The organism is Mangrovitalea sediminis, from assembly GCF_002514725.1.
GTDB lineage: Bacteria > Pseudomonadota > Gammaproteobacteria > Pseudomonadales > Oleiphilaceae > Mangrovitalea > Mangrovitalea sediminis.
In genome coordinates this window covers 1-112,203 of sequence record NZ_NTLB01000001.1, presented here as the reverse complement: position 1 = coordinate 112,203, position 112,203 = coordinate 1, and the positions used below count along the sequence as shown (strand labels likewise).

Here is a 112,203-nt window from a genome sequence, read left to right as displayed (position 1 = left end):
GATAACGACCATGTGACGAATCCAGGTGTGTTGGGCGGTAAGCTCGCGTCAGGCGATGCCGATTCGCCAGTTTACCGGATTTGGTGGCCTCGCACATCGGAGCGACAGCATTGGGTGTGTCGCCGGATGGCTGCGGGAATGATTGTTTCTTGATCTGGGCTAGGCAGTGGATAGCCTTGTTTTGCTATGGTCGGGCTAATCCCGGAAACCGCACCCCTTACTGGGTGCCATAGGTGGTTGGAGGTGTGCTTGAAGACGATCGAAGTCTCCGACAAGGAACTGAACTACCTTCTGATCGCCCTGCGTAATCAGGAGCAGATCCTGGCGCGTGAAGAAGACGAAACCATGGAAGACGCGCTGGCCGACCTGCTCATCGTGCAGGCATTGATCAATAAGCTGACAGCCGTCAAGGCACTCCCTGAGGCGCCGTGATGGCTCGACGGGTCCGGTAAATGGCTTTCCCAGAGGTTTCCGCCTGCTCCGCTCGTTTGATTGCTGGAGCCGGACACTTGGGGACATCCGAAGCGCATCCTTTTTCCCGTGCCGTGAGGTTGTGATCTCTTCTGCGGTCATCAAGATGTAGTGAAGTTGGGTGCTAACGTTGCTCGCCGGGACCCGCTATGCGGATAATACCGGCATAGCGTATTAACCCCTTTTGATCCTGCGAGTAGATCCATGGCGAAATCCCTCCAAGAACAGTTGCTGGCGGCGGGCCTGACGGACGAGAAGAAAGCCCGGCAGATTCGAGAAGAGCAGCGCAAGGCCAAGAAACAGCAGAAGCAGAAGAAGACGGCCTCGACCGAGTCGGATGAACGACGCCAGCGGGCCCAGCAGGCGCAGGCGGAAAAAGCGGCCCGGGACCGGGAGATTAATCGTCAGCGCCAGCTCGATGCCGAGCGTAAGGCGCTTCAGGCTCAGGTTCGGCAGATGGTGGAGCAGCACCGGGTGGCGCGCCGTGACGGGGACATTGCCTATAACTTCGTGCTGGATAAGAAGGTCAAGAAGATCTATGTCAGCAAGGAGCTATGCGATCAACTGGCGCGGGGCCGGCTGGCGATCGTCGAACTGGATGCGGATTACCATCTGCTACCGTCGCAGGTCGCCGACAAGATTCGCCAGCGCGACAGCCATATACCGATAGCTCAGGCGCAGCCGTCGTCGCAGCAACCGGACGAGGATGACCCTTATGCGGAATTCCAGGTGCCCGACGACCTGATGTGGTAGCCAGGTCGCCGGGGCAGGGCTGGAACTCAGGCCTTGGTCTCGGCTTTATAGCCGACGCGGAATGCGCCCCAGTGACGTCCGTTCACGTAGATGGGTACGGAAAGGTCATGGAGAACGTCACCGGTATCCCGCTTGTAGGTCTGTAGCAGGAACGGCTGGGTGTGGCTGCCGCAGCGAACTGCGGTGCGATCTTCGAAGACGCGTTTGTTCCGGTTGCCGACAATGTCGGTTTTGTAGTCGCCGGTCAGTGGTTTGCAATAGCGTTTGTTATGGCTGGGCACAAAACCGTTCCTGTCTTGCGTCGCGGCATAGAGGTAGTTGGGGTGCGCGTCGAGCAAGGGTTCCTGGATCGGTGGTAAAACGCGATCTGCGTAGGAATCGTAACGGGTCTTGAACTTTGGCGGGTCTGTATTCGGGATCGGTTGGTACTGGGTATCGAAGATATCCGCCTCTGAGAGCTGACCGCTGGCGATAGCCTCTTCGAAGGTCTTGCTGACTCGCGCGGCGCCTTCGGCGGCAACCTGGCGCGCGCGGTCGTGATGTTCGGCCAGCTTGAGATGCGCCAGCTCGATGCTCATGTTCTCCGCAATTTCCGAGAGGCCGAGCGCTCTGCCTGACGTGTCCTCCGAAGCGGCTTCGGTTTCTTGCAGGCGATCGTTGAGTTCGGCCACTGCGCTGCTGATGCGGTCGGCGGCTTCCAGGTGCTGCTGCATACGTTCGGCAATGTCCTGGATGCCGCTGTCCGAGCGGTGGGCCTGCGCGACGATGGCTTGCAGCATATCCACTACAGAGCTGGAGACTTTAACCGTCTCATTGACCCGCGTGCGCAACTCGGTCATGACGGCTCCGGAGTTCTGGCTTTCGTCACTGATCGTTTGCAGGACCGCGGCAATTTCGTCGGTGGCCTGGGTCGTCTTCTTGGCAAGTTCGCGCACTTCTTCCGCCACCACCGCAAAGCCCCTACCGTGCTCTCCGGCCCTGGCTGCCTCTATGGCGGCGTTGAGCGCCAGCAGGTTGGTTTGGTCTGCGACTTCGTTGATGACGCTGGTTATGCCCTGAATCCGGGCGGACGCTTCCTGTAACCGTCCCATGGAAGTGGCAGTATGTTCCACCTGGTCGGCCACTTCGCGGATCTTGGTAATCGTGTCCTGGATAATGCCGAGGCCACTGTTGGCGGCCTTGCTGGTTTCATTGGCAACTTGGGCGGTTTCAGTGGCGGAGCGGGTGATGGCCTCGGTACCGTCGCGGATGTCAGCGACTGCCGCACTCACGTTTTCGGTGCTGCTGCGGTCCTGGCTGATACCGGCTCTTAACTGGTCAAGGAAAAAGGAAACTTCGGCGGCACCGATGCCGAGGCGATCACAGTAATCGGCCAGCGCGGTGTTGCGGGTCATGGCGTCTTTCCGGTAAGCGCTTAATTGTTCAGCGCCGGAGAGGTTGGCCTCGGCGGTTGCGTTACCTTCTACGAGCGTTTGCACCGCGGCCTCGAGTGAATCGAGGGGTTTTTGATAGCGTTGGTGACTCCACAGGATCATGCTTCCGGCTGCGGCCACTGCCACAATAATCAGTTGCCATGCTGACGCGCCTTCCGGTCCCAGATACCAGGCGGCGAGCGCGATAACGACCGCGACGATCATCATGCCTGACGATAAAACTAGTGATCGGAGACCATTCGATCCGGTCATTTTCGACACCTCAGCTGAAAACCTGAACCGGGGAAAGTCTAGTTCAAGAATGGTGACTGCGATAATTTGACGGGACAGGGGCGTTTCTTCGCAAAATTTCTGTGGCGTGCCGCGAATAACTGAGGTAAGGTGTTTCTTAGTACAGATATTGTAAGTGGCAGTTTGAGCAATTCCCTCCGGTAGTCCCGAATTTCCTTTCATTACCTGTACGTCGAAAACAGCTCCAATCAATCCGTTTCAGAAGGTTAATATCCATGGCATCAGGTACTGTAAAGTGGTTCAACGAAGCTAAAGGTTTCGGTTTCATTTCCCAGGAAGACGGCGGCGCGGACGTATTCGTCCACTTCAGCGCGATCCAGGGCAATGGCTTCAAGACACTGGCCGAAGGTCAGGCTGTCACCTTTACTGTGGAACAAGGCCCGAAAGGTCCGCAGGCGTCTAACGTCGTTCCCCAGTAAGTCGTAGCGTTACGAGAGTAACGGTACAAAGAAAAGCGCGCCTCCGGGCGCGCTTTTTGTTTGTCTGTGAAGTGTGTTAATTGTGTCAACAACGCTCTTGTGGGCTCGGGTTAGCCGCTGGAAGTCGGTGTTAGCCCGCTCTCAATCGTATTCCTCACTTCGGCCATCAGTTCATCCAGCGGCTTGTGATTGAGTGTCACCGGAGGGTGAATGATCACGTCGATGGTGCCCGCTGTGAAGGCCGCATGGCCTTTCGGCAGTCTGTCGTGTGAGCCGCGGATGGTGATCGGCAGTATCGGCAGATTCCCGTCCTTGGCAATCACGAAACCACCCTTCTTGAAGGGGAGGAGCTTGCCATCCCAGGAGCGTGTACCTTCGGGAAATAGCAGGACGCCGGTGCCATCGGGTAGCTGGGCGACGCCTCTCTTGATGCTGGCCAGGGCTTCGCTGCCCTTGCTGCGGTCGATAAACAGGTTGCGCGATGTCTCGAGGGCAAGCCCGAACAGCGGCACCTTCCTTATCTCCTTCTTGATGACCCATCGGTATTGGATTCCCAGCGCCAGAACCAGGGCGGGCGGGTCCAGGTATGAGGCGTGGTTGCTGAGGATCACGTATCGCTGTCCCGGCTGGATGTGCTCCAACCCTGTAACGCGCAGCCGGATGCCGGTCACTTTCAACAACACCCAGGCGTATATCTGCGTGCCTGCGAAGGCTGCATCGCCTCGCTTGCCCAGCAGGGCGGTCACGAAAATCGGCAGGAACAGGATCAGGGTCAGCAGGATGGCCCAGAACAGTATCCAGGTGGCTTTGATAAAACGCATCATCATGTGATTGCTGCCCCGCGTGGTCGAGGCGCCTCCCGGTCGGGGCGCGGTGAAATAACAGTATCCCCGTGGAGACACCATCTTCGGCTGCTCCCTATTTAGCAGCTAAGGCGTGCGATGGAAAGTCCGGGGCCTAGCGCTTCTGTATCGTCTCAAATCCATTTTTCTGTGTCTGTTTGGCCTATGGCGGACTTGTTAGGGTCTTTCTGGTGTGTCATTCAAAATGGGATAGCGGGCGTCATGGCCGGAGCCGATCTTATGCAAGAGAATTCTCGGGATGGACACAAGGAGCGAATGGGTCTGCTCTACGGGTTTGCCGGTGTCTTCTGCTTCAGTTTGACGTTACCGGCGACACGGGTCGCCGTTGCCGCCTTTGATCCCGTGGTTGTCGGGCTCGGTCGCGCGCTGGTTGCGGCGGTGCTGGCTGCGCTGGTCCTGTCGTGGTGTCGCCCGGCGTGGCCATCGTTGGCTCAGTGGCGTCGTCTGGTACTGGTCGCGGCGGGCGTGGTGGTCGGATTTCCGGTGCTTTCGGCGTGGGCAATGACGCGGGTACCCGCGGCGCACGGTGCCGTGGTGCTGGGGATTTTGCCGTTGGCCACGGCGGTGGCGGCGACGCTTAGGGCCGGCGACCGTCCTTCATTGCGTTTCTGGCTGGCGGCGATTGCCGGAGCCGTGGTGGTGGTTGGATACATGCTCGATGCCGGCGCGGACCAATGGCGAGGGGCCGATCTCCTGTTGATCGCTGCGGTAGCATCGGCCGCCATGGGATATGCGGAAGGTGGCCGCCTTTCCCGCGAGATGGGCGGCTGGCAGGTCATCTGCTGGGCGTTGCTGCTGGCGGCGCCGGTCCTGGTCTGGCCGGTGGGTGAACGTCTAATGGCGCATCCGCTGACGGGCGCTCCGTGGACGGCCTGGCTGGGGCTGGGCTATGTCTGTGTCTTCAGCATGTTCCTCGGTTTCTTTGCCTGGTATCGCGGTCTGGCGTTGGGTGGCATTGCCCGGGTCAGTCAGATGCAGTTGCTACAACCTTTTCTCACCTTGATGGCGTCGGGCCTGCTGTTGGGGGAGCGGGTTACCTGGCATATGGTGGCTGCGGCGGCACTGGTCATCGGTTGCATCCTGGTGGGGCGGCGAGCGCCGATCACTGCTTCCCATACATCGGGAGCCGGTGTGGGAAACCGCTGAGTCGCCAGGTCGCCCCAAATCCTGAACAGCTTGAGTCTTCTGTTGCAGGCAGCAGACCAGGCGCTGTACCCGGCCAATTTTCCCATCTTAACGCTTTCCAAAGAGCGTTCGCGTCAGACCGTGTGACCAGTGAGTGACGGGGTCGATGATTGTTGTTGTAAATATTCTGTGGATACAACTTGTTCATGTACGGAATCGTATATTAAAGTGAGCCCAATGCTCTGAGCCTGGGTCTTGTCCGACGCTTTCGGATATGCGGTTGGCCGTCATGCCAAGGCAGGGAACCTTATCTGTCGATTGATGCCGGCGTTATCGACGTCGGCCCGGGAAAGGAGGATGCGGCCGTGTCGCTGAAGATTCATCACCTGAACTGTGGAACCATGTGCCCCCATGGCAAACGGCTGATCGCCGGCGAGGGCGGCTGGCTGGAGGCGGCGGAAATGTGCTGTCATTGCCTGTTGATCGAGGGGCAGGATGGACTGGTGCTGGTGGATACCGGTTTGGGGTCGGGAGATGTCGAACGCCCGGAACAGTTGGGGAGAGCGTTCAATCTGGTGACCCGCCCGCAACTGCGACTGGAGGAAACGGCGCTGCATCAGGTGCAGGCGCTGGGGTTCAAGCCCTCTGATGTCCGGCACATCGTGGTAACGCACCTGGATCTGGATCACGCCGGCGGGTTACCGGATTTTCCTGACGCCAAGGTTCATGTCTTCGCGCCCGAGAAACAGGCGGCCATCGCGCGATCGACGTTTGCCGAAAAAGGCCGCTACCGGCCACCTCACTTTGCCCACGGCCCGCAATGGGTAGTCCATGAAAACGATGGTGAGCAGTGGTTTGGTTTTGACAGTGTGCGCGCTGTACCGGGCAGTGGTGACGGCGTGCTTCTGGTTCCGCTGGTTGGGCATACCCGGGGGCATTGCGGTGTGGCGGTCGATACCGGGGAAGGCTGGCTGCTGCACTGTGGCGACGCCTATTTCTATCACGGTGAGATGGTGCCCGAAGACCCCCAGTGCCCCGCCGGATTACGCATGTTCCAGAATCTGGTGCAGATCGATGGCAGGGCGCGCAAGGATAACCAGGTTAGGTTGCGCATGCTGGTCAGGGATCATGGCGACGAGGTCAAACTGATATGCGCCCATGATCCGGTGGAGTTGGCCCGTTTCCAGGCTGGCGCTCCGGTGTCGGCGCCGGGTTGAAACCTGGAAAGGGCTAGTTGTTAGACTCCGGCGGACTGGGATTCCCTGCCCGCAGCATGTTGAGCATCGGGTCGAGGAGGCAGGGGAGATCCTGGGCCAACGCCAACTCGTTCAGCGTTCGCATGCCGACGAACAGGGCCACCAGCAGTGTTGAAAACGCCTGCGGGTCCAGGTCGTCACGCAACCATTCGCAGCGTTGACCCTCGCCGATCTTGGTCGCGATCTGTGACATGGCATTCAGTAGCAATGACTGGTAGGCCTGTCGAACGTCCGGCGATCGTGCGCAGGCTTCCAGCAGCTGGTGCATCGGTACCTGCCCGGTTTTGCTGAACGGCAGGTCATCCTGCTGCAGGATGGCGGCCAGGCGGCGTATCATGGTGGCGATATCGCCCTTCTCCACACCTTCCGTACTTTCTATAACAGCGTCGACGACCTGTTGGCTGACGCGCTCCATCACCGCACATATCAAGGCATCGCGGTTGCGAAAATGCTGGTAGAAGGCGCCACGGGTATAGCCCGCGTGGGCGCAGAGTTCGTCCAGGCTGACGTCCAATCCTTTGCCCGGGATCAGTTCGAGCGCCGCGTTGATCAGGGCTTCCCGGCTGGCGGCCTTGGCTTCCTGGCGGGGGCGGGGGCGTTGTCCTGTGGCGGTTTTCCTGGGCATGATCATGTGACTGGCGGCGATGTGTTGATGTCCGGCATCGTATATGAAGGCGCGCGGCCCTGTCCATGTGCGCCTCGTTGATACCTAAACAGTTGGCAGGGGCCAATGTTTCGTGTTTTTACGGGATTTCTTAATCAGACGGGGTAAAGCGTTCTACACTCAGGCTATAGTGTGCTTTTTGGGGTGGAGGCTTTATTCCTTTCCTCAAGTTTACCTCGGTCGTCCGAAGCTCTCCTAATATGGCCGGTGGCGTGTGTATGATTCTCAGCCTTCTGCTGTCCGGCTTTATCATCCCAGTGGTTTGCAGCAATGAAAGATAAGAAGTTGAAGTTGAAAACCAGTGAACTGGTTCCGGGTCTCTATGTCGATTTGGAACTGTCCTGGAAGGATCATCCCTTCCTTTTTCGCAGTTTCAAAATCCGTTCCCAGCGGGACATCAACATTATCCAGGGACTGGGGCTCGAGACGGTCACCGTCTATCCCGGTCGCTCCGATATCAAGGTACCCAAGCCCGCCGAAGATGCACCGGTGGAAGAGGTCGCTGCGGCAGAAGATGAGCAGGAGCAGCTGTGGGACGAAAAACGCAATCGCATCGAGAAAGCGAGCTATTACCGGCTCCGTCGCCAGAAGGTTTATAACCAGTACAAGGAATCGGCCAAGCGGGTAAAGCGTTTTACGCAAAACCTGCAGCAGGCGCCGGCCAACGCCGTGCGGGATGCTGCCGAGATCATCGATGACATGGCAGCCGCCTTCGAACAGGACGGTAATGTCCTGATGAACCTGATCAATCTGTCGTCGGCGGATTTCAGTCTCTATCACCATGCCTTGAACGTCACGGTACTCTCGCTCTCACTGGGCAGCGCCATGGGGATGCGTAATGAGGAATTGCGCCACCTGGGGATGGGGGCTGTTCTGCATGATGTTGGTAAGATTGCCGTGCCGGTGAAGATCCTGCATAAGAAAGGCAAGCTGACCCACGCTGAGCAGGGGATACTCGACTCCCATCCTCTTTTGGGAACGCGTCTGGCCCAGCGCATCCAGGATTTGCCGAAAATCGCCGTTGACGCCATCGAAAAACATCATGAACTGCTGGATGGCTCGGGGTACCCGCGCGGTAAGGATTGTGGAGCCTTGTCGATACATGCCCAGATCGTGGCGATTGCCAATCTATACGACAATCTCTGCAATCCGGCAGACTCGTCGCATGCGTTGACGCCCAAGTCGGCGCTGGCCGTTCTCTATGCCAAGTACCGTGAGCGGCTCGACAGCAAACTGATCGAGCGTTTCGTGCATACGTTGGGGGTGTATCCGCCCGGCACCGTTGTACGTCTGTCCGACGATAGTGTGGGGTTGGTTGTGACGGTCGATCCACAAGCGTTGCTGCGGCCCACCGTACTGCTCTACAACCCGGACATTCCCAAGACCGAGGCCCTGATGATCGATCTCCAGCAGTATCCGGACCTGGAAGTGGCCGACGTCCTCAAGCCGGGAGACTACCCCGCCCGTATCTACGACTACCTCGGCGTTAAGGAACGGGTCGGTTACTTCTTCGAGGAGCGGCCCTGAGGGCCGTTCGAGCCCTGCCGTTTCATTCGTTTTCGGTCACCGCTATGTTCGGTGTTATGCAGGAATCTTTGTGCTAAATCAGTTTTATGGGCGGGTAATGCCGCTAGTATAACGGGGAATGATCCATCGTTAGCTTTCAGGTATTTGTCTTCGGAGTGTCATATAGACGGTTGTATGAAACCCAATGTGAGTGCGCCTGATAACGTTCTCGGTAACAATCTGGACAATGAGAAGGAAGCTGGAATGAAATGTAACGTTGGCAAAACGGATAGAACGCTAAGGGTCGTTGTCGGCATCGTGATCGTTGCTGCCGGAGTTTATTTTCAATCATGGTGGGGAGCCATAGGGGTTATTCCCATTTTCACGGGAGCCACCGGTTGGTGCCCTGCGTACCTGCCTTTTGGGATCTCGACCTGCAAGAAATAAGGTGGAGCCTGCACCGGTAGCAGCGCGTCTCATCAAGGGGGGATCGACTGCTGTTTCAGCCGATGGGGGCGACGTCGTTTTTCTGATCCAATCTGACTCGATCTGAGCGCCTCCGCAACCCTCTCGTTCCTTCCAAAACCTGTAGTCCTGCGGGCTACTATTGATTTAACAGATATTGGTTTAACAGACACCCTGATTTGAGGTAAGGGTATATGCGGCGTTACTTCGCAGATACCTTTGCCATGGTAGTATTCTCGACGGCCTGTGGTGTTCTCGTGGAAATCGTTATCGCTAGAATTTTTGTCCGTTAACTGGATACCGGACTGGGGGCTGTATGTCAGATATCGCACAAACACCTGAGCCGCCTTATTACGCGGTTATTTTCAGTAGTCTTCGGACGGACGCGGACAATGGCTACGCTGAAATGGCTGAGCGCATGATGAAGCTGGCGTCGGCGCAACCGGGGTTTCTGGGTGTGGAGTCGGCACGGGACGGCTTGGGTATCACGGTTTCCTACTGGGACAGTCTGGACGCCATCAAAAATTGGAAGCGACACGCCGAGCATCAGGAGGCGCAACGCCTGGGGCGGCAGCAATGGTATTCCAGTTTTCGGGTCAGGATCGCGAAGGTTGAGCGTGAGTACGGTATATAGCCTGTCAACTTGATGGCCTAGGCCCTACTGGCGCGCATTTCGCGACTGGTGCGGCCGACGGCTCGCGTCCGCTTAGCGTCGGCCGCACCAGTGGATCGATTTTATCGGTTTGTGTGTCCTGCTCGGGGCTTCATCCGCCAAACCCTTCCAGTACGATCTTACCGACGGCTTTGCCGGACTCCAGCAATGCGTGAGCGCGACGGAGGTTCTCGGCGTTGATCTCTCCGAAGTGCTCGCCCAGTGTGGTGGTGACGATCCCGCTGTCGACCAGGTCAGCAACCTCGTTGAGCAGCCGGTGCTGGGCAATCATGTCATCGGTCCGATAGGTGGAACGTGTGAACATGGACTCCCAATGCAGCGACAGGCTCTTGCTTTTCAGTGCCTTCACGTTCAGGGATTCAGGGTCGTCGATCAGGCCGTACTTACCCTGCGGGCGTAAGGCTTTCACCGCTTCATCCAAATGTTCGTCACTGTGGGTCAGGCTGACGACATGACTGACTTCTCTCAGCCTGGCCTGCTTCAACGCCACGCTCAAGGGTTGACGGTGATCGATGACATGATGGGCGCCGAGCCTGAGCAGCCAGTCCCGGCTTTGCTGTCGGGAGGCTGTCCCAATGACGGTCAGGTCGGTCAGTCTGCGGGCCAGTTGAACCAGGATGGAACCAACTCCTCCGGCAGCCCCGATGACCAACAGGGTATCGCCGCTGTGCTGTTTTCCCGGCCGCACGCCCAGTCGCTCGAACAGCATTTCCCAGGCCGTGATACTGGTCAGGGGTAATGCGGCAGCCTCGGCGAAGTTCAGTCGGTCGGGCTTCCGGCCAACAATACGTTCGTCAACCAACTGGTATTCGGCGTTGCTACCGGCCCGGGTAATGTCTCCCGCATACCAGACAGCGTCCCCCGGTTGGAACAGGCTCACATTCGGACCTACGGCCTTGACGATGCCGGCGGCATCCCAGCCAAGCACTTTCCAGGCGCCATCCGACGGCGCGCTGGCGCGACGCACCTTGGTGTCCACCGGGTTTACGGCGATTGCCTTGACCTCTATCAGCAGGTCATGGCCGGAAACTTCAGGCATCGGGCACTCGATATCCATCAGGGCCCGGGTGTCGTCGATTGACAGGGATTGCTGGTAGCCGACGGCTTTCATGGTGTGGGGCATGAGGTGTCTCCTGCTGTGTTGACGGTGGCTCAACGTAGCCGCCTGTGTATCGCGCCGTCCTGTTGGCCGGGGCGACCCGTTGCCGGCGCTGATGACCGGTTTGGCCCAGTCTAAGACGCTCGCTCAATTTGAAAAATGGGATGAAAATGGATTCTGTATCAATTAAATTTTGAAAATGCGCTCACTTCAGGATTTGAAAATCTTTGTCGAAACGGCCCGCCGGGGCAGTCTGACTGCAGCCGCCCGGGTGATGGATCTCTCTCCTGCTGCCACTAGCGCCGCGGTCAAGCGCTTGGAGGCGGAGCTGGGCACCCCGCTGTTTATTCGTTCCACTCGCAGTTTGCGCCTCACCCATCCCGGGGAGGTGTTCCTGGAGCACTGCGAGCAGGCCCTGCAACTCGTCGGTGATGGCTTTCAGGCGGTGCGCACGGGGCAGACGGTAATTCGGGATGTCTTGCAGTTGTCGATGCCATCCGATGTCGGTCGCCACTACCTTTTGCCCTGGCTGGACGACTTTATGGAGCGCTATCCGAAGGTGGATGTCCGGCTTCAGCTCTCGGATCGACTGGTCGACATCTATCAGCAACCTGTGGATATCGCCCTGCGTTATGGCGAGCCGCCGGAGTCCAGCCTTATTGCCTTACCTATCGTCGCGAAGAACCGGCGTGTCCTGTGTGCGTCCCCGGACTATCTGGCCCGTTATGGCGAACCGGACTCCCCACTGGCCCTGAGCGGCCACAATTGTCTGTGCTTTATGCTGGGCGAGGATGTCCATGCCCGCTGGCGTTTCTGGAAGGACGGGCAGGAATTGTCGGTAAAGGTGCGGGGGAATCGGACCGCGAATGATGGCGATGCCGTACACCGCTGGGTCCTGGCAGGGAAAGGCATCGCCTACAAATCTTTGTTGGATGTGGCGGATGACCTGCGGGCAGGCCGTCTGGTGTCTCTCTGTCGCGACTGGCAAACAGAGCCCACGCCGTTGAACCTGGTGTGTGCCGACCGCCGTCAACTGAGCCCCGCCGTGCAGGCGCTGAGGCATTTTCTGGTGGAACGGTGCGAGGCGGTCTTTGGGAGTTCACTCCTCGGGTAAGCGGGTCTTCTCTTGATCCGCAATGACCCGTCGTGGCCCAGGCCGGTAGTTTACGGGAACCGATAGCAAAGCGGTTCCATGCGTTGATCGCGATAATGAGTAGCGTCAGATCGGCAAGGCCGGCGTCGCAAAGGCGTCGACACATTCGCCGATCAGCCAGCGCAGTCCCGGTTCGCGATCGTTGGCGGCAGCCCAGAGTAGCGACACTTCGTAATCCGGAACGGCTAGGGGGATGGGGCTTATGGCGAGGCCGAGCGTGTCGCGCCAGAGCCGGGCGGTAAAGTCCGGCACGGTGGTGATGGCGGGAATCCGCTTGAGAATAAAGGGGTTGGTAGCGAAGTTAGGGCCTGCATAGATGACCCGGCGCTGAAGGTTCTGCTCCGCCAGAAGCTCGTCGATATAGCCGGTCAGCGTGGCGTGAAATGAGGTCAGCACATGGCGGTGCGCGAGGTATTCCTGGAGGGTTATGGCATCTCCGGCAAGGGATATCTGCTGAGGATCGTAAACACAGACAAAGGACCAGCGAAACAATGGGCGCAGGCAGTGCCAGGGGGCACATTGCTTGAAGACGCCTACGCCCAGATCGATCTCTCCGGCGTCGAGCATGTCAGGTGCCGCCGAGTCCGCGGCCTGCCGGGTGACGACCTGGACTCCGGGTGCCTTATCGGTAAGCCGGCCCATCAGCTCGGGCATTAATGCCATCCCCAGTGAGTCTGTCAGGCCGATGTTGAAGACCCGTTGGGCTTCGGCAGGGACAAAACCTGCCGGCTGGGTGAGTGCTTGGTGCAGCGATGCCAGTAACGGCTCGATGCGCCGCCAGAGTTCCTGGGCCCTTGGCGTCGGCACCATCCCTTGAGGTGTGCGCACGAACAATTCGTCGCCAAAGGCTGCCCGAAGTCGCTTGAGGGCACCGCTCATGGCGGGTTGTCCCAGAAACAGCCGTTCCGCCGCCAAGGTCACGCTGCGCTCCTGCATCAACGCACGGAATGCCAGCAGCAGGTTCAGGTCCAGGCGCCTTAAATCATTTTCAATGATGTTATTCATAAAATTAAACGATTTGAATGATGTCAGTCTAACACCGATCCTGAGCGCAGGCCCAATCCTTTCGGAGGGCTTTCAATTCAGGAGAAACACTATGGCACTGGAACAGCAGAAAATTGTGGTAATGGGCGGTTCTTCGGGCGTCGGCTTGTCCGCGGTGGCGCGCTTCGCGAAGGCCGGCGCTGAAGTTATTGCGGTAGCCCGTAACGCGGATAGGCTGGCGTCGGCCATTGAGGGGCTGCCGGGCAGGGTGGGAGGTATTGCGCTGGATGGCACCGACCGGGAGGCGCTTGACGACTTCTTTACAACCCTGGGCAACTTTGATCATCTCGTGCTGACATTAAGTGGCGGCGAGGGGGCCGGAGAGTTCGCGACCTTGGATCTGGCCGCTCTACGACGAGGTTTCGAGGCCAAGTTCTGGCCACAGCTGGAGGTGGCCCAGGCGAGTCTGCCATGGCTGCGCAAAGGCGGCAGTATCACGTTCGTGACCGCTATCTCTGCACGCATTGCCAATCCCGGAACGTCTGGTCTCGCGGCGATCAATGGCGCGCTGGAGTCCATGATTGGCACTCTGGCCCGGGAATTGGGCCCGGTGCGGGTCAATGCGGTGTCTCCCGGTGTCATCGATACGCCCTGGTGGAATGCCGTTCCGGCCGACTTCAAGGCAGCGGTTTTCCAGCAACAGGCGGAGGCCCTGCCGGTCGGACGGGTCGGGCGTCCGGATGAGGTTGCGCAGGCCATCGAGTTCCTTGTCGGCAATGGCTTTACCACGGGCACGGTGTTGCCTTGTGATGGGGGGCTGAGCCTGTTGTAATCGTCGTGTTTCGTGAGAAGGTTGGTCAGCATAATCGCTGTCCGCCCAGGCGGCCCCCGAGTATGCTGATGTGAAGGACAAGGAGGCTCTCATGCAATACGAACTGTTTTACTGGCCCTCGATCCAGGGTCGTGGCGAATTCGTCAGGCTGGCGCTTGAGGACGCTGGGGCGGATTACATCGACGTGGCGCGGGAATCGGGGCCGGCACAGGGTATCGAGGTGATGGTCGCCTTGATGGATCAAGGCGACCGGCCGCCCTTTGCACCGCCATTTCTCCGGGTGGATGACCTGATCGTCGCGCAGACGGCCAATATCCTGTTCTTTCTTGGGCCGGCGCTGGATCTGGTGCCGACAGGGGAGACGGAACGTCTTTGGGCCCACCAGCTGCAACTGACGGTGACCGACTTCGTTGCCGAAATCCACAACGTGCATCATCCCCTATCGGCTGAACTCTATTACGAGGACCAGACGGCGGCTGCCGCGGAAGCCGCGACCTGTTTCCTCGAGGCGCGCATGCCCCGCTTCATGGGATATTTCGAGTCTGTGTTGCAGGCGGCGGGCGGTCACTATCTGTTGGGTGAGAGCCTTTCTTATGTGGATCTCTCGATATTCCAGTTGATAGCCGGTCTGCGTTATGCCTTTCCTAACGCCATGGCACGTGACGAAGGTCTCTATCCCGGCGTGGTGGCCTTGCACGACAGGGTCGCCTTAAGACCGAATATCGCTGCTTACCTGGCATCAAAGCGCCGCATCGCGTTTAATGAAGAGGGAATTTTTCGGCACTATCCGGAACTTGACATCTAAGCGCCCCCCTTGGGAGAAAGCCCATGTCTCACCGCACGACGCCGTTGACCGAAACGCTGCATGCCTACCTGCTGAATGTGTCCCTGCGCGAAAACCCGCTATTGACGCAACTGCGTGAGGAAACTGCCCGCCTGCCTGAAGCCAATATGCAGATTTCGCCCGAGCAGGGGCAGCTGATGCAGATGCTGGTCCGATTGCTGGGTGCGAAAAAGGTGATAGAAGTGGGAACCTTTACCGGCTACAGCTCTCTGGCCATGGCATTGGCGCTCCCCAGCGATGGCTGTATCGTTGCCTGCGATGTCAGTGAAATCTGGACCGCGACTGCCCGCCGCTATTGGCGGGAAGCGGGGGTTTGTGGACGTATCGATCTGCGCCTGGGGCCAGCGACCGAGACGCTGAACGGCATGATTCAGCAGGGGAGTAGCGGCCAATACGACTTTGCGTTTATCGATGCGGACAAGACCGGCTATGCTGATTATTACGAAAAGTGTCTGCAATTGCTGCGAGGTGGCGGGGTCGTCGCATTCGATAACACGCTATGGCATGGCAAGGTTGCCGATCCGGCGGTTCACGACGAGGACACCGAAGCGCTGCGCCGTTTTAATCGTGCTCTGCACAGTGACGACCGCATCGATCTCAGCATGATCCCTATCGGCGATGGATTGACCCTGGCACGCAAGCGTTGACCGGGCATCTTGAGGATGACCGTCGACATTGATGTGCGTGTAGTTGGCGGGCTTTCCGGGTAAGCGACTTCAGGTAATCGGCTATTCTGGGTTGGTGCCGAATGTCGGCGCATTCAATCGCCGAGCGCCACCGCTATGGCGAGCAGGGGAATCGTTGAGGACCAGAAAGGGGTTATTCGATGGGCAGCAGTAGTACGCTGATCTGGGGCATCGTGTTCGGATCGGTCGGTGCGGGATACCTGATTTACGGTAAGAAGCGTCAGCGGTTGGGGGCGTTCCTGGCCGGGCTTGGGCTTTGTGTCTACCCCATGTTCGTCGAGTCGGTCTGGGCCACCGTGCTTATGGGCGTCGCCCTGATACTGGTACCCTTCTTCTATCGGGACTAGCTCCCTACAGTGGTAACGTGGGCCCGCGGACCCACGTTTCCTGCAGCCAGCGTCAGTGTCGGATCAGCTGTGCTCCGGTCCAAAGTGCCTTGCCCGCCCGCTCATATTGACGGGGTAGCTGCAGTTCCACACCGAGTGCCTCAGCAGCGTGCCAGCCCCAGCGCGGGTCGTCCAGGAAGGCGCGTGCCAAGGCCACCTGATCGGCCTTACCCTCGGCAATAATGGCTTCGGCCTGTTCCGGTGCGACGATCATGCCGACCGTCCGGGTCACCATGCCGCTCTGTTGGCGAACCTGCTCCGCGAGCGGCACCTGATAATTCGGTCCCGTGGGAATCCGCACATGGGGCACAGCGCCGCCGCTGGAGACACCAACAAACTCGAGGCCGATATCGCGTAGCTCGCACGCAAAGCGTCCGGCGTCCTCCACACTGAAACCGTCCTCCACCCAATCTGTTCCGGTGATACGGGCGCCCAGCGCTACATGTTCGGGCACTGCCGCGCGCACGGCGCGGGCGATCCGCAGTGGGAAGCGCATCCGGTTTTCCAGTGAGCCGCCGTAGTCATCGGTCCGCCGGTTGGTTAACGGTGACAGGAACTCATGGATCAGGTAGCCGTGAGCGCCGTGCAGTTCTAGCAGGTCGAAGCCCAGTCGTACGGCGCGTTGGGCGGCTTGTACGAAGGCAGCCTCGACCCGGTCCATACCGGCGTCGTCGAGTGCTTCCGGGGTATGCCAGCCGGTATCGAACGGCAGGGCGGAGGGCGCGACGGTTGGCCAGGGATCCTGCTCGCCGGTCAGGGCTTGGCCTCCTTCCCATGGGCGCTGCGCCGACGCTTTGCGCCCGGCGTGGGCCAACTGAATACCGAAAGCGGTGCCCGGTAACGCCACACGGCGCGCGGCGCTAAGCACCCGGTCCAGGGCGGCTTCGTTGGCGTCGGAGTAGAGACCGAGACAGCCGTGGGTAATACGCCCGCGCCGTTCGACGCCGGTCGCCTCCACGACCACCAAGCCAGCGCCGGAGTAGGCCAGTTGCATGAGGTGCTGCAAATGCCAATCGGTAGCGCTGCCGTCATCGGCACTGTATTGGCACATCGGCGCAACTGCGATCCGGTTGGGAAGTTTAAGCGGGCCAATCTCTAGCGGGCTGAACAATTCGGCCATTGTCATTCTCTCCTGTTTTCGGGGAATCTATGGGTAACGACCGGCAGCGTTTGTCGGCCGATATGACGCATCGGCATAGCGGGACTGACGCCATCGGACAATATGTGGGGGTGGCGTTGAACATGATAAATCGTATCCCGGTATACGGCATTCTGACCGCTTGGGATCATTGCCGGCAAGAGACAGGGATAAGCCTCGCCATGGTGGCCGGAACGTGAACGATCCGGCGCGGGGCCTTGCCCATGGACCGGCGCGAGAGACCCTGGAACAAACGCTGGCCCGGGTCGATCGCTATGCCTGGCTGCTGGACAGCCGGTTCCGCATCCCTGGAACGGGCATCCGTATTGGTATCGATGGACTGGTGGGGCTGGTGCCCGTACTGGGGGACCTGATCGGCATGATTCTGTCGATGGTCATCCTCTACGAGGCGGTGCGTTGTAGAGCAGGGAAAGGCGTTCTCCTGCGCATGGGGGGGAATATTCTGCTGGAATTCGTAATCGGCGTTGTGCCGCTGCTGGGTGACGCGTTCGATATCTATTGGCGCGCCAACCTGCGTAATGCGCGATTACTGCGGAACCATGTGCGGAAACGACTGCAGCCAGTCCCTCCGCGCCATCATCGGAAGAAGGTCTGGCTGCTGGTCGTTCTGGTGGGCGTCCTGCTGCTTCTGCTCTATCGGCAGGCTGGCGGCTGACGCCGGACCGGGTTGTCTATTCGTAGGTGCAGAGATAGGCGGTCTGCTCTTTTACCTGCAGCTTGAACTTGCGGTTGGCATCGACCTGGAAGCTGTCGCCGCTACTGAAGGTCTGCCACGCGTCCTGATCCGGCAACTGGACCGTCAGGGCGCCGCTGACCACGGTAATGGTTTCCTTCTGGGACGTGCCGAATTCATAGTCGCCAACATTCATGACGCCGACCGTCGCGGGCAGGGTGGCGGTCTGGAAGGCGATGGATACGACGTTACCGTCAAAGTACTCGTTAACCTTGAACATGATAGGCTCCTGATAAAAGGGATAGCTATAGTAAGGGAAAGGCCCGACGGCAGAACAGGAGGTTTTTCGATGTGGACCACTGTTGCTCAGTATGCCCAGCTGTATGAAGCGCACCTGGCCCGCGCCAGGCTGGAATCCGAAGGGCTCGAGGTGATGATAGCCGATGAGCACACGGTAACGCTGCAATCCCTATACGCCGACGCCCTGGGCGGCGTGCGGGTTCAGGTACTGGATGAGGATGCCGACAGGGCGAGAGCGATCCTCGAAGAAGATCGCTCTCAGCTATTGGACGATGACGGTTAGCGGCCAAGTCGCGCTAGAAACCGCGCCGCTCGGCGAATGGTTTGCTGTCTCCCTTGCCGCTACGCGCCACGGCGGTACGCTGGTTGAGGCGCCCGATGATTTTCTTTTGCAGCCGGGTTTCCCAGTCCAGCGCGGTCTTGTCGTCGGCACTCCAGGTCTGGTTGAACAGCAGCTTGGCTGCAGCCACGGCATCCGGCGACTTTTCCTTCAGCTCGGCGATAAAGTCGTAGGCCTCTTGCAGCGGGTCCTCGCTGACACGGGTCACCATGCCCAGGGAAAGGGCTTCCTCGGCCGGAATCCGGCGCGCGGTCATGGTCAGTTCCTTGGCCTTGTCGATGGGCATCAGTTCGCGCAGGGTGACCATCAGGGACATATCGGGAATCAGTCCCCACTTGGCTTCCATCACCGAAAATTCGCAATCCGGAGTGCTGTAGCGAAAATCCGCGCCCAGTGCTATCTGCAGGCCGCCACCGAAGCAATAGCCGTGGGTAACGGCGATAACCGGTGCCGGTACCTGCCGCCAGAGGTAGGCAACATCCTGCGCCAGGTTGGAAATCTTGCGGCCGGGCTTGACCAGCAGGCGGGCGAAATTCAGCGGGTTGGCGGATACCGTCTTGACATCCAACCCGGTACAGAAGGCCTTGCCGGCCCCTTGCAGGATGACGGCGCGAACCTTGCGCTCCTTCTTCAACTGTTTGGCAGCCTTGACGATACCGTCGAACATCGGCATGTCCAAACCGTTGTACTTGTCGGGTCGGTTGAGGGTGACGGTGGCAATCTCGTTATCGATGTCGAGTAGAACGCGGTCGGCCATGGTGGGGTATCCATCAAAGGTTGCGTAGGCGGCATAGCGTAGTCAATTCGGCCACAGATTCTCAACCTTTGCGTGATAGCATGATGACCAATTCCTGTATTTACGCGGGGATTTCCCCGAAAATCGACACGAAAACCGCAAGGACCGACCTGCTCATGAGTAATCCGTATCCGCATCTGCTGGCGCCGTTGGATCTGGGGTTCACCAGCCTCAGGAACCGCGTGCTGATGGGCTCCATGCATACCGGCCTGGAAGACCGTTTCTGGAATTTGCATAAGCTTGCCGCCTACTTCGCAGAGCGCGCGGAAGGCGGCGTCGGCCTGATCGTGACGGGCGGATTTTCGCCCAACCTGGTTGGACAGCTGTCGCCGCTGGCGTCGACCATGAACAATCGCGTTACGGCGCGACTGCACCGGCATGTCACCGGTGCTGTGCATGAAGCCGGCGGCAAGATCTGCCTGCAACTGCTGCATGCCGGTCGTTACGGTTATCAGCCCCTGATTGTGTCCGCCTCGGCAACCAAGGCGCCGATCAGTCCGTTCAAGGCGCGTGCACTGTCGGCGAAGGGTGTGGATAAACAGATCGAGGATTTTGTCCATGCCGCCAAACTGGCGAAGGATGCTGGTTATGACGGTGTTGAAGTCATGGGGTCCGAAGGCTATTTCATCAATCAGTTCCTCTGTGCCCGCACCAACAAGCGCAAGGATCAGTGGGGCGGCGCCTACGAGAACCGGATGCGTTTGCCGGTGGAAATCGTCAAGCGCATCCGCCAGGCGGTGGGGCCGGAATTTATCATAATCTACCGCCTGTCGATGGCGGATCTGGTGGAGGGCGGCCAGACCTGGGGCGAGGTCGTGCAGTTGGGTAAGGCCATCGAGGGTGCGGGCGCGACGCTGATCAATACCGGCATCGGCTGGCACGAGGCCAGGGTGCCGACCATCGTGACCTCGGTGCCCAGGGCTGCGTTTGCCGGTGTTACCGCGAAGTTCCGGGGGGAGGTGTCCATTCCGGTGGTAACCACCAATCGTATCAACGATCCCCAGGTGGCAGAGGATCTGTTGGCGGGCGGTGTCGCCGATATGGTGTCGATGGCGCGGCCGCTGCTGGCCGATCCTGAATTCGTGCGCAAGGCTGCGCAGGGGCGGGCGGATGAGATCAATACCTGCATCGCCTGTAATCAGGCCTGTCTGGACCACGTGTTCAAGGCCAAGAAAGCGTCCTGTCTGGTCAATCCCCGTGCCGGCCGCGAGACGGAACTGGTCCTCACCGTGGCATCGGTACGTCGAAAAGTGGCGGTGGTGGGTGCCGGGCCGGCGGGCCTGGCGGCTGCCACCACGGCGGCTAAACGTGGCCATTTGGTGACGCTGTTTGAGGCGGATGATCGCATCGGCGGCCAGTTCAACTATGCGAAACGGATTCCGGGCAAGGAAGAGTTCGAGGAGACATTGCGCTACTTCAGGCGCCAGATCGAACTCCTTGATATCGACCTCAAACTGAATCATCGAGTGGAGGCCGAGGCCCTCAAGGCAGCGGGTTTTGACGACGTTATCATCGCCACAGGGGTGTCGCCGAGAACGCCGGCGATAGACGGCATTGAACATCCGAAGGTGCTGGGCTATCTCGACGTCCTGCGCGACAACAAGCCGGTGGGGGCTTCGGTGGCGGTGATCGGCGCTGGCGGTATCGGCTTCGATGTCAGCGAATTCCTGACTCATGACTTTCAGGCTCATCCGGAAGGGCAACAGATCGATATCGCCTCCTGGCAGGCTGAGTGGGGGGTGGACGGTGCATTCGAAAGCCCCGGTGCCCTGACGAATCCGCAACCGGTGACGTCGCCACGCCAGGTTTACCTGCTACAACGCAAGACCAGCAAGCCGGGGGCCGGTCTGGGCAAAACCTCGGGTTGGGTCCATCGTACCGCGCTTAAGCACCGTCATGTAGAGATGCTGGCCGGCTGTAGCTATGAGCGCATCGATGATGAGGGGTTACACCTGAAAATCGGCGACGAGCGCCGTGTGCTGGCTGTGGACAACGTCATTATCTGTGCCGGTCAGTCACCGAGACGGGAGTTGGCGGATGCCTTGGCGGACAGCGGGATACGGGTGCAGGTCGTCGGTGGTGCGGACGTGGCGGCGGAGCTGGATGCCAAGCGGGCCATCCGCCAGGGGACGGAGGTGGCTGCCGCTCTCTAACGAAACCGGAAAGGCGGGACCGCGGTGTTACCCGAGCGGCGTCGGAGCAACCCGTAGGGCGCAATAACCGTAGGGCATTGCGCCAAGCGGTGGCGTGCGAAGTCTGAGTTGGGGGGGCTGGGTGTAGCGTCGCCGTTGATATGCCATGCGAATTCACTACACCAACTTGAGCCTCATACGGCGCAATGCCCTACGGTTATTGCGCCCTACCAGGACTACCGTTTTGCACGGTTTAGCCTGGAAAAGCCGTTTCAGTGGCGCAATCCTGCCATCGCCTGACTCAGCTGGTCCGACACCTGTCCCAACTGATCGATAGCTTCGCCGGTTGCCTCGATATCGCGGCGGGTGGCCTGGCTGAGGGCTTCAACATCGCTCATGTCCTTAAGCACTGCCCCGCCGGCTTTTGCTTGCTGTGCGGTGGTTTCTGCCATGTTGTGCACCATGCCGATCGTTTCGCCCATCGACTTTTCGACGTCGGCCAGGACCTGTTCCAGGGTCGTGCCGGACTGGACGCCTGCCTGAACCGCTTGTCGCGCTTCGGCCATGGCTGACAGCACGGCATTGGCGTGTTCGTGGATGGTGCGGATCAAGTCCTGGATATTGTGCGTCGAGGCTGCGGTCTTACGCGATAGCTGGCGAACTTCGTCGGCCACCACCGCAAACCCCCTGCCGTGCTCGCCGGCCCGTGCCGCTTCGATGGAGGCGTTCAGGGCAAGCAGGTTGGTCTGTTCGGTAACGCCGTGGATCATGTCCAGGACCTGGCCGATCTCGCGCAACTCGGACTCCAGCACTTCCAGCGTCTGCGACGCGACATCCACCCGTTCTTCCACCTGTCCCAGTACGGTGCCGGTCTGGCGACCGGCGTTGGAACCTTCGCCAATCTGCTGACGGGTCTGGTCTACCTGACCGGTCAGGCGATGGGCGAAGTCGGCCAGGGTGTGTCCCTGGGACTCGATATCCGACATGGATTCACGAACCGACTGAATACGGGCGAACTGCTGCCGGGCGTTCTGGCCCACGGAATCGGCATGACGGCGCAAGTCTCCGGCGCTGTCGCCGGTGTCGGTGACCGAACGGTCGATGACATCGATCAGTTCGTGGACGTGGGCGACAAAACCGTTGATATGGGCGCAGATCTGACTGATCTCATCCCCGGTTGCCGTGGGAAGGCGGGTATCGAGGTGGCCCTGCTGTAAGCGATCGACGGCGGCGGAGACAGACATGATATTGCGGCGCAGACGTCCGCTGACCCGGCCCTGGAACAGGCCGATGATCAATACGGCCAAGGCCAGCGGCGTGACGATGGTCCAGACGATACGCTCCATGGCACTGCTGATGCGCTGATTGGCGGCGGCTTCGCGTTGGTGGTTCTCGGCGATCAGCGTATTCAGTGTGGCCGCCATGGGCTGCAACTGATCCTTGAACAGGGCGTCGGGGATCTGGATGGCATCGGCAGGGCTGTCGGAGGCGATCTTCAGTGCGCCCAGCCAGCCTGCGTAGTATTGCTGCCAGTTGGCCTGCGCCGTTTTGAGCTGTTTGCGCGAGGCCGGATTCTGAATGTCCGTACTCAGCTCGGCGAACAGTGGGTCGATGACGGCCTTGGTCGCATCGAGATGCTTGCGGGTGTCGTCGTAGAGAATCGGGTCGTCCCGCGATACCGCCATGGCGCTGGCGAGAATGCGCAGGAGTGCCTTCTCGGAACGTTGTAGCACCTGGTCATGTTGATAATCATGGCGAAGGCGGAGCAGGGTCTGTCCTGACAGGGCCATGACCAATAACAGGCTGATCACGGTCAACGCCATGACCAGTCGAAGCTGGGTACGGATTTTCATAACACACCTGAGAGGTACATCGTGCAGACATCACTGTGCGACGCTCTTATGACCGTTGTGTGACAAATGTCAGGAATGCGACCTGCGGCCCATTGTGCGTGGTCAAAAGCGACGTCGGTCTAGCGGGAAAAACGTGTGCGATAGGCGCTGGGGGAGAGACCCGTATGACGCTTGAACAGGCGGCTGAAGGAACTGAGATCCTCGTAGCCGACGATGCGGGTGACCTGCTCGACTGTGAGGTGAGGTGTCTCCAGATAGCGCTTGGCGTTTTCCAGGCGCAGCCGTTGGAGGTAGGTCAAAGGACGATCACCGGTGGCAGCGGTAAAGCGTCGCAGGAAGGTGCGCGGACTCAGGTTGATGCGATGCGCCAGCCCCTCGATGTCGACCGGCTCGGCGTAATGCGTCTCCAGCCAGTCCTGTATCGCGAGAATGGCCTCGTCCTGATGGTAGCGGAGGGTGGGCAGCGTGCCGTAGGCCCACTGGCTGGTATGGCCGCGATCGACGACAAAGGCCTTGGCCAGTTCCCGTGCCAGATCCGAGCCGCAGTAGCGCTCCACCAGATACAGGCCCAGGTCCGTCCAGGCGACGCCACCGCCGGCGCAGAAAAGGTTGCCGTCAGCAGTAATCAGGCGTTCGGGTCTCAGGTCGACCTGCGGGTAACGCTGCCGGAACTGGCGGCTGAAGCCCCAGTGCGTTGTGGCCTGACGGTGATCGAGCAGACCGGCTTCGGCCAGCAGGAAGGCGCCGGTGCAATTGCTGGCGATGTCGGTCTGACGCCGGTGCTGGTCCTGAAGCCATTCAAGCAGTGGTCTGTTTTCGCCCAGCACCTTATCGATGGGGCCGCCAATCGTAGGCACCACGACCAGGTCGCTGTGCTGCCGGTCCCTGAGCGCCGCCTGGGCATTGAGTTCGACGCCATTGATGCAGCGGCAGGGGCCGCCATCGAGGGTAGCGAGGGCGACGTCGAATTGTGGTGAGGGGGGCTGGTCATGGATGCGAGCCCAAGTGACGCCGGCCAGTCGAAACAGGTCCAGCATGCCCGTGATGGCGCTGGCGAGGGCCTGGGGGAAGCCGACGATGGTGACCTGATGCATGGTGCTGTTCTGGTTTGGCGGATTTGGCCAAAATTGTGTCAGAAATGACAATTTCCTGCCAGGCCTGGCTGTGTCAGGATCATTGCCATTCTAAAAGGAGACGCCCCATGTCCGAGATTCTGGTGAACCGCCGCGATCTGGCTTTTCAGTTGTTCGAAGTGCTGGAAACGGAAAAACTGACCGAGCGCACCCGCTTTGCCGAGCACAGTCGCGAGACGTTCGAAGCCGTCATCGAAACGTCCGACAAGATGGCCCGCGATCTGTTCGCGTCCCATAACGCGCTGGCCGACAAGGACGAACCGCGCTTCGTCGACGGCAAGGTGCAGATGATTCCGGACGTCAAACGCGCCTTCGACGCCTATGCCGCCGCGGGCTTTATTGCCGGCAGCTACGATTACGAACTCGGTGGGATGCAGTTGCCGGAGTCGGTGATGGCGGCCTGTAACGGCTTCTTCACGGCGGCCAACCCGGGCACGGCGGGTTATGCCTTTCTGACCAAGGCGGCAGCCAACCTGATCCGGGTGTTCGGCAGCGAAGCCCAGTGCCGCAAGTATCTCGAACCCATGCTGACTGGCCACTATGCCGGCACCATGGCGATGACAGAGCCACACGCCGGCTCCTCGCTGGCGGATATTCGCACCTCCGCCACGCCGACCGACCAGGGCCACTACCTGATCAAGGGGGCCAAGATTTATATCTCTGGCGGTGAACAGGAGATCACTGACAACATCGTTCATCTGGTGCTGGCCAAGATCAAAGGCGCCCCGGCGGGCGTCAAAGGCATTTCCCTGTTTATCGTGCCCAAGTACCTGACCGACGATGAAGGCAACAAACTGGGCCGCAATGGCGTGGCGCTGGCCGGCCTGATTCACAAGATGGGCTATCGTGGTACCACGTCGACTGCGCTGAGCTTCGGTGACGATGCGGACTGCCATGGCTATCTGGTAGGCGAGCCGCATCAGGGCCTGAAGTATATGTTCCAGATGATGAACGAAGCGCGGGTGGGTGTTGGCTTCGGTGCGGCGATGATCGGCTATCGGGGTTACATGCACAGTCTCGAATATGCCCGTGAGCGCCTGCAGGGGCGGCACCCCTCGAGCAAGGATCCGGAAACGCCGCCCCTGGCGATCATCGAGCATGCTGATGTTCGACGCATGTTGCTGGCACAGAAGAGCTACGTGGAAGGCGCCACAGCGCTATGCCTTTACGGTGCGCGTTTGGTCGACGACAGCAACACCCACCCGGATGAAACGATTCGTAGGGAATCCGGATTGCTGCTGGACCTGATGACGCCGGTGATCAAGGCTTGGCCGTCGGAGTATGGACCCAAGGCCAATGACCTGGCCATTCAGGTGTACGGCGGCGCGGGCTATACCCGGGAATACCCCGTGGAACAGTGCTTCCGCGATAACCGCCTGAACCCGATTCACGAGGGGACCAACGGCATCCAGGCACTCGATCTTTTGGGCCGCAAGGTCTGGCAGGCCGACGGCGCAGGTATTCAGGCGCTGATCCGGCGCATGCAGGTGGATCTGGAAGCCGCATCGGACAAGCGCTGCCAACAATGGGCCTACTCGCTGAGCGAGACGGTGCAGAAGGCGGTCAAGGTGACACAGACCCTGGGCAGCGCGCTCATGAAACAGGGCGCGGACCGGGCGCTCGCCAATGCCTCCTGCTATCTCCACCTGGTTGGGCATATCTGCGTTGCCTGGATGTGGCTGCGTCAGGCCAATGTCGCGACGAAAGCCCTGCAAACGGCGGGCTCGGAGGAAGAGCGGCACTTCTATAACGGCAAGCTGCAGGCGGCCCAGTATTTCTTCCACTGGGAGTTGCCGACGGTGGCGCAGGATATCGTGTTGCTGACCAACATGGACGATACCTGTCTGGAAATGTCGACGGACTGGTTCTGATACCGCCGAAGCGGTCCGACCCCCTTGGATAACGACAGGAGCTGAACATGTCCTTGATCACGGTTTCGCGGCAGGATCATATCCTGCTGATCGGCCTCAACCGGCCGGAGAAGATGAACGCCATGAACCGGGCCATGTATCACGACATTGCCGCGGCCTACGGTGAGCTGCAGCGTGATCCTGAACTTCGGGTCGGCTTACTCTATGCGCACGGCGACCACTTTTCCTCCGGCCTTCAGTTGGACGATTGGGCAGGGGTTTTCGCCAGCGGCCGGGGGCTCGAACCGGGTGAGGGAGAATGGGACCCTTTCGGTATCGTGACGCCTTCGCTGGATAAACCCGTCGTCTTTGCGGCGCAGGGTATCTGTTTTACCTGCGGCGTCGAGATGATGCTGAATACCGATGTGCGGGTGGTGGCGAACAACACCCGCTTTGCCCAGCTCGAGGTCAAACGGGGTATTTTCGCCTGCGGCGGTGCAACCATCCGGCTGCAGGAGGAGATCGGTTGGGGTAATGCTCAACGTCATCTGTTGACCGGCGATGAGTGGTCGGCTCAAGAGGCGTATCGCTGGGGCCTGGTGCAGGCGCTGACGGAACCCGGTGAGCAGTTCGACGTTGCCCTCGATATTGCGCAGCGCATTGCAAAAGCCGCTCCGCTCGGCGTACAGGGGAGTCTGCGTTCGTCGCGGACGGCGAAATTGCAGGGCCATGCTGCGGCGAAGGCGCGCCTGTTTCCGGACCTGCAGCCTGTAATGGCAAGCGACGACGTCAAGGAAGGCATTCAATCCTTCCTGGAGCGACGAGACGCAGTCTTCAAAGGCAAGTGATGCCTCTTGGCGACAGATGAATATTCCGGGACGATCCTGTCCCGGATGACCGTTTTGTCATATCGCTGCCCTTCCTTCGTTTCCCTTCCCGGGGCGATGCTGTAAGCCTTTCGGGTTCCTCGCTTTTCGCCCGTTTGTCTTCGAAATCCGCGGTTATCCCTTCGATTGTCAATAGGCCCAATCCCGTAGTGAGTCTTGTCGGGGATCGACGTTAAGGTCCTGTCACGGTACCTGATCCGGTAGACGCAGACCTACCCTGGATTTTAGGGCGGGACTTGGGCGTCTCTGGTCGCCACCGTGAGGACATATATTCAACAGAGGGACATCGTTATGAAAAAGTTGACTGCGGGTTTGGTGGTTGTCTGTTTGGCCCTGTTTATGGCCGGTTGCGGCAAGAAGAGCGACGACCAGAGCTCGACCGACAAGATGCAGAATTCGATGAATCAGGCGGCGGATAATGCCGGTGATGCCATGCGTAGTGGTGCCGATACCGTTAAGGATAAAGCCTCGGCGGCGGCAGATTCGGTGGGTGATGCGGCGCAGGAGGTTAAGAAATCCGCCAAGGATGCGTATAACAACGCAACGTCATCTGACAGCAATCAATAAAAACGCAATTCTGTGCTGTTCACACTGTGATTCGTCTGGAAAGGCGATTACTGTTTTGGGAAAGGAGCGCGCTGGGCGCTCCTTCTTCATCCCGCGTAACGTTGTAGTGGGTGTCATGAATTCACAAGGAAGGAGTGGCACATGTCGAAGTGCGCCCGCTATATTGCCTTGTCTGTTTTCTGTGTCCTGTTGAGCGCCTGCGCATCCGCGCCCAGCCATGACGTCGTGTTCGAGCTGAACAAGAAAGCTCCGTTCAGTTCCTATCGGACCTTCACTGTTCAATCCGTTCCGGAAAGCCATCCGCTGTCGCCGATTCGTATCATGCTGGTGCGGGGTATGAATAACGCCATGAAGGCCAAAGGCTACCGCGAAGACGATGGGGATTCCGCGGATCTGCTGGTGCGGTTCGGTACCCGCATCGAGCAAGGGGGGCGCCTGACCGAGGAGCAGATTCCCTTCGAGAAGGGATTACGGACCCGCTACGGCCTGGAGCCCCTGATGGAAGGCCGGGTGCTGGTGAACATCGTCGACATGCGCGAGAAGCGGGTGGTCTGGAAAGGGGAAATGCGCAAGCCGCTGAATCAGGTGGACCTCAGCAACGTCACCCAGGACCAGGTCGATGCCGCCATGAGCGAGCTGCTGGCATCGTTCCCGCCCCATTCGACGACGCCCTGAAGAGGGCGTCAGGATTCGATTTCCCGGATCTGTCGTTGCCCCGGAACCTGTCGTTGCCAGAATCGCCAACCTGCGACGCCCATCAGCACGATGCCCCCGGCGAGCAGGTAGAAGTAATAAGTGATGCAGCGCCAGATGAGGATGGCAGCGGCTGCGGTGCTCTTGGTCAGATAAGGGGCGAGGAGGGCGGCGCTGCTCAGTTCGGTGCCGCCAGCGCCACCGGGCAGCAAGGTCAGGTGGCCGGCGGCCATCGACATCATCTGCACGAAGAAGGTGTAGCCCCAGTCGATCGGGTGGCCAAGGGCGATAACGGCAACATACAGCACGCTGTAACGTAGCAACCAATGACCCGCGCAGAGGACAAAGGTGAGCATCAGGCGATAGGGTGACAGACGCAGGGTTGTTCTCACGGCGTTATTGAAACGTAGCTGGCTCCTTGCCCAGCGCAACCGGACGCTGCGTTTCAGGCCCAGTCGTTCCAGCAGGGCGCCACTGCGTTTCAGGGCCAGACGGTGATAACGGAAGAGGCTGAAGGCGGTAATGATCAGCGCAACCTGCGTGGCACCGATCGCACCCAGCAACCAGGTTGGCGCAAAGTCCAGATAGTGGTTGAGACCGTAGAGCAGCAGCGCCGGGAGTATGCACAGGAAAAACAGCAGATCGGTCATCTGGTCGATGACGAAGACTGCCGAGGCTTCCGAAGCCCGTACCTGATGACGCTTCAGCATGGCCGCCAGAATAAAGGGCGCACCTGAACCGCCCGGTGTGGCGTTGAAACCGCATTCGGTGGCGAGCACCGTGGAAAAGGCCTGGTGATGACGAAGGTTTCGGCCTTTCTCGCCGAGCAGCAGCCGCAGACGCCAGGCATTGAGATTCCAGCCGACCAGGACCAGTCCCAGCATCAGTAGTATCCAGTGCGGAGAAACGCCGGCCAGTTGGCGGAATGCCGCGCTCCCGCCAATCAGTGCCGGTACCGCAGCGGCCGCAACGACGGCGGCGAGAGTGAGTCCGTACCAGCGCTTCAAAACAGATCCTCCATCCACTCGCCTTTGGTGAGGGAGCGTCGCTGCTGTGCCAAGTCACAAATCGTTTCTATCCAGAAACGATGGGAGATGGCATGGCGCAAGTCAACCGGATGAATGGCCAGGCGAAGCGCCGGGGCCTCCTGGTAGCGGCGACGCTGCAGGCGGTTCCAGCGGTGGGACAGGGCGCGCCGGGCCGGACTGCGTGCACTCCAGACCAGTGTCGGAAGCCTCTGGGACCGCCACTCTGGAATCGACCAGGCATGACGGTGATCGGTGGTGTAGCGGAAGCCTTTGCGCCCCAGTATCTGGCGCCCGCCGTCGCTTAGCAGCCAGCCGGGGGCGACAAAGCCTTTCAACGGCCATCCCAGCCGCTGGAATACCCGCATGCCGGCTTCCAGTCGTTCCTCGGCCTCGGGCGCATCGAGGCCATAGAACTCACCTTCATGGGTCAGCAAACGGCGCATCAGGAATTCCCGGGGGTGCAGGGGCAGTGGCCGCTCGTCATGATGGTGATAGCCGTGCAGCACCAGTTCATCGCCTTCTGCAAGGCGATATTCCATGGCCTTGCAGAAGGCGGGATCGTTGTCGATGCGTCCCTGACGGTGGAAGTCGGGCACCACAAGCAAGGTACTGCGGATAGCCGGGCAGCGAGCTTCCAGTTCGTCGAGAAAGGGTTTGTACAGGGGCCAGGATGCCGGACAGACATCATGCAGTGAAACCAGCATGACCGGGTGGGTATCTCTATCGGCCTCAGCCATGGGACCACTCCAGCGCCAGGCGGTGCGGCATTCCCAGTACTTCCTCGTAGTGGCTGCACAGGCTGGCGATAATGACATCCCAGTCGTGATGTTTCTCAACGTGACGACGGGCGCGGGCGCCCATCATACGGACATCTCCGCTATAGAGATTGCGGACGGCCCGGGCCATGGCGACGGGGTCGTTGGCGCGTGCAAGGACGCCGCAACCCGGCGGTATCAGCTCCGGCAGGGCGCCGGCGTCGACGGCAACAACGGGAATACCGGATGCCATGGCTTCCAAGACTACCAGACCGAAGGTCTCCTGATCGCCGGCATGCATCAGGGCGTCGGCGCTGGCGAGGAGGCGGGCGACTGTCGCCGCGTCGCAGAAACGGTTGATGACCGTGACATTATCCGGCACGCGCTTCGGCATGTGGGAGCCAACCAGCAGCAGGTGATAGGCGTCACCCAACTGTTCCAGCGTACGCAGCAGCACCGGCAGGTTTTTCTCGCGCGCGCCGCGGCCGGCAAAAATGAGCAGGCGGCTATCTTCTTCCAGCCCCAGTTCACGGCGAAGGTTCGGGTCGCGGTGAGCGGGGTTGAACGTGTTCAGGTCGACTCCGAGAGGTTGTACGGTGACGTCGTCCACACCGCACTGATGGAGCTGGTCCGCCATCACCTGACTGGGGGCCAGCACCAGGTCGAACTGCCGATACAGCAGCCGGACATAGAGCCTGATTGCGGGTAGCGCGGCTGCCCCAAGCCGGTTGGCAAGCAGGCGAACCAGATCGGAATGATAAAAGCCGACGACCGGCACGCCGAGTTGGCGACCGGCCCGCAAGGCGGCCCAGGCGGGAACATAGGGGTCACCGGCTTCGATGATATCCGGTGCCAGCCTGACCAGCTCCCGGACGATGGCGCTCCGCCTGAGCGGGAAACGATAGCCATCGGAGAAGGGAAGGGGCGGCGCTGGAATTTCGATACAGTCTTTGGTCTCGCGACGCCGACGCCCGGGGATTACCAGATGGTGGGTAATACCGGGAAGCTGACTGAGGCGTCGTCGCTTGGCGTCGAGATAGGTCCGCACGCCGCCGCTGTTTGGTGCGTGGAAAAGTGTGACATCCGCAATCTGCACATGCGCCTCCTTAGCAACCGTGTCAAATCCTGGGGGCACTGTGGCGTCTGGCTGAGACGTCCGTCTCTTGATGCCGGGCGTTCAGAACCCGGATTCCAGCGCTACCCCGACGATCCGCTTCAGGCCGCCCGTTGCCAATATCGGCATGAAGGTCGGCCATTCTCTATGCTCTTTTGTCAGAGTTTTGTGAAAATTTTGGGATCGTTAACGCGATTTCAACAGATTATGCCGGAGTTGGTTGGTTACGGATTAGTCATTTGCTGACGAGTTGACATGCCTCAAGTCGGAAGCATCAGTCCGGTGATTGGCATTGTGCTGCGATGGCGGAGCGCTGCCAGCCTTTTCGGTTAAGGCAGTTGGGGGAGCGGCAGGCGATGTATCAGGTCGCGAATGCCCTGGTTCCAGAGTTCCCGAACGGTCGTGAAATGCGCATCGCTGTCATCGATCCGGTGGCGCTGGGAGGCATCGAGGCTGTCGTTGCGGTAGACCATCAGGTCGAGGGGCATGCCGACGGAGAGGTTACTCTTCATGGTGGAATCGAATGAGATCAACGCGCTCTGATAGGCCAGTTCCAGGCTGGTGTCGTAATTGACAACGCGATCGATGACCGGTTTGCCGTATTTGGATTCGCCGATCTGGAAATACGGGGTATCGCTCGTGGCTTCGATGAAATTGCCCTGCGGATAAAGCATGAACAGGCGAGGTTCCTCACCGGCGATCTGGCCACCGAGTAGCATGGTACAACCGAAATCGACGCCCTGGCACTGCTGTTGACCCTGTGCGTCGCGGTGCAGGACCTCGCGCAGGGTTTCGCCGACCAGTTCGGCGGCATCGTACAGGGTGGGGACATTCAACAGGTGATCGCCATCACCGCCATGGGTGCGGCTTCGCAACAACGTGATGACGCTCTGGCTGGTTGCCAGGTTGCCCGCCGTCAGTATGACCAGCACGCGGTTGTCGCGCGCTTCGAAAACATGCATCTTGCGGAACGTGGAGATATGATCGACGCCCGCATTGGTGCGTGAGTCCGATGCGAAAACCAGCCCATCGGCAAGCCGCATAGCGACACAGTAAGTCATTTCCAGTCCTGCAACAGACACCGTCAGTGGAAGCTTCCGGGACAGTGCCGTCCCAGGATCACCTGCATTCTAGCCGGTTATTGCTCGTTTGCCATCCTGCTGACGAGGGCACTCGCGCTCAGGCTTTCCTGTCCGCCGCCATAACGTATGCCGCGTACCGGTGCGGCTTCCAGATAGTCGAGTCCGACCGCCAGCTTAAGATGGCTGTCCGGCATCAGGAGTCCGTTGGCCACGTCAAAGGTGTACCAGCCGTCGTCGATCCAGACTTCAGCCCAGGCATGGCTGGAGATGTGATCGCCATCCTGGGTATGGATATAGCCGCTGACATAGCGTGCGGGCATTCCGAGATGGCGGCAGCAGGCAACAAAGATATGGGTATGGTCTTGGCAGACGCCGGCGCCGATGGCGAAGGCCTCTGCGGCAGTATGAGAAACCGTGGTGGCTCCTGGCGTATAGCGTACCGTCGACAGCAGATCCCTCATCATTGCCTGCAGGCCGTCGTAGTTGGGCGGGTACTGTTCGGCGAACCGTCGCAGTTCGTTGTCGGGTTCTGTCAGTTCCGTCTGACGCAGGAAGACCTGTGGCGGCACACAACTGTCATGGGTACAGATATCGATACCCTTGAGATCCACGGTGCCGACGGCGCGGATAGTGATCTCCGGCTGAGGGTAGTCGAGGGTCAGGACGGTCAGGCGGTTGCCATAGCCGTCGTCAATCTCGTTGGCGTCGCCCGGCAACTCCAGGTGCCAGTCGAGTATCTTTTGCTGTTCGTTATTCTTTGGTGTCAGGCGCAGGTACTGGATGCTGGCCCGGACTTCACCTTCGTAGCCGTAGCAGGTGTCATGCTCGATGTGCAGTTTCATGCGACCCCCATGTAATCATTCTGGATCTGGTCGGCAATCTGGTTGATGCGGGCCAGGAAATCGGTGAGGTATTCGTGCAGTCCGCGATCGGCGATGTATTGGCGGTCACCGTAACGCAGATTGGCGGAAAGGCTGGTGGCCAGCCGTTTTGCGGCGCGCCCGGCGTCTCCCTCGATATGTGCGAGCAGTTCGGCGGTTTCGTGCAGGCAGGCGCGCAGCGAACGCGGCACGTCGGGATTGAGAATCAGCAGTTCGGCGACGTTCTCGGACGACATGCGGTCGGCATAGATCGACTGATAGGCCTCATAAGCACCAAGGGCGTGCAGTAGGGCCGTCCATTCGAACAGGTCCCGGGCCGATTCGGTGTTTTCCAGGCTGGTGGACAGGTGGTAGTGTGCATCCAGTATCCGAGCGGTGTTATCAGCGCGCTCGATAAAGGTGCCCAGGCGCAGGAAACGGAAGGCGTCGTTCCGCAGCAGGGTCCCGTAGGAGGCGCCCCGGAACAGGTGGGAGCGTTCCTTGACCCAGTCGAAGAAGCGGCTGACCGATGACTCCGAGACACCGCGCTGGCGGATGGCTTTCATGTCGAGCCAGGATGAGTTGATGCTCTCCCAGACATCCGCAGTGATATTACCGCGGACATGGTGGGCGTTATCCCGGGCGGAGCGGATACAGCTGAAGACGCTACCGCCGTGCTGATCGTTGAGCAGTAGGAAATCGATCAGGTTCTGTGCGGTCATGTCCTCGTAGAGTTCGTAGAAGGTGTCGGTGGTGCCGGATATCGTGAGGGGCGCGATCAACTGTTGCTCGCGGTCACTGTTGGTTTCCATCAACGCGGCGGTCAGACTCACGTCCAGCAGTCGTGCGATGCTTTCCGCCCGCTCCAGGTAGCGGGCCATCCAGAACAGGCTTGAGGCAGCTCGGCTCAGCATTCGGAATCCTCCAGCACCCAGGTATCCTTGGTTCCGCCGCCCTGGGATGAGTTCACCACCAGGGAATGCTTGCGCAGTGCGACCCGTGTCAATCCGCCCGGCACCATCTGGATGCGTTTGCCGGTCAGGACGAAGGGACGCAGGTCGATATGACGCGGCGCGATGCCCTCGTCGACCAGGGTTGGGCAGGACGACAGGCTCAGGGTCGGCTGCGCGATATAGTTATCCGGTCGAGCCTTGATGGCGTCGCGGAAACGCTCGATTTCCTCGCGCGAGGCTCTGGGGCCGATCAGCATGCCATAGCCGCCCGCGCCCTGGGTTTCCTTCACCACCAGGTCGGAGAGGTTGTCCAGCACATAGCGCAGTTCCTCCGGCTTGCGGCACTGCCAGGTCGGCACGTTTTTCAGGATCGGTTCCTCGCCCAGGTAGAAACGGATCATGTCCGGTACATAGGGGTAGATCGACTTGTCGTCCGCGACACCGGTCCCCAGGGCATTGGCCAGTACCACCGTGCCCGCCCGGTAGGCCGCAAACAGGCCAGGGACGCCGAGCATGGAGTCGGGCCTGAAGGCCAGAGGATCGAGAAACGCATCGTCGAGTCGGCGATAGATGACATCCACCCGTCGCGGCCCTGCCGTGGTACGCATGTAGACCTCGTTGTTATGGACGTAAAGGTCCGCACCCTCGACCAGTTCGACCCCCATCTGCCGGGCGAGGAAGGCGTGTTCGAAATAGGCACTGTTGTAGCGGCCTGGTGTCAGCACCACGATGCAGGGGTTGGGTTTGAGTGTGGACGCCTGCAATGTCTCACGCAGCATGGCTGGGTACTGCTCGACCGGCGCCACCGCACAGCGGGTGAAGAGTTCGGGGAACAGCCGCATCATCATCTTGCGGTCTTCCAGCATGTAGGACACACCGGACGGGCAGCGCAGGTTGTCTTCGAGGACGTAATAGTCGCCATCGTTGTTGCGTACCAGGTCGATGCCGGTGATATGGATATACAGGTTGCGGGGCAGGTGGAGCCCTTGCATGGCCGGCTGGTATTGGGGGTTGGCGAAGACCTGTTCCGCCGGTACGAGCCCGGCCTTGATGATGTCGTGATCGTGATAGACGTCAAACAGAAAACGGTTGAGTGCGGTTACCCGCTGGCGCAACCCGGCTTGCAGGATATGCCATTCGGTGGCTGGGATAATGCGGGGGATCATGTCGAAGGGGATCAGGCGTTCGGCGCCCTGGGATTCCCCGTAGACGTTGAAGGTGATGCCAACTCGGTGAAACAGAAGGTCCGCCTCACGGCGCTTTTCTGCGATAAGTTCATCGTCGGTCTGGGTCAGCCAGTCGTGGATCACCTGATAGTGCGGGCGGATCTTATTGTCGGCGTCGAACAACTCGTCATAGCCACCTTCTGGTGGCAGGTGCATTTCCATGCTGCTGTCCTCACAGGCTTTCACGATGGTTCAGCAAACGCTGTGCCACCGAAACAGGGGCTTCAAACCTACCTTGAAGGCCCTCTGTGCACCTCAATGGTGCGAGTGAGTTAGCGGCTATCTTCCCTGCGCTGAATTGGGGCGGTCGGGTTAAACGTTACCCGATGACGACTCAACACAGGGATCGCCGTCGTTGCCTGAGCGCTGATTATCAGCCTACCACAATAACTCCCGCCCCTCCGCATGCCAGAAATGCCCCGTATTCTCGAGGCTGAGCTCGTCCATCCGCGCTACCAGTCGCGCCGCGGCCACCTGCGGGCTGATGTGCCCCTGATGACCGGTCATGTCCGTCATCACGTATCCTGGATGCAGCAGCCCGACGGCGATGCCCCGTGGCCGGAGATCGACGGAAAGGGTGCGGCCCGCGGCGTTGAGGGCGGCTTTGCTGATGCGATAACCGTAGTAGCCGCCTTCTTCATTGAGGGCTATCGAGCCGAGTATGCTGCTCATCAGGCCGATCTTGCTGCCTGGGTTCAGGTTGTCGAGGAGTGCGAGGGTCAGGCGCAGCGGTGCCAGGGTGTTGACCTCGAATTGTTCACGAACGCGGTCGATATCCATGTGATCGAGGGTTTCCCGCCCCAGAATGCCGGCGTTGTGATAGAGGATGTCCAGTGGACGTCCCCGAAGTGCATCGCGCAGTCGCTGGATATCGCTGTCGCGGGTGACATCGATGCCGTCCAACACCTCGACGCCGAGGCGACCGAGTGCATCGGAGTTCTGTCGGCAAACGGCAATCACCTGATCGCCACGCTGGTGCCAGGCACGCGCCAGTTCGAGCCCGATGCCGCGGTTGGCGCCGGTAATGAGAATCGTCTGTGACATGGGGGAACCTCCTGATATTTTTAAACTGGTGACTTTGGGGATGGACAGCGTTGTGATTGGATTGACCGTTCCGTCATCCGATACGGAGAAATAAGATGCGATTTTTCAAGGAATTCAGAGAATTTGCCGTCAAAGGCAACGTAGTCGATATGGGGGTCGGTATCGTCATCGGAGCGGCCTTCACTTCGGTGGTCAATTCGTTGGTCAAGGACATTTTCAGCCCCTTCCTTGGGCTGCTGACGGCCGGGCTCAACTTTTCCGACTGGTTTCTGGTCGTGCATCCCGGGCATCATGGCGGGCCTTACCATTCGCTGCTTCAAGCCCAGGCCGATCAAGCACTAACCCTCAATTTCGGCATTTTCCTCAATACTGTGGTTAGCTTCCTGATTGTCTCGCTGGCCCTGTTTTTTGTGGTGCGGGCCATCAACAGTGTTCGGCGGCCCCACGATGCCGTCGCCGATCCGGCGGATAACCGGGAGTGTCCCCGTTGTTACTCCGCGATTGCCAAGAAGGCTTCACGCTGTCCCTTCTGCACCTCCGACGTCACGCCGGAGGCCTGATTCACTCCACCAGGCCGCGCACGGCGTCGCTGAACGTCTCGGCAAGTTCCGCCTGTGGACAATGTCGCTCGTCGCCGGGGCGGTATTTGCCGGTTTTCACCAGACAGGCCTGTAGTCCGGCGGCTTGGGCGGCTGCGATGTCGGTCTGGGCATCGTCGCCGATCATTAGAACGTCCTCCGGGGGCAGTGCCAGACGCTTGCAGGCCGAGTGAAAAAACGTCGCGGAGGGTTTGCCGATCACCGTTGCCTGTGTGCCAGTAGCCCGCTCGAGTGCGGCCTTGAAGGGACCAATATCGAGACTGAGCCGGCCGTCTGTGTCGCTGAAGTATCTGTTGTCGCCCATCGCAATCAGGGGGGCGCCATCCATAATCAGGCGGAACGCCCGGTTCAAATTGTCGTAATCGAAATTGTCGCCGGCGTCGCCGAGAACCACGGCGTTGGGAATGGGATCGATCAGGTCGGCAAACAGGCCCCGGATGGCCGGATGGACGATCAGCAGGGGATGCAACTTGTTGTTCCGCAGATAGTCTGCAGTGGCATCCACCGCCGACAGGATACGTCCTTCGTCCAGATAGAAATCCAGGGCCCGCAAACGATCGAGCAGTTGGTGCCGGGTCTTGCGGGTGGTGTTGGTGACCAGCAGAAAGGGAATGCGCTCCCGCCGAATCTTTTCCAGCGTGTCAACGGCACCAGGGACGGCTTGATCGCCTTCGTACAGAACTCCGGCAATATCGATCAGAAGACCTTTCGGCATGACCTTTCTCCCCTGATTGCTGTGATGGGTCAGGCAGCGATACGGGTGAGCATCGACGTTCCTGTCGTGGATGCCTTTGATCATGATACGCCTTTCCCGCCGCTAAGCCACAGGGTGTCCGCCGTGTGCGGCCTAGCCCAGTGGCGGTCTGGGTTCTATAGCCGGCAGTCCTTCGCGATGAAGTAGGTTCAGGTTTTCCTGGCGCCGCCAGAGACGGATCACCATTAGAATGCCCAGCACGCTCATCATGGCGGGGGGGATCCAGGTCATCAGGCCGCCAATCTGTTGGTCGAGCCGGGCCGAGATGGGCCAGAGCCGCCCGCAGATTGCATAGACGTTGTAGAGGTCATGCCGGCTGAGGGCGATATAGGCGCCAATCGCGATCTGCGGCACCATGGTGGTAAACAGCAGGACGATGCGTCCGCCGTAGCCGATCACCGCCGAGCGTCGGTCCCTGCGGGGTGATGGGTTGAGGATCAGCCACCAGAACAGCAGTCCGTCGACGGCCATGCTCCAGTTCATCAGGTTATATAAGGGGACATTCAGCATGGCATAGAAATGCAGGCTGGGGGTCAACCAGAGGTAAATCAGTCCGACGAACAGGATGCCGGCGATGACTGGTTGTTGCACTGTCCGGTAAAACCCTCTTACCAGCGGATGATGCCAGCAGGGCGCCAGCAATCGGCGATAGAGCGGCGTGGGCAGCCCGGCACGCAACAGGGCTTGCGGTGCCGACAGTGCAATCAGGAAGGGGCCGATATGATGCAGCACCAGGTGCTGTATCCGGTGGATGAAGAACATGTGCTGGGAGAGGTAGTCGTAGCGGGTCTGTAGAACGCCGTAGATCAGTACCACGCCCCCCAGGAAGGCCAGGGGGCGCCAGAATCCCGAGGGCCTGCCGGCTCGCCGTTCGGCACATATTCCCCGCACATAAATCAGTACCGCGCTCCCGCACAGCAGCAAGACCGTGGGGGAAAACTCATAGGGCAGCAGGAAGCTTAGCGTCTGACGCAACAGGTCCACAGGCCGCACCTTTCAAACGAGGCGTCGTAATCGGTGGTATTGAACGGAGTGTAGCAGTTTCCATTGGTGCGGAGCAGGCGGGCCTGGCAAATAGCCTGCATGAACGGTGCAGTTCTCATCTATAATGATCAGATCCTTTATCGCTGTCTGTCCTGGCTGGCGTCCCCGTCGGCAGATCAGGCGCTGTTGCCGTTTGAGGAGTCCCAATGAGTCGTTGGAGTAGGCTCCTGGTCTTTATCGCAGTGGTGCCCTGCATGCTGGGGGCATGGTCTGCCCGGGCTGCCCAGCCGTTGGTGGTTCGTTACTTTCAGACCGATGTCCGCTACGCCTATCGCATTGCCTTGCTGCGTCTGGCGCTGCGCGAGACACGTGTTAGCGACGGCCCTTTTTCGTTGCAGGGGATGACCCGAACCGTCAGTCAGGCGCGGGGACTGAGAATGCTGGCGAAGAACGAGATCGATGTCGCCTTCCTGCCCACTGACCGCCAACGTGAAAAACATTTTCTGCCGGTTCGCATTCCAATCCTGCGAGGCCTGCTTGGCTACCGTGTGCTCATGATTCGCCGGGGCTCAGAGGAACGCCTAGCCGGCATTGGTACACTGCGTGAACTGTCGACGCTTAAAGCGGGATTTGGGTCTCAATGGGCCGACCTTGCCATTCTCAAGGCGAACGGACTGCCGGTCGTTTCCGTGTCGAACTATGAGGCGCTGTTCCGGATGCTTGCGCGGGGGCGCTTCGATTATTTCCCGCGTGGCGTCAACGAAGCCTGGCAGGAACTCGACATGCATCCCAAACTCCAGGGCAGGCTGACGGTCGAGCGCCATCTCGCGCTCTATTACCCCTATCCCGTGTATTTCTTTGTGAATCAGAATAATGCGGCACTGGCTGATCGACTGCTCCGGGGACTGGAAGCCGCCCTCAAGGACGGCTCCTTTAAACAGTTGTTCCTGCGCTACAACAAGTCGGATATCGAGCGGGCGCAGATGCGTCACCGGACGACGCTGGTAATGAGGAACCCCTTCCTTCCGCCGCGTACCTCACCGGTCGACACCCACTGGTGGCTGCCCGCCTCGCCGCTCGAATCGGAGGTTCCCAGAGTGCTGAGATGATTGCTCAGGCACGCAGTTTCGTCCGGAAGCCGCGCTGGCTCATGGTCCAGATGACATCCAGCAATGACCAGAAACCGCTGTCCTGAGGGTGCGGGTCCTTGCCTTTGCCCATGCGTGCCAGTTGCCGGGCATACCAGGCTGTTTCCATCAATCCCATGCGGTCGATGGCACTGACGCCGGTTCGGATCGGGCGCACCGTGCTGACGACCGATTCGCCCGCGAGAATCCGGTTGGGCAGTTCCGGGTCGATAACCAGCGGTCGGGCCAGACCCACGAGATCGGTGGCGCCGCTGGCAACGGCCTCCGCCATGACGTCGCTATGACGGAATCCGCCGGTCACCATCAAGGGGGCCGATACCCGGTCGCGGATTTTCTCTGCATATTCCAGGAAATAGGCCTCCCGCTGGCGGGTGCTTTCCTTGACGGGTTCGCCGCCGCTTACCTCATAGCCCTTGGCCATACGAGGCGCCTCATAGGTGCCTCCGGAGATTTCGATCATATCCATCCCCAGCCCGGACAGCGTTTCGGCCACCACCATCGACTCCTCCTCGGTGAAGCCGCCGCGCTGGAAATCCGCGGAATTCAGTTTGATGCCGATGTTGAAATCCTTGCCCGTGGCGGAGCGCATTGCCTCGTAGACCCGGACCACGAAACGCATCCGGTTTTCCAGGGAGCCGCCCCAGGAATCGGTGCGTTGATTGTGGTGAGGCGAGAGAAACTGGCTGACCAGATAACCGTGGGCGCCGTGGATCTGTACGCCGGTAAAGCCGGTCTGCTTCGCCAGTTGTGCGCTGGTGGCGAAGCGCTCGATGATCTCCTCGATTTCCGCTTCCGTCAGTGGCCGTGGTGTGGCGAAGGCGCCTTGCAGGGCCTTGCCGAAGGGGATCGCACTGGGGGCCACCGGGTCGCGGTTCAGCATCTTGGGCGACTGCTTGCCGGGATGGTTCAGTTGCATCCATAGCTGGGTGCCATTGCGGGTTCCCGCGTCGGCCCAGGCCTTGAGGAGATCCCGGTCTCGGTCGTTCTCGAGTACCACGTTATTGGGCTCGCCCACATGCCGCTTGTCGATCATCACATTGCCGGTAATCAGTAGTCCCGTACCGCCCTCGGCCCAGCGCCGGTAGAGCTCGACCAGGTTGCGGGTGACCCGGTTGTCGATCGTGGCGATGGCTTCGCTCATGGCGGATTTGGCAAAGCGGTTGCGGATAACGCTACCGTTCGGCAGCGTCAGTGGTTTGCCCAGGATCTCGGCACTGGAGGCGCTCATGATGTCTTCCCGTTTTCGGTGGCCTTGAGGGTTCTTGTTAATTCGATGACTGTGAAACTATTGCATGCTTCGATTGATGTCAAACTTTTGCGGGCCAAGCGGGAGTGATGCCATGGAAGGGGGGGAGGGGCTGATTCTGGTGCGCGGGAAGGTGCAATGCCGGCGCAGGTGCACCGGCATTGCGGTTGGTGGCGAAGTATCAGCGCTTCATCAGCACCTTGTTGATGGTACTGACGCTCATCATGCGGTCCTGGACCACTTTCTTGTCTTTCAGGGTCCAGATCGCCATCGGGCCGGAGACGTCGCCGTTCTTGTCGAACGTCAGCTCGCCGGAGGCGCCCACATAGTGGATGCGCTTGCCTTCCTTGATCAGTTTCAGCGCCTTCTCGTACTGGCCTGCACCCGCATAGATGGCCGTGCCGGCTGTACCGCTGATACCGCGGATATTGTTTTTCACCGTATCGGCGGAGGTCCCGTGTCCCTTGTCCATCGCCAGGGCGATGACCATCACGGCATCATAGGCGTTGGTCATGTAGGCCTGGGTCGGCGGGTTGCCGAACTGCTTCTGGAAGTCGCTGTCGAACGTCTTCAGCGATGGCGTATTCACGGAGCCTGCGGCGGTGCCGAGCACTTTCTTCATGTACTTGGCGCCGACATCGTCCACGAATTTCTGGGACTCGAGACCGTCAGGCAGCAGGAAGGTTTGCGGGCCGCCTGAAGAAATCCATTCCCGGGCAACCGTGGTACCGTCGCCGGGATAGCCGATCAGGAATACCGCCTGGGGATCACCGCCAAGCGCGCTGCTGACTTCAGAGCGGTATGAGGGCTGTTTCGGGTTGTAGGGCACCGAGGCGGTGACTTTGCCGCCCAGCTTCTTGAAGTACTCGGAGAACTTGCCGGCGAGCCCTTCGCCATAGGGGTTTTTCAGATAGAGGACCGCGACCCGCTTGAGTCCGTTTTCGCGGGCCAGTTTGGCCATGGCGACCCCTTGCAGGGCATCCGATGGGGTGGTCCGGAACCAGTAGCCGCCGGTTTTGCCGGATTTCGCCAGTTCGGTAAAGGACGGCGAGGTCGAAGAGGGGGAAATCTGGACAACTTTACCCGGCGCTGTCACCGAGGTCAGTATCGCCATGCTGACACCACTCGACAGTGCGCCGACAATGGCCGGTACCTGATGGATGTCGACCAGCTGCTTGGCGGCGGAAACGCCGACAGCGGGGCTGGTCTGGTCGTCCAGCATCGAGAGTTTGAGGTCACAGCCGTTGACGCCGCCGGCCTTGTTGACCGTATCCACCGCGAGTTCCGCGCCTTTGGCGATGGATTGGCCCAAGGCTCCCAGAGAGCCGGTGAGGGCCATGACACTGCCTATCGTCGTAGTACATTTAGCCTGGACAGCGAGTGGTGCGAGCGCGGCTACGCCCATGATCGCCGAAGCAACCAGGCTGCTGGTTATTCTTCTGCTCTTCATGAAGGTTTCTCCACTGTTGGTACACCCTTTTGTTGTCATGCGAGTTGTCGTCACCCGCCTTTTTTGGTTTCCGGAGGCTGTACTGATGGCTCATTCCCCGGATACGGTCTTGCTCTCTCCCGCGAAGACTACTGCCTTGCGCGATCCCATGATGCCGCGTGGCCGGAACAGCAGGACCAGCATCAACACCAGGCCTATCAGGATGATCTGGAAGGCTCCGCCCTTGACTTGCAGTGTGCTGGGCAGGATGGCCTGCACCACAGAGCCGCTCATGGTCCATAGCGCCCAGACCAGCACCGAGCCGAGGATGGCGCCGCGATTGTTGCCGCTGCCGCCGACGATCAGCATGGCCCAGACCTGGAAGGTGAGGACCGGCATAAACAGCGTTGGGCTGATGTACTTGATGAAGCTGGCGTAGAGGGCGCCAGCCAACCCCATCAATATCGAGCCGATCACGAAGGACTGAAGGCGGTAGCTGAAGCCGCTTTTGCCGACCGAACTGGCAGCCGTCTCATCCTCCCTGATTGCCATCAGCACGCGTCCCCACGGGGAGTGGACGATGCGCTCCAGGCTCCAGTAAGCCAGCAGCAGGATGACGACAATCATTACCAGGAAGAAGACGTTGTAGCCCAGGTTTGAGCTGAAATACGCCGATAGCGGCTGGGGAATGTTGTAGATGCCGTTGGGGCCACCGGTCAGCCAGTTCATGTTGTTGGCAATCAACTGGATGGTGGCGCCGATACCGATGGTCGCGATGGCCAGGTAGTCTTCGCGCAATCGCAGCGTGGGTATGCCGACGATCAGCGCCACGATGCCGGTAGCGATCATGGCGGCGATCAGTGCCGCGAGGAAGGGCCAGTTGAAACCGCCGATGTGGCCGGCAGCCGGCGGTGACGCCAGGATGGCGAAGGTATAGGCGCCCACGGCAAAGAAGCCGACCACACCGATGTTGAAGAGGCCGGTATAACCCCACTGAAGGTTCAGGCCCAGGCTCATCAGGCTGTAGATGGAGGCCAGGATCGAGAAGAAAACGAGGTAAGAGACAATGCCGGTCATTGGACTTTCTCCCCCAGGATGCCGCTGGGTTTGATCAGCAGCACGACGATCATCAGGATGAAGGCCACGGCCGGTTTGTAGGCTGGTGAAATGAAGAGGACGGAGAGGTCCGCCGCAATGCCGATCACCAGACCGCCGAGAATGGCGCCGTAGATACTGCCGATACCGCCGAGAATGGCAGCCGAAAACAGGAACAGCAGCAGGTTGAAGCCCATGTCCGGCAGGATCTGCACGGTCAGCCCGAACATGACCCCTGCCACTGCGGCCAGGGAGCCGCCGACAACCCAGGTCCAGCGGACCACGTTATGCACGTTGATACCGCTGACCTGCGCCAGTGACGCATTGTCGGAGACGGCGCGCATGGCCTTGCCGAGGCGGGTGCGAGTCAGGAAGAGATGCAGCCCGATGACCAGGACAACGGCCAGCCCGACCACGAACAGCTCGTCCGGGGTGGTGCGCACGCCGGGCAGTATCGGCTGGGCGATCTGGATATTGTCGGAGTAGTACTGGGGCTCGGGCCCGAACACCACGACGATCAGGTTCCGCAGTAACAGCGAGGCCCCAAAGGACGCGATAACCAGCGTCACCTGGATGTTGCTTTTGCGGAGCACCCGGAACACCAGCCAGTCGAGCACCAGGGCCAGTACCGAGGCCATCAGTGCCGCCGCCACTATCGCGAGAATAAAGGGCCAGCCGAACGACAGCGGCCCGATGGTACTTTGTACGCCGCCGAAGACCAGTACCACCAACCAGGCGAAATAGGCACCCCAGGACAGCAGGGAGCCATGGGCGAAATTGGCAAAATTGAGGATGTTGTAAGTGAGGGTGAGGCCGACGGCGCCCAAGGCGATGGACGAGCCAAGCACGATGCCGTTGGCCAGGTACTGGGCGATCATAGCAGGCCTCCCTTGGAACCGAGGTACAGTTCACCGACTTCAGGGTTTTTCAGCAGGGCGTCGGCGCGATCCTCCAACTGCTCTTTACCTTCCGCCAACACGTAGCCGCGATCCGATATCAACAGGCCCGCCTTGGCATTCTGCTCCACCATCAGGATGGTGACGCCGGTATCCCGTACCTGTTTGACGTTGTCGAATACCATGCCAACCAGTTTCGGCGACAGCCCGGCAGAGGGCTCATCGAGCATAAGCAGACGTGGTTCCACCATCAGGGCGCGGCCGAAGGCCACCATCTGGCGCTGGCCACCGGAAAGCTTGCCGGCGGGATGCTTGCGCAAGCGGGCAAGGTCCGGGAACAGGGCGTAGGTTTCCTCCAGGCGTCTGGCGATTCCGCTTTTGCGGGTAAAGGCCCCCATTTCCAGGTTTTCCTCGACAGTCAGCCGATGAAAGACGTTGTTCACCTGGGGCACATAGGCCAGACCCTCTCGGACCAGGGTGTGCGGCGGCCGGCCGGTGATGTCCTTGTCGAGGAGGCTGACTTTGCCGCCGAAGATGGGCACCAGTCCGGCGATGGCCTTGATCAACGTCGATTTACCGGCGCCGTTGGGACCCAACACGGTAACGATTTCGCCGCTGCGTACTTCGATATTGGCTCCGCGAAGGATGGGAACGCCCGGCGTGTAACCGGCTTCGACATTGTCGACGCGGAGAACGATGTCGTTCTGGCTCATGACGTCGCCTCCGGTTCACCGCCCAGATAGGCATCCAGAACACGGGGGTCGCTACGCACGGCTTGGGCGTCGCCTTCCATCAGCAGACGGCCGTTGGCCATCACCAGGATGGGATCGCACAGGTTGAGGACCATATCCATGTTGTGCTCGATCAGCAGAAAGGTGATACCCCGCTCGTGCAGTTCGCTGATCCGGTCGATGATTTCGGCCAGCAGCGACGGGTTGACCCCGGCGCCGGGTTCGTCGAGCAGGATCATGCTGGGGTCCGCCATCAGTGCCCTGCCGATCTCGACCAGCTTCTGCTGTCCGCCCGACAGGTTTTTGCAGGGCAGGTCCAGGACGTGGCCGAGATTCAGGAATTTCGCGATCTCGCAGGCCTTGTCGTGATTCCGCTCTTCCTCTTCGCGCACGCGAGCGGGTTGGAACCAGTTGTTCCAGAAGCTTTCGCCGCATTGCGAGGGGGGGACGACCAGCAGGTTTTCGAGGACGGTCATTTCGGGGAAGGGACGGGGGATCTGGAAGGTTCGAACCAGTCCCTTATGGAAAATTCGGTGAGGGGGCAGGCCGTCGATGCGCTCTCCTTTGAAGAGAATCTGCCCGGCTGTTGGGGTATAGACCCCGGCGATGGAATTGAACAGGGTGGTCTTGCCAGCCCCGTTCGGTCCGATCAGGCCCGTAATCGTATGTTCGCGTATCTTGAAGGATACGTCGTCCACCGCTTTGAGCCCGCCAAACCGCATACCAAGTCCGTTGACTTCTAGCATCAGGTCTTCGCACTGGTTGGGCGACCATATTGTATGGTCGGCGTTATTTTTATCTCCAGGCCTTTGCCGTTAAGGCGCCGGAGTCTCCATGCGCCTTTTGGGCGCGATTGCGGACAGCAGGCTGTGTCGGCCCGCTGCCGCAGGTCAGGTGCCGGCGACCTTTCTCGGAGGCACTGCCGATACCTGTTCCGTTTTTAGTCAGATGAGACTCGGGAGAGTTCAATTTTTTTGTGGGAAATGGGGGGAATGACCTTGATAAAGGTCAAGATGGGGTGGTTTGCGGGGGAGTGGGAAGGTTTTTTGTGTCGTCTAAAGCAGCCCTTTCCGCTGGAGCGGAAAGGGCTGTGACCCTATTTAGGTCTTAGGCTGGGCCTGGGCGAGCAGCTCGGCAAAGCGGGGTGCATCGATATTGGTGCCACAGACGATCAGCGCCACCCGTTTGCCGTTGAGGCGCTCGCGCAAGGGGCCCAGCAATGCCGCGGTCGCGGCCGCAGAGGCGGGCTCGGTCACCAGTTTCATGTCCCGGAAGAGGTGCACCATGCTACGGCGCAGGTCGTCATCCGACACGCGGACAATCTCATCGACGAACCGATGGCAGACGCCGAAGCTGTAGGGCAGCGTATAGGGCGCGCCCAGGCTGTCGGCAATCGTATCAACGGTGTCCAGTTCCTCAGTGTGTCCTGACATGAAGCTCCGGTACATGGCATCAGCGCCAAAGGGTTCGACACCGTAGACTCGGCAGGCGGGATTCAACTGTTTCACGGCGGCAGAGATGCCGCCGCAGAGTCCGCCGCCACCGACCGGCACGACAACCGCATCCAGCTCCGGCACCTGCTGCATCAGCTCAAGGCCGACCGTTGCTGTGCCCTTGGCGGTATTGGGACCGTCGAAGGGATGCATCATGGCCCGTCCCTCGTCTGCGGCAACACGGTTGGCCAGGGCAAAGGCTTCATGGATGCTATCGGTCAGCAGTATCTCTGCTCCCGACTGGCGGCAGGCGTCCAGCCGGGCCGGGCTGGCATGATGCGGCATTGCCACTTTGGCGGATACTCCGGCCAATTGCGCGGCATAAGCCACGGCAACCGCGTGGTTGCCCGCACTGGCTGCCACGACGCCACGCTTGCGCGCGGTATCGTCGAGCGCCTCGATACAGGTCAGAGCGCCGCGCAGTTTAAAGGTGCCGGTTTTTTGGAAGAGTTCCAGCTTTAACCAGACTTCTGTAGCAGGGCTCAGGGTGCGCTCGATCTCGCCGGTCTGCCAGCGCCACACCGGCGTCACCAGTGTTTTGCCGGACAATCGATCTGCCGTTTGGCGGATGTCGGTTAGCGTCGGGTATGGGGCCTGTTGAAGCGTATGTGCTGCCGAGGTCTCGGGTTGAGACATGGTATTGATTCTCCGTCGAAATCTATCAGGTTCCTGCGCAGATGCGCCTATGGCATAACCTGGGACGCCAAGCACCGGCTCCTGCCGCAGCTCAACGACCCTGAGTAATTCGAATCGACGGAGTGAATGCGGTGAGAGAAATGGACGAGGGAATGGCGCACGACATCGCACGCTGCAGGCGAGCAGCGGATAAACGTTTAAAGGATGTCGTTGATAAGCGGTCCATCATTGCATGATGCCAATCATCCGTTTCCCTGGCAATGGAGGGAATTCACGAGCGTTGTTCTGCGTCATCGGTTATGTGAGGTCCTTTCTGGCGATGAGCCTGCTCCAGCAGCCACTCCCTGAATGCTGCCACTTTGGGTAGCGAGAGGCGGTTGGGCGGTATGAGCAACTGATAGCCCAGGCTCGTGGGCCGCATTTGATCGAAGAGACGTACCAACCGCCCCTCCTGAAGATCATCCGCAACCAGGCTGTACCAGGTGAGCGCAGCGCCCATACCGGCGTTGACTGCCTGGAGGACGAGATTGTTATCGCTGATCCGGCGTACATGGAGCGGCAGGGTCGGACTTACGCCCAGGGAGGTCAGCCAGGTATCCCAGTCTGGAAAGGTGGGATCCCAGTCGTGACTTTCATCGTGGAGCAACGTGCAGTCGAGTAGGTCTTCGACCCGCTGGATACGGCTGGCCAGTTTGGGGGCGACGACCGGAACGATGGCCTCCGGCATCAGTCGGTCGATATGCAGTCCTGGATAGGGGCCCGGGCCAAAGCGTACGGCGACATCGACGTCTTCGACGTTGAAGTCGACCTTACGGCGAGTGGCCAGTATGCGCAATTCGATATCAGGGTGTCGGGCATAGAAATCGTCGATCCGCGAGATCAGCCAGCGTGCCGAGAAGGTGGGTGGTGCGGAGACGATCAGCGGGCCATCTTCCGGTTGCACGCGAAGGCGCTGGACTGCGCGTTCCAACTGGTCGAAGGCTTCGGTCACCAGGGGTAATACCCGTTGGGCCGGTTCGACGAGGCTGATGGTTTTGCCGCGTTGAAACAGGATCAGGCCGAGATAGTCCTCCAGTAGCTTGATCTGCTGACTGATCGCCGCCGGAGTGACGTGCAGCTCCTCGGCGGCGCGGGCAAAGGACTGATGCCGCGCGGCGGCCTCGAAGGCTCGCAAGGCATTGAGTGAGGGAAGCTTCCTTGGCATTAGATTTTCTTAATATGCGTTTTAGAAAGTATAGTTTTTCAGCATTATTCTGGTCAATTAGATTGGTTTTACCATAGTAATGCTAAAGGAATGAGGGTGATGAAAACGAATGCCGTTTATGGCCTTATCACACTTTCGGCGCTGTTCTGGGGAATGAACTTTGCGCTTGCCGGACCCGTGATGCTGGATGAGCCGCCCCTTTATGCAGCCGCGTTCCGCTTCCTGCTGTCGTCTGCAGTCATGCTGGTGCTGGCCATGATGCGTGGAGAACCCCTGGTGCAGTCGGCCCGCCGACATGCCGGGGTCTTTATGTTGCTGGGTGCGCTTGGTATCGGTGCTTTCAACTTGCTGTTCTTCTTTGCCCTGCAACGGACATCGGCCGCCAATGCATCCTTGATCATGGCAACGAACCCCCTCCTGACAACGCTGCTTGCGGCGCTGATGTTGGGGGAACGCGCCAGCGTAAGCCAGCTTGCTGCCTTACCGCTGGCGCTCATAGGTGTCGTTGTGGTGATTTCAGGTGGGCGGTGGGATCAACTGCGGTCTCTGCATGTGGCGAGCGGAGACCTGATCATGCTGTGTGCGGATCTGGTCTGGGCCTTCTATAACGTGCTGGGACGTCGCTACATGCCGGCGGGGTCGCCTCTTACCAACTCAACGCTGATGATCATGGCGGGTACGCTGGTCCTGTTAGTTGCGGCGGTGGCCAGTTCGGAAACGCCTGTGATGCCTGGACCTGAATCAGGCGCGGGTTTGGTCATGATGGCGCTGGGTGGGACCGTATTGGCTTATCTGTTCTGGACGACGGGAATCGCCCGCCTGGGCGCAGGCCGGACGGCACTTTTCCTCAATCTGGTTCCGGTGTTCGCGATGTTGATTGCCGGTGCCATGGGTGAGGTCCCGACAGGTGCACAGCTGGTTGGCGGTCTCCTGGTGATTGGTGCGGTACTGGTGGCCACGCTGCCGCGTCGCCAGCCGGCTGCTGTAGTGGTCCCTTCGGGCTGCAGGAGCTGATCTGTATCGAGGCAACCCCTTACTGCCAAAAGGAGACGTGGGGTTGCCTCGTGGTCGACTGTCCCTGCTACATGTCGTTCATTCGGCCGGCCTGGGAGGCCAAATGTTGTGTTTCGTGGGTTTCCATTTCCAGCAGTTCGCCAATCAGCTCCCTGGCTTCCGGGATATCGGCTCGCCCTTGCAGGTAACGGTAAAGATCGATGACCTCATTGTGCCACTTGAAGACGACCTGACTGATGTCGTCCACCGACAGGTCGGCAAAGGTGTTGTCGTCGAGCGACGCCTTCTGCATGGGGCGATGTTCCATGTAGTCGTAGACCCAGGTATCCAATGCCTTGTGCGAGGCCTGTCGCTCGAACTCCTTTACGGTCTTTTCCAGTGTGGCTTCGTGATCCGCCAGATACTGCATCAGTCCGCGGGCACGTTCCGACGACTGGGCCTCTATCCCCTGGCCAAGGCTTTGGGCCAGGGTCTGGTGCAGTTGTCGGGTCCAGTCGATCAGGTCGCCGATGGTTTCGATCTTCACTGCGTCTTCCTCCGATGCGCGATCAGCGTTGGGTCATGCGAATGACCATGCGACCGTCAACCTTACCAGCCTTGAGTTGGGCAAAGATATCATTGATATCTTCCAGGCGGGATTCGTGAATATGGGCGCGGACCTTGCCTTCACCGGCGAACTGCAGTGCTTCCGCCAAATCCTTGCGGGTGCCCACGATAGACCCCCGAAGGGTGATGCGTTTTAGCACGACGTCGAAAATTGGTGTGGCGAAATCTCCTGGCGGTAATCCGACGAGGCTCACCGTGCCTTTACGCCGAACCAGGCCCAGCGCTTGAGAAAAGGCGGGTGGTGAAACTGCTGTTACCAGGACGCCGTGAGCACCGCCCCCGGTTTCCTGGATTACCTGCTGCACGGCATCGGGTGCCTTGGCGTTGACTGCAGCCTCGGCACCCAACTGGCGTGCCAGCGCGAGCTTTTCATCGGTGACATCCAGTGCCACGACGTGCAGCCCCATGGCCTTCGCATATTGGATGGCGACATGACCGAGCCCCCCGATGCCGGAAATGGCGATCCACTCGCCCGGCCGGGCTTCGGTCTCCTTGATGCCTTTATAGGTGGTCACTCCTGCGCAGAGAATCGGGGCGATTTCTGCGAAGTCGACATTGGCCGGCAGTCGGCCGACATAATTGGCATCACCGATGGCGTATTCGGCAAAGGTGCCGTTGACGCTGTAACCGCTGTCATGCTGGCTCTCGCAAAGCGTTTCCCAGCCGGTCGTGCAGAATTCGCAGCCACCGCAGGCATCGTGCAACCAGGCGATGCCGACAGGATCCCCTTCCTTGAGATGGGAGACTCCAGCCCCGACGGCGGCGACGATGCCGGCGCCTTCATGGCCGGGAATAAAGGGCACAGTGGGCTTGACCGGCCAGTCGCCGTCCGCTGCATGCAAATCGGTATGGCAGACGCCGGTAGCGATGATTTTTACCAGTACCTCTCCGGGACCCGGTTTGGGAATAGGGACCTCTTCGATGCTCAGAGGTTTGCCGAACTCGCGGACGACAGCCGCTTTCATCATTCCTGTCATGCTGATGACCTCCTTTTCGGTAACTGTCCGGGCAGGATAATCCTTTTGTGTTGGAAGACATTGATCTGAGTCTACGGTATGCCTGACTCCAACCACGCGGGCGGTTCTTCTCGATGGCAGTTGGTCCTGCGATTTTCCGGAGCGGTACTGGCCCGAGGCGAAGGTGACTGAAAAGCGGTAGGTACTTTTCCGACTCTTCTGGGCATTGGGACGAAAGATAACCTTGACCTGGGTCAGGGTCGCTTTTGGAAGTGGCCGTTGATAATGAATGCAAATCGCTGCAGGCCTTTGACGGTCTGAGTCTCTACTGAGGAACGTATTATGACATTCTCCGTGAAAACGACTGTATTGGTGGGATCTCTGTTGCTCGCCGCAAGCACAGCTTTCGCTGCCGACCAGACACAGACCCAATCCCAGACACGTACGCAGACGGAAACCCAAACCCGTTCCCAGGAGCGTATCTATGGCAGTCAGTTGATGTCGCCGCAGGAGCGCGCCACCTACCGTCAGCAAATGCGCAACATGAAGACCAATCAGGAGCGTCAGGCTTTCCGCCTGGAGCACCATAAGTTGATGCAGGAACGTGCTCGCCAGAGAGGCGTTACCTTACCGGATATGCCTCCGGCTAAAGGTCAGGGCCGAGGCATGGGGCAAGGTAATGGTATGGGACAAGGTAATGGTATGGGACAAGGCCAGGGCATGAGGCAAGGCCAGGGTGGTGGTATGGGCGGCGGTGGCCGCAAATGAGCATGTCGGTCGACATCACCTTCCATAACATGATGGCGAGTGACGCCTTGCGCGCCAGCATCGAAGAGCATGCGGCGCGCCTGGAGGCCTTCGCGGACGACATTCTTTTCTGTCATGTTGTGGTGGAGCCGACTGAGCGGCGTCATCACCAGGGCAATCGGTATCGGGTGCATGTTCACTTGGCGTTATCGGGCGGCACCATTGATGCCGGCAAAACGCCGGACGATGATCACAGCCACGAAGATGCCTATGTGGCCGTACGCGATGCCTTTGACGCGGCACGTCGCCAATTGGAAGATTTCGTACGCCGCCGCCGTGGCGATGTAAAACACCATGAGACGCCTGAGACCGGTCATATTCATGAGATCGATCATGAAGCCGGTATCGGGCTGATCATGAGTTCGGACGGCCAGGAAATTCCCTTTCACCGCAACAGCGTTGTGGACGTGGATTTCGAAAAGCTGGCCGAAGGAAGTCCGGTCAGCTTCGTCTCTCTGAGCGATCAAGACGGTTTGCGCGCAAGCACTGTCCATCTCGTGTCGCATAAGCACCACAGGGCATCGCCGGCCACTCCTTCCAACGCGTAATTGCCTGGAGTGGCCGGGGGGAGCTGTGGAATGGTTAGCGGGCAGGGCATGAGCCCATGTTAAGCGGGTCGTCTCTATCGCAGGGCAGGGTTCTCCCTAACGTTTGCAGCTTCGAATAGACCGGTGCCCGGCAATAGAGCGTTGTTGGGGTATCGTCTCCCCTCAACTTACTGACCTCGATACCTTGGCGATGGATGGCAGGCGCAATGTCACTCTCGTCGTCGTCGAAAAGACGGTATTGGTAGTCGCCGTTAGTAAAGCTGACGACGGTTCGTTCCACCTCATAACGACTGTAGTGCGAGTACTTGAAGTCGTTGACCCCGTTTCCAGCCTGGGGATAACTCAATTCAATACGCCCGTGACGGCCAAAGCGGTACCGAAGATGGCCGCTCCGCTGCTTGAGGTCGCCGGCGCCGCATAGAGAAACCATCTTGTGGTGGCTGCCAATCGTACAGTTGAAGAAAACGGATTCGTCAGCGCGACATAGCGAGGTTTTTGCGGAAGATTGCGCTTGCGAGCAATCGCTGACAGCGGCCAATACGCTTAACGTGATGGCTAGGCAAAAGCGTGATGGTTTGCTGGGACGCCCGGTCATATCGTTGACTGCTCCTTATCGTATCGGTTAGCGCCGCTGAGGTTTTCGTCCTGTGCGGGAATGGGCATACTGTCGGCCAACATTGTTATGCCGGTTGTGCACATGATTATCCCTCTGGACCAGTTGTCTGACGATGCCCTCAATGGCCTGATTGAGGAATACTGTATCCGTGAACATGGACTGAACGAGACAGAAAGTCCGTTGACTGAGCGCAAGGCGACCATTTTGGCCGCCCTGCGTCGGGGCGAGGTAGTGGTGCTCTACACGCCGAACAATCCCAATCAGGTGGCCACCCTGGTCAATCGGGATCAGTTGGGCGACCGGGATTTGGCGGCGCTCGATCTTTAATTGGAATCAGGCGCCGGTACCAGGTTTCAGCCGCAGTTTTGAACGTGATGACCAGCGGGCGTTGAGCCAGAGCGAGGCAGCGATAATGCTGCCGCCGACAAAAAGTCGGCCCAGGTCGGCGTCGTGGTTCCAGATCAACAGGTTGACCAGTAATCCGGCCGGCACCAGCGCATTGTTCATAATGGCCAGGGTGCCGGCATCGACCAGGCAGCCTCCGCGGTTCCAGAGAAACATTCCCAGTCCCGACGCGGCAAATCCCAGCCAGAGCAGGATCCCCCACTCCAGGGACGTCGAGGGCAACTTATGTACGTTGCCGAAGATCAGGAAAGACGGCAGGGCGATACACAGGGCGCCGAGATAGAAATAACCAAAAAAACGATACAGTGGCATATCGACGGGGTAGCGTTGAACCAAGTGCTTGTAGCCGACCTGTCCGGCTGCGAAAGTGGCGTTTGCGACCTGTAGGAGGACAAAGCCCGTGATGAAGTTGCTGCTGATACCGTTGTAACGAATGACGCCGGCACCAATGGTGGCGACCGCTGCTGCGACCAGTGCGATAGGGGAAAAGCGGCGGGCCAGGGCGTCGTCGATCAGCGTCACGTAGAGGGGGGTGAAAATCGTGAACAGCAGAACTTCCGGCACGGTCAGGTAAGCGAAGGAGCGGTAAAGGCAGAGATAGGTGATGCCGAACTGGAGGGCGCCGACCAGCATGACCCCGCCTTTGAGGCGGCCGGGAATGCCGTGCCAGCGTGTCAGCGGCAGAAACGCAAGGCCGGCCAGGACGATGCGCGTCAGCACGGCGAAGTCGCTGTCTACGTGCCCGGCGATGTAGACCCCTATCAAACTGAAGGAAAAGGCCCAGAGAACGGTCACGAACATCAGGTAGGACACGGTTAGACTCCAGTTGAAGGAAGGGCGCTTATTCTAGCCTCGAAAGCTGCTGGAACACAGTTAGCTCAATTGTGAAGATGCATTGATGCCGTTCAAGGAACGCCACTGCCCAACGGTCACCCGGGAGCGATCAATGATGAACGATATGTCTAGGAATGGGATGCGTAGCCGGAGGGCGCTTGCCCTGTTTCCGTTTTTGCTGATCCTGATGCTGGTCGCTAGCAGCGGTGCCGCCTTTCATCCGGGTGCCTGGTACGCTGCATTGATCAAGCCTGCATGGACGCCACCCAATGCAGTATTCCCGGTCGCATGGACTTTGCTCTACCTGTTGATTGCAATTTCCGGCTGGCGGGCTTGGTTACGCTGTAGCGGCCCGATCCGGCGCCGGGCTTTTACGGTTTATGGCCTGCAGCTATTGCTAAACCTGGCCTGGTCCTGGCTGTTTTTTGGGCGCCACTGGGTGCTGATGGGGCTGATCGATATGCTGCTTCTGCTAGTGATGATCATGCTCAATATCGTCCGTTTCCGGGCGATCGATATCTGGGCCGCGCGGTTACTTTGGCCCTATATGCTCTGGGTGCTCTATGCCGTGACACTGAATGCCGGTATCCTGTGGCTGAATTGAGGTCAGCCCATGCGGCTGACGGTATTCATCGTTCTTTTGGCGATTTAAAGAATCGTCCCCGATACCTGCTAATGAAACATTTGAGCAAGGATGTGGCGCGGCCGACCACGATTTTTCCCTGCAGACCCTCGTGGCTGTCCAGCCTTCCAGTGAGCTATTTGCGTCATTGTTTGCAGCTGCAACCACTGGCGGTTTTGGCCGTGTTGATGTTGCACCTTTCTCCCGCCAACGCCGATATCAAATCGATTGCCGATCCGGATTGGTATTGGCGAGGTATCGAAAAGCCGGAACATCCGGTATCCCTCTGGAACGGGGATGTTGAAGGCGGTCTGCTGATGATATCCGGCAACGCCCCTTCGACGAGTTTTACCAGCCGGGTGGATATGAAGCACGAGCTGCCTCGCTGGCGTCACAGCATGCTGTTGCAGTCGCGCTATACGCGTCAGGATGGCCAGACCACAGCTGAATACTATTTCGCCGCGACCCAGCTCGACTACAAGATATCACCGGTCAACTACACGTTTACCCGCCTGGGTTATGAGAGTGACCGTTTCAGCGGTTATAACTATCGATCATCCGCGGCTGCCGGTTATGGACGCCGCCTCTGGCAGCGGGGGCCTGACTATTTCGATGTGTCCACCGGTCCGGGTTACCGTTACAGTCGTCTTTCGGCACCAGACGCCGAGGGCAGAACCATTCAGCAGTCTCCTATCGTGCGGTTCGCCCTGAACTACCAATACCACCTGTCGCCGGATGTCATCTTCAAACAGTCGATGAATACCGAAGTGAGCTTTCACAGCGGTCAGTCGGTCTCCACGTCCACCACCTCCCTGCAAAGCAATTTGATCAATACCTTCGCCCTCAAGGCCTCGTTTTCGGTGCAGAACACTTCGCCCACGCCATCCGGTATTCGAACGACGGATACGCAGACCTCGCTGACCTTGCTGTATTCCTTCTAGTCATGCCGTACACTGCCTCTGAAAATTGGTTGCGGAGACCCCATGTTCAGTTACTTGCACGCCTTTCACGCCGGCAATCTCGCCGACGTCCACAAACATCTGGGGCTGTTTCTGGCGTTGTCGCTCATGCAGCGCAAAGAGACCGCGATCGCCTGTTTCGATACGCATGCCGGCAGTGCCGTCTATGACCTGAACTCTGCCGAGGCACGCAAGACGACTGAATCTGATCGCGGCATTCAGGCGCTCTGGCAGGTACGGTCGAAGTTGCAGGACCCCGCCTGGCAGGATTTTTTTTCGATCATCTCTGCGGCGAATGGCGGTAAGACAGCCTTGCAGTATTATCCGGGTTCTCCAGCCTGGTTTGCCCGTTTGAGGCGTCGCCAGGACAGTCTGACAACCTTCGAATTGCATCCGAGAGAGTCTGCACGGCTGGAAGCCTGGGGCAAACGCCAGGCGGCGCGGGTATATGTGGAAGACGGTTTCTCGGGTCTGCTGCGCTGTGTGCCGCCACGGGAACCCCGGCTTTGCGTGCTGATCGACCCGCCCTATGAGGTCAAGCATGACTACCGACAGGTGGTGGACACCCTGGCCAACGCCTGGCGACGTTGCCGTCATGGGGTTTTTTTGGTTTGGTATCCGATTCTGCGGGAACGCTATCAGGATACCTTGATTCGTGGTGTGGAAAAGTCACCGTTGCAGAAGGTACTGCGTAGCGAACTGCTTTTTGATCCTGAGCCGGTCGGCCAAGGTATGCTGGGTTCAGGCCTTCTGGTCGTTAATCCCCCCTGGCACTGGGAAGAACAGATGAATACCCTGTTGTCTCAGGCGCTGCCACTATGGGGCGTCGGGGCCCGTCACGAACAGCAGTGGCTGATTCCGGAATAGCCCAACAATAAAAATCTGGCCTACAGGAGAACGCATGCCCAGCATCAATCCCACGCGCACGAGTCTGGAGCAACTGGCCCGTTCCTTGCCGGAGGACAAGCCGGTGACCATGCTCAATCTGTTACGCTTCAATGAACATGCCCGCTATCCCGCCGGCAGCGATGCGGCGCCCTGTAGTGGTCGGGAAGCCTATCGCCGTTATTCCCGTGTCGCGTTGGGTAAGCTGGAAGCGGTCGGTGCCAAGCCGGTGTGGATGGCGGAAGCGTTTGCCAGCGTGATCGCGCCGGAAGACGAACACTGGGATGAGGTGCTTCTGGTGCAGTATCCCAGCGGAGCGGCCTTTATGCAGATGCTGAGTATGCCGGACTATCAGGCGGCAACGATCCATCGCACAGCTGCACTGGCCGACTCCCGGCTGATTGCCACCCTGGCGGCCAATAACCCGGTTTGACATTTACAGGTAAAGGGAGTTGGGTTGCGGATGGATAAAGTCTCAGCCAATAACGAGTCGATCTGGTCCGTTGTCAGCCCCGACAAGCATGTCCTGCCTTCAGCGTCGGTGCAGCACACCCTGCGGGTTGGTCTGGCGGGATTCCTGGAGCGTTTGCGACCGGTCTACGAGCCGGACGATGCTCCTTTTCGTAGCAAGGATGATCTTGCTCCTCTGTCCAGGCGTCAACTGGAGCGGGTGGTCCCGTCGCCGACCTGGGACGAGGCGCGTAGTGTGCTGCTGCCGGCCCTGGAAACCTGGCGCAGCAACTGGCAGTCGCTACAGGCGGCTGCCCTGGTGGTGGCGCCGCCCTTTTCCGGCACCCGCGTCATGCTTGAAGGAATAGCGCAAGCGGCGGGTTGGCGACTGATATCGCCGCCCACAGCCGAGCAGATCCTGGCAGGTCAGGATCGTTGGTTCGAGCAGTTCGAGGGCGACATTCCCTGGCTGTTGCCGGAGCTTTCCCACCTATTCCTGCGCCATGTCCATGGGCTGGGATTGATGCGGCGGTTCCTGGCTCGTGTCTGGAGCGGGCAACTGGGACAGGGTGTCATCGGTTGTGGCAGTTGGGCCTGGGAGTATTGGCGACAGGTGATGCCTGAGCTGGCACCGTCCGCGCTAACCCTGCAGAGCCTCAACGCAGCCAGGCTTGGGCTTTGGTTTCAGGAACTGGCGGACCCCCATGAGCAGCGACCGGTCCAGTTCCGACAGGCAGACAACGGATACTGGGTACTTACTGCCCGCAATGAAGTGGCGCCGTTGCCCAAGGGCGCGCGTCACAGTGAGTTTCTCCGTGATCTGGGGGCCTACAGTCGAGGCTTGCCGGAAGTGGCCTGGCAGCTCTGGCGGCTGGCGTTGCGGGCTGAACCGGAAACCGAGGTGGCCGAAGCCGCCGCCGAGGAAGCGGATAAGAACGGTAACGGCCAGATAGCCGGGCTGAGAACGGTCTGGGTGGCGCCCTGGGAACAACTCAAGCCCCCGTCGGTCCCGGCCCATGCACCGAAAACGGTGGCTTTCGTCCTGCATGCGCTGTTGTTGCATGCGGGGCTGGACGAGCATGCGCTGGCGCTGGTGTCCGGCTTGTCGGAAGAGCGCGTTCTGCAGTCGCTGCAGATCCTGCGTCGTGCCGAACTGGTGATATCGGTTCCCCGGGGCTGGTACATCGCGCCGGCGGCCTATCCCGGCGTGCGACGTTATCTGCAGGGCGCGGGCTTTCAGGTGGACAGTTACTGAGGAGCGGTTCATGGGCGAAATCGATTTCAAGGGCCTGTTGACCAAGCTGAGTTCGACCGCGGTGGTCGACGCCTTCCTGATCCTGGCCGTCGCCACGGCGTTGGTGATGATCACCCAATGGCTGTTGCCGAAACTGGCGGAACGCTTTACCGGCAAAAGCCGGCTCTACCTGCTGGCGGCCGTGCCCATGTTGCGGCTGGTGATCATCGTCATCTCTGTCCTGTTGATTATCCCGACCCTGATCGAACCCACCTTCAAGAATCTTGTCGCTATCTTCGGCGCGTTGGGACTGGCGCTGGGGTTTGCTTTCAAGGACTACGCCAATAGCCTGATTGCCGGGGTTGTGACGCTTTATGAGATGCCGTATCGGCCGGGTGACTGGATCGAGGTCGACGGCCAGTACGGCGAGGTCCGTTCGATCGGTATGCGGGCTGCCGAAATCGTCACGCCGGACGATTCGGTGGTGGTGATTCCCCATAACAAACTCTGGAATTCACTCATCAGCAACGGCAACGATGGTACCCAGAACCTGATGTGCGTTGCCGACTTCTACCTGGATGCGAACCACGATGCGGTGCAGGTTCGTCGATTGCTGCAGGATGTCGTGCTGACCAGCCCCTACCTGAAAGTCCATCGCCCGGCGTTCGTTGTGCTGTCGGAAAAGCCCTGGGGAACACACTATCGGGTGAAGGGATATCCGGTCGACCCGCGGGACCAGTTCCTGTTTGTGTCCGACTTGACGGAGAGAGGCAAAAGCGTGCTGCGCGAGTCGGGTGTGCGGTTTGCCGCGGTACCGCTGTCGGCAGGTGCGGGCTAGCCCACCTGTTCGAACCCTGTTCCTGGGCGTCGAGCGCGGGGAGTCCCCCATTTGGGCGATGGGCGGTTTGGCAGGGGAAAGGGAAAATGGTGCGCTGAAGTTCTTATTACAAAAACAACAGGAGCACACCATGCGAAAATTACTCGTTTCCCTTGTGGCATTAATTGCCGTTGCTTTCTCCGGTCCCAGTCTGGCGACCGGTTATACACAGACTCGTTATCCGATTCTGCTGGTTCATGGCCTGACCGGTTTCAGCACCATCGGTGGCCTGATCGACTACTTCTACGATATCCCCTGGAACCTGGAACGCAGCGGTGCCAAGGTCTATACGGTCAGCGTCTCGTTCGTCAACAGCAGCGAGCTTCGTGGTCAGCAGTTGGCCAGCTACATCAACACGCTGCCGGATCCGAAGTTCAACCTGTTCGCTCACAGCCAGGGAGCACCGACGGCACGGGTCGCGGCGGCATTGGTACCTTCGCGGATTGCCTCTATCACGTCGATCGACGGTGTGAACAAGGGGTCCAAGGTCGCTGACGTGATTGCCGGTATTCTCCAGCCCAACCCCTCCCTGGAAAATGGCGTGGCATCTTTGGTAAACGCGCTGGGTGACCTGGTCAACCTGCTGTCCGGCGCCAACAATCCGCAGGATGCAGTTGCGGCCATGGAAACGCTGACTACACCGGGCACCACCGACCTCAACAATGCCCTGGGCTGGAAGGGTGTTAACCGCTACAGCTGCGCCGGTACCAATGAAAACGTCAGCATCGGCGGCTATAACATGAAGTTCTTTTCCTGGAACGGCGACTCGCCCTTCACCAACGTACTTGATCTGTCCGATCCGGTCCTGAGCATCACGTCACTGGCCTTCAACGGCGAACCCAACGATGGCCTCGTCAGTGCCTGTGAGTCCATGATGGGCAAAGTGATCAGCACCAGCTATGACATGAACCACCTGGATGCCATCAATCAGCTGTTCGGTGTGCGTTCGATCTGGCTCGACCCGGTTTCCCTGTACCGTCAGCAGGCTAATCGCCTGGTGAACCTCGGCCTGTAATTGGCGATGGTGGAGAGGTGAGTGACATGGCACGTACGATGCGCGATGAACTGAAACGGCCGGCTGTCCTGGTGACGGCTGGGGTATTGGCGATACTGGTTGCCGGCATCTTCTTTGTGGGGATGCAACAGTGGCAGCATTCCGGGGCGTCGATGTCCATGGTCGCCGCAGCGGATCGTACGGCGCCCGCAGCGGTCGCGGCGGCGCCAGGCGCCGTGTCTGCCGTTGAACCGAAGGCTACGCCCTCCGTGACGGTGAAACCCAAGGTCGTCTGGCAGACGCCAAAACGTCTGCCGGGAACCGCCTTTGCCAAGTCGTTGCAGGGCACCAATATCGATGGTGCCCTGCGCGCCGATGCCAATGGCAACCTGATTGTCGACCTCCATGTGAAAGACTTCTTCGATTACTTCCTGAGTACGGTCGGAGAGGTGTCGCCGGAAGTTGCAGTGGCTCAGATGGAAAAGCTGGCACGTGGGTCCCTGCCGCCGCAGGCCCTGGATCAGGCGATGACCTTGCTCGGTGACTATCTGAATTACAAGGAAAAGGCACTGTCCCTGTCGCAGCAGGCGATCAACGTGCCCCCCGACCAGCAGACTCCGCAGTTCCAGTTGCAGGTGCTCCGGAGCAGCCTGGACAAATTGAAGGCGCTTCGCCGCGAAACCATGCCTGCCGACGCGGTGCAGGCATTTTTCGGCTTGCAGGAGGCATATGGGGACTACACGATCAAGACCCTGCAGATCGAGCAGCGACAGGATCTGACCAATTCTGAGAAAGCGCAGATGATCGCCAATGCCCGCGACAACCTGCCGCCCATCATTCGCCATACCCAGGTGCAATTGACCCGTAATGCGGATCAGTCGGCGGCTATCGCCAAGGTCGAGAAAACAGCTTCCTCACCTGACGATGCGGCGGAACAGCTTCGGCAGATGGGTGTCAGCAGCGATCAGATCCAGAATGTCGTCAACTATATGACGGCCCAGAAGCAGTTCAATCAGGATTACGCGACCTATCTGCAGGATCGGCAGCAAATCGAGCAGGCCGGTCTGGCGCCGGAGGACAAGACCAAGGCGTTGCAGGATCTGCTCAAGCGGGACTTCAGCTCGGAAGAGGCCCGTACCCAGGCCAGACTGCGGGATCTGGCGTCGCAGGGAGCCAACGATAAGAACGTCACGACAGATTAACAGGCCAGTCTGTGAAGTGACGCGCAGGCAAGATGCCGCCCGGCGCTCTAGGATAGAGGGTGGTTCGCCGATGGCTCCGTCATGATAAGCATGCCGGAGGGTATCCGCGGACGTCTCGCCGAGAGTGTCCGATGAAACAACAACAATTAACGGATCAGGCGGAGCGGGGATTCCGTTCGCTGCGATTTGAACCTGAGCTCGAAGGCCTTTTTCGCCGGCGTCGCATAGACGCCATGAGAGAGCGGGCGTACCCGGTTGCGGTCAGTGCGCTCGCGCTCTTTTTCTTTTACGCCTTCCTGGATTATGCCACCTTTCCCGCCCGTCTATCGGAGTGGACGATTCCGGTCCGCTTGCTGGTGACTTGCCCTGTCTTTGCTGCCGTACTGGTTATCCGGCGCTGGCGACCGGCCTATTTCCCTCCGTTTTACGCTTTTTCATACCTGTGGGGTGGCCTCAGCCTGGTGTTGCTTATCGGTATCGCCCGGGACCTGGCTGTGCCGATGCCCTATGACGGCATTCTGCTGTGCCTGATGTTCGGCTATTTCCTGATGGGGTTGTCCTGTCGAACAGCAACCTTCATCTCGAGTGCGATCGTCGTGTCCTATGTGGCGATGGAGTGGCGGATGGGCACGCCGAGCGAGAAGATTCTGTACAACAGCTTCTTTGTGGTGACGGCCCATATTATCGGCATCGTGGGGGCCTGGCTGCAGGAATACAGTCAGCGGGCCCACTTCCTCGACAGCTTACAGCTGGAGTTGGCTCGTGAGCAGGCCGAAGCCGAGAGTCGCCGCAAGACCCGTTTTGTCGCGGTTGCCAGCCACGATCTGCGTCAGCCGTTGCATGTGATCAACCTGCTGCTGGCCAATTTGAACGGGCCGCTGGGCCAGCAGGAGCAACGGCGCATTTTTGATCAGCTGGGCAGTTCCGTGGATCACCTCAATCACTTGCTGGAGTCCCTGCTGGACCTCTCACGGCTCGACGAGGGAATGGTCAAGCCGGTGCTGGAATCGGTGAATGCCGTTGAACTGATGCGGCGTGTCGCGGGCGAATTACAGGAGGCGGCGGAGGCCTCGGGAGTGACACTCGAAGTTTCCGACGCTGACGCTCTGTACGTCAAGGCGGACAGCGTGCTGCTGCGGCGCATTCTGCATAACCTGGTGCAAAACGCATTACAGCACGCACAATGTCGCAGGGTGAAACTGTCGTGTCATGCGCGCGGCAATCGCGTCATCCTGGACGTCCGGGACGACGGGATAGGTATTTCTCGTGAAGACCAGCGCCGCCTGTTCGAGCCCTTCGTTCAGGGTGGCACGACTCCCCTGGCGGAACGTGGCCTGGGGCTGGGGCTGGCTATTGTGCAACAACTCACGCTATTGATGGGAGGGCACTGTCAGTTGCATTCCGCGGCGGCGCGAGGTGCCTGCTTCAGCGTTATTCTGCTCGGTGCCAGGGCGCCTGGGGCGATGGCCGTGGATGTTGTTCGGGTGTCGCCGGTGGCCGCAGAAGACATCCGGGTATGGGTGATTGAAGACCATGTGGAAAGCCGACGCTGGGTGGCCCGCCTGTTGGAACAATGGGGGTATTGTCCGAGCTGCTTTTCGTCGGCCGAGGAGGCGCTGGCAGCCGAGGGTTCGGGCTCGCCGGATCTGGCCATCGTGGATATTCATCTGGGGGCTGGTCTGGATGGTCGCGCCTGCCTAGAACGTCTGCGCCAGAGAATCGGTACGCTGCCGGCTATTCTGGTGACGGCGGATACCGCCTGTCGCCAGGGGTTTGCCCCTGATAGTCAGACCTGGTTGCTGCATAAGCCCTTAAGCGCTCCCCGATTACGGGCAGCGATTTCCCGGTTGATGGCCAAGGAGGATGTGCCTGTAGCGCCTTGAAGCGTCAGTCGACCAAGCCGAGTTCGCGGGCGAGCAGTACACACTCGGTCCGGTTATGGACCTGCAAGGAGGCAAAGATGGCTTTCAGGTGGGTTTTGACCGTGTGACCGGTCAGTTCGAGCTCCTGGCAAATCCGCTTGTTGGGAAGGCCCGCGGCCAAAAGGTCGAGTACTTCCTGTTGGCGCGGCGTCAGCGAGACCAGCGGGTTCAGCTGTTGACGCTCCACTGTCGGAAACCAAAGGTCGCCCCTCAGGATGGCAGTGATCATTCGCTTCAGTTCGCGCGTCCCTGCGGACTTCGGCATGAAGCCCTGGGCGCCGGCAGCCCGGGCTGCGCGTATGGTGCCTTCATCTTCACGGCTGGAGACGATGACGACGGGGATGGGCAGGCCGGCATCGGTCAGTCCGCGAATCAACGTCAGGCCCGCAGCGTCCGGCAGGCCCAGATCCAGCAGGATCAGTTCTGTATTTTGGTGTCGAGCCAGATAGTGGCGGGCTTCGTAGACACTGGCGGCGGTATGGATATCTTCTGCACAGCCACTTTGGCGTAACGCCATGGCCAGACCTTCCGAAAAGAAGGGGTGGTCGTCGACAATCAGGACGCGGGCGGCCTGGCATGTTACCGGGGGTGTGGAGAGATCAACGGGCATGGCTGACTGGACCCGTGCTGGGACACCATGGTGCGTGTCCGACAGAGAGGCTTGAGCTGCGCGACTGGCCGGGTAGGTATGCGACGTTTGCGCCGTCTCCGACCGAAGTGTTGACGTCGGTAAGGGATAGCGGCGAAGGTTGTAAAACGTCGGGCTTGTGTAAGCGCGAGCGAACTCCCATGATCGTTCTCTTGTTATTATTTGTAACCACTATCTCAGACTCCCATGTTGGGTGTCGAGCATTGGCAGTGACGACTTTCACAAAACATGAAGGCATTTTTCCCTCCCGTTTCCTTGGTGCGGCGTCTGCTGAATTCGGCCGGGGTGCTGGCGCTTCTGGTCGTCGGCAATGCGGCACGGGCTGACGGGCCTCCGCCGGAGTTCAGTTACGTGTACGCGCCGGTATTGGGCACGGGGTACTACAAGGCATCCGGCGATACCATCGCCGTGCTTCGCCTGCCGCTGACCTATGTGCTGACCGATAACTTCGAAGATCCGGTTCAGACACAACTGCGCCTGACGGCGACGGCCGGGTTCAGTAATTTCGATCTGCAAACGCTGGCGGATCGCTCGCTTCCCAGGGGAGTGCGGACCTACACGCTGTTGCCCGGGGTAGGATGGCATGTCGATATGGGGCACGACTGGCACCTGTCCCCCTATTTCGAGATCGGGCTGGCGAGGGATATCGAGCAACAGCAGACGGCGACGTTGGCGGATGCCGGGGTACGCAGTATCAAGCGCTGGAGGGCCGGCAACGGCATCCTAAGTCTCGGTACCGGTGCCATTATCGCCGGACAGGAGATCCATGGGTCGCCGAACCGGCAGGGCTTTGTGCTCTTCGAGAACGGGCTCGACTATGAGGTTCCCACGGGCTGGCATCTGGGGCAGCACAGCCTGACGGCCAGTGGTTTCCTGTTATGGCGTCACTTCGGCAACAACCTGTCTTTTGCGGGAGTCGCCGGTGAACAGATCACGTTGCGGGACCTCTTTTACGTCGGTGCGACCTTTGGCTTGGCCAAACCGGTGCATTGGCATCACATCCCGTTGCAGCGGGTTGGGGTTTCGCTGGTGCGCGGCGATAACCTCAAGGCGGTTACCGTCAACCTGGGGTTCCCATTCTGATTTACGTGATGCGGTTCGGTCCCCTTTATGGATGGAACAGGCTAAACTGCGTGCTGTGTGAAACTGGCGGCCGGTATCCTGGGGCCGCATAGCGACAACCTGGGCGATACCGGCGAACCGGTGACAGCCCTTTGCAATGTCAGGCGCCCGTGTACTGGAAAACCGATGATATTCCCGACCCGCAATGGCGTGCGGAACGCATAAGCGCCAATCTGGTCCCCTTCGAGTTTATCGATACCCGACCTCTGAGCGAGGAAGAAACAGCTTACTGCCGTTTCTACGGGCTCGACCTGCATGAAGCCTACCCGGATCTCGAGCACCGCCTTGGGCGCATCGATGTGACGGGTTACCGGATCGCGGTCCACTATTATCGGCGCCCTGATTCGCGGGGCACCGTTTTTATCTTCCATGGCTACTTCGATCATGCCGGGCTTTACGGGCAGTTGTTCGCGCACTGCCTGGGTAAGGGATATGACATCCTGTTCTACGACCTGCCGGGGCATGGACTGTCGTCGGGCGAACCGGCCGTTATCGATGATTTCGGCGCCTATCAGATAATCCTGCGGGAAGTGCTGCGCCGTGCGCGCGGTCGGACCGCCGAGCCCTGGTTTGCGGTCGGGCAAAGTACCGGGGGTGCCATACTGATCGACTATCTGCTTTCCCAGGGGCGGGATACTTCGACGTTTTCAGCGGTCGTACTCCTTGCGCCACTGATTCGCCCGGCAGCCTGGTTGCCGGCCAGGATGCTGCACCTGATGGTCAGTCCCTTTCTGCGCCATTGGAAACGCATGTTCTCGGAAAACAGCGCCAACCCGCGCTTTTTGCGATTCCTGAAAGAGAAAGATCCGTTGCAGCCGAGAGCCGTATCGGTAGACTGGGTGGGCGCTTTGAAAGCCTGGGTTCCGGTGATCGAGAATGCGCCTCCGATCGACTTTCCGGTAACGGTGGTTCAGGGTGAAATGGATATGACCGTCGATTGGCGGCATAACATAGGGGTAATCCGCGACAAGTTCATTCGTTCACATATTATGCAGCTTCCCGAGGGGCGGCATCACTTGGTGAACGAGATTGCTGATGTGCAGCAGCAAGTTTTCGATATTATAACGGATACGTTCAACGGGCAGCCTCCTGAGGCCGGCCTTTCTCGACGAGATAAAAGGAGTTCCTGAGTGAAGAAAGCTATCCTGGCCTGTGTTATTGCCGGCTACACTCTGACGGGCTGTATGACCTACGACCCTTACACCGGAGAGCAGAAGGTCTCTGATTCCACCAAGGGCAGCGCTATTGGTGCCCTGGCCGGTGCGGCTATCGGTGCTGCGGCGGCTGACGGCAAGAATCATGTGCGTGGTGCCCTGCTGGGTGCGGCCATCGGCGGCGCCGTGGGCGGCGGTGTCGGTTACTACATGGACAAGCAGGAAGCCGAACTGCGTCATCAGTTACAGGGTACCGGTGTTCAGGTACAGCGTAACGGTAACGATATCAACCTGATCATGCCGGGCAACATCACGTTCGACTTGAATCAGGCGAGCATTCGTTCGCAGTTCTATGATGTCCTGCATTCGGTGGCCCTGGTACTGAAGAAGTTCGACAAGACTGCCATTCAGGTCAACGGTTTCACCGACAGTACCGGCAAGGCGTCCTATAACATGCAACTGAGCCAGGAGCGCGCCCAGTCCGTGGCCAGTTACCTGGTGAACCAGGGCATCGCTGCCGGTCGCATTCAGGCCCGCGGCTTTGGTGAAAGTGCGCCGATTGCCTCCAACGCCACCGCTGCGGGGCGTCAGGCGAATCGTCGCGTCGAACTCAAGCTGGTACCGTTGGAGCAGCAAATCAACGGCTGATGGGCTGACGTTCAACCCTGGGGCCGACACCGGCTCCCAGGGGTATTAAGGGTGACGCTCACAGCTCAGTGTGGGGCGTCACCGCCTTTGTCCTGGCCCAGCCAGTGATCGATCCGGTGCTTTAAATCGTTCAGTCGGCTTTCCCCCGCCTGTCGCAGCTCTTCGATCTGGCGGCGGGCGTCTTCCATATGGTGCTGGAGTCGCTGCACCTGATCCGCTATATCCTCCTGGATTTGAGCGGATGCCTTTTCATTATCTGCATTCGCCTTGCGCTCCTGCGCCTTGGCCTTCATCGAGTCGACCTGCTTTTCCCAGGCCTCGATCTGCGTTTCGAGTTTCGAAATCAACGAATCCTTCAGTGACATGGGTCTCTCCTTTGTTCCATGGATGATGCACCGCCAGTACAAAGGTTTGGGGGCGGTTTTTCACTATTCAAGTCAGTCAGGGGATATCTGGCGCTGCCACCGTTACCCTACCTCCCGTCTCATGGTTGTCGCCAAACTGTCAATTCCGCGTCACAAACCCTTGTTAGCCTCGTTGGGAATGAGATCGATCTCATTTTGACGGTCAGCAGCAATTGGGCGGGAGAACATGGCGGATCTGGCAGCAGTTGCCAAACGGGCAGGGGTATCGCGAGCCACCGCAGCGCGCGCATTTTCCCAGCCGGAACTGGTCAGGCAAAGCACCTGTGAACGGGTGCTCGAAGCGGCCCGCGAACTGTCATTCCGTCCGAATCGCCTGGCGCAGCAATTGCGTACGCAGGCGACCCGCATGATCGGCGTCCTGATCCCCGATTTACGCAATCCGGTTTTTGCCGAGCAGTTGCAGGCGATGGAAGTCGCGGCGCGGGAGCAGGGCTACGCATTATTGGTGACGACAACCGGCTATGACGCCAGCCGGGAGGCCGATGTTATCGAGGAAATGCTGTGCCAGCGCGTCGATGGCCTGGTGTTGACGGTCGCCGACGCGGAGAACAGTGAGGTTTTGGTCAAGTTGGCCCAGGAGTCCGTGCCGTTCGTGCTGGTATACAACCAGCCCGCGACTGACGAGGTGGCGGCCGTCACCGTCGACAACCGCTGGGCCATGTATGACGCCACTCAGCACTTGCTGGCATTGGGGCATCGTCAGATCGGCATGGTTGCCGGCCCGGTGGCGCAGTCGGATAGGGCGAGACTGCGTTATGAGGGGTATTGCCAGGCGATGGAAGAGCAGGCGCTGACCGCGCGTCCGGTAATCGAAATGCCGCAGCATACCCAGGCCTCATTCCCGTTGCTGGCGCCGCAACTGAGCGGTCCCGAAGGCCTGACTGCCTTGCTGTGCTCCAACGACCTGTTGGCCCTGAGCGTGATCAGCGATTTGCAACGCAGGGGATATCGCGTACCGGACGATGTGTCCGTGATCGGTTTTGACGGTATTGAACTGGGGGACCTTTTCTATCCGTCGCTGTGTTCTGTTGTACAACCGCGGGCGATCATCGGCCGCACTGCCGTATCCGTGCTGTTGGCCAGGATGGGGGGTGAACAGCCAGCTGTGAAGCGCTTGCCCCATCAACTGCGTAAAGGGGAGAGTGCTGGACCGCTGCAACGGCCCAGCACCGTAGCTCGCCGTCCCTAGATCATACACTTAGACGTCAAAGCAGGAGATATTATGAAGAAGTCATCATGGCTGCGCCAGTTTGCCTCGCCGCTGCTGTTCGTCGCCGCCTGTTTCGCAGGTCATGCCCAGGCGCAGTCCGCTGACGCCGCGACCTGTTACAACTGTCCTCCCGAATGGGCCGATTGGGGCACTGAATTGAAGGCCATCAAGCGGGATCTGGGTATTACCATTCCCCAGGACAACAAGAACTCCGGGCAGTCGCTGGCGCAGCTGGTTGCCGAGAAGGACAACCCTGTCGCCGACGTGGTCTATTACGGTGTGACCTTCGGCATCCAGGCGCAGAAAGCCGGCGTTGTGGCGGCCTATAAACCCAGGCACTGGAATGAAATCCCGGCCGGCTTGAAAGATCCTGCCGGTCACTGGTTTGCCATCCATTCCGGTACCCTGGGGTTTATGGTCAATGTGGACGCCCTCGGCGGGAAGCCGATTCCCCAGTCCTGGGATGACCTGCTGAAGCCTGAGTACAAAGGCATGATCGGCTACCTTGACCCGTCCAGTGCCTTTGTCGGCTATGTCGGGGCCGTGGCGGTCAACCTGGCCAAAGGCGGAACACTCGATAACTTCACGCCAGCCATCAACTACTTCAAGAAACTCGAAGCCAACGATCCTATAGTGCCGAAACAGACGGCCTACGCCCGTGTGCTGTCCGGCGAGATCCCGATCCTGCTGGACTATGACTTCAACGCTTATCGGGCCAAGTACAAGGACCACGCCAACGTCGCCTTCGTGATCCCCAAGGAAGGAACGGTTCAGGTGCCCTATGTAATGAGTCTGGTGAAGAACGGCCCTCACCCCGCTGCGGGTAAGAAAGTGTTGGATTACGTGCTGTCGGACAAGGGGCAGGCGATCTGGGCCAATGCCTTCCTGCGACCGGTTCGCGCCAGCGCGATCTCCAAAGAGGCTCAGTCCCACTTCCTGCCGGCTTCCGACTACGCTCGGGCCAAGACGGTCAACTATTCCCATATGGCGGCCGTGCAGAAGGCTTTTGCGGCTCGCTATCTGTCTGAGGTCCGTTAATGTCTCCGGACAGACGGGAAAGCAGGAGGCAGCCCCGTTCCGGGGCTGTCTTTGAGGGACGTTCTGTACCGAAAGGGCGGCGGCGCCTGCGCGGTTGGAGTTGGATGTTGGCACCCGCGCTGGGCTTTTTCCTGGCTTTCTGGCTGTTGCCGTTCGTGCGTCTGATTGTCATGGGCGCTGGGCCGGACAATAACACCGGTATTGCGGGCTATTGGATGGTACTGACCCACGAGCAGTACCTGAGCAGCCTGATGTCGACCTTATTGCTGTCTATCGCCGTATCGGTGTCGGCGGTGCTGATCGCCGGGTTTTGCGGTTATTTCCTGGCGCGCCATCAATTTCCGGGGAAAAGCTGGCTGCTCTCCATGCTGACCTTCCCGTTGGCGTTTCCCGGGGTGGTTGTCGGCTTTCTCGTGATCATGCTGGGCGGTCGCCAGGGTGCGCTGGCACAGCTCAGCCTTTGGGCTACAGGTGAGCGCTGGACCTTTGCCTACTCCCTGACGGGGCTTTTTGTCGGTTACCTCTATTTCTCGATTCCCCGGGTCATCATGACCGTGATGGCTGCCTGCGAAAAAATGGATACCAGCCTCGAAGAGGCGGCCCGCTCCCTGGGGGCGAATACGCGCCAGGTCGTGGTTGATGTGATTATCCCGGCCATTCGTCCGGCCTTGATTTCAACGGGCGCGATCTGTTTTGCCACCAGCATGGGGGCTTTCGGGACCGTCTTTACGCTGGGAACTCGGATCAATGTCGTTCCCATCGCGATATATGGCGAGTTCACCAATTACGCCAACTTTGCCATGGCGGCGGCGCTCTCGGTCATCCTGGGGCTCGTGACCTGGATATCGCTGTTCTTCGCCAGGCGCCTTTCAGGAGAGTATGTGGGAGGAGGCGCATGACGACGGCATCGGTGCGGCGGAATGGACGGCGAGGCATGTTCTACTGGCAGCTCGCGTTCACCCTGCTGATCTGTCTTTTTATGATCGTACCCGTCGTTATGTCGGTTACGGCCGGGCTCACGGAGAACTATTTCGTTGGCCTGAGCAGCGGGCTGACCACGCGCTGGCTGGTGGAGGTCTGGAACCTATACGCGCAAAGCATCTGGCTTTCCATCTACCTGGCCCTGTCCTGTCTCGGGGTGACCCTGGTGTTGGGGATTCCGGCGGCCTATGGGTTGCTCAAGAGTCAGAAGCGCTGGGCTTCGCTGGTCGAGGAGTTGTTGCTGATGCCGGTTGCTGTGCCGGGCCTGGCTACGGCGCTGGCTTTGTTGCTGGCCTACGGCGGTTTCCGCGGCTTCCGGAGCAGCTGGTTGTTCATTCTGGTCGGGCACGTGCTGTTTACCCTGCCGTTCATGATTCGCCCGGTGTTGGCAGTGATGCAGTCGATCAACGTGGTGAAGCTGGAAGAGGCGGCCTCCAGTCTGGGCGCCCGGCCTGTCCAGCGGTTCCTGTCCGTTGTCCTGCCGAACTGCACCAGCGGCATTTTGGCCGGGGCTCTGATGGTGCTGACGCTCTCGGTCGGCGAGTTCAATATCACCTGGATGCTGCACACGCCCCTGACCAAGACGTTACCGGTAGGCCTGGCCGATAGCTACGCTTCCATGCGATTGGAGGTCGGTTCGGCCTATACCCTGATTTTTCTCATGATGATCCTGCCGTTTCTGATCGTTGTGCAGTGGTTGGGACAAGTGATGACCCGCAAGGCATCTGCCCGGGTGAGCTGACGGAATGACTATGGCTACGAATATCGTGCGAAATGAAAACAGCAACCGCCCTGCGACGGCGCCGATCAGTCTGCGTTTGCGCCATTGTGGCAGGACCTTTCCGGGGACTCGCGGCAGTCATGCGCCCCATGTTGCGCTTCAGCCGCTTGACCTCGATGTCGAGCCGGGAGAAACCCTGGTGCTGCTGGGACCATCAGGATGCGGCAAGACCACGACGCTGCGTATTATCAGTGGCCTCGAACAGCCGGATATCGGTGGCCAGGTCTGGTTCGGTGAGGAGGACGTCACCCAACTGCCGATCGAAAAGCGCGATGTCGGCATGGTATTCCAGAACTATGCACTATTCCCGAATATGAACGTCGAGGCCAATATCGCCTATGGCCTGCGGATCAGGGGGCTTTCACCCGACGATATCCGTCGCCGGGTGGGGGAAATGGTCGATATGGTTCACCTTAACGGCCTGGAACGGCGCCCGGTCCATGAGTTATCCGGTGGACAAAAGCAACGCGTGGCACTGGCGCGGGCGCTGGCGGTCAGGCCGCGGGTCCTGCTGTTCGATGAACCCCTGGCGGCGTTGGACGCCAAATTACGTGACCGGTTGCGGGTCGATATCGGGCAGTTGCTGCGCAGCCTGGGTATCACCTCGGTCTATGTGACGCATGACCAGGCGGAAGCCATGGCGCTGGGAGATCGTATCGCTGTGATGGAGAATGGCCGCATCGCACAACTGGGGACGCCGCGTGAAATCTATCATCATCCCGGTAGCGCTTTTGTTGCGGATTTCATCGGGAGCGTGAACCGCCTGGAGATTAAGGGAGCCGAAGAGGGGCAGCTCATGGTGGCGGGCGGGCGACTTTCGGTGGCTCGCTATCACGGGGCTTCCGTCCTCTACTGCAGGCCCGAGGATATCGAAGTCTGTCCCGTCACGCAGGCGGCCATCACCGGACGTGTGCTGCAGACCTTTTTCCTCGGACAGAGTCAGCGCCTGTTCGTGGATACCGGCGCGGAAACGCCGCTCCAGGTGGAAAGCCCGAGCCGGGAGCAATGGCTGCCGGGGCAAACCATCGGACTCAGTATCGCGGAAGAGGCCCTGTTCAGCATCGCCGATGCCCAATAGCGCCGGTCTTCCTGATTGGCAACATTCTCCCTTTAGCCCTGAACCTTTGATGGGATCTCCATGACCACCTCTTTTCTTATCGCCCAGATCAGCGACCTTCATATCAAGGCCGGCGGCCGCCTGTCCTACCGCCGGGTGGACACCCTGGCCGCTCTGCAACGCACCATAGATCGGTTGAATAGCCTGCAGCCCCGTCCAGACGTGGTGGTGATTACCGGCGACCTGGTGGATTTCGGCCGCGCCGACGAGTATGCCACCTTGAAAGCGGCGCTGGCGGCGCTGGATATGCCGTATTACCTGATTCCCGGCAATCACGACGACCGTCAGGCCTTGCGGCAGGCCTTTCCTGAGTTGCTCCACTTGCACAGGGATCCGGAATTCGTGCAATGGTGTATCGACGACTATCCTGTGCGCCTCATCGGGCTGGATTCAACGGTCCCGGGACAATCCCACGGGGAGTTGTGCCACCGCCGCCTGTCATGGCTTGACGAGCGCCTGGCGGAGCAGCCGGACAAGCCAACGCTGGTGATGCTCCATCATCCCCCGTTCGTCAGCGGTATCGGGCACATGGATGTGCAGCGGTTATTGAACAGTGACGCACTGGCCGCCGTCATTCGGAAGCACACCCAGGTGGAGCGGGTGCTGTGTGGGCATCTGCATCGCAGTATCCAGCAGCGTTTTGGCGGGAGTATCGTATGCTGTTGCCCGGGGACGGCACATCAGGTGGCGCTGGATCTCAATCCGGACGCAGCGGCCTGCTTCGTGATGGAGCCGCCGGGATACCTGCTGCATTGCTGGACGCCGGAACAGGCGATGATCAGCCATCTCGGCATGATCGAGGCGTTTGACGGGCCCTATCCGTTTTACGACGAGAATGGTCTGATTGATTGAATGTCGTCGGCGACGACAAAGGGATTCGGTGGGAACGGGTTTAGGAGGGATTCCTGCGCGGTGCTGTAGTAGACAACCACTGGAAGACGCAACTACCGGAGAAGGCCCTTAAGGCCCTCCCCGGCAGTCATCTCGAGACCGGTTTCTTCTAGAACAGAACCCGGCAGCGAATGGTGCCCTTGACCGACTTCAGTTTTTCCTGGGCCAGTTCGCTGTACGCCTTGTCGACGTCGATCACCACATAACCGATCTTGTCGTTGGTTTGCAGGTACTGGCTGCAGATGTTGATACCGTTGTCGGAGAACACCTTGTTGATTTCGGACATCACGCCCGGCACGTTTTCGTGGATGTGCAGCAGGCGGTGATTGTTCGGGTGCGACGGCAGGGCCACTTCCGGGAAGTTCACCGAAGAGACGGACGTACCGTTGTCGCTATACGTGGCCAGCTTCTCGCCAACTTCCACACCGATGTTTTCCTGCGCTTCCATGGTGCTGCCACCGATGTGGGGTGTCAGGATGACATTGTCGAATTCCCGCAGAGGAGAAACGAACTCTTCGTCGTTCGACTTGGGCTCGACCGGGAAGACGTCGATGGCCGCCCCCAGCAGCTTGCCGCTCTTCAGGGTTTCCACCAGGGCATCGATTTCCACGACGGTGCCGCGGGACGCATTCATCAGAATGCTGCCTGGCTTCATCTGGTCGAACTGTTCCTGTCCGAACATGTACTTGGTCGCCGGTGTCGCCGGCACATGCAGGCTGACGATGTCAGAGATAGCCAGCAGTTCTTTCAGTGAACTGACCTGCGTGGCATTGCCCAGGGGCAGCTTGGAGACGACGTCGTAGAAATAGACCTGCATCCCCAGGGACTCTGCCAGGACACTGAACTGGGTGCCGATGCTGCCATAACCGATGATGCCCAGTTTCTTGCCGCGGATCTCGTAGCTGTTCTTGGCAGACTTCTGCCAGACGCCGAGGTGGGCCTTGGCATTCTTTTCCGGAATGCCGCGCAACAGCAGGATCGCTTGAGCCAGCACCAGTTCGGCAACGCTACGGGTGTTGGAATAAGGCGCGTTAAAGACGGCGATGCCCCGGCGCGTTGCGGCCTGCAGGTCCACCTGGTTGGTTCCGATGCAGAAACAGCCCACGGCGACCAGCTTGCGTGCAGCTTCGAAAACCTGCTCGGTCAGTTGGGTGCGGGAGCGAATGCCGATGAAGTGCGCGTCGGCGATCTTCTCGATCAGTTCGTCTTCCGGGAGCGAGTGGCTGATGTACTCGATATTGGTGTAGCCCGCGGCATTAAGCGTATCTACGGCGGACTGGTGCACCCCTTCCAGCAGCAGGAACTTGATCTTGGCTTTTTCGAGAGAGGTTTGTGCCATGGGTTGTGTGACCTGTCATCGCGTCGGTTATGGAGTCTCCTTGCTGTTGAGCCCGGACGGGATCAACAGAATAGGGGCGGTATGATACCATATTCAGCCCATTTCGCAGCCGGTCTCCTGCTTTCGCTTTGAGCCGCGTATCGGCGCGTAATTTACCCTATAAATTGACGACCACGGACTATTGCATGACGGCCAAAACCCCCGAAGAGATCATTCAGGCGTTGCGTGAACGGGTGCCCAGCGGCAAGGTGCTGACCGACCCCGACGATCTCCAGACCTACGGCAAGGACTGGACCAAGGTGTATGAGCCCAACCCGCTGGCTATCGTGCTGCCGAAAACCACGGAAGAGGTGCAGGCGATCGTCCTGTTTGCCAACGAGCACGGTATCGGGCTGGTTCCCTCGGGTGGACGTACCGGTCTTAGTGCCGGTGCTGTCGCTGCCAACGGCGAGATCGTGGTGGCGTTCGATGCCATGAACAAGGTGCTCGATTTCAATGCCAACGACCGCACCGTTGTCTGTCAGGCCGGCGTCGTGACCCAGCAACTGCAACAGTTCGCCGAAGAGCAGGGGCTGTTCTATCCGGTGGACTTCGCCTCTTCCGGTTCAAGCCAACTGGGTGGCAACCTGTCGACCAACGCCGGCGGTATCAAGGTTATCCGTTATGGCATGAGCCGCGACTGGGTGGCGGGCCTGACCGTGGTTACCGGTAAGGGCGACATCCTGGAGCTGAACAAGGATCTCGAAAAGAACAACAGCGGCTACGACCTGCGTCACCTGTTCATCGGGGCCGAGGGCACGCTGGGCTTCATTACGGAAGCGACCATGAAGCTGACCCGCCAGCCGATGGACCTGCGGGTACTGGTGCTCGGTCTGGCAGATATCACCAATACCATGGACGTGCTCAAGGCATTCCAGGAAAAATTGGATCTGACCGCCTACGAGTTTTTCTCCCATCAGGCCATGAATCATGTCCGCGCCCACAGCGATATCCAGCCGCCGTTCGACACCGAGGCGCCGTTCTATGCGCTGCTGGAGTTTGAAGCGCTGTCTGAGCAGCAGGTCGATGACGCCATGGCGGCGTTCGAACTCTGTGTCGAGGAAGGCTGGGTGCTGGACGGTGTCATCAGCCAGAGCGAGACACAGGCGAAGAACCTCTGGCAGCTCCGTGAGCGGGTGTCGGAATCGATCGCACCGCGCACCCCTTACAAGAATGACATCTCTGTCGTCGTCTCCAAGGTGCCGGGCTTCCTCAAGGAAATCGATGCCGTGGTCTCAGAGCACTATCCGGATTTCGAGATCATCTGGTTTGGCCATATCGGCGACGGCAATGTTCACCTGAATATTCTCAAGCCCGAGGATATGGACAAGGAAGACTTTTTCCGCAAATGCGAGAAGGTCAACAAGTGGGTGTTCGAGATCGTCGAACGTCACCGCGGCAGCATCTCCGCTGAGCATGGCGTGGGTATGATCAAGAAACCCTATCTTGGCTATACCCGCTCCGAGGCGGAGATTGGCTACCTGAAGGCGATCAAGCAGGTATTCGATCCCAACGGGATTATGAATCCCGGCAAGCTGCTGGACGTTTGAGGCTTCAAGCCGCTCGCTTGGGCCTTGATTAAGGGGAGGGCGCAATAACCAGAGGGCATTGCGCCGAACCTGACGGTAAACGCCTGGGACCGGCTCCATCAGTGGTGATGCGTCGGTCCGTCGTCGTGCATTCTGCCATGCGGCATATGTGGTTTCTCACGCGGTGCAATGCCCTCTGGTTATTGCGCCCTACAGGCTTGTGCCGCTTTTCGGGATAACGCTCAAGCCGCGTCCGCAGTCTTTAAATACTGCTCCAGCTGATCCCGAAACGCCGCCTGCACGCCCAGTCGCTTCAGCATCCAGTAATGACCTGCGATCATGCGGTCGATGAAGATGCTTTCCACCGGCGGCTTGAAATAATCCAGATACTTGAAAACCGTCGCTGTCTTGCGGGCGACGTCCTTATGCAGGGTGGACTCGGCGAAATCGTAGGGTTCGCTACGGTTGGCGAACGGCCGGATGAAGATGTCCCGCCACATGGCGTAATAGGCTTCGTCCACAGGCGGTTTATCCTCGACCCGGGCTCCCAGGTCGATCAGGTAGCGGTCCAGTGCCGCATAATCCTCGTTGATCGCGGATATCACGGCATTTCGATAGGCTTCGACCACCTCGGGTTTGAGCTTTTTCACACAGCCGAAATCATAAAGGATCACGGTGCCGTCCGGGCGGAAGGCGAAGTTGCCCGCGTGGGGGTCGCCGTGAATGCATTGGAAACGGAACAATTGATCGGCCATGGTCTTGAACAGATGCTGGCCGATGCGATTGATGGTGGCCTGGTCATAGCGGTCCGGCGTGAGTTGGCTGATGTGGTCGCCTTCGACCAGTTCCAGGGTCAGCACGCGGCGAGAGGAAAGCTTCTCGTAGACGGCAGGGATGATGAGGCCGGTGTCGCTCTTGTGGAAGTCGCGGAACAGCTTGATGTTGCGTGCTTCGTTCTCGTAATCGAGTTCCTCGCGCAGGCGGGCGCGGATTTCGCCGAAGAGCAGGTCGACGCTTTCCTTGGGCAGTTTGATCAGTCCGCCAAGTTTCAGCGCCAGGCGGAGTTGTTTCAGGTCCGAGTCGCATGACTCGTCAACGCCCGGATACTGCACCTTGACGATGACCTGCTCGCCTTTTCGGGTCACGCCGCGATGAACCTGACCGATGGATGCCGCGGCGTAAGGTTCCTCTTCCAGATGCTTGAACAGGGCCGATACCGGCTTGCCCAATTCGCGCTCGATCTGCTCGACGATGACGTCGAACGGCATCGGCGGCGCTTCTTTTTGCAGGCGCTGGAGGGCGTCGGAAAACTCCTTGGGCAGGAAATCCTGGGTCTGTGAAGCGATCTGGCCCACTTTCATCACCGCGCCCTTGAGATCGCCCAGGGTATCGGCGATCTGTTCGGCCATTCGGGTGTAGTTGGCGGATCGACGGGCTTCGTCCTCACTACCGCTGAGGAATTGGCGGGCTCGCTCGCCGGCGTAGCGGCTGGCGACGGAAGCGGTCATGCCGGCCAGCCGGATAAACCGGCCGGTCCGTGATGTTACGGGTTTCTTGGCCATACTGCGTTCTACGCCAGACAGAGACGAGTGGGGCGTCCGCAACCGCCGGAGCCCCTGCAGCGAGTGCGGCCGGGCCTCAGCTTGCCACGCGAGTGGCAATGTGCAGGCGATCTTCCAGTTCCAGCTCCAACTGCTGGCCCTGTTCGAGCTTTCCAACACCTTTCGGTGTTCCGGTCAGGATAACGTCACCCGGCTGCAGAGTGAAATGCTGACTCATATACACGATCAAGGGAATGATCGGCGTCAGCATTTCCTGGGTATGGCCTTCCTGACGCAGTTCCCCGTCGACCCGCAGGCTGAACTGCCAGTCGTCCGCCATCGGCAGGGCTTCGGCGCGAAGGAAGGGGGATAGTGGGCAGGCGCCGTCGAAGGACTTGGCGATTTCCCAGGGATGGCCTTTTTCCTTGAGTTGCGACTGCAGGTCGCGCAGGGTCAGGTCAAGGGCCAGTCCGTATCCGGCAATCGCCGGCATAACGTCTTCTGCCCTGGCATGACTGAGTCGCGCGCCGATCAGAATGCTCAGTTCTGTCTCGTAATGGACATTCCCGGCACCGGCGGGCAACTCGATGGACTGTTCCATCGGCACCGCTGCCGTGGCGGGTTTGATGAACAGGATCGGGGTGGTTGGCACGGGATTGTTCAGTTCGCGGGCGTGTTCCGCGTAGTTGCGACCGACGCAGACGATCTTGCCCAGCGGGAAGGGAAAGGCGGTGCCGTCGGTAAAATGATGGGAGTACGGGCTCATGGAAACTCCATCCTGCGTCGATGACGATATGCGAGAGCGGGTATACGGGGCGATGAACCCCGGCAGCCAAGGCCGCCGGGATTGACTACGGATGCCGGCCGCTCGATTTTTGAGTGTAGAAGCTGCCGAACGTGGGGCGCAACTCGACTAAAGTCCGTATCGCACCGGGCCAACCCTTCCTGCAAGGCTGGCCGCTCATGCCGGCTCATTCGCCTTCGAAAGCGCAAACCGTGTAGACCTGCAGTCCTTCCTCGCGTAGGCGTTTGGAGCCGCCAAGGTCCGGCAGATCTATCATGGCGGCCACCTCGACGATCTCGGCGCCGATCCGCCGAATCAGGCGGGCGGCCGCGAGCATGGTGCCACCGGTGGCAATGAGGTCGTCCACCAGAATGACGCGGTCACCGGATTTGAAGGCGTCTTTGTGAAGCTCCACGGAGGCTGTGCCGTATTCGAGCTCATAGTCCTCGACCAGGGTGTCGAAGGGGAGCTTGCCCTTTTTGCGCACCGGTACGAAGCTGGCATTCAGCTCATAGGCCAGTGCCGATCCGATAATGAAACCCCGTGCGTCAACGGCGGCAATCGCGTCGATATCGGCACCGTGGTAGCGATGTACGAAGGCATCGATCAGTTTGCGGAAGGTTGTCCGGTTCTGCAGCACCGTTGTGATGTCACGGAACATGACGCCTTTCTTGGGCCAGTCGGGAACGGTGCGAATCGCTTGTTTGATCGTCTCGGAGAAATAGTCCACGGTCTTCTACCTGATCTCTTGTCGTGCACGTTGTGCGCTCTGTCGGCGGGGCACAGCGTGATGTGTCGATGTCTCTGTCATGATATCAGGCGAAACCGGTGTTGCCCGGTTTCGCCGGGGGGAGTCGTTCAGTAGGTGGATGCCTGGCGTTGCAGCCGGATGTCGAAGCGGACGGCCAGCAGACGGAAACCGGCAATAAACAGCAAGCCCAGAATCACGGCTGCATTATGGCTGGGCAGCAAGCGGTCACAGAGGAAATAGAACCAGCAGCCGGCAAACGCCACTGAGGCGTAGACCTGGTCCTTGCGGAAAATAAACGGGACTTCGTTGCACAGGGTATCGCGCAGTGCACCGCCGAAGGTGCCGGTAATCACCCCGAGCAACGAGGCAATGAACAGCGAGTTCCCCATATCCAGCGCCAACTGGGCGCCGAGAATCGTGAAAATGCCCAGCCCGATGGCATCCGGGACCACAATGGTGGATTCGCGTATCCGCGAGGAAAGCGGTTTGATGTAGCTGAACGCCACCGCCATCACCAGAATCAGGATGGGCATTTCCTGATGCTGGATCCAGTACAGCGGATGGTTGTTCAGGATCAGGTCGCGCAGTGTACCGCCGCCGAGTGCCGTAATGAAGGCAATCGTGTAAACCCCTACAGGATCCATGTCCTTGGATTTTGCGGCGATCATGCCGGAAAGGGCGAAAGCGACGGTGCCGATGATCTGCAAGAGATAGAGTGTATGAGGCATGATCAACCTGCGAGAGCCTGAGGATACGAGGTCGTCGGAGAGGCGTTAGCCTTTGACCCAAAACGGGGCGCGAGCATACCGGGTTTTGATCGAAATTTCACCTGTTTCCCGCCGATGAATCGCTCTTCCCTGCTATTGAGTGGCGGTCGCTGCCGGCTGGCCTATTAAACCCTAATAAAAACAGGGTTAATGGTTGAATCTCTAATCCAGATCAAGGTTTCGTCTTGAGCGTTTCATGACAATGATTCGGCACCTGGATGGGTGTTAACGATGATAGAAACCGGGATGGATTATAGGCAGTACGGTGAATGTCGAGAACGCAGGCCATGGCTGATAAAAGTGAACGCCAGCTTCGAAAATACCTATGCAGGCAGCTCGACCGGGCGATTCTGGGGCTGGTGCGGGCTCATTACGACCCTGTACGCGGTGTACATGCCAGCCGGCGGGCCCTGAAGCAGGCACGGACCGTTTTGCGCATCGTTAAGCCTGAAATGGGTGGGGTAGCGTCGGCGGCATCTATGCTGTGTCGCGACGTTGGGCGTAAGCTGTCCGCTTCGCGGGATATCCAGGTGATCTACCAGACCTGGTCCGATGTCTGCCGGGAGCATAAGGTGGATGCGGGGGTGGCCAAAACCATTGCCGATGCGCTTGAGGATCAGCATAGCGCGGTGGCGCGGGAGATCGGTGAGCTGGACAGTCTGGCCGTGCAGATCAGCCTGTTACAGGATCAATTGATGGCGGCGTGGGCGGTAGACCAGGCCGGCTCACTCTACCAGCGCCGTTTGGCGCGATTTGCTGATAACACCCTCAAGCACTGGGCCGAGGCACAGAGTTCTGATGACTGGGCCAGTCTGCACGAGGTCCGGAAGCAGGCGAAGGACTGGATGCACGCCCTGCGTGTCGTGCGTGCCAGTTGGAACGATACTGACAGGCAGCTCCATCAACAGTTGGTTGAGTTTACTGAAGCGCTGGGGCAGGTGAACGACGCATCCGTGCTGCTGCATTGGCTGGAGCATCAGGCACCTTCAACCTTGCCGAAACAGGCGCTCGCCATGGATTATGTAGACCGCTATCGGGGGCAGATCCTTGAGCGGGCGCGCGACATTGCCGGTGCGTTCGGAGCTCCCCTCAAGCACGGCAAGGGCTGAGTGTGATGCCGTCTCCATTCATCCTGCTAATGGGATGTAATTAGCAGGATTCATTTGCGTTATTGCCTGGCGCTGGTTAGCGTCTCTCTTTTGCGGACTGTCCATTGACGGCAAAAGGGGATTGAGTGATGCGAGCCATTCTGTGCAAGGAATACGGGCCGGCGGAGAGGCTGGTGATCGAAGAGTTGCCCTCACCGGTTGCCAAGGGTAGCGGTGTAAAGATCCGCGTGAAGGCGGCCGGCCTGAATTTTCCTGACACCCTCATTATCGAAGGCAAGTATCAAATTAAACCCCCCATGCCGTTTTCGCCGGGTGGCGAAATGGCTGGTGTAGTCGTGGACGTGGGTGAAAAAGTGACCCGTTACAAGCCGGGCGACCGGGTGATGGGTCTGACCGGCTATGGCGCCTTTGCCGAAGAAGTCGTGGTAGCGGAGGCCAACCTTCTGCCGGTACCCGATGCCATGAGCGATGAAGAGGCGGCGGCCTTCACGATGGTGTACGGCACCTCCTATCACGCGCTCAAGCAGCGTGCGAACCTGCAGCCGGGAGAAAAGCTGCTGGTGTTGGGCGCCAGTGGCGGCGTTGGACTCTCTGCGGTTGAATTGGGCAAGGCCATGGGGGCTCATGTGATTGCGGCGGCCAGTTCTGCGGAGAAACTGGAAGTTGCCCGCGAAGCCGGTGCTGACGAGCTCATCAACTACACCGAAGAGCCGCTCAAGGATGCCGTCAAGAAACTCGCCAAAAATGGCGTGGATGTGATTTACGACCCGGTCGGTGGTGACTTCACCGAACAGGCGCTGCGTTGCATGGCCTGGGAAGGGCGTCACCTGATTATCGGTTTCGCGGCCGGCGATATCCCGAAGATTCCCGCCAACCTGCCGTTACTGAAGGGGTGTAGCGTGGTCGGCGTATTCTGGGGCAGCTTCACCATGAAGGATCCCAAGGCCAGTGTGCAGAATATGATGGAATTGTTGCAGCTGTATGCGGAGAAGAAGATCCATCCGCGTGTGAGTCAGGTCTTTGCGTTCGAACAGTATGCGGAGGCGCTGAATGCGCTGACGGGACGGAAGGCTAAAGGGAAGATCGTGTTGCGTGTCGGGGGCTGAGGTGCAGCGGTAGGCCCCTCTGGGGAGAGGGGGAAGCGAATCCCCAAAAAATCCCCCCATACCCCATCATCAAAACCGAAAATCCCCGTTATCAATCTGCTCGACCATGGACGCGTCGAGCAGCGTGTAGCCCCTTGTACCCGGTAGACGCGCATACACCTTGTCATCACTTTTATTCAGGCGGTAGGCCTGTTCTTTCAGGTCCGCTTTCTTGTATTTAAAGGTCCCGGTCTTTTCAATGGCATCCGTCACCCGGATAAACAGTGGTATCGCGTAGGGTGGCAGGTTCTCCTCCAGATAGGTGAATAACCGCTGCATGTCGATGTCCCGGTGGGCATCGAGTGGCACCACGGTGGCCATGCCGGCCCGGCCGTTGGTGTTCGGCACCTCGACGCCGTAGACGATGGCTTCTTCGGTCTCACCGCTGCCATCGATGATGTTCTCCACTTCGGTGGTGGAGACGTTCTCACCTTTCCAGCGGTACGTATCGCCCATACGGTCAACGAACTGCAAATGGCGAAAACCGATTTCTCGCAGGACATCGCCGGTGTTGAACCAGGCATCGCCCTTGCGGAACACATCGCGAAGAATGGACTTCTCAGTAGCGTCCTTCTGGGTATAACCCTCAAACGACCACTTACGGGTGATTTCCCCCAACAGCAGGCCGGGCTCCCCGCACTTCACTTTTTCCATATGGCCCTTGCTGTTGCGGACCGGGTCGCGCGTGCCTTCATGGAACTTCACCAGGGCGTAGGGCGCCGTGGAAAAGCCAACCGTGTTGTCCAGGTTGAGAAAGTTGCTGAAACCGATATTGCCTTCGCTGGAGGCATAAAGCTCGGCGACCTGTTCGATGCCGAAACGATCCTTGAAGGCTTTCCAGATGGAAGGGCGCAGGCCGTTGCCGATCATCTTGCGCAGCGTGTGATTCCGGTCGTTCGGGCTGTCCGGCTGGCTGAGCAGGTAGCGGCAGAGCTCGCCGACATAACCGAAACAGGTCGCCTGATATTTGCGGATGTCGTCCCAGAAGGCGCTGGCGCTGAACTTGCGCCGCATGGCCAGTGCGGATGCGCCGGCCAGGGCGGACCCCCAACACACCAGCAGTGCCGTGCCGTGATAGAAGGGCAGCGTCACATAGATCACGTCTTCCGGCGTCATGGCCAGCGACATCAGGCCGAAGCCGCCATAGGCCTTGATGAATTTTCGATGACTGCCGGGTGCGGCCTTGGGTAGCCCCGTGGTGCCGGACGTGAAGAGGTACACAGCGGTCTCACCGAGGCGCGGCGGATCGGTGAGCGTGGGGTTCTGGTCGCTGTACTGGCTGATCGCCGTTGCCAGGTTCACATAGTCTTTGGGTGCCTCACCGGGCTCCTGCAGGGTATCGGTATCCGCCAGGTAGAGCAGAGGGCTGGCGTGGCCGAACGTTACGTGGTTGCGGACACCGTCAAAGGCGTCCAGCAACTCCTGACCCACCACCATCATGTGCGGTTCGATCAGGTTGATGCTGTGCTCCAGAACCTTACCCCGCTGTGAGGTGTTCAGCATGGCGCAGGCCACACCGAGCTTGGCGGCTCCGATCAATACGGCCAGCAGTTCCGGGCGATTCTCCAGCAGGATGGCGATGCGGTCGCCTTTCTGCAGCCCCTGAGTGCGGAAGAAGTGCGCTATCCGGTTGGCCCAGGCATTCAGTTCCCCATAGGTGATGCGGCGGTCATCATAGAGAATGGCCGGACGGTCGCCGTAGCGTTCTGCATTGCGCTCGATCAGCGTGCCCAGTGACAGGATCTTGCGGTCGTTCTTGATCGCGTAATAGTAATAACCGCGGGCCACCGCCGGCGCCCGTCTGAAGACTTCAGGCAACTGGCGAAGGATATCTCGGGTCGAAATCGTATCTGTCATAGGGTGCATCCGTGGATTTGCTGTCGATGCGTCCGGGGCATCGTGTTTGTCGTTATTCGTCCAGGAACAGGTCGTTCATCAGGGGCGTATCGCCCGGTTCGTAACGGTAATGGGAGAGATCCTGGAGGCCTTCTTCCCGCAGGACCTGCTCATCGATCAGGCACTGTCCGGTGGTTTGCATCCGCGGCCGGCTGATGAGGGCAACGGCGGCGTCCGCCATGACCTCCGGTTTGCGGGAGCGCGGCAGCAGGTTGGGCCCGCCGGCCTCGAACTCGACCGCGGCGGTAGCGATCAGTGTTTGCGGCCAGAGGGTGTTGACGGCAACACCGTAGCGGCGGAATTCTTCGGCCATGCCCAGGCTGAGCAGGCTCATGCCATATTTTGACAAGGTATAGGGCGCATAGGGGCCCAGCCATTTGGGGTTCAGGTTGATCGGCGGCGCCAGGCTGAGAATCTGGGCATTGGCCGACTGCTTGAGCCAGGGTAATGCCGCCTGTGCGCAGACAAAAACTGCGCGGGCATTGACCGATTGCATCAGGTCGTAACGCTTGACCGGCAGCTTCTCGACGCCCTGCAGTTTGATGGCTCCGGCATTGTTGATCAGGATATCGATGCCGCCGAAATGCCCGGCAGCCTGCTGCATGACGTCGGCAACCATGACGTCATCCCGGACATCGAGCTGCAGGGCAAGCGCTTCGCCGCCCAGGGCTTCTATTTCCCGGGCGACGCTGAAAATGGTGCCGGGCAGCTTTGGATGCGGATCCACCGACTTGGCCGCAATGACGATCCTCATGCCGCGCTGCGCCGCCGCCAGCGCGATGGCCCGGCCAATGCCGCGACTGGCGCCGGTGATGAAAAGGACCCGGTTGTCTCTTTCTGAGGTGTCCATACTCATGTGGAAGTCTCCTTGAGCGATGGGTCCTGGGAGGCGATCGCTTCGACCTGAATTTCTGCCAGCAACTGGCGCAATTTCACCTGCATGCCCACCTGGGCCGGCAGGGCGGTGACAACACCGTCCGCATCCGCTTTCAGGGGATGCTCCATCTTCATGGCCTCCAATACCACCAGGGTCTGACCGCGAGTGACCCGGTCGCCTAACGTCACCGGGACATCGATAATGGCGCCGTCCATGCTGGCGACGACGCGCCCGCTCCCAGCCGCATCGGTCGCTGTAGCCGGTGCATGGGACTGGTCGCGTAAGGTCCAGACCCGACCGTCGAGCTGCAAATATAATTGATCGCCAGCCCGGTGATATTGGCAACGCTGACGAACCCCATTGACCTCGAAAGCCAAGCTGCCGGAATCCATGTGCAGGAGTTTCAGCGCCACTTGCCGGCCGTTGAGATCAACGTCGAAATGATTGGCGAAGGGCGTCACTTTCAGCGGATAGGTCTTGTCCTGCCAGGACAGGCGACACGGACTCGCGCTGGGAAGGCTGTTGCTCCAGCCGGGGTGCCGAGGGCGATTGCCGTGGGCGTGATGGTCCTGTAGCGCGGCGGCAAGTGCGAGGGCGGTGTCGGTGGGCGGCACCGGCTGCAGGCTGTCGTCGTCGCTGAAATGGCTGTCCAGGAAAGCCGTGGTGGCACCGCCTTCGATAAAGACCGGGTGGCGCAGGATACGGGCCAGGAAATGGCGGTTGGTGGTGACGCCGAACAGGACCGAATCCTCCAATGCCATGGCCAGGCGTCGGCGAGCCTCTTCCCGGGTACGGCCGGTGGCAATCACCTTGGCCAGCATGGGGTCATAGAAGGGACTGACCACTGCGCCGGTACGGATGCCGGTGTCGTAGCGCAAACCCTGGCCCGCCGCCGGTCGCCAGTCGAGAACCGGACCGGTCTGTGGCGTGAAGTGTTGGGTGGCGTCTTCGGCATAGAGGCGGACTTCGATTGCATGCCCTGCCAGCGCTATTTCATCCTGTTTCAGCGGGAGCGGCTCACCGGCCGCAACGCGCAGCTGCCACTCGACCAGATCCTGGCCGGTGATGCTCTCGGTGACGGGGTGCTCCACCTGCAGCCGGGTATTCATTTCCAGAAAGTAGAAATCCCTGTTGCTATCGACCAGGAATTCAACGGTACCTGCGCCGCGGTATCCGCAGGACTGGGCGGCGCGTACGGCAGCTTCGCCCATGCGCTCGCGCAGCTCGGGCGTCATGAACGGCGATGGCGCTTCCTCGACGACCTTCTGGTGTCGCCGCTGGATGGAGCAGTCGCGCTCGCCAAGATGGACCGCGTTTCCGTGCTGGTCGGCAAAGACCTGGATTTCGATATGGCGTGGCTCGATAACGGCCCTCTCCAGAATCAGCTCGTCGCTGCCAAAGGCATTGCGGGCTTCTGAACGGGCACGTTTGAGTTCGTCACGAAGTGCCTCGTGGGATGCCACCAGACGCATGCCGCGGCCACCGCCTCCGGCTGAGGCTTTGATCATCAGGGGATAGCCGATACGCGCGGCTTCCTCGATCAAACGCTCGTCACTTTGTTCCTCGCCCTGATAGCCGGGGACCGTCGGCACGCCGGCCTCCTGCATGGCGATCTTGGACAGGCGTTTGCTGCCCATGAGTTCGATGGCGCCGGTGGGCGGGCCGATAAAGACAATGCCAGCCTCCTCGCAGGCCTTGGCGAAACCCGCATTTTCCGACAGGAAACCGTAGCCGGGATGGAGGGCATCGGCGCCGGTGCGGCGGGCCGCGTCGAGAATCGCCTCGCCGCGCAGGTAGGATTCGCCGACCGGCGCCGGTCCTATGCAGACGGCTTCGTCGGCGGCATGCACATGGAGTGCGTCGGCGTCGGCTTCGCTATAGACGGCGACAGTGCGATACCCCATGGCCCTGGCCGTGCGCATGACGCGGACAGCGATCTCACCCCGGTTGGCTATCAGGATTTTGCTGAACATGTTTGTGTCTCGCTCTTTTCGTGTTCGTGGGGCGGTTGGATCTCCCGTCGCCTTCCCGATCATCCGCTGGTAGGGCGCAATAACCGAAGGGCATTGCGCCAAACGGCGGCAGTCAACGTTCAATCCCAGGGGCGCTGACGCCACATCGCCATCACTTCGTCGTCTAGGGGCCGCTCCCGTTCTCGGGCGGTATTCCCGTGCGGTGCAATGCCCTTCGGTTATTGCGCCCTACCGATTCGACGTCATTCCGCCCACTTGGGCTTGCGCTTCTGTACGAACGCCATGGTGCCTTCCGTCCCTTCCGGACCCCGCACGGCCTCAGCGAACGCCCGGGCGGCATCGTCCAACAGGGCGTCCATGGGCTCGTGGCCGACGCGCAGCAGCAGGTCCTTGGTGGCGCTGTTGGCGTTGGGGGCGCAGCGTTGGATTTGTGTCAGCACCGCCTGCAATGCCTGATTCAGGGCTTCCTCGTTGTGCACGACTTCATGTACCACGCCGAGCCGGAAAGCTTCCTCACCATCGAAGCGCAATCCCATCAGGGCGATGCGCCGGGCCTGGGTGAGGCCGATACGCTGGACGACAAATGGGGCAATCTGCGCGGGAATCACGCCAAGGCTGGTTTCCGGCAGGCCGAACAGGCAGTTGTCGCGGGCAATGGCGATATCCGACACACAGGCGAGGCCAAAGCCGCCGCCGAGCACGGCCCCTTCCAACGCCGCCACCACGACCTTGGGGCAGCGCTCAACCTGTTGGATCAGGCGTCCGAAGGCCCGATTGAGGGCAAAGAAGGGATCGCCATGTTCCCCGGGCGGCTGACTGCGCGCGCCGGCCATGTCCTTGATATCGCCACCGGCGCAAAACGTACCCTGGCTGCCGCGAAGGACGATCATACGGACGGCGTCGTTGGCCGCGGCATCGTCGAAGACCGACTGCAGCTCCTCGACCATGGCCAGGCTCATGGCATTGCGGGCGTCCGGCCGGTTCAGTGTGATGGTCAGTACGGGCCCGTCGGTGGCGACGAGCAAAGTGGTGTAATCCGTCATCGTCTCAGTCCTTGCGTTTGCCTGGCAGAATGCCCATCAGTTTGCAGATGATGCCCTGCATGATTTCGTCGGCGCCGCCGCCGATGGAGACCAGTCGGACATCGCGGTAGGCGCGCGACAGCGGGTTGTCCCACATAAAGCCCATGCCACCCCAGTACTGCAGACAGCTGTCGGTCACTTCGCGGCCCAGGCGCCCGGCTTTCAGCTTGGCCATGGAGGCGAGCTTGGTGGCGTCTTTGCCCTGGATATGCAGTTCGCAGGCCTGATAGGTGAGGGCGCGCAGGGCTTCAATTTCGGTCTGCAGCTCGGCCATGCGGAAATGGATGACCTGATTGTCGATCAGCGCCTGGCCGAAGGTCTTGCGCTCCCGGCAGTACTCGATGGTGCGCTCGACGCAACTCTCCAGGGCCTTGATGACGTTGGCGGCGCCCCACATGCGTTCCTCCTGGAACTGCATCATCTGCATCATGAAGCCGGTGCCTTCGGCGCCGATGCGGTTGCGCTGGGGTACGCGGACGTCGTCGAAGAACACCTGCGCGGTTTCCGAGGAGCGCATGCCCAGCTTGTCGAGGTGGGGCGCCACGGTAATTCCGGGGGTTTTCATGGGCACCACGATCAGTGTCTTGTTCTTGTGCGGCTTGTCGTCGGAGGTGTTGGCCAGCAGGCACATGAAATCGGCTTTGGGCGAGTTGGTGATCCACATCTTGCTGCCGTTGATGATGTAGTCGTCGCCATCCTTGCGCGCGTGGGTTTTCAGTCCCGCCACGTCGGAACCGGCTCCGGTCTCGCTAACGCCGATGCAGCCGACCATTTCCCCGGCGATGGCCGGCACCAGGAACTCCCGTTTGAGTTCGTCTGAGCCGAAGCGGGCGATGGCGGGTGTGCACATGTCGGTCTGAACGCCGATGGACAGGGGCACACCGCCGCACAGTGCGGTGCCCAGTTCTTCGGCGGCCACCAGGTTGTAGCTGTAATCCAGCCCCATACCGCCATAGGCTTCCGGCTTGTGAATGCCGAGCAGGCCCAGCTTGCCGAGTTTGCGAAACAGGTCGTGGATGGGGTATTCCCCCGCCTTTTCCCATTCTTCGACATGGGGATTGATTTCGGTCTCGACAAAGTTGCGTACGGTGCGTCGCAGTTCGTTGTGTTCCTGGGTGAAAAGCATGGTCCTTTCCTCGTCATTCGTGTCGTAAGGGGGGTAGCGTCAATGCTAGAAACGCGCCACGCCGAAAGTGTTGGGTCGCAGGGGCCGACGTTCCGCTTCATGACAGATGTCGAGCACCATGCCGACGACCCGCCGGGTGTCGCGCGGATCGATCAGGCCGTCGTCCCACAGGCGCGCCGTGCCGAAGAGGGCGGTGGAGCCGTCTTCCAGTTTCTTGGCGGTGGCCTGTTCGAGAAAATCCAGGGTCTTGGGGTCGGGCTCGATGCCGTTTTTGCGTTGTTTCTCTTCGGCGACGATGCGCATCACCTTGCCGGCCTGGGCGGCGCCCATCACAGCCGTGCGGCTGTTGGGCCAGGCGAAGATGAAGCGGGGATCGAGACCGCGTCCGCACATGGCGTAGTTACCCGCACCGTAGGAGCCGCCAACGACGATGGAGATTTTCGGCACGCGGCAGTTGGCCACGGCCTGCAGCATCTTGGAGCCGTGTTTGATGATGCCGTTCTGTTCGGAATGGGTGCCCACCATAAAGCCGGTGGTGTTGTGCAGGAACAGCAGCGGCGTGCCGGACTGTTCGCACAACTGGATGAACTGGCTGGCCTTGGTGGCACCGGCCGGGGTGATCGGGCCGTTGTTGCCGATGATGCCGACACTGTATCCGTACAGCTTGATAAAGCCACAGACGGTCTGGTTGTCATACTCCGGCTTGAAGTCGAGGAAGCGGGAGCCGTCGGCGATGCGGGCAAGAATCTCCCGCACGTCATAGGGTTTCTTGGCATCGGCAGGCACGACGCCCAGCAGTTCCTCGACCGGATAGCGGGGTTCTTCCCAGTGGCGTTCCGGCGCTACCGGCAGCGACTCGTTCCAGGGCAGGGCCGTGAGGATTTCCCGCGCCATGCGGATGCCGTCGGCATCGTTCTGCGCCAGATATTCAGCCGTGCCGGCCACTTGGGCGTGCATCTCGGCGCCGCCCAACTCTTCATCGGTGGCGACCTCGCCGGTCGCGGCCTTGAGCAGGGGCGGACCGGCCAGGAACAGCTTGGCCCGGTTGCGGACGACGATCACATAATCCGACAGACCCGGCTGGTAGGCACCGCCTGCCGTGGCGTTGCCGTGGACCACCGTCACCTGGGGAATGCCGGCGGCAGAGAGCCGTGCCTGATTGGCAAAGCCGCGGGCGCCCTGCACGAAGATATCCGTGGCGTAGTTGAGGTTGGCGCCGCCGCTCTCGGACAGGGAGACCACCGGCAGTTTGTTCTCCAGGGCGATCTGCTGCAGGCGCAGGGTCTTGTCCAGACCCGCGGGCGAGATAGTGCCGCCCTTGATGGCGCTGTTGCTGGCAACGATCAGGCAGCGGATGCCGGAAATGCGTCCGATACCGGCGATGATACCGCCGCCGGCCATGCTGCCGTCCTTGTCGTCATGCATCTTGTAGCCGGCCAGGGAACAGAGTTCCAGGAACTCGGACCCGCGGTCGCGAAGCAGATCGATGCGTTCGCGAGGCAGCAGTTTATCCCGCTTGTGAAACTTCTCCCGGGCCTCTTCGGCTTTCTCCTGCACCTTGGTTTCCACGGCCCGGAAGGCATCGATGTGGACCTGCATTGCCTCGGCGTTGGTGCGGAATTCGTCGGAGCCGGCGGCCAGGGTCGATTCGAGTATTTGCATGGCAATGATTCGCTCTGGGAACCGTCTTTAGTCTTTGTCCAGATCCACAAGGACCTGGGGCGTCACTGCTCGGTGAAAGCCCTGATAGGCGTCGTTGTTACGCGCCTTGGGCAAGGGCCAGACACGACCGCCCTGAGACGCCGCCCCGTCGATGCGCAACGTGGCGCCGCTGACGAAAGCCGCGCCTTCGCTAAGCAGGAAACAGACGGCGCTGCTGACCTCGGCCTCGGTGCCCAGGCGCTTGAGTGGCACGCCGTCGCGCAGGCTGCGGATCATGACCTTCATGTGCGGCGGGTAGTGATCCATGCCGCTGGAGGCGATCCAGCCCGGTGCGACCGCGTTGACGCGAACGCCGCTGGCGGCCCATTCCACGGCAGCGGTCTGGGTGAAGTTGACCATGCCCGCGCGCGCCGCGCCCGAGTGGCCCATGCCCGGCATGCCGCCCCACATATCGGCGACGATATTGACGATGCTGCCGCCGCGCTTGCTCATGCACTGGGTGTAGACCTCGCGGGACATCAGGAAGCCGCCGGTGAGGTTGGTGCGCACCACGGTTTCCCAGCCTTTCTGGTTGATGGCGCTGAGCGGTGCCGGGAACTGGCCGCCGGCATTGTTGAGCAACCCCTGCACGGGACCGCAGCTTTCCAGGATGGCGGCGACGGTCTGCTTCACCCCATCTTCTTCGCGGATGTCACAGACGAAGGGGCTGGCCTTTCCGCCGTCTTCCTGGATTTCAGCCGCGACACGGTCGAGCTTCTCCGCGTTGCGCCCGACGATGGCGACATGGGCGCCGAGTGCCGCCAGTTCGTGGGCGGTACAGCGACCGATGCCGGAGCCGCCGCCGGTGACGATGATGGTCTTGCCCTGGAAAAGGTCGTCTCTATAAATAGAACGGTAAGACATAGTCGATCCTCAAAAACGGTCGATCATCACTGGCCGAACAGCGTCGACGGCACGGGAATGGGGAACTCGAGCAACTGTTGTGCGAACGCCTTGCCCTGCGGGTCGATCCGCAGGCTGGCAACACCGCCGCCGCCCAGGCTGTGGTAAAGCAGGAAATTGATGGCGTGGATGCCGGGCAGGTCCCAGGCTTCGACGCGGCCATTGTCGGGATGGAGCGTATGGCGCATCCAGTCGGCCACGGCGGCCTCGTTGAGCGCGTTACGGATATACGGCAGATATTCCGGCTGGCGGGCAATGACGCCGATGTTGCTGTGATCGCCTTTGTCGCCGCTACGGGCCCAGGCCAGCCGGATCAGGGGTACAGTTGTATCGGTGGCGTCGATCGTTGCCGGACCCTGTCGGGCGTCGGGTAGGTGGTCGACATCAAAACCGCCCCGGGTGTCGAAGGCGACATCCTCGCGATGACCGTCCAGATCGACGCTGACGCTGACCGAAGCTTTCGGAATCAGGCAGGAGAACAGGCGAATCTTGGGCCAGACGGTGGGGCGACCGCCGACGATGCCGGTGAGGCCCGGCGCCATGCCGGTCGCCGCCTGGGCGATCTCGCGGGAGAACAGTACCAGTGCCTCTTTCCTGGGGTGGGCAACGCTGATCTTGACGACGACCTCGCGGGTGTCGCCGTGGCGCCCATGAGGACCGTAAGTGGTCTCGGTGCCGAGCAGTTCGATGCTGGTTTCGCTGTAGTCGCCGAGACCGCGATCCGTGAAGAGGCGGCGGGTCTTCTCCAGAATGGCTTCCGCCACGACCTGTGCCTTACGACGGGCGTCGATGCCGGCCAGCAGGAAGGTGACGGTACATTTCTGGCCGTCGGGCCAGGTGCCGGAGACCTTGTAGCTGTCGGTCGGCGCCTGACCACGGGCGCCGGTGACGCGAACCCGGTCGCTGCCCAACTCCTCCAGCGCTACCTGGGTGAAATCGCAGCTGACGTCAGGCAGCAGGTAGGCGCGCGGGTCGCTGATCTCGTAGACCATCTGTTCGGCCACGGTGCCGAAGGTCACCGCGCCGCCAGTGCCTTCCGGTTTGGTCACGACGAAGCTACCGTCGGCGCTGACCTCGACGATGGGAAAGCCCATGTCCGCATAGCCGTCGCTGACCTCTTCCCAATCGGTGAAGTTGCCGCCCGTGCACTGGGCGCCGCATTCGATGATGTGGCCGGCCAGGCTGCCCTGGGCAAGCTTGTCATAGTCGTTCCAGGACCAGCCGAATTCATGGACCAGCGGTGCCAGCACGACAGCGCTGTCCACGACCCTGCCGGTGATGACGATATCGGCCCCGGACGCCAGCGCCTGCACGATGCCGGGGGCGCCGAGGTAGGCGTTGAGGCTGACCATCATGCCGGGCAGGGGCGCGCCGGTGCTCATTTCGGTAACGCCCTGTTTGGCGTACTGGCCTTTCTTCATCAGGACGTCGTCGCCCAGCACCAGCGCGATGCGCAAATCCACACCGGCGGCCTCGGCTGCGGCCTGCAGGGCATCACGGCAGGCCACCGGGTTAACGCCACCGGCGTTGCTGATGACCTTGATGCCCCGGGCTTTGATGTCGCCAAGCAAGGGCGTCATGACTGTCTTCACGAAGTCGGTGGCATAGCCCGCCGACGGGTCCTTCATCTTCTGGCCGGCCATGATCGACAACGTGATTTCGGCCAGGTAATCGAAAACCAGATAATCAATGTTGCCGCGCTCGACCAATTGTCGTGCCGCCGTTTCCGTATCGCCCCAGAAGGCTGATGCGCAGCCGATGCGCACCCGATCCCTTGTTGCTGTCATGACCCGGATTCCTGTTTTTTCGGGGTTGTCTTGGGTGGTTTCTCGGTAAAAACGCCACCTGTCATTGTTCGATTAAACACTGGAATGACACTACCAAGCAAGCGCTTGGTTTGTAAAGGGAGAAGATCACGGTATACTGCGCCCTGGGTGGCCTTGGCTTTTGGGGCCAGTGTTACGCGATGGACAGCAGCGGGCCCTCCTGTCATAAAGCATGCTTCACTCGACATGAGGCTGATGAGGCAGGATGTCATGGTCCGGTCGATAGAATCCTGATCCGGTGTATAGAGGTAGCGGATGGAAAACGTTGCGTTGCAGAACCTGGTATCCAGCGGACATGTCTCCGATCCCGAGAGTCCCCGTGGGCGGCTCCTGCTCAAGGCGGCCCGGCTGTTCCGGGAAAAGGGCTATGAGCGCACCACGGTCCGCGACCTGGCGGCGGCGGTCGGGATTCAATCCGGCAGCATCTTCCACCATTTCCGCACCAAGGAAGACATCCTCAAGGCGGTGATGCAGGAAACCATTCAGTTGATCACGGCGCGCATGCAGGCGGCCGTGGATATCGAGCGCGATCCGGTGGCCCAATTGCGTGCCCTGGTGCGCTGCGAGCTGGAGTCCGTCAACGGTGAAACCGGTGAGGCGATGGCGGTGTTGGTTTATGAGTGGCGCAGTCTGTCGCCGGATAACCGCGCCGAGATCCTCGTTATGCGGGATCACTATGAAGGGCTCTGGCTGTCGGCCCTCGAAGGCGTCAAGGCGGCAGGCAAACTGGAAACCCAGCCGTCGGTGGCTCGCCGCTTGCTGACCGGAGCCCTGAGCTGGACCTCGACCTGGTACCGGCCGGATGGCCGGATGACCTTGGATGACCTCACCGAACAGGTCATGCTGATGCTCAAGCTGGCCTGACCGCCCGGCGTCAGTCCAGCTTCTGACAACGCCGTTCCCCACGGCGATATTCCCCGTCGACAACCTCTCCAGTGGCGAGCATACTGCGGATCAGGCGTGTGCACGACGCCGTTCCGTACGCGCTGAACAACAACAAAAATCTCGCGGAGGGATCGACCATGAAAGGACCGCTTTTGGCTCGTGGCTGGCTTGTGACACTGACAGGCCTTTTGCTGGCCGCCTCGGCATTGGCTGCTCAGGCCGAATCGACACTCGACTCGGTGTTGGCTAAAGGCCAACTGCGTGTCTGCACCACTGGCGACTATCGCCCCTTCACCTATTTCGACAGCGCCAAAGACCACTATGAAGGCATCGATATCGACATGGCCAATTCCCTGGCCAAGTCGCTGGGTGTCAAGGTGGATTTCGTACGCACCTCCTGGCCCGACCTGATGAAGGACTTCACCGCGGGCAAATGTGATATCGCCATGGGCGGTATCTCGGTGAACCTGAAGCGTCAGCAGAAGGCCTACTTCAGCATCCCCTACGTGGTGGACGGCAAGACGCCGATTACGCTGTGCAAGAACAAGCACAAGTACCAGACGCTGGCGCAGATCGACCGGCCGGATGTCACGGTTATCGTCAATCCCGGCGGCACCAATGAGCACTTTGACCGAGAGCATCTGAAGAAGGCCAAGATTCTGATGTTCAAGGACAACACCAAGATCTTTGATGAGCTCCTGGCCGGCAAGGCCGACCTGATGATCACGGACGGAGTGGAGACGCGCCTGCAGTCGAAACTGCATCCGAAGCTGTGTGCCGTGCATCCGGATCACCCCTTTACCTACTCGGAAAAAGGCTATCTGTTGCCGCTCGGCGACAATGTCTGGAAAGCCTATGTCGACCAGTGGTTGCATCAGGAAAAGGCCAGTGGCGCATTCCAGAAGGTTTACGATCACTGGTTGAAATAGGCCAGACTTTTGGGCCGCCGAGTGGATACTGAAGGTCCGCCGGCGGCTTAAGAGGGGGCGATCTGGTCGTGCGTCCGTTGTATCCGGATTGCGGACTGTGCCGTCGATCACAAAGTCTCATACCTTAACGGATCGTCATCTTGAGCGCCGGGAGCCCCAGGGTTGCCGGGGCCCTTCATCCGTTTACGTTTCCGGTTAGCCCCTCATCCTGTCGTTGGCCCAATCGGCATTGCCCGATGTCGCCTGGGTCATTTCCTGCGGCGCGGGACGCACGCATTCTGTATCCGCGTCACAGAATCGTGATTGGTGTCGTCTGGCCAACTGGTCAAGTCCATCACATTCGGTTAGTTTGTTGGACTGTATGACAATCGTGGCGACTGCCGCGCTCGAAACACCAGAACACGAATACATCGTCGTTCAATAAAGTTGTTCAATAAAACGGTTGTTAATCCAGAAATTTTTTCAATAAAAACAGTTGTTCAACAAAAACAACAGCAACGGGGAAGAGTCATGTCTTTCAGCCAGATCCAGGGATGGCTGTCGCGTGCGCCATTAGGGGCCGCGTTATGCCTTGCTTTGTTGTTCTCCGCCGGATGTGCGGTGAATCCCATTTACTCGGTGACCGGCAAGGTGATGACCGGTTACGCCGAGAACTACAACACGCCCTACGTGCTCTCTTTGTCGGATCCCGATCTGACCTGCACCATGGGGTCGGCTTTGGACCCTCTGGTTTATTCCTTCAAGACCGTCACCGACACCCCCTATAAAACGGGTTCTTTGCTGATGTTGCTGTCTGCTGAATGCTCCGAGCAGAAAGCCTGGGATGCCGATTTACGGTCGATCCGGGCAGAGCGTGCAGGCCAGGTATCGGAGGCCGAGGATGCCCGAACCGAATCGAAACGCTGGCAGGCCGTCACCGCGCGTCGGCGCTTGCAGAGTTTCGAGGAGGCGATGAAGGCTTACGATTACGACTACACCGATCCCAACGTCCAATGCCCGGATTTCGATACCGATCAGGATGAACTCACGTTCCTGATGGGGCTGGTCACCGGACTGCAGGCCATCATGAACGATTCGGCGTCGGGTGTGATGGTAAATGTGCCGCGGGATATCGCGCCGGAGGCAGAGCGGGCCGCACGTTGTCTGAGCAACCGGAAATGGGCCGGGTTACCGGACAGCGTCCGGGCAGCGGTCTGGTTACTGATTCCTGCCACGAAACCCAAGGATGGCCCAAGTCCCTGGGCGGTGATGAAACAGGACAGCAAGCTCGGCGTTGAGAAAGGCATGCGGGCGGCCGGTGCGCTGGAAGTGGTCATGGCCGAGAACCTGGGTAAGGACAAGATCCTGGCAGACGCCATCCACCGGTTTGCTGCCGGAGGCAAGACCATGAAGGTCTGGAAGCAATACCGGCTGGTGGATGAAGTGGCTCGCCAAACCGTAATGGCCGTTTCCGACCGTTACTGGACCCGTCACTACGGGCGGCGGACACCCGCGCTTCGTTTCGGTGATTTGACCAAAGATTCGGGCATGTCCGGCAAGGCCCTGGACGACCTGCTGTAACGGGCTCGTCCTGCCATTGGCGGATTGAATTTATTCTGGAGGATTTAAACGATGTTGCGTTTCCTGGGAGCCTTGTGTCTGGCGTTGGCCGCCCTTTCTGTGCAGGCCGCTGAAAAACATACCATGTGCGTATTCGACGTGATCGGCGCCAACGGCGACAGTTTCAACCTGATGAAAGACTACGCGCTGCAGGCCCGTGCCGATGGCGTGCAGATTGACCTGCGGCCATACACGGATGAGAACGTCGCGCTGGGCGACTTCCTTTCCGGCCAGTGTGACATCCTGGCGGCGACGGATTTGCGGACCCGCCGTTTCAACCGCTTTACGGGCACGATTAGCGCCGTGGGCGCACTGCCCACCTATCAGGAGCTGAAAACCGTGCTGATGACGCTCGCGCGACCGAAAGCGGCGCCTTACATGGACAGCAACGGTTATGAGGTGTTGGGCATCCTGCCGTTGGGCGCGGGCTACCTGTTTGTCGACAACAAGAACATCAATACCGCAGGCAAGCTGGCGGGCAAGAAGATTGCCACGCTGGATTACCAGAAAGACGCCATTCACATGGTGAACTTCGTCAAGGCGACGGTCGTGCCGTCCGATATCACCAACTTCGCCAGCAAGTTCAACAACGGCATGGTCGATGCCTGCTATGCCCCGGCTTATGCCTACAAGGCGCTGGAACTGTACAAGGGGGTCGATGACAAGGGCGGTGTGGTCAAGTACCCACTGGCCCAGTTGACCATGCAGCTGATCGCCAAGGACTCCGCCTTTTCAAAGGATTTCGCCCAGAAGTCGCGTGAGATCGTGGCCGGTCTCTACGACAAGGCGATGAATGTGATCCAGCAACACGAAAAGGACATTCCCGCAGACAAATGGATACCGATCTCGCAGCAGGATATCCAGGGTTATCAGGAAATGTTCCGGCAGAACCGCATCCAGCTGCGTGACGGCGTGGATAGCGAGGGGCACAAAGTGACCAAGGTCTACAGCGCCAAGATGCTGCATCTGCTGTGGAAAGTCCGCTGCAAGTACAACCCGGGTGCGTCCGAATGTACGGCGTCGGATCACGAATAACCGTTGTGAGTCGAGACTGCGGACAGGATAGGACAACTCTATGAACTGGCGTGCAATGACGGTGATGTCGACTGATGCCCCGACGGCGGTGTATCCCATCCATCGCCTGCAGGGGCTGCTCCTGCTGGCGCTGCTGATGGCGACGCTGTTGCTCGGTCTGGGCAGTTCCATCCACTCCCAGATGCTATGGCTGGGGGAAAAGCTTTGGCCGAATTATTACCTGCTCGACCCCGATGCCAGGGCGCCGACCTGTAAGACGCATATCGACATCGACGCCGCCATCAAGGCGCAGCTGGCGCAGTCAACGGCGGATGCCGACTCGCTGTTCGACAGCACGCCGGACCCCAAGGCGATCCGTCAGTCACTGGAAAGCAATCTGGCGCTGTGTAAGCAGAAGCATGCCCTCTACGACCAGATGCGAACTCAGATCACGCCGGCACTGATTGCCTACAAATCCGTCGAACGCAACATGTCGGACTGGCTGCTGGCCAACATCCAGCTCAAGACCTACCTGTTCATGATGATCTTCGCCATGGCGGCGGCGATCGCTGCTTTCGACAACGAGCAGATCAGCCTGCGACTGGCCCGTAACCGGGCGGAATGGCGGATGGTCGAGGCATTCCAGTTTGCGGTCAACGGCCTGATGAGCCTCTCGCTGTATACCTACGGGCAGCGTCTGCAGGCGTCGCCGGACGCCGGTTCCATTGTCAGTCTGCAGTGGGGCTGGCTGACGGTCTTCGGGTTGCTGATGGCGATCAACCTGTTCCGCTTCTTTTCAGTGCCGGAACGTATGGCGCCGGGCCGAATCGGTCCTTCATCCTTGCTGGCGGTGCCGCTCTACTGCTGGATGGGCATCATCGCTTTCGGCTACTTCATGGGGGTTGCGGGATATTCGGAAGGGCTGGCGGTCAACTTCAGCCAGATGAGCAACCTGTCGTCCATGTTCATCAACATCGGACTCTATGTGCTGGTCGGGATGGCCCTCAAGCAGACGCGTCTGCCGGACTTGCTGCTGGAGGTGATCAAACCCTGGAAACTGCCGCCCGGTCCCTTCGCCGCATTGGTGATCTTCACTACGGCGTTTCCAACGGCCTTCACCGGCGCTTCGGGGATCTTCGTGCTGGCGGCCGGTGGCGTTATATACGACGAGCTACGTAAGGCGGGGGCCCGTCGTCAGTTGGCGCTGGCTACCACGGCCATGTCGGGCAGTCTGGGGGTTGTGCTCAATCCCTGTCTGTTGGTGGTGATCGTGGCGGCCCTTAACCGCGATGTGACGACGGACCAGATGTACGCCTGGGGGAATGCCGTTTTCCTGTTGACCGCGACCCTGTTCAGCCTGATCCTGTGGAAGACCGAGGATCGCTGGTGGCCGACCGATGTCGACTGGCGTCAGGCCATGGGTGAGTCGGTGCGTGCCCTGCGTCCGCTGCTACCCCATGTGCTGATCTTTGTCGTCGGGCTGTTGGCGTTCCGGGTGTTCCTCGATCTCGCCTTCAACGACAACAGCGCGCCGCTGATCCTGCCGATCATCATGCTGGCCCTGGTGTTCCATGATGCCAGGTTCGGTGCAGAGGGCAGCCGGCTGAAAGCCTTCTGGAGCCGGGCGACGGCGGCGGCCAGCGATTCGGCCGTGCATATCGGTGCCCTGCTGGCACTGATCGGCTTTTCCATCTCCATGGGCGGTGTGCTCGACCGTTCCGACCTGGTGACGTGGCTGTTCCCGGAGAGCTTGCATAACCCCTGGTTGGTGATGTTGTCGGTCGTGGTGATCCTGACCTTTATCGGTATGATCATGGACCCCTTCGGCGCCGTGATTCTGGTCTCGGCCACGATTTCCTCCGTGGCTATCAAACAGGGGATCAACCCGCTGCATTTCTGGGTGGTGACCCTGGTTGCCTTCGAGCTGGGATACCTGACGCCACCTGTCGCGTTGAACCACCTGCTGGCGCGGCAGGTGGTTGGTGAGAAGGAAGTGCTGGTTGCGGAGGATCACGGTTCTTTCTGGCACCGTTATGAGCGCTTGCTGTTGCCGCTCGTGGTCATGGGCACGACGCTGCTGCTGGTCGCTTTCGTACCGCTGTTCTTCTACGCCAAGTAATCCCATCCTTGGCCGGACCGCAACCCTGTTGCGGTCCGGCACCTCTCCGCGATGTTCCCCGATCCATTCTGTCCCGCTAGCGGCCTTTGCCGATAATTGTGCGCGGCATCACGGGCCGATTGTGGTTTGTCTCTGGTTTTTGGATGTTGGTGGCCCGTTGTGCCTGATTTTGTGTGCTTGTGAACTGTTACGAATTGTAAATATTGGCATGCTACAGAGGCCGTTCAGGGGAGGGCCGGGAACTGCCTCAGCGCTTCACGCCTCGCCCGGCAACCCATAAAAAGAATCAAGAATGTGGAGGTTGTGAATGAAACGCCTGACGAACTCCCTGCGCTGGCTTCTGCCAGTTGTCCTCGGCTTCTGGGCCGTCCTGGCTCAGGCCGCATCCTATAGCCAGATCTATGTCTTTGGCGACTCGTTGTCCGATATCGGCAACCTGCATGCCATCGACAGCCAGTATCCGGTTCGTTTCAGCAATGGGCCGGTCGCGGTCGAAGACCTGGCCAGCGGCCTTGGTCTGACGCTGAGTCCCTCACTGCACCTTTTGCCGCCCAGCGTGGTTAACGGCAACTACGGTAACGATTACGCCGTTGCCGGCGCTGTGGCCATCGATGCCGACGGCAATCCTGCAACGGCCGATATCAACGTGCCGACCCAGGTCAATGCCTTCCTGATGATCCATGGCGGACATGCCCCCTCGGATGCCCTTTACGTCATGATGATTGGCGGAAACGATATCTTTGCCGCCCAGGACATCATGATTCAAGGTTCCTGGGATTCGGGAACGGCAGCCGACACGCGCCTGCAACAGGCAGCGGCGGCGGTGAAAACGGAATTGCAGACCCTGATCGCTGCAGGTGCCCGCCACATTCTGGTGGTGGATGCGCCTGACGTCGGCAAGACGCCGATGACGGGGATCAAGGCGGCGCAATTGAAAGCGACCACGACGACACTTTACGGCTATTTCCTGTCGTCTGAACTGCGTCAGGTCAGCCGTTGGTTGTCCCAGGACTATGACCTGCGTCTGGCGATCGCCGTGGACGAGGTCGAAGAGGCCACCGGGCTGGATATCAAACAGTACAGCCTGTTCAATCTTCTGGACAAGCTGGTCGCCAACCCTGCGGAATACGGTTACACCGACGTGACCGACCCCTGTATCTACGAGCTGACCAAGGTCGGGGTATCGCCGGGCTGTAACTTCAATACCTGGCTGTTCTATGACGAGATCCATCCGACGGCGGTCACGCATCAGCGTGCCGGGTTGGGGATGCTCAAGCTGGTTCAGTGATCCCTCCGCAGCCGTCGCATCAGTGGCGGCTGCGTCTCCTCTCCCGATCAAACGCTTTCGCTCAGTATCATGTCGTGACGGGTCAGCCAGCGGTGAATGAGCAGACCTGGCTTGATCTGTTGTTCCGACAGTCCCTGATTACCAAAAAGCCGGTTGAATTCGAACAGGTAGGGATGTCCGTCGACCATCGCGACGTCGAAGCCGGCATGGTCGATCCCCAATTGGCGCGCCAGGCGGGTGACCAGCTCGATCGCCACTGGGGGGAGGGCGTCGAAGCTGAGAGTGCCGCCTTGGGCAACGTTGTTGAGAAAGCCGCCGGGCGGCGGCAGGCGCCAGTAACCGGACACTACGCTGTCACCGATCACCACCAGCCGCAAATCGCGATCGATGGCCAGCTTTTCCTGCACGTAAAGAACGTCGTGCGTCGCACAGTAGCTTTGCCAATCCTGCAGGTCCTGGATCAGAAAGACACCCTGGCCACGTGCACTTTTCACCGTCTTGGCGACGAAGGGAAAGGTCAGCGTGTCGAGCACCTGTTGTTGATTGTGGGGTTCATTGGCCAGGATCAGCGTTTGCGGAACCTGTTCGCGGCAAATGGCCTGGAAGACCCGGGTCATCTCGATCTTGTCGTGGCCCAGATGGTAACTGGCCAGACTGGGGAAGATCGGCTTGCCAAGTCCATAGGCAATGCTGTTGACCAGCCAATAGGGCGGGAAAAGGACACACTCGGCCTGCTGAATCAGATCCAGCCGGTCCAGGAAGTGTTCTGGTTTGACATAAGTAACGTTCGGGATGTGCAACGTCCGGAACGGATCGAACGAGACGAACCGCATGCAGATATCTGCCGAAAGCCGCTGGGAATGCGGAGGAGCGCTGAGAACACAGGCCCGTAACCGCGATGGCGAATTGAGCCAGAAGTCCCGATAGCGTTCAATTCTGCTTTTTGCTGCCCGGCAGTGAAAACGGCGATAGGCCGTCAGTCCAGGAGATTAACGTACACGGCAGGCTTTTCACGCGGCGCATGTTGCTCCAGTGTGCGTCCCACTCGCAGCAGCACGTGCTCTTCCCAGGGGCGCCCCATCAGCTGCAGCCCAACCGGTAAACCGTGCCGGTCGTAACCGGCCGGAACCGTCAGCGCCGGCAGGCCTGTCAGGTTGGCGGCGGTGGCAAAGCGCATCAGCTCCGTCAAGGTGTGCAGGTCGGATTCGCCCTGGGCTACGGCCGAGGCGTGGATCGGCGGTGCGGTGATGGCGGTGGTCGGCATCAACAGGATGTCCACATCGCTCAGGGCGCGCATAAAGGATTGAATGGCCAGGGTTCGCACCTGCTGTGCCCGAACATAATCCCTGGCGGTGAACTGGCTGCCCAATGCCAGGCTGACGCGGGTCTCCAGAGAGAAATGGGTGCGTTTTCCCGGATAGTAGCCGTTCATGCTGGCCAGCATTTCGCTGACGATGGTGACGGCGTGCGCAACGCGTTGCAGATTGAGATGTTCGATCTCGAATTCGTGCCGGGTGGCACCACGCTCCAGCAGCACCCGTACCGCAGATTCGCAGACGTCCACCACGTCATCGCTGGCATGCCGGAACCAGGGGGAATAGATGCCGACCCGCAGGCCGCGCAGATCGTCTTTCAGGTAATCCCGCAGGTGGGCAGTGGGTTGGGACAGGGTCCAGCGGTCGTTGATGTCCGGGCCGGCCATGGTCATATAAGCGAGGGCGACATCATCGACACAGGTGCCAATAGGCCCGTTATGGGCGACGCTCCAGCACAGTGGCGCTGCGCCACTTTCGCTGATGCGGCCCCAGGTGGCCTTGAGCCCGGTGACGCCACACAGTGCCGCAGGAATCCGTATGGAGCCGCCGCCGTCCGCACCGACGGCTATCGGGCAGAGACCCGCCGCGACGGCGGCCGCCGATCCGCTGGACGATCCCCCACTGTGATGCCTGGGGTTGTAGGGATTGCGGCAGACGCCCCAGTGGGGATTGTTGCCGGTGACGCCCAGGCCGATTTCATGCATGTTGGTTTTGCCGATGATCACGGCACCGGCGGCCCTGAGGCGGGCGACCACAGTGGCATCGTCCCGGCAGGAACCGTCTTTGCCGAGGAAGCGTGTTCCCACGGAGGTACTATAGGGCAGAGCATCCAGCTCATCTTTGATGGCGACGGGAACGCCTTCCAGTTGGCTGCGAGGGTTGCCATCCTTAAGACGGGCCAGGGACTCGCGTGCCTGGCGAAGGATGTTGTCTGCCTGGCTGCAGATAAAGGCGTTAAGCGGGGTATCGCCGGCACCGGTTGCCTCGATGCCGGCGATCACCTTTTCCGCGACAGTGACCGGGTTTGTGCGCGCCTCCCTATAGGCATGGGCGAGAGCCGCGGCGGTTACCGGTTTGAATTCGGTGTCGGTAAACGGTTCGGGCAATTCACCTGAATCGAGGGGCTTTCGGCTTTCTTCAGCGAGATTGAGAGGCACGGCCCGGCTGTTCAGGTGCAATGGCATACTGGTGATTGGCGCGCTGAGCGGGGTTTCCCGGAGGGTCTCCAGGCCGGCTTCCCTTAGCAGCGGCTGCTGGAGAAAACGATGGGTGTAGCCGTTTTCGAGTAACGTGGCCAGGGTCTTCAGTGTCGCGCCTGCGAGGCGGGGGGCGTGAACGGATTTTAGGTCGTAGTCCATTGAGGAATGGTCCGAGTTTGCGCAATAGCGGGGTAACGGCCAAGAAGCCGTTTGTCGGCCCTCTTTGTGGGGCATCTATTGAAAGCTAGCTTATGGTCGGGCTATGTCAACATGGGCTACGGACTTGGCGGCCCTGTGGCACGGTTATCTCACGGGCGGGGCCGGTCCGGAGGGTATACGTAAAAAGTGTTTTTCATGTCGACTCTCCAGCTTTATCCTGGCGTCGATTTTGCTACTCTGTCTTTCGGTGTATATACCGGTTTCCGGTCGTTTTGCCTGATTTTCCCAAGATGGCCGTTGCCCGTCGGCTTGCCGTTAGTTTGAGACGGTTCGCGGCGGCGCGGTATGAGTCTTCCCGTTGGAGAGTGGTTGGATGCGGTTGATTTCCCGGATATTGCCTGTAGCGCTGTGTGTGCTCGGCCTCACCGGTTGTGGCGGAGGGGGGAGTTCTTCCAGCAACGTCACGACCACTCACCAGATCTCCGGGACCATCCATATTGAGGCCAATACCCGGGTTGATGGCGATACCGCGGATCAATTGGAGGCGGGCGACTTCCGGCTGGTCAACAACACCACACCTCAGGATACGGCCAGCCCATTGATCCTGGCGGGTTTCCTCAGTGACAGCAGTGGCGTCTACCCGTATGACACCCATCTGAGCAGCCAGGGGTTTTCTTATCCTGCCGATCCGGAAGACAAATTCCGGCTCAAACTGATAACCGACCAGGTGATCACCTGGCAGATATTCCCCAGTCGCGCCAGCGGGTCGACGCCGATACTGGCGAGCCTCACCCTCTGGGATGATAGCGGCAACCTGGTCACCTCCACCTCCTACAACAGTAGTTCCAGCACGGCCCCCATTACCCTGAAATTGCCTGGCGGCTACGGTGATGGCAATTACGTGATCGACCTGCAGATCCAGCAGGGCGGTCCGATCCGCTATGTGTTGACCGTCAACACCCTGTTGCAGGCCGCGGCACTGAAGAGTTCGTCCCTCGAGTGGAACCAGGCGGACTTTGTGCCGAACCAGGCCATTGTCACCATGAAAGCCGATAGCAGCGGCCAGGTCTCGGCGTCGTCGGTGGATTCGCTGGACGTGGCCGAATCCAGCCACTTGGGTGGCAAGGCTATGCGGGTTCGCCGGATTCCCGCTGGGATAGCCCGGGCCCTGTCCGGTAATGACCTGGCGCAGGCGCGTCAGGATACGGTGCAGTGGATCAAGCAACTGCGTAAGGACCCGAGTGTCGCCAGCGCCGAGCCGGACTACATCTTCCAAACAATGGCGTCCCCGGTTACAGAGCCGTTGTATCCGCAGCAGTGGAACTACCCCCTGATCAACCTTCCGCTGGCCTGGCAGATTGAACCCAACGCGGGATTGGGGCAGACGGTTGCCGTCCTGGATACCGGCATCTTCGCTTATGGCTCATGCGATAGTCTTGGCAATGCGGATTGGCATCCCGATCTGAAGGCCAATGTCGAGGCGGGAGACGATGAGGTTTCCGTCAGCCTGGATACCGACAACCAGCCTGGGCCCGACAACTGCGCGATTGACCCCGGCGGAGACTCCACGGGTGGCACGGACTATCACGGCACCCATGTGGCGGGGACCATCGCCGCCGTGGTCAACGGTATCGGCGTTACCGGTGTTGCCTACGATGCCAAGATCCTGCCTGTGCGGGTATTGGGCAAGAACGGTTCCGGCACGGCGTCTGACCTGATCAATGCGCTGTCTTGGGTCGATAATAATCACAGCCCCAGGGCCCATGTAGTCAATATGAGTCTGGGCGGGCTGGGGCCGGACACGGCCCTGGAAGCCGCCATTAATCAGTTGGTGGCAGACGGTGTCGTCGTGGTGGCGGCGGCGGGTAACGAGGCCACCAGCACACCGACCTATCCTGCAGCATTTTCCAATGTCATCGCGGTGGGCGCTGTCGATGGCGGCAAGAACCTGGCGAGCTATTCGAACTATGGCAGTTGGGTCGATCTGGTGGCTCCGGGCGGCGATGCCACTCGGGACGCCAACGGTGACGGTCAGGCGGACGTTATCGTCAGTACTTGGGCGGACGACAGCAGCGGTACGGCGGTGGCGTCCTACGCGGGCATGCAGGGGACGTCGATGGCGACACCGCATGTCAGCGGTATCGTGGCTCTCATGCAGCGCGAAGCGGTCCTGAAAGGTACTCCGGTGGTGAATACGGATCGCTTCCGGCAGTTGTTGGAGCTGGGGCAACTGACGGATGACCTGGGCGCGGCAGGCCGGGATAACGTCTATGGCTACGGCTTGATCGACGCATTGAAAGCCGTCGACGCCGCGGCGAACAACAATATCCCCTCGATTTTGTCACCGGAGCCGACGCTCGTCGATTTCACCGGATCGGCGGACACGCAGACGCTGGATCTCAAGCCACTGGGTGATATCAGTGCTATCACCGGCGTTTCGATCAGCTCAGGCGCCACATGGCTGACAGCAACGCCAGCGTCGTTCAGCAATGGCCTGGCTGATTATCAGACCACGCTGAAGGTCGATACCACTCAACTCAAGCTCGACCAGGGTTACCGGACCGAGCTGACCGTTTCCTATTTCAGTTCCGGGAACGCCCGTTCGCTGACGGTGCCGGTTATCGTCCGCTTGGGAGACAATGTGGCAGACCGGAATGCCGGCCGGCAGTTTGTGCTGCTGACGACACTGAATGCCGATGGGAGCATGAAAACCGTGAAGCAGGCGACAGCGCAACTCTCCAACGGGGTCTATACCTTCTATTTCGATAACGTCCCGGCTGGTCAGTATTACTTGTCGGCCGGCTCGGACCTGGATAACGATGGCTACATCTGTTCTTCGGGCGAGTCCTGTGCGGAATATCCGGTCAATGGTGCGCCGCAGTTGATCACGGTCGGCACGACTCCGATCAGTGTCGATCTCACGACCAGCTATCGTCGCCCCGTGGCAAGCCAGCAAAGCCTGCCGCGCCCGGGCTTCTCCGGCTATGCCCGGTTACCGGAAGGCAACTCCGGTGGAACGCCCGCCACGCGCAGTATGAACTCGCCGTGATGCGCCTGAAAGGTTGCCTGTTGCCGCTGTTCGCCGGGTGGCTGGCCTCGCTGGCCGGCTGTACGTTGCTGGCGGGAGAGAAGACAATGGCTGGTGATGTCAAAACTCTTCAGTCCAGGGGGCAATGCGGGTTTGCGCAAGCGGGGCTGCATCTGGTCACCGGGCATGCGCAGTGGGAGCGCCTACCGTTCAATCAACAGCGATTCGGCGGCTCATCGCCCGATCCCCTCGAGACGGGACGTTGGGTCCTGCTTATCGCCCAGGGCCGCAAGCCTACACCGGGTTATGGGCTGACACTGACGGATAGCACGCTCACCGGCAAAACGCTGGAAATCCGGGTCTCTGCGCATGTGCCGGCTCCCGGCCTGGCGATGGCACAGATGATCACTACGCCCTGTCTGATCCTTTCTATTCCCCAGAACGGCTGGCAGCAGTTGCGGGTAAGCGGTGCCGGTGAGACAAATTGGCAACTCTCGCACCCCTGACCCGTTGACCTTTCTGCGCTAATGCCTAAGCTAGTGTTCCCAGCGAAAGAACCATCTTTGATAGGGTACCCCCGCGAATGAGTGAACAGCAGTACAACGCCGACGCGATCGAAGTCCTTAGCGGCCTGGACCCGGTGCGCAAGCGCCCGGGCATGTACACCGACACCACCCGGCCCAATCATCTGGCTCAAGAGGTGATCGACAACAGCGTCGACGAGGCGCTGGCCGGCCATGCGACGCGGATCGACGTGGTGCTGTTCGAAGACGGCTCACTCTCGGTGGAAGATGACGGACGGGGCATGCCGGTCGATATGCATCGCGAGGAAGGGGTGCCCGGGGTGGAACTGATCCTGACCCGGCTCCACGCGGGGGGAAAGTTCTCCCAGGGTAGCTACGGGTTCTCCGGTGGTTTGCACGGGGTGGGGGTTTCTGTGGTGAATGCCCTGTCTCGCCAACTGGAAGTCAAAATCAAGCGGGACGGCCAGCTCTATCGCATGACCTTCGCCAACGGCGACAAAACGTCGGATCTGGCGGTCGTTGATACTGTGGGCAAACGTAATACCGGCACGACCGTCACCTTTCATCCCGACCCGAAATATTTCGATAGCCCCAAGTTTTCGGTCAGCCGGTTGCGCCACATCTTACGCGCCAAAGCCGTGCTCTGTCCGGGGCTGAGTGTCACCTTTACCCAGAAACAGACCGGCGAAAAAGACGAGTGGTGTTATGCCGACGGCCTGCGCGATTACCTGCGCACGGCGCTGACCGATCTGGAAACCGTGCCGGATGCCCCTTTCACCGGGCTGATGAACGGCAACACCGAAGAGGTTAACTGGGCCGTGCAATGGTTGCCGGAGGGCGGCGATCTGGTCACCGAAAGTTACGTTAACCTGATTCCGACGGCCCAGGGCGGTACTCACGTCAACGGCTTCCGTACAGGGCTGCTGGAAGCGATGCGCGAGTTTTGCGAGTTTCGTAATCTCCTGCCGCGTGGTATCAAACTCTCGCCCGAAGATGTCTGGGATCGCTGCAGTTACGTGCTGTCCTATAAGATGCTCGATCCCCAGTTCTCCGGGCAGACCAAGGAGCGCCTGTCCTCGCGGGAAGCGGCGACCTTTGTCTCCGGCGTCGTGAAAGACGCCTTCAGTCTCTGGTTGAACCAGCATACCGACGTTGCCGAAGCGCTGGCCGACTTTTTCATCAACAACGCCCAGCGCCGCCTGCGCGCAAGCCGCAAGGTAGCCCGTAAAAAAGTCACTTCCGGACCTGCGCTGCCGGGCAAACTGGCGGACTGTACCGGTGCCGATGCCAGCCGTGGCGAACTTTTCCTGGTGGAGGGGGACTCTGCAGGCGGTTCTGCCAAGCAGGCCCGAGACCGCGAGTTTCAGGCGATCATGCCGTTGCGGGGCAAGATCCTGAACACCTGGGAAGTGGATTCCGGCGAGATTCTCGCCTCCCAGGAAGTCCACGATATTGCCGTTGCCATCGGTGTCGATCCTGGCTCGAATCAGCTCGACGGTCTCCGTTACGGTAAGGTCTGTATCCTCGCCGATGCCGACTCCGACGGCTTGCACATTGCCACCTTGCTGTGTGCGCTGTTCGTCAAGCACTTCCGCCCGGTAGTCGCTGCCGGTCACGTGTTCGTCGCCATGCCGCCGCTCTACCGGATCGATGTGGGTAAAGAAACGTTCTATGCGCTCGACGAGCACGAGAAGCAGGGCATTCTGGATCGTTTGGTGGCGGAGAAGAAGAAGGGCAAGCCCCAGGTCACCCGCTTCAAGGGCCTTGGCGAAATGAATCCCCTCCAGCTTCGTGAAACCACCATGGCGCCGGATACCCGCCGCCTGGTCCAGCTCACGCTTGCCGAAGGTGACGGCACTGACGACCGGATGGATATGCTGCTCGGTAAGAAGCGTTCATCCGACCGCAAGGTCTGGCTGGAGACCTACGGTAATCTGGCTGACGTGGCAGGCTAGGTCTCCGGGATCTCAACATCTCACCCGGTGACGTCTTCCATTAAGGCGTCTACGGGGCTGCGTACACCAAATCCGCCCTTGCGAACGACATGCGTATAGATTTCCGTTGTGCGAACGTCAGCGTGGCCGAGCAGCTTCTGGATCGTGCGTATGTCGTAACCCGCTTCCAGTAGTCGCGTTGCGAAGCTGTGGCGGAAGGTGTGACTGCCGGCAAGTTTGTGAATATCCGCCTTCCGGAGTGCCTCTTTGATCTGCCTTTGGACCGTGCGCTCCAGGATATGGTGGCGACGACGGACACCTGAACGAGGGTCAATAGACAGGTCCCGCGCAGGAAAGAGATATTGCCAGCCCAGTTCAATTTCTGCACGGGGATACTTTCGGCTCAAGGCATTGGGGAGGTAGACGCGCCCGAAGCCCTGTTCCAGATCTGCTCGATGCCGTGCCTCGACAAGTTGTCTCTGGGCGTGAAGGGGCGCATTTAGCGCACCGGGCAATAACGTCACCCGGTCCTTGTTACCCTTGCCATTACGCACGATGAGCTGTTGCATCCCAAAATCAACGTCCTTGACGCGCAGCCGTACAGCCTCACTGATACGTAATCCAGACCCGTACATCAGCATTGCCAGAAGACGGAACTCACCATCGAGTCCATCAATGATCGCTTTCGCCTCTGACGAGGTGAATACCGTAGGTATGCGACGAGGTTTTCTGGACTGCTGAAATTGCAGGTCTTCCACGGCTATCCCAAGAAATTCCCGATATAGAAAAACCAAGGCATTGAGCGCCGTGCGCTGCGTATTGACGCTGGCACTGCCCTGTACCGCCAAGTGAGACAGGAATCGTTCGATGTCCTGACTATCCAGCTCCGTCGGGTGTCGACGGTCGTGGAACCGGATAAAACGCTTGGTCCAATGGACATAGGTTTTTTCCGTCTTGTACGCGAGGTTTCGGGCACGAATAAAGGCCCTTAGGCGATCGATGAATCGCGTGGGGCTTGCTGGAAGGAGGGGAGGGACGTCCATGTCGTCTATCCTTTTTGCTGTTTTTATATACAGTATTTTTGCAGAAAGCCTATGTCAACAGGCATCTGCTCGTGTAGATATGCGACACATGTCGCTGATTTCCAGGATATTGCTGATAGTTTATGTGTATCCTTTTGAAAAAATAGGAATTGTGTCTTTCGGTACTAATGGATAAGTGATGAGTGGTAAGCCGGATATAGACGACAAGTGACGCAAAAATTCAGGCAGGATTAGGTGTGATCTTCTATGCTTTTGATATTGAAGTGTTTTCTTGCTTTGCGATTTTGGGTTTGTGGAGATAAACGACAACGTGATATACGACATTTGTCGTTGAATTAACTGTTATGCGTATTGATCTGCTCTGGAATCAAAAATGGCGCACGAAACCATCATCGACCAAGTACTGAAGTTAGGCTCCGTATCAGGCCTGATTTCGCTGATTTATTTGATCTTCCAAAATTTACGTAAACGGCCGCGTTTCAAGTTGGACTTTCAAAGCGGCTCCGGCACTCATTACGACAACGAGGGAGTGCATTTTTATCGCTTTTCCAGCGTGGGAATACTAAAAAACCAAAGTCTCGATCCGAACACAGTGACACATTTGCATTTGGCTGTGTGGGGGAATAAAAAGAAAACGTCTACCCTCCGGTTTGGCTATGGGGGAGTAAAGATAATAGATAAAACCAGTGACCAAGAACTTAAGTTGCCAATTCAGTTTTCGCCGAGAGAAGCAAGACGCCTGAATATTGTTTTCGAATTTCCCGTACAAGGCACTGCTGACGAGAAGATTTTGCAGGAACATATGGAGATAAAACCTGGAAGCGGTCTCTACCGCCCCAGGTACGAATATGAAATTTGCGTCGAGGATGTGGCAGAAAATGTCTTTGACAGCTCGGGAAAGCAAATTAATCGGGAAGAAATTAATCTACGCTGGACTCTACCGAATACAGTTCGGGAACTACAACAAGGCAAAATTTGGCCATTCATTAGACACTATTGGAGGATCACCCTATCTAATATGAGTTTTCGAGCCAAAGTGTTGATGCAGGCGCTTGGACTATGGAGGTGAATTTTGCATAACAATACGGTCAACGGGACCGCTTTTCCGCTCCGCCTTTGGCTCCGCGCTAAAGCGGCCCGTTACCTTCTGCGTTAACTGACAACGGACCGTCTATGCACGCTCGACTGAAAAGTATTATGAGCCCTGATTTGGACTACGGTGCATCACCGAATGATCCTGAAGACTGCTGCGTCTTCATTGAGGCAGA

The 112,203-nt window shown here is 59.7% G+C and carries 109 protein-coding genes (1 of these 109 only partly in view); 58 read left to right on the top strand and 51 right to left on the bottom strand.

The window, feature by feature from the left end:
• Positions 1-12, bottom strand: partial view of a CvfB family protein gene (locus CLR77_RS00545; protein ID WP_097458646.1) — the 5' portion only. The gene continues 822 nt to the left of window position 1, outside the view; only the first 12 of its 834 coding nucleotides appear in the window; the start codon lies at positions 10-12; the stop codon falls past the left edge of the window.
• A 237-nt stretch (positions 13-249) separates the two neighbouring features.
• Here CLR77_RS00545 and CLR77_RS00540 point away from each other — a divergent pair, with 237 nt between their 5' ends.
• Positions 250-432, top strand: coding sequence for a hypothetical protein (locus tag CLR77_RS00540; protein WP_097458645.1), 183 nt, complete (start codon positions 250-252; stop codon positions 430-432).
• 243 nt (positions 433-675) lie between these two features.
• Positions 676-1,224: a DUF2058 domain-containing protein gene (locus tag CLR77_RS00535; RefSeq protein WP_097458644.1), complete on the top strand. Its 549-nt coding sequence runs from the start codon at positions 676-678 to the stop codon at positions 1,222-1,224.
• 26 nt (positions 1,225-1,250) lie between these two features.
• On the opposite strand, the gene CLR77_RS00530 is transcribed toward CLR77_RS00535, so the two are convergent.
• The gene (locus tag CLR77_RS00530; protein ID WP_158227084.1) at positions 1,251-2,864 is read right to left on the bottom strand and encodes a methyl-accepting chemotaxis protein; all 1,614 of its coding nucleotides are present in this window, start codon (positions 2,862-2,864) and stop codon (positions 1,251-1,253) included.
• 293 nt (positions 2,865-3,157) lie between these two features.
• Here CLR77_RS00530 and cspE point away from each other — a divergent pair, with 293 nt between their 5' ends.
• Positions 3,158-3,367, top strand: a complete 210-nt coding sequence (gene cspE / locus CLR77_RS00525; protein ID WP_097458642.1) for a transcription antiterminator/RNA stability regulator CspE — start codon at positions 3,158-3,160, stop codon at positions 3,365-3,367.
• Positions 3,368-3,477: 110 nt separating this feature from the next.
• Here the strand turns inward: cspE and CLR77_RS00520 are convergent, their stop codons facing one another.
• Positions 3,478-4,194, bottom strand: coding sequence for a lysophospholipid acyltransferase family protein (locus CLR77_RS00520; protein ID WP_227519756.1), 717 nt, complete (start codon positions 4,192-4,194; stop codon positions 3,478-3,480).
• 255 nt (positions 4,195-4,449) lie between these two features.
• On the opposite strand from CLR77_RS00520, the gene CLR77_RS00515 reads away from it, so the two are divergent.
• Together CLR77_RS00515 and CLR77_RS00510 are read left to right on the top strand one after the other, a co-directional pair.
• Positions 4,450-5,376 carry a DMT family transporter gene (locus CLR77_RS00515; protein ID WP_097458641.1) on the top strand — a complete coding sequence of 309 codons (927 nt, stop codon included), beginning with the start codon at positions 4,450-4,452 and terminating at the stop codon, positions 5,374-5,376.
• Positions 5,377-5,720: 344 nt separating this feature from the next.
• Entirely contained in the window at positions 5,721-6,572 is an 852-nt protein-coding gene (locus tag CLR77_RS00510) for an MBL fold metallo-hydrolase (RefSeq protein ID WP_198962626.1), read from the top strand.
• A gap of 13 nt (positions 6,573-6,585) precedes the next feature.
• On the opposite strand, the gene CLR77_RS00505 is transcribed toward CLR77_RS00510, so the two are convergent.
• The gene (locus tag CLR77_RS00505) at positions 6,586-7,236 is read right to left on the bottom strand and encodes a TetR/AcrR family transcriptional regulator (protein WP_158227083.1); all 651 of its coding nucleotides are present in this window, start codon (positions 7,234-7,236) and stop codon (positions 6,586-6,588) included.
• Positions 7,237-7,545: 309 nt separating this feature from the next.
• Here CLR77_RS00505 and CLR77_RS00500 point away from each other — a divergent pair, with 309 nt between their 5' ends.
• From CLR77_RS00500 to CLR77_RS00490, 4 genes are all read left to right on the top strand, one after another.
• Entirely contained in the window at positions 7,546-8,802 is a 1,257-nt protein-coding gene (locus CLR77_RS00500; RefSeq protein ID WP_097458639.1) for an HD-GYP domain-containing protein, read from the top strand.
• A gap of 174 nt (positions 8,803-8,976) precedes the next feature.
• Complete coding sequence (locus CLR77_RS00495) at positions 8,977-9,228, top strand: YgaP family membrane protein (protein WP_319823061.1); 252 nt, start codon at positions 8,977-8,979, stop codon at positions 9,226-9,228.
• A gap of 212 nt (positions 9,229-9,440) precedes the next feature.
• Positions 9,441-9,539: a hypothetical protein gene (locus CLR77_RS20535; protein ID WP_143269337.1), complete on the top strand. Its 99-nt coding sequence runs from the start codon at positions 9,441-9,443 to the stop codon at positions 9,537-9,539.
• Between the two features lie 23 nt (positions 9,540-9,562).
• The gene (locus CLR77_RS00490) at positions 9,563-9,880 is read left to right on the top strand and encodes an antibiotic biosynthesis monooxygenase family protein (protein ID WP_097458637.1); all 318 of its coding nucleotides are present in this window, start codon (positions 9,563-9,565) and stop codon (positions 9,878-9,880) included.
• Positions 9,881-10,010: 130 nt separating this feature from the next.
• Here CLR77_RS00490 and CLR77_RS00485 read toward each other — a convergent pair whose 3' ends face one another.
• Entirely contained in the window at positions 10,011-11,030 is a 1,020-nt protein-coding gene (locus tag CLR77_RS00485) for a zinc-binding alcohol dehydrogenase family protein (protein WP_097459621.1), read from the bottom strand.
• A gap of 187 nt (positions 11,031-11,217) precedes the next feature.
• Between CLR77_RS00485 and CLR77_RS00480 the strand changes: the two genes are divergently transcribed.
• Positions 11,218-12,132 carry a LysR family transcriptional regulator gene (locus CLR77_RS00480; protein ID WP_097458636.1) on the top strand — a complete coding sequence of 305 codons (915 nt, stop codon included), beginning with the start codon at positions 11,218-11,220 and terminating at the stop codon, positions 12,130-12,132.
• Between the two features lie 105 nt (positions 12,133-12,237).
• Here the strand turns inward: CLR77_RS00480 and CLR77_RS00475 are convergent, their stop codons facing one another.
• Entirely contained in the window at positions 12,238-13,176 is a 939-nt protein-coding gene (locus CLR77_RS00475) for a LysR family transcriptional regulator (protein ID WP_097458635.1), read from the bottom strand.
• Positions 13,177-13,267: 91 nt separating this feature from the next.
• On the opposite strand from CLR77_RS00475, the gene CLR77_RS00470 reads away from it, so the two are divergent.
• The 4 genes from CLR77_RS00470 to CLR77_RS00455 all read left to right on the top strand — a co-directional run bounded on the left by CLR77_RS00470 (position 13,268) and on the right by CLR77_RS00455 (position 15,864).
• The gene (locus tag CLR77_RS00470) at positions 13,268-13,987 is read left to right on the top strand and encodes an SDR family oxidoreductase (protein ID WP_097458634.1); all 720 of its coding nucleotides are present in this window, start codon (positions 13,268-13,270) and stop codon (positions 13,985-13,987) included.
• Between the two features lie 91 nt (positions 13,988-14,078).
• Positions 14,079-14,792 (top strand): glutathione S-transferase, encoded by a 714-nt coding sequence (locus tag CLR77_RS00465; protein ID WP_097458633.1) that lies wholly within the window; start codon positions 14,079-14,081, stop codon positions 14,790-14,792.
• Positions 14,793-14,815: 23 nt separating this feature from the next.
• On the top strand, positions 14,816-15,478 hold the full coding sequence (locus CLR77_RS00460) for a class I SAM-dependent methyltransferase (protein WP_097458632.1): 663 nt from the start codon (positions 14,816-14,818) through the stop codon (positions 15,476-15,478).
• 179 nt (positions 15,479-15,657) lie between these two features.
• On the top strand, positions 15,658-15,864 hold the full coding sequence (locus CLR77_RS00455) for a hypothetical protein (protein ID WP_097458631.1): 207 nt from the start codon (positions 15,658-15,660) through the stop codon (positions 15,862-15,864).
• Positions 15,865-15,916: 52 nt separating this feature from the next.
• Here the strand turns inward: CLR77_RS00455 and CLR77_RS00450 are convergent, their stop codons facing one another.
• Complete coding sequence (locus CLR77_RS00450) at positions 15,917-17,023, bottom strand: NADH:flavin oxidoreductase/NADH oxidase (protein ID WP_198962625.1); 1,107 nt, start codon at positions 17,021-17,023, stop codon at positions 15,917-15,919.
• 214 nt (positions 17,024-17,237) lie between these two features.
• Here CLR77_RS00450 and CLR77_RS00440 point away from each other — a divergent pair, with 214 nt between their 5' ends.
• Positions 17,238-17,717 (top strand): DUF4112 domain-containing protein, encoded by a 480-nt coding sequence (locus tag CLR77_RS00440; RefSeq protein ID WP_097458628.1) that lies wholly within the window; start codon positions 17,238-17,240, stop codon positions 17,715-17,717.
• 16 nt (positions 17,718-17,733) lie between these two features.
• Here the strand turns inward: CLR77_RS00440 and ppnP are convergent, their stop codons facing one another.
• Positions 17,734-18,015 carry a pyrimidine/purine nucleoside phosphorylase gene (gene ppnP, locus CLR77_RS00435; RefSeq protein WP_097458627.1) on the bottom strand — a complete coding sequence of 94 codons (282 nt, stop codon included), beginning with the start codon at positions 18,013-18,015 and terminating at the stop codon, positions 17,734-17,736.
• A 69-nt stretch (positions 18,016-18,084) separates the two neighbouring features.
• Here ppnP and CLR77_RS00430 point away from each other — a divergent pair, with 69 nt between their 5' ends.
• Entirely contained in the window at positions 18,085-18,318 is a 234-nt protein-coding gene (locus tag CLR77_RS00430; RefSeq protein ID WP_097458626.1) for a putative signal transducing protein, read from the top strand.
• A 13-nt stretch (positions 18,319-18,331) separates the two neighbouring features.
• On the opposite strand, the gene CLR77_RS00425 is transcribed toward CLR77_RS00430, so the two are convergent.
• Positions 18,332-19,132 (bottom strand): crotonase/enoyl-CoA hydratase family protein, encoded by an 801-nt coding sequence (locus CLR77_RS00425; RefSeq protein WP_097458625.1) that lies wholly within the window; start codon positions 19,130-19,132, stop codon positions 18,332-18,334.
• A gap of 155 nt (positions 19,133-19,287) precedes the next feature.
• On the opposite strand from CLR77_RS00425, the gene CLR77_RS00420 reads away from it, so the two are divergent.
• The gene (locus CLR77_RS00420; protein WP_097459620.1) at positions 19,288-21,324 is read left to right on the top strand and encodes an NADPH-dependent 2,4-dienoyl-CoA reductase; all 2,037 of its coding nucleotides are present in this window, start codon (positions 19,288-19,290) and stop codon (positions 21,322-21,324) included.
• 251 nt (positions 21,325-21,575) lie between these two features.
• On the opposite strand, the gene CLR77_RS00415 is transcribed toward CLR77_RS00420, so the two are convergent.
• Together CLR77_RS00415 and CLR77_RS00410 are read right to left on the bottom strand one after the other, a co-directional pair.
• A complete protein-coding gene (locus tag CLR77_RS00415; protein WP_097458624.1) occupies positions 21,576-23,156 on the bottom strand; it encodes a methyl-accepting chemotaxis protein in 1,581 nt (526 codons plus the stop codon).
• A 119-nt stretch (positions 23,157-23,275) separates the two neighbouring features.
• Positions 23,276-24,250: a GlxA family transcriptional regulator gene (locus tag CLR77_RS00410; protein WP_097458623.1), complete on the bottom strand. Its 975-nt coding sequence runs from the start codon at positions 24,248-24,250 to the stop codon at positions 23,276-23,278.
• A 107-nt stretch (positions 24,251-24,357) separates the two neighbouring features.
• Here CLR77_RS00410 and CLR77_RS00405 point away from each other — a divergent pair, with 107 nt between their 5' ends.
• From CLR77_RS00405 to CLR77_RS00390, 4 genes are all read left to right on the top strand, one after another.
• Complete coding sequence (locus CLR77_RS00405) at positions 24,358-26,160, top strand: acyl-CoA dehydrogenase (protein WP_097458622.1); 1,803 nt, start codon at positions 24,358-24,360, stop codon at positions 26,158-26,160.
• Positions 26,161-26,207: 47 nt separating this feature from the next.
• A complete protein-coding gene (locus CLR77_RS00400; RefSeq protein WP_097458621.1) occupies positions 26,208-26,987 on the top strand; it encodes a crotonase/enoyl-CoA hydratase family protein in 780 nt (259 codons plus the stop codon).
• A 330-nt stretch (positions 26,988-27,317) separates the two neighbouring features.
• A complete protein-coding gene (locus tag CLR77_RS00395; protein ID WP_097458620.1) occupies positions 27,318-27,593 on the top strand; it encodes a hypothetical protein in 276 nt (91 codons plus the stop codon).
• A 141-nt stretch (positions 27,594-27,734) separates the two neighbouring features.
• Positions 27,735-28,268 carry a DUF4136 domain-containing protein gene (locus tag CLR77_RS00390; RefSeq protein WP_097458619.1) on the top strand — a complete coding sequence of 178 codons (534 nt, stop codon included), beginning with the start codon at positions 27,735-27,737 and terminating at the stop codon, positions 28,266-28,268.
• 8 nt (positions 28,269-28,276) lie between these two features.
• Here CLR77_RS00390 and CLR77_RS00385 read toward each other — a convergent pair whose 3' ends face one another.
• The 8 genes from CLR77_RS00385 to CLR77_RS00350 all read right to left on the bottom strand — a co-directional run bounded on the left by CLR77_RS00385 (position 28,277) and on the right by CLR77_RS00350 (position 36,348).
• A complete protein-coding gene (locus tag CLR77_RS00385) occupies positions 28,277-29,293 on the bottom strand; it encodes a lysylphosphatidylglycerol synthase transmembrane domain-containing protein (RefSeq protein WP_158227082.1) in 1,017 nt (338 codons plus the stop codon).
• On the bottom strand, positions 29,290-30,051 hold the full coding sequence (locus tag CLR77_RS00380; protein WP_097458617.1) for a DUF2334 domain-containing protein: 762 nt from the start codon (positions 30,049-30,051) through the stop codon (positions 29,290-29,292). The genes CLR77_RS00385 and CLR77_RS00380 overlap by 4 nt, the downstream gene beginning before the upstream one ends.
• A complete protein-coding gene (locus CLR77_RS00375) occupies positions 30,044-31,165 on the bottom strand; it encodes a glycosyltransferase family 4 protein (protein WP_097458616.1) in 1,122 nt (373 codons plus the stop codon). The genes CLR77_RS00380 and CLR77_RS00375 overlap by 8 nt, the downstream gene beginning before the upstream one ends.
• Positions 31,166-31,512: 347 nt before the next feature.
• Complete coding sequence (locus CLR77_RS00370) at positions 31,513-32,244, bottom strand: proteasome-type protease (RefSeq protein WP_097458615.1); 732 nt, start codon at positions 32,242-32,244, stop codon at positions 31,513-31,515.
• A gap of 77 nt (positions 32,245-32,321) precedes the next feature.
• On the bottom strand, positions 32,322-33,107 hold the full coding sequence (locus CLR77_RS00365) for a transglutaminase family protein (protein ID WP_097458614.1): 786 nt from the start codon (positions 33,105-33,107) through the stop codon (positions 32,322-32,324).
• Positions 33,104-34,039: an alpha-E domain-containing protein gene (locus CLR77_RS00360; RefSeq protein WP_097458613.1), complete on the bottom strand. Its 936-nt coding sequence runs from the start codon at positions 34,037-34,039 to the stop codon at positions 33,104-33,106. The genes CLR77_RS00365 and CLR77_RS00360 overlap by 4 nt, the downstream gene beginning before the upstream one ends.
• On the bottom strand, positions 34,033-35,460 hold the full coding sequence (locus tag CLR77_RS00355) for a circularly permuted type 2 ATP-grasp protein (RefSeq protein WP_227519813.1): 1,428 nt from the start codon (positions 35,458-35,460) through the stop codon (positions 34,033-34,035). Before CLR77_RS00355 ends, CLR77_RS00360 begins: the two co-directional genes overlap by 7 nt.
• 222 nt (positions 35,461-35,682) lie before the next feature.
• Positions 35,683-36,348: an SDR family oxidoreductase gene (locus CLR77_RS00350; protein WP_097458611.1), complete on the bottom strand. Its 666-nt coding sequence runs from the start codon at positions 36,346-36,348 to the stop codon at positions 35,683-35,685.
• 95 nt (positions 36,349-36,443) lie between these two features.
• On the opposite strand from CLR77_RS00350, the gene mscL reads away from it, so the two are divergent.
• Positions 36,444-36,908 carry a large conductance mechanosensitive channel protein MscL gene (mscL, locus tag CLR77_RS00345; protein ID WP_097458610.1) on the top strand — a complete coding sequence of 155 codons (465 nt, stop codon included), beginning with the start codon at positions 36,444-36,446 and terminating at the stop codon, positions 36,906-36,908.
• A 1-nt stretch (position 36,909) separates the two neighbouring features.
• Here the strand turns inward: mscL and CLR77_RS00340 are convergent, their stop codons facing one another.
• Together CLR77_RS00340 and CLR77_RS00335 are read right to left on the bottom strand one after the other, a co-directional pair.
• A complete protein-coding gene (locus CLR77_RS00340) occupies positions 36,910-37,746 on the bottom strand; it encodes a TIGR01458 family HAD-type hydrolase (protein ID WP_198962624.1) in 837 nt (278 codons plus the stop codon).
• A gap of 48 nt (positions 37,747-37,794) precedes the next feature.
• Positions 37,795-38,685, bottom strand: a complete 891-nt coding sequence (locus CLR77_RS00335; protein WP_227519755.1) for a cytochrome c oxidase assembly protein — start codon at positions 38,683-38,685, stop codon at positions 37,795-37,797.
• Positions 38,686-38,891: 206 nt separating this feature from the next.
• On the opposite strand from CLR77_RS00335, the gene CLR77_RS00330 reads away from it, so the two are divergent.
• The gene (locus CLR77_RS00330) at positions 38,892-39,794 is read left to right on the top strand and encodes a substrate-binding periplasmic protein (protein ID WP_097458609.1); all 903 of its coding nucleotides are present in this window, start codon (positions 38,892-38,894) and stop codon (positions 39,792-39,794) included.
• Between the two features lie 4 nt (positions 39,795-39,798).
• Here CLR77_RS00330 and CLR77_RS00325 read toward each other — a convergent pair whose 3' ends face one another.
• The 8 genes from CLR77_RS00325 to gcvA form a co-directional block, all read right to left on the bottom strand.
• Entirely contained in the window at positions 39,799-41,061 is a 1,263-nt protein-coding gene (locus CLR77_RS00325; protein WP_097458608.1) for an NADH:flavin oxidoreductase/NADH oxidase family protein, read from the bottom strand.
• 199 nt (positions 41,062-41,260) lie between these two features.
• Positions 41,261-42,529, bottom strand: coding sequence for an ABC transporter substrate-binding protein (locus tag CLR77_RS00320; protein ID WP_158227081.1), 1,269 nt, complete (start codon positions 42,527-42,529; stop codon positions 41,261-41,263).
• A 90-nt stretch (positions 42,530-42,619) separates the two neighbouring features.
• Positions 42,620-43,585 (bottom strand): branched-chain amino acid ABC transporter permease, encoded by a 966-nt coding sequence (locus tag CLR77_RS00315; RefSeq protein ID WP_097458606.1) that lies wholly within the window; start codon positions 43,583-43,585, stop codon positions 42,620-42,622.
• A complete protein-coding gene (locus CLR77_RS00310) occupies positions 43,582-44,481 on the bottom strand; it encodes a branched-chain amino acid ABC transporter permease (protein WP_097458605.1) in 900 nt (299 codons plus the stop codon). The genes CLR77_RS00315 and CLR77_RS00310 overlap by 4 nt, the downstream gene beginning before the upstream one ends.
• Positions 44,478-45,212 (bottom strand): ABC transporter ATP-binding protein, encoded by a 735-nt coding sequence (locus tag CLR77_RS00305; RefSeq protein WP_097458604.1) that lies wholly within the window; start codon positions 45,210-45,212, stop codon positions 44,478-44,480. The genes CLR77_RS00310 and CLR77_RS00305 overlap by 4 nt, the downstream gene beginning before the upstream one ends.
• Positions 45,209-45,976 carry an ABC transporter ATP-binding protein gene (locus CLR77_RS00300; RefSeq protein ID WP_097458603.1) on the bottom strand — a complete coding sequence of 256 codons (768 nt, stop codon included), beginning with the start codon at positions 45,974-45,976 and terminating at the stop codon, positions 45,209-45,211. The genes CLR77_RS00305 and CLR77_RS00300 overlap by 4 nt, the downstream gene beginning before the upstream one ends.
• 354 nt (positions 45,977-46,330) lie before the next feature.
• Complete coding sequence (locus CLR77_RS00295) at positions 46,331-47,359, bottom strand: threonine/serine dehydratase (protein ID WP_097458602.1); 1,029 nt, start codon at positions 47,357-47,359, stop codon at positions 46,331-46,333.
• Positions 47,360-47,630: 271 nt separating this feature from the next.
• Entirely contained in the window at positions 47,631-48,563 is a 933-nt protein-coding gene (gene gcvA / locus CLR77_RS00290) for a transcriptional regulator GcvA (RefSeq protein ID WP_097458601.1), read from the bottom strand.
• A 99-nt stretch (positions 48,564-48,662) separates the two neighbouring features.
• Here gcvA and CLR77_RS00285 point away from each other — a divergent pair, with 99 nt between their 5' ends.
• On the top strand, positions 48,663-49,577 hold the full coding sequence (locus tag CLR77_RS00285; protein WP_097458600.1) for a DMT family transporter: 915 nt from the start codon (positions 48,663-48,665) through the stop codon (positions 49,575-49,577).
• A 67-nt stretch (positions 49,578-49,644) separates the two neighbouring features.
• Here the strand turns inward: CLR77_RS00285 and CLR77_RS00280 are convergent, their stop codons facing one another.
• On the bottom strand, positions 49,645-50,103 hold the full coding sequence (locus CLR77_RS00280; protein ID WP_097458599.1) for an ATPase: 459 nt from the start codon (positions 50,101-50,103) through the stop codon (positions 49,645-49,647).
• Positions 50,104-50,125: 22 nt separating this feature from the next.
• Positions 50,126-51,160: an alcohol dehydrogenase AdhP gene (gene adhP, locus CLR77_RS00275; protein ID WP_097458598.1), complete on the bottom strand. Its 1,035-nt coding sequence runs from the start codon at positions 51,158-51,160 to the stop codon at positions 50,126-50,128.
• Positions 51,161-51,481: 321 nt separating this feature from the next.
• Between adhP and CLR77_RS00270 the strand changes: the two genes are divergently transcribed.
• Both CLR77_RS00270 and CLR77_RS00265 read left to right on the top strand, forming a co-directional pair.
• Positions 51,482-51,907, top strand: a complete 426-nt coding sequence (locus CLR77_RS00270; RefSeq protein WP_097458597.1) for a hypothetical protein — start codon at positions 51,482-51,484, stop codon at positions 51,905-51,907.
• Positions 51,904-52,494, top strand: coding sequence for an HPF/RaiA family ribosome-associated protein (locus CLR77_RS00265; protein ID WP_097458596.1), 591 nt, complete (start codon positions 51,904-51,906; stop codon positions 52,492-52,494). The genes CLR77_RS00270 and CLR77_RS00265 overlap by 4 nt, the downstream gene beginning before the upstream one ends.
• 34 nt (positions 52,495-52,528) lie before the next feature.
• On the opposite strand, the gene CLR77_RS00260 is transcribed toward CLR77_RS00265, so the two are convergent.
• A complete protein-coding gene (locus CLR77_RS00260; protein WP_097458595.1) occupies positions 52,529-53,089 on the bottom strand; it encodes a hypothetical protein in 561 nt (186 codons plus the stop codon).
• A gap of 102 nt (positions 53,090-53,191) precedes the next feature.
• Here CLR77_RS00260 and CLR77_RS00255 point away from each other — a divergent pair, with 102 nt between their 5' ends.
• Positions 53,192-53,437, top strand: a complete 246-nt coding sequence (locus CLR77_RS00255) for a YheU family protein (RefSeq protein ID WP_227519754.1) — start codon at positions 53,192-53,194, stop codon at positions 53,435-53,437.
• Positions 53,438-53,443: 6 nt separating this feature from the next.
• Here the strand turns inward: CLR77_RS00255 and CLR77_RS00250 are convergent, their stop codons facing one another.
• Positions 53,444-54,328, bottom strand: coding sequence for a carboxylate/amino acid/amine transporter (locus tag CLR77_RS00250; RefSeq protein ID WP_097458593.1), 885 nt, complete (start codon positions 54,326-54,328; stop codon positions 53,444-53,446).
• Positions 54,329-54,461: 133 nt separating this feature from the next.
• On the opposite strand from CLR77_RS00250, the gene CLR77_RS00245 reads away from it, so the two are divergent.
• From CLR77_RS00245 to CLR77_RS00205, 9 genes are all read left to right on the top strand, one after another.
• On the top strand, positions 54,462-54,953 hold the full coding sequence (locus CLR77_RS00245; protein ID WP_198962623.1) for a TspO/MBR family protein: 492 nt from the start codon (positions 54,462-54,464) through the stop codon (positions 54,951-54,953).
• 71 nt (positions 54,954-55,024) lie between these two features.
• Entirely contained in the window at positions 55,025-55,912 is an 888-nt protein-coding gene (locus CLR77_RS00240; RefSeq protein ID WP_097458591.1) for a DUF481 domain-containing protein, read from the top strand.
• A gap of 42 nt (positions 55,913-55,954) precedes the next feature.
• Complete coding sequence (locus tag CLR77_RS00235) at positions 55,955-56,797, top strand: 23S rRNA (adenine(2030)-N(6))-methyltransferase RlmJ (RefSeq protein WP_097458590.1); 843 nt, start codon at positions 55,955-55,957, stop codon at positions 56,795-56,797.
• Between the two features lie 34 nt (positions 56,798-56,831).
• Positions 56,832-57,248 (top strand): DUF1330 domain-containing protein, encoded by a 417-nt coding sequence (locus tag CLR77_RS00230; RefSeq protein ID WP_097458589.1) that lies wholly within the window; start codon positions 56,832-56,834, stop codon positions 57,246-57,248.
• Between the two features lie 30 nt (positions 57,249-57,278).
• The gene (locus CLR77_RS00225) at positions 57,279-58,520 is read left to right on the top strand and encodes a hypothetical protein (RefSeq protein ID WP_097458588.1); all 1,242 of its coding nucleotides are present in this window, start codon (positions 57,279-57,281) and stop codon (positions 58,518-58,520) included.
• Between the two features lie 10 nt (positions 58,521-58,530).
• Positions 58,531-59,337, top strand: a complete 807-nt coding sequence (locus tag CLR77_RS00220) for a mechanosensitive ion channel family protein (protein ID WP_097458587.1) — start codon at positions 58,531-58,533, stop codon at positions 59,335-59,337.
• A gap of 130 nt (positions 59,338-59,467) precedes the next feature.
• Positions 59,468-60,391, top strand: coding sequence for a lipase family alpha/beta hydrolase (locus CLR77_RS00215; protein ID WP_097459617.1), 924 nt, complete (start codon positions 59,468-59,470; stop codon positions 60,389-60,391).
• A gap of 26 nt (positions 60,392-60,417) precedes the next feature.
• On the top strand, positions 60,418-61,572 hold the full coding sequence (locus CLR77_RS00210) for a lipase secretion chaperone (protein ID WP_097458586.1): 1,155 nt from the start codon (positions 60,418-60,420) through the stop codon (positions 61,570-61,572).
• A gap of 131 nt (positions 61,573-61,703) precedes the next feature.
• A complete protein-coding gene (locus tag CLR77_RS00205) occupies positions 61,704-63,455 on the top strand; it encodes a hybrid sensor histidine kinase/response regulator (RefSeq protein WP_097458585.1) in 1,752 nt (583 codons plus the stop codon).
• Positions 63,456-63,459: 4 nt separating this feature from the next.
• Here CLR77_RS00205 and CLR77_RS00200 read toward each other — a convergent pair whose 3' ends face one another.
• Positions 63,460-64,104, bottom strand: a complete 645-nt coding sequence (locus tag CLR77_RS00200) for a response regulator transcription factor (protein ID WP_097458584.1) — start codon at positions 64,102-64,104, stop codon at positions 63,460-63,462.
• Positions 64,105-64,371: 267 nt separating this feature from the next.
• Between CLR77_RS00200 and CLR77_RS00195 the strand changes: the two genes are divergently transcribed.
• The 3 genes from CLR77_RS00195 to CLR77_RS00185 all read left to right on the top strand — a co-directional run bounded on the left by CLR77_RS00195 (position 64,372) and on the right by CLR77_RS00185 (position 67,067).
• Positions 64,372-65,226, top strand: a complete 855-nt coding sequence (locus CLR77_RS00195) for a hypothetical protein (RefSeq protein ID WP_097458583.1) — start codon at positions 64,372-64,374, stop codon at positions 65,224-65,226.
• Positions 65,227-65,375: 149 nt separating this feature from the next.
• Positions 65,376-66,395 carry an alpha/beta hydrolase gene (locus CLR77_RS00190; RefSeq protein ID WP_097458582.1) on the top strand — a complete coding sequence of 340 codons (1,020 nt, stop codon included), beginning with the start codon at positions 65,376-65,378 and terminating at the stop codon, positions 66,393-66,395.
• Positions 66,396-67,067 (top strand): OmpA family protein, encoded by a 672-nt coding sequence (locus tag CLR77_RS00185; RefSeq protein ID WP_097458581.1) that lies wholly within the window; start codon positions 66,396-66,398, stop codon positions 67,065-67,067.
• Between the two features lie 65 nt (positions 67,068-67,132).
• Here the strand turns inward: CLR77_RS00185 and CLR77_RS00180 are convergent, their stop codons facing one another.
• Positions 67,133-67,432: a sll1863 family stress response protein gene (locus CLR77_RS00180; RefSeq protein WP_097458580.1), complete on the bottom strand. Its 300-nt coding sequence runs from the start codon at positions 67,430-67,432 to the stop codon at positions 67,133-67,135.
• Positions 67,433-67,658: 226 nt separating this feature from the next.
• On the opposite strand from CLR77_RS00180, the gene CLR77_RS00175 reads away from it, so the two are divergent.
• The 6 genes from CLR77_RS00175 to CLR77_RS00150 all read left to right on the top strand — a co-directional run bounded on the left by CLR77_RS00175 (position 67,659) and on the right by CLR77_RS00150 (position 73,471).
• Positions 67,659-68,681, top strand: a complete 1,023-nt coding sequence (locus tag CLR77_RS00175; RefSeq protein ID WP_097458579.1) for a LacI family DNA-binding transcriptional regulator — start codon at positions 67,659-67,661, stop codon at positions 68,679-68,681.
• Positions 68,682-68,714: 33 nt separating this feature from the next.
• Positions 68,715-69,740 carry an ABC transporter substrate-binding protein gene (locus tag CLR77_RS00170; RefSeq protein ID WP_097458578.1) on the top strand — a complete coding sequence of 342 codons (1,026 nt, stop codon included), beginning with the start codon at positions 68,715-68,717 and terminating at the stop codon, positions 69,738-69,740.
• Positions 69,741-69,844: 104 nt separating this feature from the next.
• Positions 69,845-70,639 carry an ABC transporter permease gene (locus tag CLR77_RS00165; RefSeq protein WP_097458577.1) on the top strand — a complete coding sequence of 265 codons (795 nt, stop codon included), beginning with the start codon at positions 69,845-69,847 and terminating at the stop codon, positions 70,637-70,639.
• Positions 70,636-71,463, top strand: coding sequence for an ABC transporter permease (locus CLR77_RS00160; RefSeq protein WP_097458576.1), 828 nt, complete (start codon positions 70,636-70,638; stop codon positions 71,461-71,463). Before CLR77_RS00165 ends, CLR77_RS00160 begins: the two co-directional genes overlap by 4 nt.
• Before the next feature lie 10 nt (positions 71,464-71,473).
• Positions 71,474-72,580: an ABC transporter ATP-binding protein gene (locus CLR77_RS00155; RefSeq protein ID WP_097458575.1), complete on the top strand. Its 1,107-nt coding sequence runs from the start codon at positions 71,474-71,476 to the stop codon at positions 72,578-72,580.
• 60 nt (positions 72,581-72,640) lie between these two features.
• Positions 72,641-73,471 (top strand): phosphodiesterase, encoded by an 831-nt coding sequence (locus tag CLR77_RS00150; RefSeq protein WP_097458574.1) that lies wholly within the window; start codon positions 72,641-72,643, stop codon positions 73,469-73,471.
• A 148-nt stretch (positions 73,472-73,619) separates the two neighbouring features.
• Here the strand turns inward: CLR77_RS00150 and serA are convergent, their stop codons facing one another.
• Positions 73,620-74,849, bottom strand: a complete 1,230-nt coding sequence (gene serA, locus CLR77_RS00145; protein WP_097458573.1) for a phosphoglycerate dehydrogenase — start codon at positions 74,847-74,849, stop codon at positions 73,620-73,622.
• Between the two features lie 185 nt (positions 74,850-75,034).
• On the opposite strand from serA, the gene CLR77_RS00140 reads away from it, so the two are divergent.
• Positions 75,035-76,438 carry an FAD-binding oxidoreductase gene (locus CLR77_RS00140; RefSeq protein WP_097458572.1) on the top strand — a complete coding sequence of 468 codons (1,404 nt, stop codon included), beginning with the start codon at positions 75,035-75,037 and terminating at the stop codon, positions 76,436-76,438.
• Between the two features lie 221 nt (positions 76,439-76,659).
• Here CLR77_RS00140 and CLR77_RS00135 read toward each other — a convergent pair whose 3' ends face one another.
• The 4 genes from CLR77_RS00135 to CLR77_RS00120 form a co-directional block, all read right to left on the bottom strand.
• A complete protein-coding gene (locus tag CLR77_RS00135) occupies positions 76,660-77,979 on the bottom strand; it encodes an ABC1 kinase family protein (RefSeq protein WP_097458571.1) in 1,320 nt (439 codons plus the stop codon).
• A 76-nt stretch (positions 77,980-78,055) separates the two neighbouring features.
• Positions 78,056-78,724: a fumarylacetoacetate hydrolase family protein gene (locus tag CLR77_RS00130; protein ID WP_097458570.1), complete on the bottom strand. Its 669-nt coding sequence runs from the start codon at positions 78,722-78,724 to the stop codon at positions 78,056-78,058.
• A 205-nt stretch (positions 78,725-78,929) separates the two neighbouring features.
• Positions 78,930-79,472, bottom strand: coding sequence for an adenine phosphoribosyltransferase (locus tag CLR77_RS00125; protein ID WP_097458569.1), 543 nt, complete (start codon positions 79,470-79,472; stop codon positions 78,930-78,932).
• 128 nt (positions 79,473-79,600) lie between these two features.
• A complete protein-coding gene (locus CLR77_RS00120; protein ID WP_097458568.1) occupies positions 79,601-80,221 on the bottom strand; it encodes a trimeric intracellular cation channel family protein in 621 nt (206 codons plus the stop codon).
• A gap of 326 nt (positions 80,222-80,547) precedes the next feature.
• Between CLR77_RS00120 and CLR77_RS00115 the strand changes: the two genes are divergently transcribed.
• Positions 80,548-81,369, top strand: coding sequence for a CHAD domain-containing protein (locus CLR77_RS00115; RefSeq protein WP_158227080.1), 822 nt, complete (start codon positions 80,548-80,550; stop codon positions 81,367-81,369).
• Between the two features lie 128 nt (positions 81,370-81,497).
• Positions 81,498-82,475, top strand: coding sequence for an NADPH:quinone oxidoreductase family protein (locus tag CLR77_RS00110; RefSeq protein WP_097458566.1), 978 nt, complete (start codon positions 81,498-81,500; stop codon positions 82,473-82,475).
• Between the two features lie 69 nt (positions 82,476-82,544).
• Here the strand turns inward: CLR77_RS00110 and CLR77_RS00105 are convergent, their stop codons facing one another.
• From CLR77_RS00105 to CLR77_RS00070, 8 genes are all read right to left on the bottom strand, one after another.
• A complete protein-coding gene (locus CLR77_RS00105; RefSeq protein ID WP_097458565.1) occupies positions 82,545-84,371 on the bottom strand; it encodes a long-chain-acyl-CoA synthetase in 1,827 nt (608 codons plus the stop codon).
• A 52-nt stretch (positions 84,372-84,423) separates the two neighbouring features.
• On the bottom strand, positions 84,424-85,266 hold the full coding sequence (locus CLR77_RS00100; protein WP_227519753.1) for an SDR family oxidoreductase: 843 nt from the start codon (positions 85,264-85,266) through the stop codon (positions 84,424-84,426).
• Positions 85,263-87,260, bottom strand: a complete 1,998-nt coding sequence (locus CLR77_RS00095; protein ID WP_097458564.1) for an acetyl/propionyl/methylcrotonyl-CoA carboxylase subunit alpha — start codon at positions 87,258-87,260, stop codon at positions 85,263-85,265. Before CLR77_RS00095 ends, CLR77_RS00100 begins: the two co-directional genes overlap by 4 nt.
• Before the next feature lie 242 nt (positions 87,261-87,502).
• Entirely contained in the window at positions 87,503-88,303 is an 801-nt protein-coding gene (locus tag CLR77_RS00090; protein ID WP_097458563.1) for an enoyl-CoA hydratase/isomerase family protein, read from the bottom strand.
• 4 nt (positions 88,304-88,307) lie between these two features.
• On the bottom strand, positions 88,308-89,468 hold the full coding sequence (atuD, locus tag CLR77_RS00085; protein ID WP_097458562.1) for a citronellyl-CoA dehydrogenase: 1,161 nt from the start codon (positions 89,466-89,468) through the stop codon (positions 88,308-88,310).
• Positions 89,469-89,513: 45 nt separating this feature from the next.
• Positions 89,514-91,130 carry an acyl-CoA carboxylase subunit beta gene (locus CLR77_RS00080; RefSeq protein ID WP_097458561.1) on the bottom strand — a complete coding sequence of 539 codons (1,617 nt, stop codon included), beginning with the start codon at positions 91,128-91,130 and terminating at the stop codon, positions 89,514-89,516.
• A gap of 27 nt (positions 91,131-91,157) precedes the next feature.
• Positions 91,158-92,033 (bottom strand): SDR family oxidoreductase, encoded by an 876-nt coding sequence (locus CLR77_RS00075; protein ID WP_097458560.1) that lies wholly within the window; start codon positions 92,031-92,033, stop codon positions 91,158-91,160.
• A gap of 26 nt (positions 92,034-92,059) precedes the next feature.
• Positions 92,060-93,859, bottom strand: coding sequence for an acyclic terpene utilization AtuA family protein (locus tag CLR77_RS00070; protein ID WP_097458559.1), 1,800 nt, complete (start codon positions 93,857-93,859; stop codon positions 92,060-92,062).
• 294 nt (positions 93,860-94,153) lie between these two features.
• Between CLR77_RS00070 and CLR77_RS00065 the strand changes: the two genes are divergently transcribed.
• The 6 genes from CLR77_RS00065 to CLR77_RS00040 all read left to right on the top strand — a co-directional run bounded on the left by CLR77_RS00065 (position 94,154) and on the right by CLR77_RS00040 (position 101,732).
• Positions 94,154-94,762 (top strand): TetR/AcrR family transcriptional regulator, encoded by a 609-nt coding sequence (locus CLR77_RS00065; protein ID WP_097458558.1) that lies wholly within the window; start codon positions 94,154-94,156, stop codon positions 94,760-94,762.
• A gap of 158 nt (positions 94,763-94,920) precedes the next feature.
• Entirely contained in the window at positions 94,921-95,712 is a 792-nt protein-coding gene (locus tag CLR77_RS00060; protein WP_097459615.1) for a transporter substrate-binding domain-containing protein, read from the top strand.
• Between the two features lie 510 nt (positions 95,713-96,222).
• The gene (locus CLR77_RS00055) at positions 96,223-97,272 is read left to right on the top strand and encodes a hypothetical protein (protein ID WP_097458557.1); all 1,050 of its coding nucleotides are present in this window, start codon (positions 96,223-96,225) and stop codon (positions 97,270-97,272) included.
• A 51-nt stretch (positions 97,273-97,323) separates the two neighbouring features.
• Positions 97,324-98,346 (top strand): putative solute-binding protein, encoded by a 1,023-nt coding sequence (locus CLR77_RS00050; protein ID WP_097458556.1) that lies wholly within the window; start codon positions 97,324-97,326, stop codon positions 98,344-98,346.
• Positions 98,347-98,386: 40 nt separating this feature from the next.
• Positions 98,387-100,444: a TRAP transporter large permease subunit gene (locus CLR77_RS00045; RefSeq protein WP_097458555.1), complete on the top strand. Its 2,058-nt coding sequence runs from the start codon at positions 98,387-98,389 to the stop codon at positions 100,442-100,444.
• A gap of 307 nt (positions 100,445-100,751) precedes the next feature.
• Positions 100,752-101,732: an SGNH/GDSL hydrolase family protein gene (locus CLR77_RS00040; protein ID WP_097458554.1), complete on the top strand. Its 981-nt coding sequence runs from the start codon at positions 100,752-100,754 to the stop codon at positions 101,730-101,732.
• 47 nt (positions 101,733-101,779) lie between these two features.
• Here CLR77_RS00040 and CLR77_RS00035 read toward each other — a convergent pair whose 3' ends face one another.
• Positions 101,780-102,565 (bottom strand): ATP-grasp domain-containing protein, encoded by a 786-nt coding sequence (locus CLR77_RS00035; protein WP_097458553.1) that lies wholly within the window; start codon positions 102,563-102,565, stop codon positions 101,780-101,782.
• A gap of 143 nt (positions 102,566-102,708) precedes the next feature.
• Positions 102,709-104,406, bottom strand: coding sequence for an amidase (locus CLR77_RS00030; RefSeq protein ID WP_097458552.1), 1,698 nt, complete (start codon positions 104,404-104,406; stop codon positions 102,709-102,711).
• 373 nt (positions 104,407-104,779) lie between these two features.
• Here CLR77_RS00030 and CLR77_RS00025 point away from each other — a divergent pair, with 373 nt between their 5' ends.
• From CLR77_RS00025 to parE, 3 genes are all read left to right on the top strand, one after another.
• Positions 104,780-107,455 carry a S8 family serine peptidase gene (locus CLR77_RS00025; protein ID WP_097458551.1) on the top strand — a complete coding sequence of 892 codons (2,676 nt, stop codon included), beginning with the start codon at positions 104,780-104,782 and terminating at the stop codon, positions 107,453-107,455.
• Complete coding sequence (locus tag CLR77_RS00020) at positions 107,455-107,940, top strand: protease complex subunit PrcB family protein (protein WP_097458550.1); 486 nt, start codon at positions 107,455-107,457, stop codon at positions 107,938-107,940. The genes CLR77_RS00025 and CLR77_RS00020 overlap by 1 nt, the downstream gene beginning before the upstream one ends.
• Positions 107,941-108,017: 77 nt before the next feature.
• Positions 108,018-109,913: a DNA topoisomerase IV subunit B gene (gene parE / locus CLR77_RS00015; RefSeq protein WP_097458549.1), complete on the top strand. Its 1,896-nt coding sequence runs from the start codon at positions 108,018-108,020 to the stop codon at positions 109,911-109,913.
• 20 nt (positions 109,914-109,933) lie between these two features.
• On the opposite strand, the gene CLR77_RS00010 is transcribed toward parE, so the two are convergent.
• A complete protein-coding gene (locus CLR77_RS00010) occupies positions 109,934-110,935 on the bottom strand; it encodes an integron integrase (protein ID WP_097458548.1) in 1,002 nt (333 codons plus the stop codon).
• Between the two features lie 373 nt (positions 110,936-111,308).
• Between CLR77_RS00010 and CLR77_RS00005 the strand changes: the two genes are divergently transcribed.
• Positions 111,309-112,004: a hypothetical protein gene (locus CLR77_RS00005; RefSeq protein WP_097458547.1), complete on the top strand. Its 696-nt coding sequence runs from the start codon at positions 111,309-111,311 to the stop codon at positions 112,002-112,004.
• Positions 112,005-112,203: the final 199 nt, after the last annotated feature.

Bases quoted from the DNA above. Each gene is read 5' to 3' on its own strand.
- CLR77_RS00270 (WP_097458597.1), top strand. From the start codon at position 51,482: ATGACATTCTCCGTGAAAACGACTGTATTGGTGGGATCTCTGTTGCTC.
- CLR77_RS00330 (WP_097458609.1), top strand. From the start codon at position 38,892: ATGAGTCGTTGGAGTAGGCTCCTGGTCTTTATCGCAGTGGTGCCCTGC.
- CLR77_RS00030 (WP_097458552.1), bottom strand. From the start codon at position 104,406: ATGGACTACGACCTAAAATCCGTTCACGCCCCCCGCCTCGCAGGCGCG.
- CLR77_RS00535 (WP_097458644.1), top strand. From the start codon at position 676: ATGGCGAAATCCCTCCAAGAACAGTTGCTGGCGGCGGGCCTGACGGAC.
- CLR77_RS00200 (WP_097458584.1), bottom strand. From the start codon at position 64,104: ATGCCCGTTGATCTCTCCACACCCCCGGTAACATGCCAGGCCGCCCGC.
- CLR77_RS00460 (WP_097458632.1), top strand. From the start codon at position 14,816: ATGTCTCACCGCACGACGCCGTTGACCGAAACGCTGCATGCCTACCTG.
- parE (WP_097458549.1), top strand. From the start codon at position 108,018: ATGAGTGAACAGCAGTACAACGCCGACGCGATCGAAGTCCTTAGCGGC.
- CLR77_RS00325 (WP_097458608.1), bottom strand. From the start codon at position 41,061: ATGAGCGCCTCCAGTGCCGAGATCCTGGGCAAACCACTGACGCTGCCG.
- CLR77_RS00075 (WP_097458560.1), bottom strand. From the start codon at position 92,033: ATGTCTTACCGTTCTATTTATAGAGACGACCTTTTCCAGGGCAAGACC.
- CLR77_RS00115 (WP_158227080.1), top strand. From the start codon at position 80,548: ATGGCTGATAAAAGTGAACGCCAGCTTCGAAAATACCTATGCAGGCAG.
- CLR77_RS00160 (WP_097458576.1), top strand. From the start codon at position 70,636: ATGACGACGGCATCGGTGCGGCGGAATGGACGGCGAGGCATGTTCTAC.
- CLR77_RS00500 (WP_097458639.1), top strand. From the start codon at position 7,546: ATGAAAGATAAGAAGTTGAAGTTGAAAACCAGTGAACTGGTTCCGGGT.
- adhP (WP_097458598.1), bottom strand. From the start codon at position 51,160: ATGACAGGAATGATGAAAGCGGCTGTCGTCCGCGAGTTCGGCAAACCT.
- CLR77_RS00315 (WP_097458606.1), bottom strand. From the start codon at position 43,585: ATGACCGGCATTGTCTCTTACCTCGTTTTCTTCTCGATCCTGGCCTCC.
- CLR77_RS00080 (WP_097458561.1), bottom strand. From the start codon at position 91,130: ATGCAAATACTCGAATCGACCCTGGCCGCCGGCTCCGACGAATTCCGC.
- CLR77_RS00175 (WP_097458579.1), top strand. From the start codon at position 67,659: ATGGCGGATCTGGCAGCAGTTGCCAAACGGGCAGGGGTATCGCGAGCC.
- CLR77_RS00170 (WP_097458578.1), top strand. From the start codon at position 68,715: ATGAAGAAGTCATCATGGCTGCGCCAGTTTGCCTCGCCGCTGCTGTTC.
- CLR77_RS00245 (WP_198962623.1), top strand. From the start codon at position 54,462: ATGATGAACGATATGTCTAGGAATGGGATGCGTAGCCGGAGGGCGCTT.
- CLR77_RS00040 (WP_097458554.1), top strand. From the start codon at position 100,752: ATGAAACGCCTGACGAACTCCCTGCGCTGGCTTCTGCCAGTTGTCCTC.
- CLR77_RS00355 (WP_227519813.1), bottom strand. From the start codon at position 35,460: ATGCACCTGCCACCAGAAGGTGGCTATGACGAGTTGTTCGACGCCGAC.
- CLR77_RS00405 (WP_097458622.1), top strand. From the start codon at position 24,358: ATGTCCGAGATTCTGGTGAACCGCCGCGATCTGGCTTTTCAGTTGTTC.
- CLR77_RS00180 (WP_097458580.1), bottom strand. From the start codon at position 67,432: ATGTCACTGAAGGATTCGTTGATTTCGAAACTCGAAACGCAGATCGAG.
- CLR77_RS00415 (WP_097458624.1), bottom strand. From the start codon at position 23,156: ATGAAAATCCGTACCCAGCTTCGACTGGTCATGGCGTTGACCGTGATC.
- ppnP (WP_097458627.1), bottom strand. From the start codon at position 18,015: ATGTTCAAGGTTAACGAGTACTTTGACGGTAACGTCGTATCCATCGCC.
- CLR77_RS00530 (WP_158227084.1), bottom strand. From the start codon at position 2,864: ATGATGATCGTCGCGGTCGTTATCGCGCTCGCCGCCTGGTATCTGGGA.
- CLR77_RS00365 (WP_097458614.1), bottom strand. From the start codon at position 33,107: ATGAAACTGCACATCGAGCATGACACCTGCTACGGCTACGAAGGTGAA.
- CLR77_RS00005 (WP_097458547.1), top strand. From the start codon at position 111,309: ATGGCGCACGAAACCATCATCGACCAAGTACTGAAGTTAGGCTCCGTA.
- CLR77_RS00340 (WP_198962624.1), bottom strand. From the start codon at position 37,746: ATGATCAAAGGCATCCACGACAGGAACGTCGATGCTCACCCGTATCGC.
- CLR77_RS00110 (WP_097458566.1), top strand. From the start codon at position 81,498: ATGCGAGCCATTCTGTGCAAGGAATACGGGCCGGCGGAGAGGCTGGTG.
- CLR77_RS00210 (WP_097458586.1), top strand. From the start codon at position 60,418: ATGGCACGTACGATGCGCGATGAACTGAAACGGCCGGCTGTCCTGGTG.
- CLR77_RS00230 (WP_097458589.1), top strand. From the start codon at position 56,832: ATGCCCAGCATCAATCCCACGCGCACGAGTCTGGAGCAACTGGCCCGT.
- CLR77_RS00430 (WP_097458626.1), top strand. From the start codon at position 18,085: ATGTGGACCACTGTTGCTCAGTATGCCCAGCTGTATGAAGCGCACCTG.
- CLR77_RS00505 (WP_158227083.1), bottom strand. From the start codon at position 7,236: ATGCCCAGGAAAACCGCCACAGGACAACGCCCCCGCCCCCGCCAGGAA.
- CLR77_RS00455 (WP_097458631.1), top strand. From the start codon at position 15,658: ATGGGCAGCAGTAGTACGCTGATCTGGGGCATCGTGTTCGGATCGGTC.
- CLR77_RS00425 (WP_097458625.1), bottom strand. From the start codon at position 19,132: ATGGCCGACCGCGTTCTACTCGACATCGATAACGAGATTGCCACCGTC.
- CLR77_RS00140 (WP_097458572.1), top strand. From the start codon at position 75,035: ATGACGGCCAAAACCCCCGAAGAGATCATTCAGGCGTTGCGTGAACGG.
- CLR77_RS00520 (WP_227519756.1), bottom strand. From the start codon at position 4,194: ATGATGATGCGTTTTATCAAAGCCACCTGGATACTGTTCTGGGCCATC.
- CLR77_RS00370 (WP_097458615.1), bottom strand. From the start codon at position 32,244: ATGACTTACTGTGTCGCTATGCGGCTTGCCGATGGGCTGGTTTTCGCA.
- CLR77_RS00035 (WP_097458553.1), bottom strand. From the start codon at position 102,565: ATGCGGTTCGTCTCGTTCGATCCGTTCCGGACGTTGCACATCCCGAAC.
- CLR77_RS00020 (WP_097458550.1), top strand. From the start codon at position 107,455: ATGCGCCTGAAAGGTTGCCTGTTGCCGCTGTTCGCCGGGTGGCTGGCC.
- CLR77_RS00010 (WP_097458548.1), bottom strand. From the start codon at position 110,935: ATGGACGTCCCTCCCCTCCTTCCAGCAAGCCCCACGCGATTCATCGAT.
- CLR77_RS00260 (WP_097458595.1), bottom strand. From the start codon at position 53,089: ATGACCGGGCGTCCCAGCAAACCATCACGCTTTTGCCTAGCCATCACG.
- CLR77_RS00295 (WP_097458602.1), bottom strand. From the start codon at position 47,359: ATGTCTCAACCCGAGACCTCGGCAGCACATACGCTTCAACAGGCCCCA.
- CLR77_RS00410 (WP_097458623.1), bottom strand. From the start codon at position 24,250: ATGCATCAGGTCACCATCGTCGGCTTCCCCCAGGCCCTCGCCAGCGCC.
- CLR77_RS00395 (WP_097458620.1), top strand. From the start codon at position 27,318: ATGAAAAAGTTGACTGCGGGTTTGGTGGTTGTCTGTTTGGCCCTGTTT.
- CLR77_RS00025 (WP_097458551.1), top strand. From the start codon at position 104,780: ATGCGGTTGATTTCCCGGATATTGCCTGTAGCGCTGTGTGTGCTCGGC.
- CLR77_RS00400 (WP_097458621.1), top strand. From the start codon at position 26,208: ATGTCCTTGATCACGGTTTCGCGGCAGGATCATATCCTGCTGATCGGC.
- CLR77_RS00130 (WP_097458570.1), bottom strand. From the start codon at position 78,724: ATGAGCCCGTACTCCCATCATTTTACCGACGGCACCGCCTTTCCCTTC.
- CLR77_RS00095 (WP_097458564.1), bottom strand. From the start codon at position 87,260: ATGTTCAGCAAAATCCTGATAGCCAACCGGGGTGAGATCGCTGTCCGC.
- CLR77_RS00100 (WP_227519753.1), bottom strand. From the start codon at position 85,266: ATGAGTATGGACACCTCAGAAAGAGACAACCGGGTCCTTTTCATCACC.
- CLR77_RS00215 (WP_097459617.1), top strand. From the start codon at position 59,468: ATGCGAAAATTACTCGTTTCCCTTGTGGCATTAATTGCCGTTGCTTTC.
- CLR77_RS00255 (WP_227519754.1), top strand. From the start codon at position 53,192: ATGATTATCCCTCTGGACCAGTTGTCTGACGATGCCCTCAATGGCCTG.
- CLR77_RS00225 (WP_097458588.1), top strand. From the start codon at position 57,279: ATGGATAAAGTCTCAGCCAATAACGAGTCGATCTGGTCCGTTGTCAGC.
- CLR77_RS00150 (WP_097458574.1), top strand. From the start codon at position 72,641: ATGACCACCTCTTTTCTTATCGCCCAGATCAGCGACCTTCATATCAAG.
- CLR77_RS00205 (WP_097458585.1), top strand. From the start codon at position 61,704: ATGAAACAACAACAATTAACGGATCAGGCGGAGCGGGGATTCCGTTCG.
- CLR77_RS00470 (WP_097458634.1), top strand. From the start codon at position 13,268: ATGGCACTGGAACAGCAGAAAATTGTGGTAATGGGCGGTTCTTCGGGC.
- atuD (WP_097458562.1), bottom strand. From the start codon at position 89,468: ATGCTTTTCACCCAGGAACACAACGAACTGCGACGCACCGTACGCAAC.
- CLR77_RS00475 (WP_097458635.1), bottom strand. From the start codon at position 13,176: ATGAATAACATCATTGAAAATGATTTAAGGCGCCTGGACCTGAACCTG.
- CLR77_RS00285 (WP_097458600.1), top strand. From the start codon at position 48,663: ATGAAAACGAATGCCGTTTATGGCCTTATCACACTTTCGGCGCTGTTC.
- CLR77_RS00055 (WP_097458557.1), top strand. From the start codon at position 96,223: ATGTCTTTCAGCCAGATCCAGGGATGGCTGTCGCGTGCGCCATTAGGG.
- CLR77_RS00240 (WP_097458591.1), top strand. From the start codon at position 55,025: ATGAAACATTTGAGCAAGGATGTGGCGCGGCCGACCACGATTTTTCCC.
- CLR77_RS00310 (WP_097458605.1), bottom strand. From the start codon at position 44,481: ATGATCGCCCAGTACCTGGCCAACGGCATCGTGCTTGGCTCGTCCATC.
- CLR77_RS00165 (WP_097458577.1), top strand. From the start codon at position 69,845: ATGTTGGCACCCGCGCTGGGCTTTTTCCTGGCTTTCTGGCTGTTGCCG.
- CLR77_RS00195 (WP_097458583.1), top strand. From the start codon at position 64,372: ATGAAGGCATTTTTCCCTCCCGTTTCCTTGGTGCGGCGTCTGCTGAAT.
- CLR77_RS00220 (WP_097458587.1), top strand. From the start codon at position 58,531: ATGGGCGAAATCGATTTCAAGGGCCTGTTGACCAAGCTGAGTTCGACC.
- CLR77_RS00350 (WP_097458611.1), bottom strand. From the start codon at position 36,348: ATGTCACAGACGATTCTCATTACCGGCGCCAACCGCGGCATCGGGCTC.
- CLR77_RS00045 (WP_097458555.1), top strand. From the start codon at position 98,387: ATGAACTGGCGTGCAATGACGGTGATGTCGACTGATGCCCCGACGGCG.
- CLR77_RS00050 (WP_097458556.1), top strand. From the start codon at position 97,324: ATGTTGCGTTTCCTGGGAGCCTTGTGTCTGGCGTTGGCCGCCCTTTCT.
- mscL (WP_097458610.1), top strand. From the start codon at position 36,444: ATGCGATTTTTCAAGGAATTCAGAGAATTTGCCGTCAAAGGCAACGTA.
- CLR77_RS00465 (WP_097458633.1), top strand. From the start codon at position 14,079: ATGCAATACGAACTGTTTTACTGGCCCTCGATCCAGGGTCGTGGCGAA.
- CLR77_RS00420 (WP_097459620.1), top strand. From the start codon at position 19,288: ATGAGTAATCCGTATCCGCATCTGCTGGCGCCGTTGGATCTGGGGTTC.
- CLR77_RS00320 (WP_158227081.1), bottom strand. From the start codon at position 42,529: ATGAAGAGCAGAAGAATAACCAGCAGCCTGGTTGCTTCGGCGATCATG.
- CLR77_RS00300 (WP_097458603.1), bottom strand. From the start codon at position 45,976: ATGCTAGAAGTCAACGGACTTGGTATGCGGTTTGGCGGGCTCAAAGCG.
- CLR77_RS00265 (WP_097458596.1), top strand. From the start codon at position 51,904: ATGAGCATGTCGGTCGACATCACCTTCCATAACATGATGGCGAGTGAC.
- CLR77_RS00360 (WP_097458613.1), bottom strand. From the start codon at position 34,039: ATGCTGAGCCGAGCTGCCTCAAGCCTGTTCTGGATGGCCCGCTACCTG.
- CLR77_RS00305 (WP_097458604.1), bottom strand. From the start codon at position 45,212: ATGAGCCAGAACGACATCGTTCTCCGCGTCGACAATGTCGAAGCCGGT.
- CLR77_RS00065 (WP_097458558.1), top strand. From the start codon at position 94,154: ATGGAAAACGTTGCGTTGCAGAACCTGGTATCCAGCGGACATGTCTCC.
- CLR77_RS00155 (WP_097458575.1), top strand. From the start codon at position 71,474: ATGGCTACGAATATCGTGCGAAATGAAAACAGCAACCGCCCTGCGACG.
- serA (WP_097458573.1), bottom strand. From the start codon at position 74,849: ATGGCACAAACCTCTCTCGAAAAAGCCAAGATCAAGTTCCTGCTGCTG.
- CLR77_RS00390 (WP_097458619.1), top strand. From the start codon at position 27,735: ATGTCGAAGTGCGCCCGCTATATTGCCTTGTCTGTTTTCTGTGTCCTG.
- CLR77_RS00090 (WP_097458563.1), bottom strand. From the start codon at position 88,303: ATGACGGATTACACCACTTTGCTCGTCGCCACCGACGGGCCCGTACTG.
- CLR77_RS00495 (WP_319823061.1), top strand. From the start codon at position 8,977: ATGAAACCCAATGTGAGTGCGCCTGATAACGTTCTCGGTAACAATCTG.
- CLR77_RS00135 (WP_097458571.1), bottom strand. From the start codon at position 77,979: ATGGCCAAGAAACCCGTAACATCACGGACCGGCCGGTTTATCCGGCTG.
- CLR77_RS00105 (WP_097458565.1), bottom strand. From the start codon at position 84,371: ATGACAGATACGATTTCGACCCGAGATATCCTTCGCCAGTTGCCTGAA.
- CLR77_RS00380 (WP_097458617.1), bottom strand. From the start codon at position 30,051: ATGGCTGAGGCCGATAGAGATACCCACCCGGTCATGCTGGTTTCACTG.
- CLR77_RS20535 (WP_143269337.1), top strand. From the start codon at position 9,441: ATGCGGCGTTACTTCGCAGATACCTTTGCCATGGTAGTATTCTCGACG.
- CLR77_RS00070 (WP_097458559.1), bottom strand. From the start codon at position 93,859: ATGACAGCAACAAGGGATCGGGTGCGCATCGGCTGCGCATCAGCCTTC.
- CLR77_RS00480 (WP_097458636.1), top strand. From the start codon at position 11,218: ATGCGCTCACTTCAGGATTTGAAAATCTTTGTCGAAACGGCCCGCCGG.
- CLR77_RS00490 (WP_097458637.1), top strand. From the start codon at position 9,563: ATGTCAGATATCGCACAAACACCTGAGCCGCCTTATTACGCGGTTATT.
- CLR77_RS00060 (WP_097459615.1), top strand. From the start codon at position 94,921: ATGAAAGGACCGCTTTTGGCTCGTGGCTGGCTTGTGACACTGACAGGC.
- gcvA (WP_097458601.1), bottom strand. From the start codon at position 48,563: ATGCCAAGGAAGCTTCCCTCACTCAATGCCTTGCGAGCCTTCGAGGCC.
- CLR77_RS00485 (WP_097459621.1), bottom strand. From the start codon at position 11,030: ATGAAAGCCGTCGGCTACCAGCAATCCCTGTCAATCGACGACACCCGG.
- CLR77_RS00120 (WP_097458568.1), bottom strand. From the start codon at position 80,221: ATGCCTCATACACTCTATCTCTTGCAGATCATCGGCACCGTCGCTTTC.
- CLR77_RS00515 (WP_097458641.1), top strand. From the start codon at position 4,450: ATGCAAGAGAATTCTCGGGATGGACACAAGGAGCGAATGGGTCTGCTC.
- CLR77_RS00235 (WP_097458590.1), top strand. From the start codon at position 55,955: ATGTTCAGTTACTTGCACGCCTTTCACGCCGGCAATCTCGCCGACGTC.
- CLR77_RS00450 (WP_198962625.1), bottom strand. From the start codon at position 17,023: ATGGCCGAATTGTTCAGCCCGCTAGAGATTGGCCCGCTTAAACTTCCC.